The organism is Rathayibacter sp. Leaf248 (assembly GCF_920939495.1).
In the GTDB taxonomy this organism is placed as follows: Bacteria; Actinomycetota; Actinomycetes; order Actinomycetales; family Microbacteriaceae; genus Rathayibacter; species Rathayibacter caricis.
In genome coordinates, this window is sequence record NZ_CAKLAV010000002.1 from 1 (window position 1) to 112,393 (window position 112,393).

Genomic DNA, 112,393 nt, shown 5'->3' on the forward strand with positions numbered 1-112,393 from the left:
TCCTCGACCGCTTCGAGATCGACCGGCTCGAGAAGACCGCCACCGGTCGGGTCGCCGTCCTCGGGCGCCGCCGGAAGGAGCGCGAGAGCGTCGAAGCCGACGTCGTCGTGCAGGCCACCGGATTCCGGCCCGATCTCGACATGCTGCGCGAGATCCGCGTCTCCCTGGACGAGATCGTGGAAGCACCCCGCTCCCTCGCGACGCTCATCGACCCGAACCTGCACTCCTGCGGCACCGTCGACCCGCACGGCGTCGCCGAGCTCGCCCACCCCGAGCCGAACTTCTACATCGCCGGGATGAAGTCGTACGGCCGCGCGCCGACCTTCCTCCTCGTCACCGGCTACGAGCAGGTCCGGTCGATCGCGGACGAGCTCGCGGGCGATCACGCTGCGGCCCGGCGCGTGCAGCTCGTGCTCCCCGAGACCGGCGTCTGCTCCACCGACATCGGATCCGCCGGAGGAAGCTGCTGCTCGTGACCGCGATCCGGCCGATGAACCCCGAGGACTGGGCGGCGGTCGAGGCGACCTACCGCGAGGGCATCGCGACCGGGCATGCCACCTTCGAGGCCGAACCGCCGACCTGGGAGGCGTTCGATGCGGGGAAGCTCGACGTCGGGCGCCTGGTCGCCGTCGACGGCGATCGGATCCTCGGGTGGGCCGCGCTCTCAGCCGTCTCCAGCCGGCGCGTCTACCGTGGAGTGGTCGAGCACTCCGTCTACGTCGCCGCGGCCGCCCGTGGCCGCGGCATCGGCGCAGCACTCCTGAGGGCGCTCATCGACGCTGCGGACGACGCCGGCTTCTGGACGATCCAGTCGAGCGTCTTCCTCGAGAACACCGCCAGCCTGGCCCTGCACGACCGCGTCGGCTTCCGCCGGATCGGCACGCGCGAGCGGATCGCGCTGATGACCTACGGACCGGCCGCCGGGACCTGGCGCGACACCGTCCTCCTCGAGCGACGACGCCTGTCCTGATCGCCGTCCGTGTGCACGACTCCTCGTGAGGTCGCGGCACTCGTTCGGACGGCCGTGAGCAGCCCGTTGCGCGACGGCATCCGATCGGCCGACGCACGCGCGGCGGAACCGCCCGAGTGAACGGCGGCTCTCCGGGCCACTACTCCACGTCGCGACGGCCGGCTCGTCCCAGTGGGTGGCGGCGCGGAGCGACGGAGCGTCGTCGGCGCCATCAGCGCGGCCTGCTGCTGCTCGTGCGTCGAGGCAGCACCCGCGCAGGCGGAGGCGTGTTCTCCACCGAGCCGCGGCCGCCAGGCGCGCCGTCCGCCCGCTCCCCGACTTCGTCGAGGTCTCCGCCTGACCGACCCGACGGTCTCCGCTGCTCGAGGCGCTCGCGGTCGCGGCGAGGTGGCGGGAGCGGGTCGCGGACGCCGAAGGGCCCGCCGCTCCCAGCGACGGGCCCTTCGGTCCGGGCGCTTACAGCCCCTGCGACAGGCGGTAGTACGCCGCGTTCGCGCGCAGCTCGTTCTCGAAGCCGCGGAGCGTGGTGCCCTCGTCGATGATGAGCAGCTCGACGCCGGCGATGCGGGCGAAGTCCTCCCACGCCTCCACGCCGATCTGCGTCGTCATGACGGTGTGGTGCGCCGCTCCCGCGGTGATCCACGCGGCGGCGCTGGTGCTGAAGTCCGGAGCCGGCTGCCAGACGGCGCGGCCGACCGGGAGGTGCGGCAGCGTCTGCGGCGGCTCGACGTTCTGCACGGCGTTGGCGACGAGGCGGAAGCGCTCGCGCACGTCGCTGAGCGCGACGACGACGGCGGGTCCCGCATCCGCGGTGAAGACCAGGCGCACCGGGTCCTCGCGGCCGCCGATGCCCAGCGGGTGGATCTCGAGCGTGGCGCGCTTCGACGAGAGCGACGGCGAGACCTCGAGCATGTGCGCGCCGAGGATCAGCTCCTCGCCGGGCGTCATGTCGTAGGTGTAGTCCTCCATGAGGCTGGTGCCGCCGGGGAGGCCGGCGCCCATGACGGCGGCGATGCGGATGAGGACGGCCGTCTTCCAGTCGCCCTCCCCGCCGAAGCCGTAGCCGTCGGCCATCAGGCGCTGCACCGCGAGTCCGGGGAGCTGGCGGAGTCCGCCGAGGTCCTCGAAGCTGTCGGTGAACGCCTCGAAGCCGCCCTCCTCGAGGAACGAGCGCAGGCCGATCTCGACCGCCGCGCCGTAGCGGAGCGACTCGTGGCGCTCGCCGCCGGGGAGCAGCTCGGCGACCACGTCGTAGCTCTCGACGTACTCGGCGACGAGGGCGTCGATCTGCTCGGGAGTCGCGGCGTCGACGCGCTCGACGAGCTCGTTGACGCCCCAGGTGTTGACGCTGACGCCGAGGCGGATCTCGGCCTCGGTCTTGTCGCCCTCGGTGACGGCGACGTTGCGCATGTTGTCGCCGAAGCGGGCGACCTTCATGCTCTGCGAGGCGGCCCAGCCGGACGCGGCGCGCGACCAGATGCCGATCGACTCCGTCACGCGGGCGTCGCTGGCGTGGCCGACGACGGTCTTCCGCGGCACGCTCATCCGGCTGAGGATGTAGCCGTGCTCGCGGTCGCCGTGCGCGGCCTGGTTCAGGTTCATGAAGTCGAAGTCGATGTCCTGCCACGGCAGGGCGACGTTCGCCTGGGTGTGGAAGTGCAGCAGCGGCTTCGCGAGCGCGTCGAAGCCGTGGATCCACATCTTCGAGGGGCTGAAGGTGTGCATCCAGGTGATGACGCCCACGACGGAGTCGTCCGCGTTGGCCTCGATCATGGTGCGGCGGATCGCGTCGGAGCTCTTCAGCACCGGCTTCCACTCGATGGTGACGGGGATCGCGCTCGCCGCGTTGAGCTCGGCGACGACGGCCTGCGACTGCTCGGCGACCTGGCGGAGGGTGTCCTCGCCGTAGAGGTCCTGGCTGCCGGTCAGGAACCAGACGGTGCGGGTGGCGAGGTCGGGGATGATGCTCTGGTACACGCTCATGCGATGGCTCCGGTGGGGTTCTGTCCGTAGACGTTCTGGTAGCGGTCGAACAGGGCGTCGATCGACTCCTGCGGGATGGGGACGAGCTCGCCGCCCTGGCGCGCGAGGTGCACGGTGCGGGCGACGTCCTCGGCCATGACGGCAGCCTTCACGGCGTCCTTCGCGTCCTTGCCGATGGTGAACACTCCGTGGTTCTGCATCAGGACCGCCCGCGAGCGGTGCCCGGTCAGGGTCGCGACGATGCCGCGGCCGATGGAGTCGTCGCCGATGATCGCGAACGGGCCGATCGGGATCTCGCCGCCGAACTCGTCCGCCATCGCGGTGATCACGCAGGGGATCGGCTCGGCGCGCGCGGCCCAGGCCGTGGCGTAGGTGGAGTGCGTGTGCACGACTCCGCCGACCTCGGGCATCTCGCGGTACACGTAGGCGTGCGCCGCGGTGTCGCTGGACGGGCTGCGGTCGCTGCCGGGCGTGCCCGGGACGACGGTGCCGTCGAGGTCGCACAGGATCATGTTCTCGGGGGAGAGGTCGTCGTACGAGACTCCGCTGGGCTTGATCACGAAGAGGTCGGCGCCGGGCACGCGGCCCGAGATGTTGCCGCCCGTCCAGATGACGAGGCCGTAGCGGACGAGCTCGGAGTGCAGGCGGGCGACGTCCTCGCGGACGCGCGTGATCGCCTCCTCGATGGCCGGATCGAAGGTCATGCGGTCTCTCCCTGTGCGGTGGGTCGGGTGTCGGTGAGGGTCTCGACGGCGGTGCGCTCGACGGCGAGGCCGGCGCGGTAGCGCTCGAGGTAGGAGGCGAATCCGGCCACGTCGGCGGCGTCGGGGGCGACGCTGTCGAAGGAGTAGCCGCTGAACACCCGGTCGGTCAGGTACGCGCTGAGGTCGCCCCCGCCGTCGCGGCGGAACGCGGCGAGCACCGCGATGCCCCAGGGGCCGCCCTCGGACGCGGTCTCGGCGACGGCCACGGGCGCGTCGAGCGCTCCGGCGAGGAAGCGCTGCGCGACTCCGGCCGTGCGGAACATGCCGCCGTGGGCGTACATCGCGTCGAGCTCGACGCCCTCCTCGGCGAGCACGCGCATGCCGAGTGCGAGGGTGCCGAAGACGCCGTAGAGCTGAGCGCGGATGAAGTTGGGCAGCGTCAGGCGCGAGTCCGGGGTGCGGACGACGAGCGGACGGCCCTCCACCAGGCCCGCGATCGGCTCACCGGCGAGGTGGTTGTAGGCGAGGAGTCCGCCGGCATCGGCGTCGCCCTCGAGCGCTGCGCGGAACAGCGTGCCGTAGACGGCGTCGCTGTCGGCCGGGAGGCCCTGCGCCGCGGCGAACTGCGAGAACAGGCCGACCCACGTCGCGAGCTCGCTCGCTCCGTTGTTGCAGTGCACCATCGCCACGAGGTCTCCGGCCGGAGTCGCGACCAGGTCGAGCTCGTGGTGGACGCTCGCGAGCGGCCGCTCCAGGACGACCATCGCGAAGATGCTCGTGCCAGCGCTGACGTTGCCCGTGCGCGGGGCGACGGAGTTGGTGGCCACCATGCCGGTGCCGGCGTCGCCCTCGGGCGGGCAGAACGGCACGCCGGCCTGCAGCGCGCCGGTGGGGTCGAGCAGCAGCGCACCCTCGGCGGTGAGCTCGCCGGCCTCGGCGCCCGCGGGGAGCACCTCGGGCAGCAGGTCGCGCAGCGCGGGCAGGCCGCGGCCGGCGACGAGGCCGTCGTACGCCTCGAGCACGGAGGCGTCGTAGTCGGTGGTCGCCGGGTCGGTCGGGACCATGCCCGACGCGTCGCCGACTCCGAGGACCTTGCGGCCCGTCAGCTGCCAGTGCACGTACCCGGCGAGGGTCGTGAGGAAGGCGACGTCGGCCACGTGCGGCTCGTCGTCGAGGACGGCCTGGTGGAAGTGGGCGAGCGACCAGCGCAGCGGGATGTTGGCGCCGAACAGCTCGGTGAGCTGCTCCGAGGCCGGACCCGTGCTGGTGTTGCGCCAGGTGCGGAACGGCACGAGCAGCTCGCCGCTCGCGTCGAAGGGGAGGTAGCCGTGCATCATCGCCGAGACGCCGAGCGCCCCGAACGTGGTGGGAGCGACGCCGTGGCGCTGCTGCGCGTCGGCGACGAGGTCGGCGAACGCCGCCTGCAGCCCCGACCAGACGTCCTCGAGGGAGTAGGTCCAGCGCCGGTCGACGAACCGGTTCTCCCACTCGTGGCTGCCCGTCGCCAGCACGACCGACGGGTCGGCGGCGTCGACGAGACACGCCTTGATGCGGGTGGATCCGAGTTCGATCCCGAGGGCGGTCGCGCCGCTCGTGATCGCGTCTCCACCGGGGGCGGAAGGGGGCCGTCGCTGGTCCATCGTGCTCCTCGCTCGGGCGATGTGACCGTTCACAAAGCCAGGAGTCAGAGTAGGCGACGCACTGCGCGGTTGGCAACGAGGCGGCTGCGTGCAGAACCTCAGCTGCGAGGGTGCCTCAGCGACCATCGTGGCTGTGGAGCACTCCCAGCCGAGGTTCTGCTGCTCAGCGGGCCGAGTGGGCCGTCGACGCCCGCTCGACCAGCTGCGGGGCGACGGGCAGGTCGACCGCCGCGGTCTCGCCGCGCAGCTCGGCCAGGACGACGCCGATGGTGCGACGGCCGACCTCGGCGAAGTCCTGGCGGATCGTCGTGAGCGGCGGCAGGTAGTGGGCCGCCTCCGGGACGTCGTCGAAGCCGACGACGCTCAGGTCGTCCGGCACCCGCACACCCCGATCGGCGCACGCGTGCAGGAGTCCGAGCGCCATCTGGTCGTTCCCCGCGAAGACGGCGTCAAGGTCCGCGACGTCGTCGAGCAGCCGGAGCCCGGCGCGGTAGCCGGACTCGGCGCTCCAGTCGCCCTCGATCACGTGGGCGGGCTTGAGGGCGTCCTCGGCCAGCCTCGTCGTGAATCCCTCGAGACGCGCGTGGGCCTCGACCCAGTGCTGCGGACCCGCGACGTGCGCGATCCTCCGGTGCCCGAGGGCGAGCAGGTGCTCGGTGGCCAGCCGCCCGCCGGCGGCCTGATCGACCAGGAGTCGCGGATCCGCTCCCCGTCCGGCCGCGCCGAGCGTGACGAACGGCACTCCGATCGAGAGGCTCTCGATGGCCTCGAGCGCCCGCTCCTGCGGGGCGAGCACGACGATCGCTTCGACGGACTCGCGCTGGAGGTGCTCCAGCCCGTCGGCGAGCGACTCCGCGTCGGGGGAGGCGACGTTGACCACGGGCACCCGGTAGCCGGCGTCGCGCGCGGCCTGCTCGATCGCGGCCATCGCGGTCGCGGTGCCGTAGAAGCTGTGGCTCTCGGCGGCGAGGATCCCGATCAGTCCGCTGCGACTCGTCGCGAGCGCCCGCGCCGCCGCGCTCGGCCGGAAGCCGAGGTCGCTGATCGCCGCGAGCACGCGCTCCCGGGTGCGCGGCCGCAGCTGCGGGCTGTCGTTCAGCACGCGCGAGACCGTCTGGTAGGAGACGCCCGCCCGTACCGCGACGTCGCGGATCGTCGGCTGTCTCTCGGTCGTCATCCGCACACCGTAGCGCGAGGGCTCGACGCGGCCGGCTTCCTCCGCGGGAGGGAGGCCGCGCCCGGACGCACGTGCCTAGGCTGGCCGCGGTGCACGGCCGATGCGTGCCCGGAGAAGGAGTTCCCGTGGACGAGAGAGCGATCTCGATCGCCGTGGCCCTGGTCGGCGGACTCGGCGTGTTGGCGTCGGTCGTCGTGCTGCTGGTGCAGAAGCGGGGGATGCTGAACGGCTCGGGTCGCGGGGGACCCGGCGGCGGGGCGAGCGACGGAGGCGGTGGTTCCGCTGCCGCGGGCGGCTACTCCGATGACCGGTCCGACGGCGACGGACGGGACGACGGCGGGTCGTCGGGTTCGTCGGACTCGGGCGGATCGTCGGGCTCCTCGGACTCGGGCGGATCCTCAGGCGGCGACGGCGGCGGAGGAGGCGGCGGAGGGGACTGACCCCGCCGGCTCAGTCGCGGCGAGCGGCGGTGGCGAGGAAGAAATCGACGCTGTCGCCGAGATCGACGACGGTCAGCGGCACTGCGACGGACCCGAGGAGGGCGAGGGCGGAGTCGGGGCGGGCGGGATCGGTCGAGAGCATGGGGGGCCTTCCGGAGTCGGTGCGGATGCGGGTGCGGATGCGGGGTCAGAGCGAGTGCGGCTCGTCGAGAGCGCGGAGGCCGACGTTGCTGAGGTAGCCGACTCCCTGGAAGAGGGTCCCGGCCACGACGGACGCCACGAACACGACCGAGAGGGCACCGCGGAGGGGAGCGGTGGCGATCCGGCGGAGACGGTGCTGCGAGACGGTCGGCGCGACGGCGGTCGGCATGCGCACGGCGGGAACGGCGGAGGCGCCGGGCGCGGGGCCGACCTCTGCGGTGCTGACGGGAGCGGTGGCGATCGACATCGGATCCTCCTCGGGTGCGGAGCGCGGGGTGCGATCCGACCTGTTCCACGATCCCCGGATCCGAGCGCCGTGTCGTCGTCCCCGGGGACCCACCGGCGTCATCCGTCCGCACGACGTGAGTCGCGCCGGACGGACGAGGCGGGTGATCCGCCGGTGTCAGCGGGCGGGACCCGCGGGGTCGTCGCTCCGGGAGAAGGCGATCGCGACGAGGCGGCGCAGCACGTCGAGGTCGACGTCGTCGAGGGTGCGCACGTAGACGCAGCCGGCGCCCTCGGTGTACCGGCCGAGCTCGGGCAGCAGGGCGGCTCCCTCGGGCAGGTCCTTGAGGCCGTAGAGCGAGAGCTGCGCCTTGCGCGGCGAGAACGCCGTCTTCGGCCAGACGCCGGTGCGGCGCGGATCGGAGGGGGACACGTAGCGGTAGCTGCCGAAGCCGACCATCGACGGCCCCCACATCACCGGGTCGGCGCCCGTGACCTCGCGGAAGAGCGCGGCGAGCGCGACTCCGTCCTCCCGACGGCGTGCCGGAACGGCCGCGGCGAGGAACTCGTCGACGCTCGCGTCGGTGGGGCCGGTCTTCTGCGCGCTCATGCGTCGAGCGTGCCACCTCGGGCCGCTCCAGTCCTCAGAAGTCGTCGTACTTGGCTGCGAGTCGACGGCGTCCACGGAATGGGCCGACCCTCGCCCCCTCGGCAGATACAACATTCAGTGGCTTTGCTGATAGATAGTACGACTACTAAGTTGAATGCCACGTAGGCACACAATTCTTCTAGCTGCTCATTAGGGTTGCGTAACGTCCTCGATGTGCGGTCCGCTGATATTCACTTCCTTGAGGTGCACTTCACCTTTCTGGAACATGACGCCAGGAGCCAAAGCCGGAACGGGCACAGTAGTATCCCACTGAATTCGCCAGTCAGCTCCCTGTTCCTTCGCCATGTGGGTCGGCTCGAGCTTGAATGACATGTCCGGATGCTGGTTCGGGTGAGCGATTCCCTCTCTATTGCCGCTTAGTGTTCCGATAAGCGAAGCTCTTGCTGGCACGCAAGTCAAAGGGCGATTGTAGGCATCGGATAGTAAGAGTGCCGAGCGCGCTCCTTCTCCGAAAAGTTGAAAGACGATAAACTCTCGCACCAAATATGCGAGCTTAACAACCTGCCGTTCGGCTACATCCACAATGTCTTGTAGCTCCCCGAAGCCATGTTCCATGGAGTCGCTTGCGGTCTTCGCGCTTTTGTAGAGTTCATCATCTCCCTTGAACAGAATGCGTCTGCGAACCTCGGGATCGACTTTCTTGATATCGATCTTCCATTCATCTGCAAGTCCTTTCGCTCCGCCGAATTTGTCGAACAACGGCTCCCTTGCAACTCGGGTCAACGCCTCCATCGCCATGTAAAGGAATGAGAAGGCCACGACTTCGTGACCAATTCTCCAATTTCGGAGCGCAGTTACGTAGGAGCTGATCCCTCGCCAGAGCCGTTCTTTGAACTCATGGTCTCCAAGGGATTTAATTCCTTTGCCCATGAATTTTGGCGGTTCGCGCAGGACTGTGGGGGGAGTGGAGTAGTGAGCGGTAAACGACGAGAATATGGCTTCGTGTGTTGTCGATTCCACGTCTAAGTTATAGAGAATTTCGAGCGTGGGTTCTTCAGTTGCTGCGTTCGTGAGAAAACTGAACATTCCGACGGCATCATCAACAAGGTTTCGGAAGGTCAGTTCCGTGTCCTGTAGGTTGTCTCCTTGAGCCTCGCCCGACGTCCAAATTCCATTCGATATGGGTCCATGCGGACCCTTCACGGTGTAAGTCCCCGCGCGGACGGTAACCTCCTGGTCTGGAAATACGTACGTGAATGAAAATTGCGAGCCTGGCGGAAAATACAGCGCTGAATTTGCGCGGTACACCCCGCGGGCTCGCACGATATTTGGCGTTTGCTGAGACATGAGGTAAGGATAGCCTCTTCCCGGCGCTCGCAGCAGTGTCGATAAGCAGTGCTTTCATCCCTAATTCGTCGGCACGTGAGCGCGGCAATAGAGGTGCAGATCACCCGTGCTCCCAGCCCCCCTCGGCCAGCCGCTCCCGCCAGTCCGCAGGCAGTCGGGCCGGGCGCGGTGTAGTCGAGCGGGTGCTCCTGCGGGGCAGCGAGTCGGGGTCCGTCAGCGCACTCGCCGGTGCGGTAGTCCCAAAACCAGTCCTCGCCGGCCTCGAAGCCGCGGACGCCAATATGCCCGGTCGCTTCGCGTCGTGCGGTCGCGTGGCGGTTCGCGAGTCGTCGCGGCAGCCGCCATCCCCGTAAAGCGCGCCGGTTCACTACCACGCTCGTGTGTTGTCGCACTCGACGCAGCCCGCGCCGGAGGGAGGGGCGGAGGCGTCGAACATGGACGTGGCGATTATGCCAACAGTCCGTCGGCGGTCCCCCAGGCGCTGCGGACAGCCTCCGCTGGTCAGCGGTGCGAAGGACTTGTCTACCATCGTGCAAAAGTCGTCGCGCTCGTGCGCGGACCAATCCTCCCGCACTACGTCGACCGCGGCGACGCCGGCGTCGGAACGGCGGCCGCGAGGAACTCGTCGACGCTCGTGTCGGTGGGGCCGGTCTTCTTACGATTCTCGAGGAGTGGGCGCTACCCCAGGTCAGCCCGCTCCGCCGCGTGCAGGGCGCGCACCTCGTCGGCCGTGAGCGCCCGGTCCCAGACGCGCAGCCGCGCGATGCTGCCCTTGTGCAGGTTGATCAGCTTGCCGTCGCGGCCGACCGCGCCGACCATGAAGTCGCCGGGAGCCGCGTTGAGGCCGTCGGGGTAGACGTACGGGTTCTTCGCGTAGGTCGCGCCCTGCTTGTCGGTGTAGCTCGGGTAGGAGGTCGACTCGCCGTTCAGGTAGGCGATCGCGAGTTCGCCGTCGTAGGTGCCGACGTGCAGCTCCCACACTCCGCGCGTCATCTTCCGCGGTTCGGACGAGTAGTCGATCGAGAACGGGTAGCCGGGAGTCGGACCGCCCTGCTTCGACACCTCCATGCAGACCATGTCGTCGCCGCCGTAGTCGGGGAGGTCGTTGAAGAGGGCGTAGGAGCGCAGAGGGCCGACGGCCGACTCCTCCCAGATCCCGGCGATGTTGGCGTTGTTGGAGTCGGTGCTGAGCACCCAGGCGGCGACCGTCACCGCGCCGGTCGAGGCGCCGACGTTGAGCACGCCGATGTCCGACTTCGGGACCACGAGGAAGTCGGTGGTGCCGTTGAATCGCACTCCGCCGCCGAAGGGCGTCGAGATCCGCGTCGCGGTCGAGCTCGCGCCCTGGAGGAGCGCGGGCGCGCCCGCCACCGCTGACGCGTAGGGTGCCGCGCTCTCGGTGAACGACCAGTCGGCGATCGGCGCAGGGACCGGGGTCTGCGGGGGCGCGGGGGTGTCTTCGACGATGAAGGCGTCGAGGATGATCGTGGATCCGGTGGCGGCGGGGTTCTTGGTGGAGCCGCGCTTGAGGGTGATGGTGTGGGTGCCGGCGGGGAGGGTGCCGCTGGTCCAGACGGTCTGCTTGGCGCGGGTGGTGGGGCTGTAGCGGTCGATGGTGGTGACGAGGGTGTCGTCGATCCAGACCTCGTTGATGCCGGAGGAGGGGGTTCTGCGGCTGATCCAGCTGACGGAGGTGCCGGTGAACGTGAGCGCTGCGGAGGCGCCGGTCGAAGTGGAGTAGCTGATGCTTCCTCCGCTGTCGGCCGGGGAGGAGAGGGTCGTCCAGGAGCCGGTGGTCGTGATGTGCGGCGAGCCGTGCTCGTACGTCCCCGCGCCGGGCGGAGTCGCCGGCTCGGGGGTGTCTTCGACGAGGAAGGCGTCGAGGATGATCGTGGATCCGGTGGCGGCGGGGTTCTTGGTGGAGCCGCGCTTGAGGGTGATGGTGTGGGTGGCGGCGGGGAGGGTGCCGCTGGTCCAGACGGTCTGCTTGGCGCGGGTGGTGGGGCTGTAGCGGTCGATGGTGGCGACGAGGGCGTCGTCGATCCAGACCTCGTTGGTGCCGGAGGAGGGGGTTCTGCGGCTGATCCAGCTGACGGAGGTGCCGGTGAACGTGAGTGCGGCGGAGGCGCGGGTCGAGGTGGAGTAGCTGATGCTTCCTCCGCTGTCGGCCGGGGAGGAGAGGGTCGTCCAGGTGCCGGTGGTCGTGATCTGCGGCGAACCGTTCTCGTACGTCCCCGCTCCGGGCGGGGTCGGTTCGGCAGGATCGGCCACCGCGGCGGCGGGGGAGGCGTACGCCAGGGCGGTGCCGACTCCGGCGATCGATCCGGTGAGCATCGTGCGGCGGGAGAGCGCGGCGAAGGGGCGGCGGGAGTCGTCCATGGGGTGGCGGGCCTTCCGGGCTGTCTGGGCGAGGGCTCGGTGCCGCAGTGGAGAGGAGTCGGACCCACTGCGGTCCCGGATCGTCGAGGAGGACGGGGTGTCGGCTCAGCCCCTGAGATCGAGGCGTCGAGCACGAGCGTATCGCCGGACGACGCCGGGGCGCCCGTCGATTCCCGCCCGAGCGACACGGTGTCCCGGCTCGGCGGAGAATCCTCGTCGCCGCTAGCGCCCGGCGTCCAGCTGCTCGCGCCAGTCCGCCGGCAGCCTGTCCGCCGGGCCGGGCGCGGTCTGGTCGAGCGGGTGCTCCTGCGGGTCGGCGAGGCGGGGCCCGTCGGCGTAGTCGCCGGTGCGGTAGTCCCAGAACCAGTCCTCGCCGGGCTCGAAGCTGCGGATGACCGCGTGCCCGGTCGTCTCGTAGTGCGCGGTCGCGTGGCGGTTGGGCGAGTCGTCGCAGCAGCCGATGTGCCCGCAGAGCGCGCAGCGGCGCAGGTGCACCCACCACGCTCCGGTGCGGTCGCACTCGACGCAGCCCGCGCCGGAGGGAGGGACGGAGGGGTCGATCATCGACGTCGCGGTCATGCCACCAGTGTGGTCCGTCGGCGGCGGCCGGGTCACCCTCCGCTGGTCAGCCGCGCGAACGCCTCGTCGACCATCGTGCGGAAGTCGGCGTCCTCGTGCGCGGCCCACTCCTCCCACACCACGTCGACCGCGGCGAGGCCGGCGGCCGCCAGCACTCGCGCGGTGAGCGGCTCGACACCCCGCGCGACGAGTGCGTCGGCCAGCGCCTCGGCCCCCTCGGCCCGGCGCTCGCGCAGGCGCGCCTTCAGCGTGAACTCGCTCGAGATCAGCCGCAGCCGCGCCCGGTAGACGTCGGGCGCGCGGGTCGCGACGGCGACGACCGGCTCCACGGAGGCGCGCACCAGCTCCCAGCCGGACAGTGCGGCCCCGGCGGGCAGCGCGAGCACCGGTGCCGCGTAGTCGACCCGGTCGCCGTCGACGGCGGCCACGACCACGTCCTCCTTGCTGCGGAAGTAGCGGAAGAAGGTCGCACGCGAGACGCCGGCCTCGCGCGCGGCCTCCTCCACCGTCACCGCGGAGTAGCCGCGTTCGAGGAACACGGCGAGCACCGCATCGGCGAGCTCGGCCCGCAGCAGGGCGCGGGTGCGGTCGCGGAGCGGTGCGGTCATGCGGTCAGCCTAGGAGCCGGTGGCGTCCCGGCTCCCCGGCCCGGCTCAGTTCGCGGCCGAGATCTCGAGCGCGATGCCGTCGGGGTCGCGGAACTCGAGGATGCTCAGCGGCCCGGTGTCCTTGACGGGCTCGTGCGCGATACCCAGCTCGTCGAGGACGGCGACGGAGGCCCGCAGCTCGTCCGCTCCGGCGACGGTGAAGCTCAGGTGGTCGAGCCCCACGCGGTCCTCGTCGAAGCGGTCGCCCGCCGCGGCCACGGGGCGCAGGCCCAGCAGTCCGCCGGGGAAGGAGTAGATCACTCCGCCGAAGAGGAAGGCCAGCTGCTCCTGCACCTCGGCGGGCGCATCGGCGGGCGGCGCCTCGAAGGCGATGTCGAAGCCGAAGACGGAGTCGTAGAACGCGCGCGAGACGGCGATGTCGCGGACGGTGAGGCGGATGTGGGCGTAGTCGACGGCGGGGATGGGCATGCGGGGTCCTTCCGGAGGCGGCGGGCCGGAGTGCCCGCCAGGAGTGCTTCGGAGCGGCGACGCCGACGGAGGGGATATGCGGGTGAGACTCAGTCTCAGGTGCGATATTCACTATCACCCCCGATCGAAGGAGACCCATGACCCTCACCTCCAAGAACACGCTGCAGGAGTGGCTCGACGACGCCGTCGGCGGTCCGATCCTCCGCGGGATCCTCGCCCAGGGCGGCCAGACGGAGGAGGCGCTGCGCCCCGCGGCGAGACTGTCGCTGCGCGCGATGGTCGAGCTGGGCGGCGGTGCGTTCCCGCAGGAGCTGGTCGACACCCTCGTGAAGCAGGCGAACGGCGGAGTGATCCCGCCCGAGGAGACGGAGGAGGAGTCGCAGGACAGCTCCGGCCGGTTCGACGGCAAGACGGTCGTCGTCACCGGTGCGGGCTCCGGCATCGGCCGGGCGACCGCCCGCCGCCTGGTGCGCGAGGGCGCCCGCGTGATCGCGGTCGACGTCGTGCCGACCGGCGTCGAGGCCCTCGCCGCGGCGTCGCCGGAGGGCTCGGTCGTGACGGTCGTCGCCGACATCACCTCGCCCGAGGGCGTCGCGTCGATCGTGTCCGCGGCGGGAGGGCGGATCGACGGCCTCGCGAACATCGCCGGGATCATGGACGGCATGACTCCGCTGCACGAGGCGGAGGACGCGCTCTGGCGCCGGGTCTTCTCGGTGAACGTCGACGGGACCTTCGCGCTGAGCCGCGCCGTGCTGCCGGCGATGCTCGCCGCCGGTCGCGGGGCGATCGTCAACATCGCCTCGGAGGCGTCCCTGCGCGGCAACGCGGCCGGCACCGCCTACACGGCGTCCAAGCACGCGGTCGTCGGGATCACCAAGTCGGCGGCGTTCCTCTACGGCCCGTCCGGCGTCCGGACCAACGCGGTGGCTCCCGGGCCGACGGCCACGGCGATCGAGGGCACGATGTCGTCCGACTTCGCGCGCGAGCGCCTCGCTCCGTTCTTCGCCCTGATCCCGCCGGTGGTCGAGGCCGACACCATGGCTGCGTCGATCACCTGGCTGCTCAGCGACGACTCCGCGAACGTGAACGGCGTGGTCCTCGCCTCCGACGGCGGCTGGTCGGTGCAGTAGCGGCCGACGCGATCAGTCGCGGGCGTTCCGCAGCTCGCGGCTGATCGCGCGCAGCCCGGTCTCGAGCGCCTCGAGCTCGTCGAGCGACAGGCGCGACAGCACGTCCTCGCCGAGCTCGGGGCGGGCGGCCATCAGCTCGCGGACCACGGCGCGGCCGAGGTCGGTGGCGTGGATCCGCCGGACGCGCTGGTCCCGAGGGTCCGTCTCGCGCTCGACGAGCTGCTGCGAGACGAGTCGGTCCACGAGCTTCGACATCGATGGCATCGAGACCCCGAAGCTCTGGGCCAGGCCGGCGCCGGTCGCCCCTTCCTCGGTGGTGACGATCACCGACAGGGCCTTCAGCTGCTGGATCGTGAGCTCGGTCGTCAGCAGCGGAGCGAGGACGCGCGGGATCGAGCGCACGGTGATCGCGATCGAGAGCGCCTCGATGTCCGAGACGACGCGGGCACGGGGATCCATCCGCCCACCGTAGGTCTCAGTCGATACTCAGGGCAATCACTTAGATCGAAGCTAACCTTTCTGATGAGGACGCGTCGTCGTCCTCGAACCGATCCGGAGTCGTGTCGGCGCTCGCGGGACCTCCCGCCGTCGTCCCGCCACCGGGCTCCGCCGCCGCGTCGATCCGCGTGACGAGAGCGAGACGCCCATGACCGACACCATCCCGACCGAGACCCTCGCCGCCGACGACCGGCGCCGCCTCGAGGCCGCCCGCGCGAAGTACCGCGCCGAGCGCGACCGCCGCGCCCGCCCCGATGCCGCGACGCAGTACCGCCGCGCGGCGGGCGAGTTCGGCTACTACGCGAAGGACCCGTACACCGAGCGCACCGAGCGCGAGCCGAAGACCGACAGGGTCGAGGCGCTCGTGATCGGTGCCGGCTTTGGCGGACTGCTCACCGCGTCCCGGCTGCGCGAGGCGGGCGTCGACTCCCTCCGCCTGATGGACGAGGCCGGCGACGTCGGCGGCACCTGGTACTGGAACCGCTACCCCGGGGTGCGCTGCGACATCGAGTCGTCCGTCTACCTCCCGCTGCTCGAGGAGGTCGGCGGGATGCCGTCCGAGCGGTACGCGCCGGGGGAGGAGATCCGCCGGCACGCGGTCGCGATCGCCGAGCAGTACGGCCTCTACCGCGACACGCTCTTCCAGACCCGCGCCACGGCGCTCACCTGGGACGAGGAGGCGGAGGAGTGGCTCGTCGAGACCGACCGCGGCGACCGGTTCCGCGCGCGGTTCGTGGTCACCTCCTCCGGCACCCTGACCCAGCCGAAGCTCCCCGGGATCCCGGGCATCGAGACCTTCCGCGGCCACACCTTCCACACCTCGCGCTGGGACTACGGCTACACCGGCGGCACGCCCGACGGCGGCCTGACCGGCCTCGCCGACAAGCGCGTCGCCATCGTCGGCACCGGCGCGACCGGCCTCCAGGTGATCCCGCACGTCGGCGAGGACGCCCGGGAGCTGATCGTGTTCCAGCGCACGCCGTCCACGGTCGACGTCCGCGACAACCGGCCGACGGATCCCGAGTGGGCCGCGTCGCTGCGCCCGGGCTGGCAGCGCGAGCGGATGGAGAACTTCCTCGCGGTGCTCGCCGGCGAGCCGGTGGACGAGTCGCTCGTGCAGGACGGCTGGACGAAGACGGTCGAGCTGCAGCGGCAGATCCTCTCGGGTGCGGTCGACACGTCGCTGCCGCCCCAGGAGCGCGAGCTGCGCGACGAGCTGGCCGACCTCGACACGATGGACCGCCTCCGCGCCCGTGTCGACTCCGTCGTCGAGGATCCCGCGACCGCCGAGGCGCTCAAGCCCTGGTACCGCTACATGTGCAAGCGGCCGGGCTTCAGCGACACCTACCTGCCCACCTTCAACCGGCCGAACGTGCGCCTCGTCGAGACGGCCGACACGGGCGGCATCACGCGGATGACCGAGACCGAGGTCGTCGTCGGCGACACCGCCTACGAGGTCGACTGCGTGGTCTTCGCGACCGGCTTCGAGGTCGGGATCTCGGGGGTGATGTCGGGCACGCTGCCGGTCGTCGGCCGGGGCGGGCGGACGCTCCTGGAGGCGTGGGGCCGCGGCCCGCGGACGCTGCACGGCTTCTCGTCGCACGGCTTCCCGAACCTGTTCCACCTCAGCGGCATCCAGAACGCCAACTCGGTGAACTTCGCGCACATCCTGCTCGAGCAGGCCGAGCACATCGCCGCCGTCATCGCCCGCGGCCGCGAGGTCGGCGCGCGGTACCTCGAGCCGAGCGTCGAGGCGGAGGAGGCGTGGGTGCGCACCGTGCACGAGACCGCCGCCGACACCCGCGCCTTCCAGGCCGAGTGCACGCCCGGGTACTACAACGGCGAGGGCACCCGCTCGATCGGCGGCGCCTCCTACAGCCCCGGCCCGATCGCCTTCCACCGCCTGCTGCGCGAGTGGCGCGAGGGCGGGATGGACGACGTGCTCGTCGACGCCGGAGTGGGGGCGTCGCGATGAGGCGGCGGGCGATCGCGGTGCCGGTGCTGCTCGCCGGGACTCTGGCGGGATGCACGGAGGCGGGGGACCCGGCGGGGGAGGAGGCGGCTCCGTCGGTCGTGACCGCCGAGCGCGTGCTGCAGGTGACCGAGGTGCACGAGGCCACGGGCATGACGCTGCTCGAGGGGCCCGTGTTCGGCCCCGACGGCGGCCTCTACGTCGTCGACGTGACGGCCCCGCCCGGCGAGGGCAAGGTGCTCCGGATCGACCTCGACGACGAGAGCGTCGAACCGGTCTGGACCGACGACTCCTCCGCCCTCACCTCGGCCCAGTTCGGGGCGGACGGGCGCCTGTACGTCACCGACTTCCTCGGCGGTGCCGTCCGGAGCATGACGGCCGACGGCGAGGACGTGCGCGAGATCGCCGGCGGACCGGTGGACGGGGTGCCGATGCAGCCGGACGACCTCGACTTCGGTGCCGACGGTGCTCTCTACGTCACCGACGCGGCGGGGGCGCAGGACCCGTACTGGGAAGCGTCCGGACGCGTCGTGCGCGTCGATCCGTCGAGCGGCTCGGCGTCGGTGCTGGCCGACGAGCTGCCCTCGCCCAACGGCATCGCCTTCTCGCCCGACCACCGCGAGCTCTGGGTCAGCATGAACACGGGCAATCGGATCGACCGCCTCACGCTGACCGCGGACGGCACCGAGGTCGCCACCGCGTTCCCGGCGATCCACGCCTCGCCCGGCATCGGCCAGCTCGACTCGATCGCGGTCGACGCCGACGGCAACCTCTACGTCGGCCTGCACAGCCGACCGGAGATCCTCGTCTACGACACCTCCGGCACCCTGCTGCAAACGGTCACGGTCGCGGAGTCGGGCGTGAGCTCGGCCACGAACATCGCGATCCGGCCCGGCACGACCGAGGCGTACGCGACGATCAGCGGCTCGGACGGCGGCTTCGTGCACACCTTCGAGGCGCTCGCGGAGGGGGTGCCGGCGCGCTGACCGGCGCCGCTGATGTCCAGCGTCCGCCCACCGCCGTCGGTGATGCTCGCGGGATGACGCCCACGGTGCCCGACGCCCTCGTCCCGCTCGCGCTGCGGCTCGCGCGAGCGAACCGCACGTTCGTGACCGGGGAGGGGACCCGGCGGCGGATCCGCGAGGCGGAGCTGCGTCCCGCGCCCTACGGGCCGCCCGCGCGGCTGGCGTCCGGGATCCGCGTGGACGTCGAGCACGTCGACGGGTGGCCCGTGTACACGCTGGTTCCGCGGGGCCGCGTGGTCGGAGGGACGGTGTACGCGCACGGCGGCGGCTGGGTCAACGAGATCCACCCGCAGCACTGGCGGCTCGCGGCCCGCATCGCGGCGGAGGCATCGATCGCCGTCACGCTGCCGATCTACCCGCTGGTGCCGTTCGGCACCGCTCTCGAGGCGCGCGACGGCGTTCTCGCCCTGGTGCGCAGGAGCCTGGAGCGCCACGGACCGACCTGCCTCGCGGGCGACTCCGCCGGCGGGCAGATCGCGCTGTCGACGGCGCTGGCGCTCCGCGATGAGGGCGTGGTGCTGCCGCGCACCGTGCTGATCTCGCCGGCGCTCGACCTCTCGTGGAGCAACCCGCGCATCCCGGAGGTGCAGCCGACCGATCCGTGGCTCGGCACCCCAGGCGGCCGCGTGCTCGCGGAGCACTGGCGCGGGGAGCTCGACCTGCTCGATCCGGCGGTGAGCCCGCTGTTCGGGGAGTACGCGGGGCTCGGGCCGCTGACCGTGTTCACCGGCACCCGCGACGTGCTGAACCCAGACGTGCACCTGCTGGCGGCGAAGGCCGCGGCGGTCGGAGTGCCGTTCGAGCTGCACGAGGCCGTCGGGCAGCTCCACGTCTACCCGCTGGTGCCCACCCGCGCGGGCCGCGGCGCGGCGCACGACGTGATCGAGGCCCTGAGCCGCGCGGTGCGCGGGGCCGACCCGCAGAACTGAGGCATCAGCGGATCGACGCGGTGCGCGCCTCCGCAGCGAGCACGTCACCGAGCGGGCGCGGTGGCCGCGGTGTGATCGCGCGGGCTCTGGGGGGCGGCGAGACCTCGCCACAGCACTGCGTGGGAGGCGTGCTTCTCGACCAGGCCGGGCAGTGCGGGAAGCCCGCCCTCGCCCCGGCGGAGGATGTCGTCGAGAGACGCGACCGCGTCGAGCACTGAGCGCGGATCGAACTGGCCGGCGAGGCGCTTCGCCTTCGCGCGGACGTTGTTGGGTGTGGGGCCCGCATCGATGAGCGAGTGGTTCCAGAGGCGACTCTGATGGGCGCATCTGTTGCGCAGGTAGACCAGAGCTCTCACGCGGGAGGCGAAGCCGGACCGGGCTGCGCCGAGGCGCGCTGCCACTGCTTCGGACAGCGTTCCTCCGTCTCCGCGCTCGATGCACTTCGACAGCGTGCCGAACGACCAGGCCTCCACGGCCGACCACACCGGCAGCTCGTCGAACCGCGTGGCTCCGGTGGAGTCCGTGTACCGCAGGATGTGCCGCCCCCTGCTCCGCTCGATGTCCCTCAGGCACGACTCGGCAGTCGGCTGTGCGCTCGGCGCGTCCGTGTAGAAGGCCGTCTCGAGGTAGGTGCGGTACGGACCGTGGATCTCGGCGATCGCCTGAGCAGTCCGGCTCCTCAGGAGCAACTCGGCACGAGCCAGCGGGCCCGTGAGCGTCTCGCGGAGGAGTGCGTCCGCGTCGTAGACCGCCCTGACCGCCTCGAACGTGCTCCCCTCTTCGAAGCGGTCGTCTCCGCGGTGTGGTGCGCGCTGGAAGTACCGGAGGTATCCGGAGAACCGGTAGTAGCCCTGCACGTCGAGGAAGCGGGCGCAGGCGTCCGGATCGGCGATCTCGAGACCGCGGTCGAGGAGAAGGCGCACCAGCTGCGGGGAGGAGAGACCGGGCTTGAGGCCCACGTCGGCCTCCTCGGGACAAAGAAAAGGCCCCTCCCATGTGAGCATCGTGGAGAGGCTTGGGAGGGGGTCGATTGAATCCACAATAGCAGCGACGCGAGCGCCGGGGCGGGATGGCGCCGGACGTCGCGCGGTGCGCCAGCCCGGGCTGCAGAAGTAAGGCTGAGCGTCGCGGTTCCGCGCCGATCCGCGCCATCCGGCCGCTCAGCCTTGGTTCTGCGTCCCCTCAGATCCCGCTTGCTGGTCGAGCAGCCCCGGAGGGGCGTATCGAGACCCGCCTCTCCCGGGGTCCGGGTGACGGGGATCTCGAGACGCCCGCTGCGCGGGCTACTCGATCAGCAAAGGGGGGCGGGGCGTCAGGCGCCCCAGCTGGACTGGGTGCCGCCGACGCGCTCGGCGGCGAGCTGCTCGGCGCGGCCCGACGCGGCGTACTCGCGCATCGGGTCCGCGGGCAGGCCGCGGGTCTCGCGCCAGGCGGCGAGGGCCGGGCGCACGTCCGAGTAGAAGGCGTCCATCAGGATCCCGTTCGCGCCGAGCACGTCGCCCGCGAGCTGCGCCTTCTCGAGCTCCGCGCGGTCGACGAGCAGCGCGCGCGCCGTCATCTCCTGCACGTTCAGCACCGAGCGGATCTGGCCGGGGATCTTGTCCTCGACGTTGTGGCACTGGTCGAGCATGAATGCGACGGGCGAGTCGGGGCCGTAGCCGCCTCCGCGCACCACCTCGAAGAGGATCCGGAACAGCTGGAACGGGTCGGCGGCTCCGACGATCAGGTCGTCGTCGGCGTAGAAGCGCGAGTTGAAGTCGAACGAGCCGAGCTTCCCGAGACGCAGCAGCTGGGCGACGATGAACTCGATGTTGGTGCCCGGGGCGTGGTGGCCGGTGTCGAGGCAGACCAGTGCGCGGTCGCCCAGCGCGGCCACGTGCGCGTACGAGGTGCCCCAGTCCGGCACATCCATGTGGTAGAACGCGGGCTCGAAGAACTTGTACTCGAGCACCATCCGCTGCTCGGCGCCCAGGCGCTCGTAGATGGTCGCGAGGGAGTCGGCGAGACGGTCCTGGCGGCCGCGGATGTCCTGCTGGCCGGGGTAGTTCGAGCCGTCGGCGAGCCAGATCTTGAGGTCGCGCGAGCCGGTCGCGTCCATGATGTCGATGCAGGCGAGGTGGTGGTCGATCGCCTTCTGGCGGATCACCGGGTCGGAGTGCGTGAGCGAGCCGAACTTGTAGTCGTCGTCCTGGAAGGTGTTGGAGTTGATGGTGCCCAGCGCCACGCCCTTCGACGCGGCGTAGTCGCCGAGCGCCGAGTAGTCGTCCACCTTGTCCCACGGGATGTGCAGCGCGACGGTCGGCGCCAGTCCGGTGAGCTCGTTGACGGTCGCCGCGTCCGAGATCTTCTCCTCGATGGTGCGGGGCGTGCCGGGAGTGGCGAACACCTTGAAGCGGGTGCCGGCGTTGCCGAAGGCCCACGAGGGCAGTTCGATCGCCTGCTGCTCGAGCTGGCTGAGGACGTCGGGGGTGAGTTCGGTCACGAGGCGTGTCCTTCTGCGAGAGGGGTGGGAGTGGCGTCGAGCGCCGCGAGCTGGTCCTCCAGGTGGAAGACCTCGGTCAGGGGGAGGAAGCCCTCGTCCGGCGCGCCGTCGAGGTCGACGAAGAACTCGCCCATCTCGGCCTGCCAGCGGGCGTTGACCTCGGTGCGGGCCATCGCGGCCTGCGCGTCGACGATCGAGGGCGTCTCGACGTAGCCGATGAGCAGCCCGTCCTCGCGGACGAAGAGCGAGTAGTTGTTCCAGCCGGTGGCCTTCAGGGCCCTCAACATGTCGGGCCACACGGCCGCGTGGCGCTCCTTGTACTCCTCGAGGCGGTCGGGCTTCACCTGGAGCTGGAAGCAGACCCGGGTGAGGGGGACGTCACTCGACATCGAGCGGCTCCTTCGTTCGGAGGGGTGCGTGAATCGTTTCACACGAGTGCCCGCCGAGCGTATCGCGAGGCCGCGGGGCGTGTCAAAGAGCGCGGACCGAGCGTGAACCGAGCGCGAACCGAGCGCGATCCGGGCTCGATCCGCCCGAAAGCATTGCCATCCGCTGCCGCCCGTGTATAAAGTCACGACCACAGACAGCACGTTCACCCGCTACTGAATAGGTATTCAAATGCTCGAAGCCGACACCGGTCAGCTCGCTCGATGGCGAGAGCTGACCTCCGAACTGGCACAGGCGCCGGCCGACGTCCGCGACCGCCTCCTCGACGAGCGCGCGCGGCACACCCGCCGCGACATCGTCCTCATGATCGACACCGCCGGCCTCGGCCACATCGGCGGCGACTTCTCGGTCACCGACATCCTCACGACGCTGTTCAACTCGACGCTCCGCATCGACCCGTCCGACCCCGCGAAGCCCGGTCGCGACCGCTTCATTCTCAGCAAGGGCCACTGCGCCGCGGCGCTCTACGCGACTCTCGCGAGCTGCGGCTACTTCTCCCCGAGCGAGCTCACGACGTTCATGGCCCCGCTCTCGGCCCTCAACGGCCACCCCAACCGCAACAAGGTCCCCGGAGTCGAGACCAACACCGGTCCGCTCGGTCACGGTCTGCCCGTCGCCGTCGGCCAGGCCCTCGCGGCCAAGCTCAGCCAGGACGGCTCCCGCGTCTTCGCCGTCATGGGCGACGGCGAGATGCAGGAGGGCAGCAACTGGGAGGCCCTCATGACGGCCGCCCACTACGGCCTCGACAACCTCACCGCGATCGTCGACCGCAACCGCCTCCAGCAGGGCGCCCGCACCGAGGACACCTCCTCGCTCGACCCGCTGGACGAGAAGCTCCTCGCCTTCGGCTTCGAGCTGCGCATCATCGACGGCCACGACTGGGGCCAGCTCCTCGAGGCCTTCGGGCCCTCGACCACCGGCAAGCCGGTCGCGGTCATCGCGAACACCATCAAGGGCAAGGGCGTCTCCTTCATCGAGGACCGCGTCGAATGGCATCACAAAGTCCCGTCGGCCGAGCAGGTCGTCCTGGCACTGGAGGAACTCGCATGAGCAGGGAGACGACCACCGTGTCGACCGTCGCCGCCTACGACAACAGGGTCGCGTTCGCGGAGGAGCTCATCGAGCTCGCCCGCACCGACGAGCGCATCGTCGCGGTCTGCAACGACTCCGTCGGCTCCTCCAACCTCGGGGCGTTCAAGACCGAGTTCCCCGACCGGCTGATCAACGTCGGGATCGCCGAGCAGGCCCTCGTCGGCGTCGGGGCCGGTCTCGCGAGCGCGGGCTACATCCCCTTCGTCTGCGCGGCGAGCCCGTTCCTCACCGGCCGCTCGCTCGAGCAGGTCAAGGCCGACGTCGCCTACAGCCAGCACAAGGTGATCCTCTGCGGCATGTCGCCCGGCATGGCCTACGGCGAGCTCGGCCCGACCCACCACTCGGTCGAGGACCTCAGCTGGCTGCGCGCGCTGCCGGGACTGGACATCATCGTCCCGGCCGACCGCCACCAGACCCGTCTCGCCGTGCGCCAGGCCGTCGCCGACCCGCGCCCCACCTTCCTCCGCGTCGGCCGGCACAAGGTGCCCGACGTGTCCACTTCGGAGTCGACGCTCGAGCGCGGCCGCTTCCAGACGGTCCGCGAGGGCACGGACGTCACGATCATCGCGACCGGCACGCTCGTGTCTCGGGCGGTCCAGGCGGCCGAGCTGCTCGACGGCCAGGGGTTCTCGACCCGCGTGCTCAACGCCTCCTACATCGCGCCCTTCGACGTCGAGGCCGTCACGGCCGCGGCGAACGAGACCCGCGCGATCGTCACGGCGGAGGAGGCGAACATCGCCGGCGGCCTCGGTGCCGGAGTCGCGTCGATCGTGTCGCAGCTCGGCGGCGGTGCCCGTGTCCCCCTCCGGATCCTCGGGCTCACCGAGTTCGCGCCCACGGGCGACACCGAGTTCCTGCTCGAGCACTTCGGGCTGAGCGTCGAGGGCATCGCGCGCGCCGCGCGGGAAGCCGTGAGCAATGGCTGACTCCCTTCGCGACGACGCCGTCGTCGTCGCGGTCGATCAGGGCACGAGCTCGACGAAGTCCGTCGCCGTCGACGCCTCCGGCGCGATCATCGCGTCGGCCGCCGTCGAGCTCCGCCAGCTCCACCCCGCGGCCGGCTGGGTGGAGCAGGACGCCGAGGAGATCCTCCGCAGCGTCACGAGCACCCTCGAGACGCTCGCGGGCACGCTCGGCGACCGGATCGTGTCGGTCGGGCTCGCGAACCAGCGCGAGTCCGCGGTCGTCTGGGACCGCGTCACGGGCGAGGCCCTCGGCCCCGTCCTGGGCTGGCAGGACCGGCGCACGCTCGCCCGGGCGGAGGAGCTGCTCGCGGCCGGGAACGGCCCGTGGGTGCGCCGCGTCTCGGGCCTCCCGCTGGACCCCATGTTCTCGGCACTCAAGTTCGAGTGGCTGCTCGACGCGGTCGACCCCGACCGCAGCCTCAGCAGCGCGGGCCGCCTCGCGCTGGGCACGGTCGACTCCTGGCTGATCGCCCGGCTCACGGGCGAGCACCGGATCGAGGCGGGCAACGCGAGCCGCACCCAGCTGCTCGACGTCCGCACGGTCGACTGGGACGACGACCTGCTCGCCCTGTTCCGGATCCCGCGGGCCGCGCTGCCGCGCCTCGCCGCGTCGGACGAGCCGACCGCTCCGATCGTCGGCGTGGCGGCCCTCGCCCAGGGCGTGCGCATCGACGCCGTGCTCGGAGACTCGCACGCCGCGCTCTTCGCCCACGGCGTCCGCGAGCCCGGCTCGGTGAAGGCGACCTACGGCACCGGCTCCTCGATCATGGGGATCTCGGCCGACGGCGACCTCGGCGACTCCGACACCCTCGCCCGCACCGTCGCGTGGGCGCTCGGCGACCCGGCGACCGGGGCCGTCCGGGCGTTCGAGGGCAACGTCCTCTCGACCGGAGCGACCGTGCTGTGGCTCTCGCGCCTGCTCGGCCGCAGCGCCGACGAGCTCGACCAGCTGGCCAGGACGGTCGACGACGCGCACGGCGTCGCCCTCGTTCCGGCCTTCGCGGGCCTCGGCGCGCCCTGGTGGGACGCCGCGGCCACCGCGGTCCTCACCGGATTCGACCTCGGCACCACTCCGGCGCACCTCGCCCGGGCGGCCTTCGAGTCGATCGTCCTGCAGATCGACGACGTGCTGCGCGCCGCCGAGGCGCTCACCGGACGCCCGATCGACACGATCCTCGCCGACGGCGGCCCCTCGCGGAACGACTGGCTCATGCAGCAGCAGGCCGACCTCGGCGGGCGCACCGTCGCCCGGTCCACCGTCGCCGAGCTGTCGGCACTCGGAGTCGCGCACCTCGCCGGCCTCTCGATCGGACTCTGGACCCCCGCCCGGCTCGAGAGCGTGCGCCCGGCGCGGTTCTCGTTCACCGGTTCCGCGGATCCGCTGCCCGCCGAGCGCCGCCGGGCCCGCTGGCTCGAGGCGGTCGCCCGGGCCCGCCACCAGCCGACCGTGCCCGCCGAGCACCGCGAGCACTCGCTGCTCTAGCCCGCACCACTCTTCTTCTCCCCGCATGCAAAGGAGCACGCCATGACCGACACGGTCGCCTCACCGATCTACCTCGACCACTTCACCGGTCGGGTCGCCGCCGTCACGGGATCCGGACGCGGCATCGGCCTCGCCCTCGCCCGCGCCTTCGCCGAGTCCGGCGCCTCCGTGCTGCTGATCGACCGCGACGCGGTCGTCGAGCAGGCCGCGCAGGAGCTGCGCGAGGCCGGGTACGACGCGCACGGAGTCGTCGCCGACGTCACCGACGAGGAGGCGGTGCGCGCGGTGTTCGCCGACGCCGCCGAGCGCTGGGGCCGCCTCGACGTCCTCGTCAACAACGCCGGCATCATCACCATCTCGGACCTCGACGACCTGAGCCTGGCCGACTTCCAGCGGGTGCTGACCGTCAACACGACGGCGATGTTCCTCTGCTGCCGCGAGGCCGCTCCGCTGCTGCGCGAGAGCGAGCACGCGGTGATCCTGAACGCCGCGTCGGGCCAGGCCCGGCAGGGCTTCATCTTCACTCCGCACTACGCGGCCAGCAAGTTCGGAGTGATCGGGCTCACCCAGTCGCTCGCGAAGGAACTCGCGAAGGACGGGGTCCGGGTCAACGCCTACTGCCCCGGCATCGTCAAGACCGACATGTGGGACTACAACGACCGCGAGTGGGGCCGCCGGCTGGGCGACTACGCGCCGGGCGAGCTGATCCAGGAGTGGATCGACGACATCCCGCTCAAGCGCCCCGCCGAGGCCGCCGACGTCGCGAACCTCCTGCTCTTCCTCGCCTCCGACGCCGCCTCGTACATCACCGGCCAGACCGTCAACATCGACGGCGGCATGTTCATGAACTGACCCGTCCCGCCCCCTCCCTCCTTCTCTCCTCTCATCCAACGGAGCATGCAATGTCAATCCAGACCCCACTGCTGAAGGACCCGGTGATCACCCCGACAGGGCGACGGCCGGTCTCCTCCTACTTCGGCGGGAGCGCCGGGAGCTTCATCGGCCTCATCGCCCTGTTCATCGTCCTGTCGATCGTGGCGCCCAACTTCTTCACCGCCCGCAACCTCGTCAACGTGGTCGACCAGGTCACGGTGCTGGGCATCCTCGCCATCGGCGCGACGCTCGTCATCATCACCGGAGGCATCGACCTCTCGGTCGGCGCGATCCTGGGCCTGTCGACGATGGTGCTCGGCTGGCTCTCGCACGACGGCGGCTGGCCGCTGCCGCTGGCGATGCTCGCCGCGATCGCCGTCGGCGGTCTCGCCGGAGCGCTGAACGGCCTCGGGATCACGATCGCCAAGCTCCCGCCGTTCATCGCCACGCTCGCGATGATGTCGATCGCGCGGGGCCTGGCGAACATGATCACCGACGGCCAGCAGATCGTCGGCTACCCGGAGTGGTTCTTCAACCTCTCGGCGAACCGCTTCCTGGGCTTCTTCTCGGTCACGATCATGGTCGTCATCGCGCTGTACATCGCCGCGTGGGCCTACCTGAAGTACCGCGTCGGCGGCCGGTCGGTGTTCGCGATCGGAGGCGGCCCCGAGGTCTCGCGCCTCGCCGGCATCCCCGTGAAGCGGGTCACGACCTGGGTGTACGTCGCGGCGGGCGCGCTCGCCGGAGTCGGCGGCATCGTCCTCGCGACGCGCCTCGACTCCTCCCAGCCCACCGCGGGCACCGGCTACGAGCTCGACGTCATCGCGGCGGTCGTCATCGGCGGCGCGAGCCTCACCGGCGGCGTCGGCCGGATCACCGGCACCGTGATCGGCGTCCTGATCATCGGATTCCTCCGCAACGGCCTGAACCTCATCGGCGTCTCGCCGTTCCTCCAGCAGATCGTCATCGGCCTCGTGATCGCGATCGCGGTCATGGCCGACGTCCTGCGCCGCAAGCGCGCCTAGCGCTCCCTCCCTCCCACCCACCCCTCCCGGGGCGACCAGAGTCGGTCGCCCTCACCCCATCAAGGAGAACCATGTTCCGCAAGATCACCGCGGGCGCCGTGACGCTCGTCGCCGCAGCCGCTCTACTCACCGGCTGCGCCTCGACCGCAGGCGGCGGCGAGGACGGCGAGAAGACCGTCGGCCTGGCCGTCGCGAACCTCCAGGCCGACTTCTTCAACCAGATCCGCCAGTCGGTCGAGGCCGAGGCCGAGGCGCAGGGCGTCAAGGTCATCGTCTCGGACGCCAAGGGCGACTCCGACACCCAGGTCAGCCAGATCCAGGACTTCATCACCCAGGGCGTCAGCGCGATCATCTACATCCCGGCCGGAGCGACCGCCGCGACCGTCCCCGTCCGCGCGGCGAACTCGGCCGGCATCCCGATCGTCACCGTCGACCGCAACCCGGAGGGGTCGCCCGGCGACACCTTCATCGCGACCGACAGCGTCGCCGCGGCCGAGGCGCTCGGCGACTGGGTCGTCGAGCAGACCGGCGGAGAGGCCAACATCGGCGTCATCCAGGGCCAGGTCGGCACGACGCCCGAGCTCGCGCGCGACGAGGGCTTCACCGCGGCCATCGAGAAGGCGCCCGGGATGAAGGAGGTCGCCCGCCAGGCGTCGCTCCAGTGGGCGCAGGACGAGGGCTACGACATCGCCACCGACATGCTGCAGTCGAACCCCGACATCACGGTCTTCTTCGGCCGGGCCGACGCGCTCGCGCTCGGCGCCTCCGCCGCCGCCCGTGCCGCGGGACGCGACGACATCCTCGTCGTCGGCTTCGATGGCGACAAGGCGGGCCTGGAGGCCGTGAAGGACGGCACCCTCGGCGCCACCATCACCCAGCCCACCCAGGGAATGGGCAAGCTCGCCCTCGAGTCGGCTCTCGAGCTGGCCGACGGCGGAGAGGTGCCCGCCGAGCAGCTGCAGGAGGGCGTCCTGACCACGAAGGACAACGTCGAGCCCTTCATCACCACCCACCCGTAACCACCACCGGCGGGCGGCGCCCACCCGGCGCCGCCCGCCTCCCCTCTTCCCCCCGCCGACATCGAAGGAGATGCACCATGGAGCAGCAGACCTCGCCGCGCTCGACCGAGCCGGGGCTCGTCGTCACCGGAGCGACCAAGATCTACCCCGGGACGACCGCCCTGGACGGGGTCGACCTCGAGATCCGGCCGGGAGAGGTCGTCGCGCTCCTGGGCGAGAACGGCGCGGGCAAGTCCACGCTCTCCTCGATCATCGCGGGCGTCACTGCGCCGACGAGCGGATCGATGACCTGGCGCGGCGAGCCGTACTCGCCGTCGAGCCCCGCCGAGGCGATCGCCGTCGGCATCGGGCTGATCCACCAGGAGACCCGGCTGCTCGGCGACCTGACCGTCGCCGAGAACGTGGTCATCGGCCGCTGGCCCGGCAGGGCCGGCTTCGTGAACGCGAAGGCCATGCGCGAGCAGGCCGAGGTGCACCTGCGCCGCCTGGGCTTCCAGGGCCGGATGGACCAGCTCGTGCGCGAGCTGAGCGTCGCCGGCGCGCAGCAGGTCGAGATCGCCAAGGCGCTGATGCTGAACGCGCGCCTGCTCATCCTCGACGAGCCGACCGCCGCGCTCGGCCAGGCCGAGACGGACGCGCTGTTCGAGACCGTCCGCTCGCTCCGCGCCGAGGGCGTCTCGTTCGTCTACGTCAGCCACCGCCTCGCCGAGATCGCGCAGATCGCCGACCGCATCGTCGTACTGCGCGACGGCCGCAAGATCGCCGAGCACGAGGACGGCCGCATTCACCCCGACCAGCTCGTCGAGCAGATGGTCGGCCGCTCGGTCGAGCGCCTGTTCCCCGAGATCGCGGCGCCCCGTCCCCGCGTGGTCCTGGGCATCGACGGCCTCACCGGCAGCAACGGCCGCTTCGAGGACGTCAGCTTCGAGGTCCGCGAGGGCGAGGTGTTCGGCATCGCCGGCATCGTCGGCGCCGGCCGCACCGAGCTGGTCCGCGCGATCGGAGGCGCCGACGGCGTCTCGGCGGGCACCATCACGATTCAGGGCAGGAACCTCCGCCCGCACCGCCCGAGCGACGCGATCCGCGAGGGCATCGTCCTCATCCCGGAGGACCGCAAGCAGCAGGGCCTCGTGCTCGAGCAGAGCATCACCGAGAACATCACCCTCCCCAACCTCGACAAGGTGAAGGACGGCGGCGGCTGGGTCTCCCCGAAGCGGATGCTCGCCATGGCGAGCGCCATCTCGCAGAAGATGGGAGTGAAGGGCCAGCTCGGCCAGGCCGCGTCGTCGATGTCCGGCGGCAACCAGCAGAAGGTCGTCATCGGCAAGTGGCTGGAACGCAGCCCCAAGGTCGTGATCCTCGACGAGCCGACCCGCGGCATCGACGTCGGCGCGCGGGCCTCGATCTACGAGATCATCCGCGACCTCGCCGAGGGCGGCACGGCCGTCATCGTCGTCAGCTCCGACCTCGACGAGGTCCTCGGCCTCGCCCACCGCGTCATGGTCCTGGCCCGCGGCCGCAACCAGGGCATCCTCGACGGCGACTCCGCCTCGGCCGCCGCGGTCATGTCGCTCGCCACCGTCTGAACCCGTCCACCACCCCGATCAGGAGCATCATGCCCACTCTCTCCTTCCGCCTCGACGGCGACGTCGCCCTCGTCACCGGAGGCGCCAGCGGCATCGGCCGCGCGATCGCGCTCGGGATCGCCGAGAGCGGCGGCGCGGTCGGCCTCGTCGACCTGCCCCGCGCCGACTTCTCGGCCTCCGTCGCCGACATCGAGGCCGCCGGGGGGCGCGCCCTCGCCGTGCCGGCCGACGTCACCGACCCGGAGTCGATGGCCGCCGCGGTCGCCACGATCCAGTCCGAGCTGGGCCCGCTGACCCTCGCGGTCAACGCCGCGGGCATCGCCAACGCCGCTCCTGCCGAGGAGATGGAGCTGGACGTCTGGAAGCGGCTCTACGACGTCGACGTCACCGGCGTCTTCGTCTCGAGCCAGGCCGAGGCGCGCGCCATGCTCGAGAACGGGCGCGGCTCCATCGTCAACATCGCCTCGATGTCGGGCAGCATCGCGAACCGCGGACTGATGCAGGCGCACTACAACAGCGCGAAGGCCGCGGTCATCCACCTCTCGAAGTCGCTCGCGGCCGAGTGGGCGACCCGCGGCGTGCGGGTGAACTCGCTCAGCCCGGGCTACACGATGACGCCGATGAACTCCCGCCCCGAGGTGGCCGACCAGGTCGCCGTCTTCGCCACGGAGACGCCGATGCAGCGCACCGCGGAGCCGTTCGAGATGGCGGGTCCCGCGGTGTTCCTCCTGTCGCCGGCCGCGTCGTTCGTGACCGGCCACGACCTCCTCGCCGACGGCGGCTTCACGATCTGGTGATCGGCGCGCCGCCGGGTCCCGACGGCGTCCGAGCAGCGCTCAGACCTCGGGCTCGGCGGCGAGCCTCCGCGCCGTGTCGACGTCCGTGATCATCACGTCGATCCAGCGGCCGCGCAGCGCCGCGCGCACCGCCTCGTACTTGCGGGCGCCGCCGGCGATGCCCACCCGCCGCGGCACCGCGCGCATCGCGGCGGCGTCGATGCCGACCGTCCGCTCCGAGAACCCCGTCTCGATCAGGCGGCCCTGCGCATCGAAGAAGTGCAGGCAGATGTCGCCCACGGCGCCCGCCTCGCTGAGCGCGTCGATCTCGGTCGCCGAGATCGCGTTGCCCGAGTCCTTCAGCATGGGGGAGGGGGCGACGCTGCCGATGCCGGCGATCAGCACCGTCAGCCGCGACCACTCGTCCAGCACCTCGCGGGCGAACTGGTCCTCGAGTATCGCGTCGCGCGCGCCTCGGCTGGCGACGATGCCGGGGGCCGAGAAGAAGACGGGGGAGGCGCCGGTGACGGCGGCCATCCGCTCGACCAGGTGCGTGGCCTTCATCTGCACCGACGCCGTGCCCAGCCCGCCGAGCACCTGCACGATCACGTCGGCGGTGCTGACCGTGCGCGGCGCCATCTTGTCGACGGTCGCGAGCAGGGTCGAGGACCACGACGAGATCCCGACCCGGTCGTGGCCGGTCAGCGTCGTCTCGAAGTAGGCCGCGCCCGCTCCGCTGAGCGCGGCGAGGATCGAGTACTCGTCGTCGCTGCTCGTGTCGGCGACGACCACGTCGGCCAGGCCGAAGCGGTCGCGCACCGTGTCCTCCAGCTCGGAGTGCACGCCGGCGGGCGGCACCACGATCGTGCGCACGATGCCGAGGGCGACCGCCTCCTTCAGCAGCCGCGAGACGCGCGACTGCGAGACGTGCAGGCGCGTCGCGATCTCGGGCTGGCGCAGCCCGTCCTCGTGGTACAGCCGGGCGACCTTGGTCACCAGCGAGAGCCGGTCGATCGAGAGCCGGCTCGGCGACACCGGCCCCGGCCTACTCATCGGCGCCGTCCGCGTCGAGCGCGTCCCTGCTCCCGCCGCGCTCGCGGAGGAACGCCTGTAGCAGCTCGATCGAGGTGACGAGGACGTCCTCGCGCTCGCCGATCTCGAGCAGGCGCGGCAGTCGCGCCATCTCGCCGTCGTCGTCCACGATCTCGGCGATGCCGGCGACGGGGTGCAGCCCCGCGAGCAGGAGCAGGTCGACGGCGGCCTCGGTGTGCCCGTCGCGCTCGAGCACCCCTCCGTCGACGGCACGTAGCGGCAGGATGTGGCCCGGCCGGGTGAGGGCGGTGGGAGCGGCGTCGGGGTCGGCGAGGACCCGGAGGGTGTGCGCGCGGTCGGCCGCGCTGATCCCGGTGCTCAGCCGGTCGGCCGCGTCGACCGTGACGGTGTACGCGGTGCCGCGCGGATCCTGGTTGACGGCGATCATCGGCGGGAGGTCGAGCCGGTCGGCGATCGCGTTCGTCAGCGGCGCGCAGAGGAACCCGGAACTGTTGCGCACCGTCCACGCGATCGTCGCGGCGCTCGCGGTCTGCGCGGCCAGGACCACGTCGCCCTCGTTCTCGCGGTCCTCGTCGTCGACGACGATGACGGGGCGGCCCTTCCGGAGGGCGGCGACGGTGTCGGGGATGCTGGCGAGGGCCATGCCGTGCTCCAATGATCGAGTCAGGGCACAGCCTAGGGACTAGGCATTCACCCGTGCACGTCCAGTCCCGGAGATGACGACCCGAGCGCCGGTGCCATACTTCCGGGACCGCCGCCCGCCGCGCGGCCCGACCCCAGGAGGCGCCGTGCCGTCCGTGAGCGTCCGCGACGTCGCCGCCCGAGCGGGCGTCTCCGTCGGCACCGTCTCGAACGTGCTCAACCGGCCCGAGCGGGTGGGCGCCGAGTCGGTCCGCCGCGTGCAGGAGGCGATCGCCGAGCTGGGCTTCGTCCGCAACGACGCCGCGCGGCAGCTCCGCGCCGGTCGCAGCCGCAGCATCGGGCTCGTCGTGCTCGACGCCGGCAACCCCTTCTTCTCGGACCTGGCCCGCGGCGCCGAGGCGCGCGCGGCCGAGTCCGGACTGGCCGTCCTGCTCGGCAATACCGACGACGACGCCGGCCGCGAGGCCGCCTACCTCGATCTCTTCGAGGAGCAGCGCGTGGGCGGCGTCCTCATCTCGCCGCTGGGGGAGGACTCGACGCGCCTCGACCGCCTCCGCTCGCACGGGATCCCCTGCGTGCTCGTCGACCGCCACTCGCTCGACCCGGCGCTCTCGTCGGTCGCCGTCGACGACGTGGCGGGTGGACGCCTGGCCGTGGAGCACCTCCTGAGCCTCGGGCGCCGGCGCCTGGCCGTGGTGGGCGGTCCGGAGTCGATCCGCCAGGTCGCCGACCGGCTCGCGGGGGCGCGCGCGGCGATGCGCGAGGTCGACGGGGCCTCGCTCGAGGAGATCGCGACCGACTCGCTGTCGGTGCTCGCCGGGCGCGAGGCGGGGCGCGCTCTCGCGGCGCGCGACGCCTCCGACCGCCCCGACGCCGTGTTCTGCGCGAACGACCTGCTCGCGGTCGGGGTGCTGCAGGCCCTGATGCTGCTGGGCGACGTCCGCGTTCCCGAGGACATCGCCCTCATCGGCTACGACGACATCGCGTTCGCGACGGCGACGGTCGTGCCGCTGTCGAGCATCCGCCAGCCGAGTGCCCTGATCGGCGCGACGGCGGTCGACCTGCTGCTGGACGCCGAGCCGCGCCAGGTGCTCTTCCAGCCCGAGCTGGTCGTGCGCGCGTCGACGGCGGGCTGAGCTCTGCGGAGCGGATCCGGGCGACCCGGCCCGCGGGCCTGCGCGTCCTGCTAGCGTTTCCTGGGCCGCGTCCAAGAAACCCGGCACCCCCGACCCCTCCACGAAAGACGTCATGCGCCGCTCTCTGATCCTCCCCGCCGCGCTCGCCGCCGGCGCCCTCCTGCTCAGCGGCTGCACCGCCGAGTCCGACGCGGGAGGCGACTCCGCGACCCCCGTCGCCGACGGAGTGCTCACCTACGCGTCCGGCGACGCCGAGCCCACCTGTCTCGACCCGCACGTCGGAGGCAACTACCCGCAGGCGCTGCTCGCGACGCAGGTGCTCGAGTCGCTCGTCTCGCGCGAAGCCGACGGCACGATCACGCCGTGGCTCGCGGAGTCGTGGACCGTCTCGGATGATGCGCTCAGCTACGACTTCACGCTGCGCGAGGGCGTCGAGTTCACCGACGGCACCCCGCTGGACGCGGAGGCGGTCGCCGCGAACATCGCGCACCTCCAGGACCCGGCCACGAAGTCCTCGACCGGCTACCTCGCCGTCGCCAAGGTCGAGTCGGTCACCGCCGTCTCGCCGACCGTCGCGCGCTTCACGCTCAGCGCCCCCGACAGCGCGCTGCTCGAGTCGCTCGCCCAGCCGTGGACGGCGATCCAGTCGCCCACCGGCATCGCGCGCGGCGAGGCCGCCAACTGCGAGGCGCCCGTCGGCACCGGTCCGTTCACGGTGACGGAGTGGGTCAAGCAGGACCACGTGACCCTCACCCGCAACGACGCGTACGACGCCTCGTTCGGCCCGACCGGCGACGGTCACGAGGGCCCCGCGTACCTCTCGAGCATCGAGTGGCGCTTCCTGCCCGACTCGGCCACCCGCTACGCGGCGCTGCAGGCGGGCGAGGTCGACGTGATCGACAACGCTCAGCCCGACACGCTGCAGGCCGCCACCGACGCCTCCGACCTCGTCGAGCTCGACGCCCCGCGCCCCGGCTCGGTCAACCGCCTGGAGCTCAACAGCGGCCAGTCGCCGTTCGACGACGCCGGTGTGCGCGAGGCGTTCCTCCGCGCGGTCGGCGTGAACGACGCCATCGACTCCCTCTTCTTCGGCACCGCCGAGCGCTCCTACTCGCCGCTGTCGAGCAGCGAGGCGACCGCCTACTCCGACCCCTCGCTCTTCGAGGACGCCGGCTCCGACGACGAGGTCGCGGCGGCCGAGGAGCTCCTCGAGACCGCGGGCTGGACCGACTCCGACGGCGACGGCATCCGCGAGAAGGACGGGCAGCCGCTCACGCTCCGCTTCCCGGTCAGCACGAACCAGTCGATCCCGGCCGAGCAGTCGCTCTTCGAGCAGATCCAGGCCTCGGCGAAGGCCGTCGGCTTCGACGTCGAGATCAGCCTGCTGGACCTCTCGAGCTGGTACGCGGCTCTCGCGGCGAACGAGTACGAGCTGGTCAGCGCGCCCTACACGAAGGTCGGGCCCGACGTCCTGCGGATCCTCTACTCCTCCTCGGGCATCACCCCCGCGCCCAGCGGCTACTTCGCCAACCACGCGCAGATCGCCGACCCGGCGCTCGACGCGCTGCTCGAGCAGGCCAGCGCGACGACGGATGCGGACGAGCGCGCCGACCTGTACCGCCAGGCGCAGGAGATCGTGCTGTCCGGGTACTGGATCCTGCCGCTCTACGACCAGCAGAACCACTACCTGCTCCGCTCATCGGTGCAGGGCGTGGAGGCGCTGGCCACGGTCTCGACACCGTGGTTCGCCGACGCCTCGGTCTGACGCTCCGCTGATCGAGCGGCCTCCCCCTCGCTGATCGAGCAGCCCGCGCAGCGGGCCGCCGCCCTGCTGATCGAGTAGCCCCGCAGGGGCGTATCGAGATCCACGTCCTCCCGAACGCCGGGTGATCGCGGATCTCGATACGTCGGCTGCGCCGACTACTCGATCAACAGGGTGCGCTCCGTGTCCGGTCAGCACGAGGCATCCTGGTCCTGTGACCCCCCTCGGAAGGAGCACCCCGCATGATCCGCCGCGTCCTCCTCCGCCTGGGCGGCGCCGTCGTCGTGCTCTGGGCCGTCGCGACCGCCGTCTTCTTCCTCATCCGCCTGATCCCCGGCGATCCGGCGCAGGCGATCCTCGGCGGCCCCGGTTCGCAGGCGTCCGCCGAGGCGCTCGCCGCGGTCCGGGAGGAGTACGGACTCGACCAGCCCCTCCTCCTGCAGTACCTCACCCAGCTCGGCCGGCTCGCGCAGGGCGACCTCGGCACCTCCTACTCCCTGCGCGTCCCCGTCGTCGAGCTGCTCGGGCAGCAGCTGCCGGGCACCCTGCTGCTGGCCGTCCTCGCTCTCGCGCTCGCGTGGATCCTCGCCCTCGCGACCGCGCTCTGGTCGACCCGCGGCGGCCGCATCGCCGCGGCGCTCGGCGCCGGCCTCGAGCTGACCGCCGCTGCCCTCCCGCACTTCTGGCTGGCCACCGTCCTCATCGCCGTCTTCGCGACGACCCTGCGCTGGCTGCCCCCGGTCAGCACCGGAGCGCCGAACGGACTCGTGCTGCCCGCGCTCACCCTCGCGATCCCGCTAGCCGGCTTCCTCGGACAGGTGATGCGCCGCTCCCTCCTCGACGCCCTCGAGTCGCCGTTCGTGCTCGCCGCCCGTGCACGCGGCGAGAGCGAGCTGGGGCTCCGACTCCGCCACGCCCTGCGCCACGCCGTGCTCCCGGGCATCGCGCTCTCGGGCTGGGCGTTCGGCTACCTGATCGGCGGAGCGGTCGTCGTCGAGACGATCTTCGCGCGGCCGGGCCTGGGCCGGACCCTGCTGTCGGCGGTGACCGTGCGCGACGTGCCGGTCGTGACCGGTGTCGTCCTGGTCACCGCCCTCGCCTACATCCTCGTGACGTTCGCGACGGATCTCGTGGCGCGCCTCGTCGATCCGCGGCTCGCTCCCGCCCGCGTCGTTCCCGCCGTCGCGGAGCCGGCCGCATGAGCGAGCTCGAGCTGCGCACCTCCGCCGCCCCCGAGCGCCGACGAGGTCGGCGCCTGCGCCTCGGCGAGATCGTCGCGCTCGCCTTCGTCCTGCTGCTGCTCCTCGCCGCGCTCGCCCCGGGGCTCCTCGCCCCCTCGGACCCCCTCGCGATCGCCCCGACCGAGGCGTTCTCGCCCCCCTCTGCGGAGCACCTGCTCGGCACCGACGAGTCCGGCCGCGACGTCCTCAGCCGCATCATCGCGGGCGCCGGGGCGTCGCTCCTGATCGGGGTGAGCGCGACCGCCATCGGCCTGGCGGTCGGCGCCGTGCTCGGTGTGGTCGCGGCGTTCGGCGGGCGGGTGGTGGACGGCGTGATCGGCCGCGTGCTCGAGGTGCTGTTCGCGTTCCCCGCCCTGCTGCTGGCGCTGCTCGTCATCGTCGTGACGGGCCCCGGAGTGGTCCCCGCCACCGTCGCGGTCGGCCTCTCGACCGCGCCCGGCTACGCCCGCATCCTGCGCACGCAGCTGCTCGGCATCCGCGACTCCGGCTACGTCGAGGCCGCGCGCGTCCTGGGTCACGGCCCGATCCGCATCCTGTTCCGGCACGTTCTGCCCAACACCTTCGCGCCCCTCGCGGTGCTCGCGACGCTGGGCGTGGGTCAGGCGATCGTCTGGGCGTCGGCGCTCAGCTACCTCGGCCTCGGCGCCGAGCCGCCGGCCCCGGAGTGGGGCGCGATGCTCTCGGCCGGCCGCACCTACCTCGCGAGCGCGTGGTGGCTGACGGTGTTCCCGGGCCTGGTGATCGTGCTGACCACGATCGCCACGACCGTGCTCGGCGGCCGGCTGCGGGGGGCGCGATGAGCGCCGTCGTGGTCGAGGACCTGCGTGTCGCGTTCGACGGCGTCGAGGTCGTGCACGGAGTGTCGTTCCGCGTCGAGCCGGGCGAGTGCGTGGCGATCGTGGGCGAGTCGGGCTCGGGCAAGAGCGTCACGGCGCGGGCGCTGCTGGGGCTGAGCGGAGGCGCGGTGACCGGCAGCGTCCGCGTCGGCGGGGCCGAGGTGGTCGGCGCCGGCGAGCGGACGCTGAGGGGTCTTCGCGGGGCGGGCGTCGGCTTCGTGCCGCAGGACGCGCTGCTCTCGCTCGACCCGCTGCGCCCCATCGGTCGCGAGATCGGCGACGCGTGGCGCCTGCACGGCCGCCTCCCCGCGGCCGAGCGGGCGCGCCGGGCGGCGGCGGCGCTGACCAACGTCGGCATGCCCGAGGCGGCCGAGCGGATGCGCGACCGCGCGGGCGAGCTCTCGGGCGGACTCCGTCAGCGGGCACTGCTGGCCTCCGCGATCGCCCTCGATCCTCCGCTGCTCGTCGCCGACGAGCCCACCACCGCGCTCGACGTGACGGTGCAGGCGCGCGTGCTCGAGCTGTTCGCCGAGCAGAAGGCGCGCGGACGCGCCCTGCTGCTGGTCTCGCACGACCTCGCGGTGGTCGCGGGGCTCGCCGACCGCATCCTGGTGCTCGCCGACGGTCGCGTGGTCGAGGACGGACCGGCCGCCGACGTCCTCCGCGCCCCGTCGAGCCCCGAGGCGCGCGCCTTGGTCGCCGCCGTGCCCGCCGGGCGGCCCCGCGGCACCCGCCTGTCGTCCGCCGGCGCCGAGGTCCTGCCTCCGCCGGCCTCGGGCGACCTGGTGCTACGGGCGTCGGGGCTGCGCACCACCTTCGCGCGCCCGGGTGGAGGCGTGCGGGTCGCCGTCGACGGCGTCGACCTCGAGCTGCGGCGCGGCGAGACCCTGGGGGTCGTCGGCGAGTCCGGCTCGGGCAAGAGCACGGTGGCGCGGCTGCTGCTGGCGCTGCGGCGACCGGAGGAGGGGAGCGTCGAGTTCCTCGGCCGCCCGTGGTCGTCGGCGAGCGAGCGCGAGCGCCGCCCGCTCCGCCCGCGGATCGGAGCCGTCTACCAGGACAGCCTGTCGTCGTTCGACCCGCGCTGGAGCGTCGGCCGCCTGCTGCGCGACGCGGGTTCCGGTGACGTCGGCGAGCTCCTGGGGCGCGTGGGCCTCGCTCCGGCGCTGGCGCAGCGCTCGCCGCGGACCCTCTCGGGCGGGCAGCGTCAGCGGGTGTCGATCGCGCGCGCCCTGGCCACGCGCCCCGACGTGCTGATCTGCGACGAGCCGGTGTCGGCGCTCGACGTCTCGGTGCAGGCGCAGATCCTCGACCTGCTCGACGACCTGCAACGCAGGCACGGGCTGGCGCTGCTGCTGATCTCGCACGATCTCGGGGTGATCGCGCACATGAGCGACCGGATCGCGGTGATGCGCGAGGGGCGCGTGGTGGAGTCGGGGGAGGCCGCGGCGGTGCTGCGGGCGCCGGCGTCGGAGTACACGCGGCGGCTGCTGGCCGACGCTCCGCGGCTCGACCGGCGCTGAATCCGCGGGCCGCTGCGTCGGGCGTCCTCGAGTGGGCGCGGACCGGGCCGCGCGGCGTGATCAGAGCCCGTTCCGAGTCCTCTCGCGAGATTTCGCGTCGAAGACTGGGCGCGGACCGGGGTGTGCCGCCTGTCCGGGCCCCGTTCCGGGTCCACTCGTCGGCGCGAGGAGACGGTGGGTCCGCTCGCCGGCACCCCTCACCCCGCCAGGGCCCGCGTCCGCTGCACCGCCCACACCGTCAGCCCGAAGCCCAGCACCGTCGCGGCGACCAGCATCAGCGCCGTCCAGCCGCCCGCCTGCCACAGCAGGCCCGCGAGCGCCGATCCGATCGCGCCTCCCGTGAAGTTGCCCACGATGTACACCGTGTTCAGCCGGCTCCGCGCGGACGGATCGATCGAGAGCATGCGCGTCTGCGCCAGCACCTGCACGCCCTGCAGCCCGATCGAGAACACCGCCACCGCGATCAGCACGACCACGATCGACGTCGCTCCCAGGCCCGCGATCACGACGCCGATCAGCGCCACGACGAGCCCCGCTCCGATCGCCGGCAGCGACAGTCCGCGGTCGTAGAGGCGCCCGACCCGCTGCGCCGAGATCGCGCCGGCGATGCCGACGAGGCTCACGAGTCCGATCGCGGTGGCCGAGTACGAGAAGGGCTCGGCACCCAGGAGGAAGGTCAGACCCGTCCAGAACAGCGTGAACGCGCACATGGCCGACGCTCCGATCAGCACCGTCACGCGCACGGCCCGACTGCCCGCGACCGTGCGCAGCACCGAGGCGAGCAGCGTCCCGTACCGCACCTTGGCGCGCGGAGGCAGGCGCGGGAGACGGCGCGCCATCACGATCGCGAGCACCAGGACGAGCGCGGCGGCGAGGCCGAACACCGACCGCCAGCCGAGCAGATCGGCCAGGATCCCGCTGATCGCCCGCGAGATCAGCAGGCCGAGCAGCAGCCCGGAGGCGACCGTGCCGAGCACGCGCCCCCGTTGCTCGTCGGTGGCGAGGTCGCCGGCGAGCGGAGTGAGCAGCTGCCCCGCCACGGTCGTCACGCCGATCAGGGCGAGCGTCGCGAGCAGCACCGGGAACGCCGGCGCGAGCGCGGTCGTCGCCAGGAACACGGCCGCCAGCACCATCAGCGCCGGGATCAGCCGTCGCCGGTCGAGGGTGTCGCCCAGCGGCACCAGGAGGAACACCCCGATCGCGTAGCCGACCTGCGTCACCGTGACGAGCAGTCCCGCGGAGCCGGGGGAGACGTCGAACGTCGCACCGATCACCCCGAGCAGCGGTTGCGCCCAGTAGAGGTTGCCGACCGCGGCGCCTCCGGCGATCGCGAAGAGCAGGGTGAGCCCGCGGGTCATGCCGGCGGGGCGATCGACGGTGCTCACGGGGCTGTGGGGGTCGTGGTGACGGGCATGGAGCGATCCTCTCGCGGCGCGGGGACGGGGCGCGCGAAGCCAGACAACTCCTCCCCAGGGGGTGGGCGAGAGGTTCTGTCCAGAGGTGTTCCCGCAGGGCATCCCGCCGAGCGGAGGCGCGACGTAGCGTGAACCCATGCCCCACGATCCCGAGGTGAAGGACTTCCTCGTCTCCCGCCGCGCCCGCCTGTCGCCCGACCGCGTCGGGCTGCCCTCCGGAGGCGTCCGCCGCGTCCCGGGCCTGCGCCGCAGCGAGGTCGCCCAGCTGGCGGGCGTGAGCATCGAGTACTACTCGCGCCTCGAGCGCGGCGACCTCCGCGGAGCCTCGGAGTCGGTGCTCGAGGCGCTCGCCGCGGCACTCCGGCTCGACGACGCCGAGCGCGCCCACCTGTTCGATCTGGCCCGCGCGTCCGGAGGCACGCCGGTGCGCCGGCGCCCGAGGCGCGCGGTCGGAGTCCGGCCCTCGCTCCGCCTCGCGGTCGAGTCGATCACCACCGCGCCGGCCTTCGTCCGCAACGGCCGCCTCGACGTCCTCGCCGAGAACGAGCTGTTCCGCGCGCTCTACGCCGACGAGTACGGCGCCCGCGAGCATCCCGAGCGCCCGGTGAACCTCGCCCGCTACACCTTCCTCCGCCGCGATCTCTCCGAGCGCTTCCATCCCGACTGGGCGACGGCCGCCGACATCAGCGTCGGCATCCTGCGCACCGAGGCCGGCCGCACGCCCGACGACGCGGGCCTGCAGGCCCTCGTCGGCGAGCTCTCGACCCGGAGCGACGAGTTCCGTCGGCGCTGGGGCGCCCACGACGTCCGCCATCACGCGAGCGGCGCCAAGTTCTTCCACCACCCGGTCGTCGGCGATCTGCACCTCAGCTACGAGGCGTTCGAGCCGATGGGCGATCCGGGCCTGAATTTCCTGATCTACAGCGCCGAGCCCGGCTCGCCGAGCGCCGACACGCTGACGCTGCTCGCGTCCTGGTGGGCGACGAGGCAGCAGGATGCGCCACCTGCCGGTCGCGACCTCGCCGCGCCGCGCCTCGTCCCGCCCCCGACACCGAGGAGCTCCGAATGACCTGGAACCCGACGACCCTCGCGGCGATCGCCGCCTCCGACGATCTGCACGTCTCGCCCTTCCGCGCCGACGGAGCGACGTACGGCACCCCCACCTGGATCTGGTCGGTCGTCGTCGGAGACGATCTCGTCGTCCGCGCCTGGAACGGGCAGCGCTCGCGCTGGTACCGAGCCGCTGTCGAGCAGGGTGCCGGGCGCATCCGGGCGGCCGGCGCCGAGCACGAGGTCGCCTTCGAACAGGCCGACCCCGCGATGCGCGACGCCGTCGACGCCGCCTACCGCGAGAAGTACGCGGGCAGCCCCTACCTGGCGCCCATGCTCGGGGAGGGCCCGGTCTCGGCGACCGTGCGCCTGCTCCCGCTCCGATCACCGCGCTGACCGCGCCACTGCCGAGAGGACCTCGTGAACATCGAACCCGCCGCACCCACCGTCAAGAACCCGCCCGAGCAGTTCGTCGGCGACGTCTGGCTCGACCTCCTCGCCGTGCCGCACGATCCCGACCAGCGCGCCACCCTCGGCCGCGTCCGCTTCGCCCCCGGCGCCCGCACGGCCTGGCACTCGCACGCCCGCGGCCAGTACCTGCACGTGACGCAGGGAGTCGCGCGCTTCGGTGCTCGCGACGGCACGATCCTCGAGCTCCACGCCGGGCAGACCCTCTACACCCCGCCCGGCGAGGAGCACTGGCACGCGAGCGCCCCCGGGGTCTTCATGGAGCACCTCGCCCTGTTCGAGAGCGCCGACGATCCTGCCCGGAGCACGGTCTGGGCCGAGCCCATTACCGACGACGAGTACGAGGGGCGCTGACGCCTCCTCCGGCGAGTCGCGACCGTTGAGGGGCGGCGAGGTGGTCGGCTTCACCGGGGACGACGCGCAGGAGGACACCGTGACCGACAGCAGCACCGCCGAGGGCGGCACCGAGGGCCTGACCGTCCTCATCGCCGAGCTCGAGCAGCAGGAGCGCGATCTCGTGCTCGACTCCTTCGACCACGACACGGCGTGGCGGCTCGGCTCCCGCATCGCCGAACTCGCCCGGGAGGCCGGGGCGGCGGTCGCCGTCGACATCCGCCGCCCCGGGCTCCTCCTCTTCCGCGCCGCCCTGCCCGGCAGCACTCCCGATCAGGAGTCGTGGATCGCCCGCAAGTCGGCCGTCGTCCTCCGTCTCGAGACCAGCAGCGCCCTCGCCGACGCCCGCTTCACCGCGGCGGGCGCCGACCCGTCGGCCCGTGGCTGGCTCGGTCCGGAGTACGCCGTCACCGGCGGGTCGGTCCCGATCCGGGTCCGCGGCGTCGGAGTGGTGGCCGCGGCCACCGTCTCGGGCCTCGCCTCCCTCGACGACCACGCCCTCGTCGTGCAGGCCCTCCGCGAACTGGTCGCCGCCCAGGGCTGAGCCCGCCCGCCACGGATCGGATCAGCTCGGATCGGATCAGCACGGATCAGATCAGCTCGAGGTTCGGCCCGCGGTGGACGGCCAGGTAGGCCCTGTTCCGCAGGATGTTCGCCTCGTCGTCCGTGAGTGTCCGGTCCAGCGGACGGAGGACGATGCGGACGAGCGCGTTGACCTGCCCCTCTCGGATCCCGAGCCGCTCCCGAGCGCGGTCGGGGAGGAGCTCTCCGGCCGTCGTGGCGAGGACGTGCACGCTCTCGATCGCCGCGGCGTCGATTCCGAGAGAGGCGCGGATCCGATCACCGAGGGTCTCCTCGTCGTCGTCGCGGTCCACGACGACCGAGAGGTCCCGGCGCACCGCGGGCAGGGACGAGACCGGACGCCAGGGCTCGAGGTCGGCCATCTGCTCGAGGATGCGCGGATCGCTCGCGCGCAGCACCCGGATGTCGTCGATCCGCTTCCTCAGCATGAGCGCGCGGTCCAGACCCATCCCGAGAGCGAGACCCGACCAGACGGCCGGGTCGAGCCCCGATCGCTGGAGGAGCCCGGGATCGATCAGCCCGCATTCGGCCAGTTCGAGCCAGTCGCCGCCGACCTGCACGTCGAGCTGACAGCCGTCGGTCGTGTACGGATGCTCGGCGGGAACCGCTCGCCATCGTGCGCCGGGAAGCACCGCGTCCACGACGGCTTCGAGCATGCCCTCGAGGTCAGCCGTCGTCATCCGCGCCGTGTTCGTTACGCGCCACAGGTCGACCTGGTGCGGTTCGCCGACGTGCGTGCGATCGATGGAGTCGCGGCGGTAGACGAGACCGGGCAGCATGTGGAGGCGGTCGTGGTCACCGGTCTCCTCGCGGGCGAGAGCCCGGAGCAGCGGCGGGATCATCGCGGACGTGTGGGTGCGGAGCATCACGGTCTCGCTGACGTACCGCGAGTACCGCTGGTCGCGGGTGACCGCGGAGGCGTCGAAGCCGAGCCGGTCGTAGTTGTCCTCCACGGCGACCAGGGGACTCGAGCGCACGGTCGTGGCGGGCACGCCCCACGTCTCGGCGAGCGCCTCCGTGACGGCGGCGAAGAGGAGTTGCAGGGCGTGCTCGCCCTGCGCGGGATCGCTCAGGTCCCGGAGAGCGAGCGAGGAGCCGAGGTCATCGGCGGAGAGGGAGGAGGGCATGACAGTCCATTTCGAGTCGGAGTGAAGGGGGAGAGACCCCTCGACCGACCCGGCGCGCGGACTGATCTACGCGCGCACGCTCAGCCCTGCACGACCGGTGACCGGTCGAGGGCGGAGAAATCGCAGAGTCGCATGCATGCCTCCACTGTACGTCCGGCGCCCGCCGAGAGGCGAACGTCCTCCCCAGGTGCCGGCGGCGCCCCGACTGTCCTTTCCGCGCGGCAGAGGTGAGGGATTGTCGGAGGCGTCTGGTGGAATACGCGTATGACAGAACCAGACGAGGGCGCGCCGGTCGGGCCCGACCCGGTCCGGGCCCTCTCCGATCTCGCAGCGCGCCTCGCGCGGTCGACCGCGCCGGTCCTCCTCGCCAGGGCGGTGGCGCTGCACGCGGCGCATCGAGCGGCGCTCGCGGTTCCGGAGTCGTACGTCCGCGGTGACCGCCTGTCTCGGAGTGAGGCGAGCGATCTCGTCGAGCGGTCCGTCCGGGCCGAGATCGCGGTCGCGCTCCAAGTCTCGGAGCGGGCGGCCTCCCGCCTGCTCGAGCAGGCTCAGCTGCTCGTCGAGGACCTCCCGCGCACCCGCGCCGCGCTGGCGGAGGCCCGGATCCTCTGGGAGTCGGGCGAGGTGATCTGCGCGGTCGCGAGCACGCTGCCCGCCGGCTCCCGAGCCGAGTTCGACGAGCGCGCGGCCGAGTCGGCGCTCTCCTCGACGCCGACGCAGCTGCGGAGGGTGGTGGCCCGGCTGCGGGACGAGCTGCACGAGCAGCCGCTCGCCCAGCGGCACGCCCGCGCCCGCGAGGACCGCTCCGTCTGGGTCAGCCCGGAGATCGACGGCATGGCGACCCTCTGCGCGCTGCTGCCCGCGACCGTGGCACTCGGCGCCTACCACCGCCTCGACCGCATCGCCCGCTCCCTCCGCGGCGGTGCTGCCGACGGTGCTGCCGACGAGGCGGGCACCCGCGTGGGCGATGAGCGGACCCTCGCGCAGCTCCGCGCGGACGCGTGCGCCGACCTGCTGTGCGACGGCGAGGTCACCGGTGCGGGCCCCCGCCCCGACGCAGACGGCGTCGCTCCGACCTTCGTTCCGGGAGTGCGCGCGGAGGTGCGCCTGACCCTCGCCGCGAGCACGGCGGCCGGATGCGACGAGGCCCCGGCGGAGCTCGACGGCTACGGCCTCGTCCCCGCCGAGCTCGCGCGAGGGTTGATGGTCGAGTCGGCGCTCCTGACTCGCGTCCTGACCGATCCGGAGTCCGGCGCGGTCGTCTCGGTGGGCCGCACCCATCGAGTGCCCCCGCCGCGGATGAGGCTCGCGCTCCAGCTGCGCGACCGGACCTGCCGGTTCCCCGGCTGCACCCGCTCCGCGGCGACCGCCGACGCCGACCACGCCCTCGAGTGGCGCAACGGAGGCGAGACGGCGCTCGACAACCTCGCCTCGCTCTGCGTGAGCCACCACCACGTGCGCCACGGCGATCGCTGGACGTACGTGCTCCAGCCCGACGGCCGAGCGGACTGGACCACTCCCACCGGCCGCCGCGTCACGACCCGACCACCCGCCCTCGTCGAGCCTCGAAGCCCCGCTGTCGACCGGGAGGGCCCCCGGTTCGGGGAGCCGCCCCCGTTCCGACGAGCGCCCGCCCGGGTCAGGGGCGGATGAGCACCTTGAGCGCCTCGCGCGAGTCCATCAGCCGGTAGGCCTCGGCGATCTCGGACAGCGGCAGCTCGCGGTCGAACACCCGCCCGGGGTCGATCGTGCCGTCGAGCACCTGCGGGATCGCGGCCTCGAGGTACGCCCGCACCGTCGCCGGTCCTCCGGTGAGCGTCGCGTTCTTGCCGAACAGCGACGCGAATCCGATCGGAGCCTCCTCGTACTGAGGCACGCCCACGCGCGAGAGGACGCCACCGGGGCGGAGGACGCCGTACGCCTGCTCGTAGGCGGGCAGGTGTCCCACGGCCTCGAGGACCACGTGCGACCCCTCGCCGCCGGTGATCTCCAGCACCTTCGCGACGCCCTCCTCGCCTCGCTCGGCGACGACGTGCGTCGCTCCGAACGACCGGCCCAGGTCGGTGCGGTCGGTGTGGCGGCCCATCAGGATGATCGTCTCGGCGCCCAGCTGCTTCGACGCGAGGACGGCCGAGAGCCCGACCGCGCCGTCCCCGATGACCGTGACGGTCCTGCCCGGGCCGACGCCCCCGCGCACCGCGGCGTGGTGGCCGGTCAGGTAGACGTCCGAGAGGGTCAGCAGCGAGGGCATGAACGCCTCGTCCGTCCCCTCGGGGATCACCACGGCCGTGCCGTCGGCGAACGGGACGCGCAGCTTCTCGGCCTGCGTGGCCGACGCGGCGCCGTCGAAGAAGCCGCCGTGCACGCAGGAGGTGGTGAGGCCGTCGCGGCAGTACGCGCACGTGCCGTCGGACCAGGCGAAGGGGACGATCACCGTGTCGCCCACCTTGAGGCAGGCGACGGCGGAGCCGATCCGCTCGACGACCCCGATGGCCTCGTGGCCCATGCGCCGTCCCTCGGGGGTGTCCTCGAGATCGTGGTACGGGTGCAGATCGGATCCGCAGACGCACGCGTACGTGACGCGCAGGATCGCGTCGGTCGGCTCCAGGATCTCGGGGTCGGGGACCTCGACGACGCGGACATCGCCGGATCCGTACATCAGGGTGGCGCGCATGGTGCTCCTCTTCCTCCGTGGTCCTCCGATCCGCGCGGCGGTCGGAGGGGGACGCTCCCAGTGAAGACGCGCGTCCGCAGCCGTGCCAGGGCCCTCCCGAGACGGGGTCCAGCAGACACTCCCACCGCCGCCCGGCACCCCCGTAGCGTTCGAAGCATGGACAACCGAGCCGAGATCCGCGAGTTCCTCGCCTCCCGCCGAGGGCGCATCAGCCCCGAGCAGGCGGGCGTGGAGCCGATCGGCGGTCGGCGACGGGTGCCCGGGCTCCGTCGCGAGGAGGTCGCCCGCCTCGCCGGGGTGAGCGTCGACTACTACACCCGCCTCGAGCGCGGGAACCTCGAGGGCGTCTCCGACAGCGTCCTCGACGCGATCTCCAGGGCGCTGGCCCTCGACCCCGCCGAGCGCGACCACCTGTACGACCTCGCCCGCGCCGCCGCTCCGACCGCCCGCCGTGTCCGCCCGGCGGTGGTCGCCGCGACCGTGCGCCCCGAGCTGCAGTACCTGCTCGACGCGATCACCGGTGCCCCCGCCTTCATCACGAACAACCGGATGGACATGCTGGCCGCCAACGCGCTCGGCTTCGCCCTCTACTCCGAGATGTACCGGGGGCCGCAGCGACCCGCGAACCACTCGCGCTTCATCTTCCTCGACCCCCGCGCGCACGACTTCTACCCCGACTGGGAGCGCGCGGCGAACGTGAACGTCGCGATCCTGCGGCGCGACGCCGGCCGCAGCCCGCACGACAGGCAGCTCGCCGAGCTCGTGGGCGAGCTGTCGATGCGGAGCGAGGAGTTCCGGACCCGCTGGGCCGCGCACGACGTGCGGCGCCATTACGCCGGCCGCAAGCAGTTCCGGCACCCGGTCGTCGGGCTCCTCGAGCTGACCTTCCAGGCCATCGAGCTCGACCAGGATCCCGGGCACTCGATCACCGTCTACCCCGCCGTCCCCGGCAGCTCCTCCGACGAGGGACTGCGCCTGCTCTCCAGCTGGGCCGCCACCGAGGGCGTCGTCGAGCGCGCCCGCGCGACCGCCGAGTGAGGACCCCGAGATGACCGCCACCGCCCCGACCGCCACCGTGCCCCGCGCGCCCGCCGAGCGCATGCCGTGGGCCGCCCTGATGATCCTCGCCGCGATGGGCTTCGTCCTCGTCGCGGCCGAGACGATGCCCGCGGGACTGCTCCCGGTGATCGCCGACGGCATGGGCACGGGCGAGGGCGTCGTCGGCCAATTCGTCAGCGTGTGGGCGCTCGGCACGGTGATCGTCACCGTGCCAGCGATCAGCCTGACCCGCGGGTTCCGGAGGAAGCCGCTGATCCTCGCCGCGATCGCCGGTCTCGTGCTCGCCAACACCGTCACCGCGCTCTCGAGCGACGTGACCCTCTCGCTCGTCTCGCGCTTCGTCGCCGGCGCCTTCACCGGCGTGATCTGGGGCATGCTCGCCGCCTACGGCCGCCGGATCAGCCCCGAGAGCCGCGGCGGACTCTCCCTCGCCGTCGTCTCGACCGGCGCCCCGCTCGGCTTCGCCCTCGGCACCCCGCTCGGCGCGTGGCTGGGCACCGCCTTCGACTGGCGCTGGTCGTTCGGCGGCCTCTCGCTCGCGGCGGTCCTGGTGCTCGTGCTGATCGTCCTGGTCGTCCCCGACGCGCCGGGCCAGGAGGCGTCCTCGCGCCTGCCGCTCGCCCGCATCGTCGCGAAGCCGGGCATCGTGATCGTCCTCGCGGTCATCGCCGTCTGGATGCTCGCCCACAACACGATCTACACCTACATCGCGCCGTACCTGCGCGAGACCGGCTCGGGCCTCGGCGCCGACGTGACGCTCCTCGTTTACGGCATCGCCTCGGTCGCCGGAGTCGCGCTCACGGCGCTCCTGATCGACCGCTGGTCGCGCCCGCTGCTGCACGGCAGCGTCGCCGTGTTCGTGCTCGCCGCCGTGCTCCTGCTGCTCGCCGGAGACTCGGGCACCGTGATCGTCGCGGGCGCCGTGCTCTGGGGCGTCGGCTTCGGCGGCGCGTCCGCTCAGCTGCAGGCCGCGCTGACGAAGGCGGGCGGAGCCGACTCCGACGTCGCGAACGCGTTCCTGCCGGTCGCGTTCAACCTCGCGATCTTCGCCGCGGGGATCCTCGGAGCGGTGCTCCTGGGCGCGTTCGACGCGCTGGTGCTGCCGGTGCTGATGGCGGCGCTCGGAGTGCTCGCCCTGCTCCTGACGGTCACCGGCCGTCGCACCGCCTTCACCGGGCGGGTGTGACGCCCGCCGCGCTCAGGCGGCCCGGGAGACCAGCAGGGCGTGCTCGTCGCCGAGTGCGGCGCGCACCTGCGCACCGAGGTGCGCCGCGAACCCGGGGTTCAGGGCGCCGGGCGTCTCGAGCGCGCCGAGCAGGTCGCGGAGGATGGTCAGGGTCTCGGTGGCAGCGTTTTCGGGCACGGCTGCGCCTCATCTCGGGTATGGGGGCGGTCCGGCCGAAGATCCAGGGAGGCCGGTTGAGGGGGAGTTGTCGCGCCCTCGTCGGCGCTTCGGATGCGCCGAGAGGGTGATGCGCGGTCGAGGTCGGGTAACCGGTCACGCGCGATCTAGTTTGATCATCAAGGAACTTACTCGGGCGGGCCCCGCTCGGCAAGAGCCCCGGACGAGGGGCGCGAGCCGCGGACCACGATCCCCGCCCGGCCGACTTCCGCACACCTCCGCCATGCGCCGACGCCCAGGCGTAGCGTTGCCGGGGTGATGCGCCCGACGATCCAGACCCTCGGCCAGCTCCGCGCCTCCGGGCACGTGCAGAAGAGCCTCCGCACCGAGATCCGCGACAACCTGCTCGACGCCCTGCGCGAGGGCCGCGACCCGTGGCCGGGGCTGCACGGATTCGCCGACACCGTGATCCCGCAGGTCGAGCGCGCGGTGATCGCCGGGCACGACATCGTGCTGCTGGGCGAGCGCGGCCAGGGCAAGACCCGGCTCCTGCGCACCCTCAACGGCCTCCTCGACGAGTGGTCGCCGGTCATCGCCGGCTCCGAGCTCGGCGAGCACCCCTACGAGCCGATCACCACGGTCAGCATCCGCCGCGCGGAGGAACTCGGCGACGACCTGCCCGTCGCCTGGCGCTCGCGCGAGGAGCGCTACGTCGAGAAGCTCGCCACGCCCGACACCAGCGTCGCCGACCTCATCGGCGACGTGGACCCGATGAAGGTGGCCGAGGGCCGCAGCCTGGGCGACCCCGAGACCATCCACTTCGGCCTCATCCCGCGCAGCCACCGCGGCATCGTCGCGATCAACGAGCTGCCCGACCTCGCCGAGCGCATCCAGGTCGCGATGCTCAACGTGATGGAGGAGCGCGACATCCAGATCCGCGGCTACGTCCTCCGCCTCCCGCTCGACGTGCTCGTCGTCGCCAGCGCGAACCCCGAGGACTACACGAACCGCGGCCGCATCATCACTCCGCTGAAGGACCGCTTCGGCGCCGAGATCCGCACGCACTACCCGACCGAGCTCGACGACGAGATCGCCGTGATCCGGCAGGAGGCGGACCTCGTCGCGACCGTGCCCGACGCGCTCATCGAGATCCTCGCCCGCTTCACCCGAGCCCTGCGCGAGTCGAGCTCCGTCGACCAGCGCAGCGGAGTGAGCGCCCGCTTCGCCATCGCCGGCGCCGAGACCATCGCCGCGGCCGCGCTGCACCGCGCCACCCGGCGGGGCGAGGCCGAGGCCGTTGCCCGCCCGATCGACCTCGAGACCGCGGTCGACGTGCTCGGCGGCAAGATCGAGTTCGAGTCGGGGGAGGAGGGGCGCGAGGAGGAGATCCTCGAGCACCTCCTGCGCCAGGCCACCGCCGAGACGGTGCGCGCGCACCTGCGCGGCGTCGACCTCGGCCCGCTCGTCACCGCCGTCGAGGACGGCGCCATGATCACGACCGGCGAGCAGGTGACCGCGCGCGAGTTCCTCGCCGGCCTCCCGCTGCTGGGCGAGGCCACCGTGTACGAGGACCTGGCCGAGCGCCTGGGCGCGACGAACGAGGGGCAGCGGGCCGGAGCGGTCGAGCTCGCCCTCGAGGGCCTGTACCTCTCGCGCCGCCTGAGCAAGGAGACCGGCGGCGGCGAGGCCGTGTATGGCTGAGCCGGCGCGCCGGACCAACCGCCGCCTGCACCGCGACGCCCGCTACTCCGAGTACCGCGGCGGACCGGATCCGCTGGCCCCGCCCGTCGACCTCGCCGAGGCCCTCGAGGCGATCGGCCAGGACGTCATGGCCGGCACCTCGCCCGAGCGCGCCCTCCGCGAGTTCCTCCGGCGCGGCGGCCGCGACACCTTCGGTCTCGACGACCTGGGGCAGCGCGTCGCCGAGCGCCGGCGCGACCTCGCGCAGAAGCACAACCTCGACGGCACGCTCCGCGAGGTCCGCGAGCTGCTCGACAAGGCGGTCCTCGCTGAGCGCAAGCAGCTCGCCCGCGACACGCGGATGGACGACGGCGACCGGGCGCTCGCCGAGATCCAGCTCGACAGCCTGCCGCCGTCCGCCGCCGCGGCCGTCTCCGAGCTCGGCGACTACGCGTGGCGGAGCCCCGAGGCGCGGGCCGACTTCGAGCGGATCAAGCAGATCCTCGGCGCCGAGATGCTCGAGCAGCGCTTCGCCGGCATGAAGCAGGCCCTCCAGAACGCGAGCGACGAGGACCGCGCCGCGATCGACGCGATGCTCCGCGACCTCAACGACCTGCTCGAGGCGCACGCCCGCGGCGAGGACACTCCGGAGCAGTTCGCCGCGTTCCTGGCGCAGCACGGCGAGTACTTCCCCGAGAACCCCCGCACCGTCGACGAGCTGATCGACGCCCTCGCCGCCCGAGCGGCCGCGGCGCAGCGGATGCGCAACTCCATGAGCCAGGAGCAGCGCGACGAGCTCGACGCCCTCGCGCAGCAGGCCTTCGGCACCCCCGAGCTGATGCAGTCGCTCGGGAAGCTCGACGAGACCCTGCGGGGCCTGCGCCCCGGCGAGGACTGGGGCGGTTCCGAGCGGATGGACGGCGAGCAGGGACTCGGCCTCGGCGACGGCACCGGGGTGTTCCAGGAGCTCGCCGACCTCGACGCGCTCGCCGACCAGCTCGCGCAGTCGCAGAACGGCTCGCAGCTCGACGACCTCGACCTCGACCTGCTCGCCCGCCGCCTCGGCGACGACGCGGCGGTCGACGCTCAGACGCTGAAGCAGCTGGAGCGGGCGCTGCGCGACTCCGGCACGCTGCGCCGCGGCTCCGACGGCTCACTCGCCCTCAGCCCGAAGGCGATGCGGCAGCTGGGCAAGTCGTTGCTCCGCGACATCGCCGACACGATGTCGGGCCGCCAGGGCGCGCGCGACGTGCGCCGGGCGGGCGCCGCGGGCGAGCGCTCCGGAGCGACGCGCGCCTGGGAGTTCGGCGACACCGAGGCCTGGGACCTCCCGCGCACGATCACCAACGCGCTCACCCGCACCGCCGGCGAGGGCCGCTCCACCGCGTCGGGCGTGCGCATCGAGATCGGCGACGTCGAGGTGCAGGAGACGGAGGCGCGCACGCAGGCCTGCGTCGCGCTGCTCGTCGACACCTCCTTCTCGATGGCGATGGACGGTCGCTGGGTGCCGATGAAGCGCACCGCCCTCGCCCTGCACACGCTCATCACGAGCCGGTTCCGCGGCGACGAGCTCCAGATGATCGCGTTCGGACGCCAGGCCGAGGTCATGGGCATCGAGCAGCTCGTCGGCCTCGACGCGGAGTGGGAGAAGGGCACGAACCTGCACCACGCGCTGCTGCTCGCCAACCGGCACTTCCGCAAGCACCCGAACGCCCAGCCGGTGCTGCTGATCGTCACCGACGGCGAGCCGACCGCGCACCTCGAGCCCGCCGGCGACGTCTTCTTCGACTACCCGCCCGACGCGATGACGATCGCCGTCTCGGTGCGCGAGCTCGACGCCTCCGTGCGGCTCGGCGCGCACACCACGTTCTTCCGCCTCGGCGACGACCCCGGGCTCGCGCGGTTCCTCGACTCGCTCGCGCGGCGGGCCGGCGGCACGGTCGTGAACCCCGAGGCCGACGACCTGGGGGCGGCGGTCGTGAGCTCGTACCTCGGCTCGCGCGACCGCTCCGACGGCGGGCGCGCCACGGGCGACGAGATGTTCGGCCGCGGCTGGGCCTTCTAAGCGGGCGTCGCAGTCCGCCTCAGAACAGCGGCCACGGCACCGCGGGCATGCCGCCCCGCGGCGCCGGGAACCGGCCGGAGGAGCGCAGCCGGTCGCAGCGCCGCCCCAGCACCTCGATCTCCTCGTCCAGCAGCAGCTCCGACAGCGCCGTGCCGAGCGGCCCGTCCACCGCGCTCCGGAGGCGTCCCAGCGCATCGATCTCGTCGGCCGTCAGCGGCTCGCCGATCCAGCCCCACAGCACCGTGCGCAGCTTGTGCTCGACGTGGAACGTCAGGCCGTGGTCGACGCCGTAGCGGTGCCCGTCGGGCATGGCGAGCACGTGCCCGCCCTTGCGGTCGGCGTTGTTGACGACCACGTCGAAGACCGCCATCCGCCGCAGCGCCGCCGAGTCCTCGTGCACGAGCGAGACGTCGCGATCCTGCTCGTCGCTGCCGTCGAGCACGTGCCGCCAACCCTCGGCGACCTCCGCCGACGGCACCAGGTCCACCGCGTCCTGCTCGGGGTCGATGTCCTGCCAGAGCTGCACCATGCCGGGGCCGAGCGGCCCGTCGCGGAGCCACGTGCGCGGCACCACGTTCCAGCCCAGCGCCTCGGAGGCGAGGTACGCGGCCGCCTCCCGGCCCGCGAGGTCGCCGTCGGGGAAGTCCCAGAGCGGCTTCTCGCCGGACACGGGCTTGTAGACCACGGAGGTGTCGCCGATCCGAGCGAGGAACGTGGCATTGGAGGCGGTGGTGATCCGCCCGGTGAGCTCGAGAGCGCCGTCGATCAGATCCGCGCCGTCGAGCAGGCCGTCGCTCAGGCCGTCGCTCATGCGAGCGGGCAGTCGTGCCCGTCGGGGTCCATCGGATCACCGCAGCGCGGGCACAGCGGACGCCCGGCGCCCACGACCTCGAGGGTGCGCTTGGCGAAGGCGCGCGCGGTTCCGACGGGGATCCGCAGCACGACCATCTCCTCGGGCTCCGCCTCCTCGGCCGACTCGTCGGCCTCGGTCAGCGGGAACGCCTCGATCACGATCTGCGCGGTCGTCGGGTCCCAGCCGAGGCTGAGCCCGCCCACCCGGAACTCCGGCTCCACCGGCTGGTCGAGCGGCTCGTTGTCGACGAGCTCGGCGGGGGTGCCGGCCGGGACGCTCGCCGGGTTGCCCTCGGCGGCCATCAGCTGGTCGAGGATCTCGTCGATCTTCTCGGCCAGGAGCGCCGACTGCTGCTTCTCGAGTCCGACGCTCACCACGCGGGGCCCGGTGCGGGCCTGGAGGTAGAAGGAGCGCGAACCGGGCGAGCCGACGGTGCCGACGACGATCCGGTCGGGCCAGTCGAACGCGTGGACGAGAGGCATGTCCCCAGTCTAGGAGCCGCTTCCCGCGCCTTGGCTGATCGGGATCCGAGGTCCCGGCCTACTCGTGGCCCGCCCCGCCGCCGACCGGCGCATCGGCCGCGGGGGCCGCCGCCGCCCGCAGCCAGCCGAGATCGCCCGCCTCCGTGTTCAGCGCGACGACCTCGGGCCGTCCCGCGCAGTAGCGGATGATCGACACCGACGCCGGTCCGACCGACAGCCGCTGGAAGAGGTCGAGGTGCATGCCGAGCGCGTCGGCCAGGATCGCCTTGATCGTGTCGCCGTGGCTGACCGCCGCCCAGACCGCACCCGGTCCGTGCCGCTCCGCGACCGCCGCGTCGTGCCTCCGGATCGCCGCGACCGCGCGCGCCTGCATCGCCGCGAGCCCCTCGCCGCCCGGGAACACGACCGCCGAGGGCTGGTTCTGCACCGTCGCCCACAGCGGCTCCTTCGCCAGGTCGAGCAGGTGCCGCCCCGACCACTGCCCGTAGTCGGCCTCGGTGACGCCCTTCTCGACGACGGGCTCCGGAGGCGCCTCCTGGCGGTCGAGGATCGCGCGCGAGGTCTGCCGGCAGCGCTCGAGCGGGCTCGTCACGAGGGCCGCGAGCGGCACCGCAGCGAGGCGCTCGCCGGTGCGGACTGCCTGCGCGCGTCCGACGTCGTCGAGCCGGACCCCGGCGGTGCGGCCGGCCAGGATCCCGGCGGTGTTCGCGGTGGTGCGCCCGTGCCGGACGAGGAGGAGGGTGGGCATGGAGTCAGCGTAGGCGCGGCGGATCCCTCCGATGCTGGATCCCTCCGGTGCCGGATGCCTCCGGTGCTGGATCCCTCCGGCGGCGGATGCCTCGGGCCGAGTGGCGTGGCTACCGTGGAACGAGCGGCCGCCCACCGCGGCCCGCGGTTCGCACCGAAGGGACTCTCATGGACGGGACGAACGGGATCACTCCCGGCGACGACGCGACCGACGGGCCCGCCGCCCCCTCCTGGGCCGCTCCGGACGCGTCGGGCCGCTCCGGCGAGACCGCCCTGCGGATCCGCGGCCTCCGCAAGCGCTTCGGCGACAAGGAGGCGGTCAAGGGCATCGACCTCGACGTGCCCGCCGGCTCCTTCTTCGGCCTGGTCGGCCCGAACGGCGCGGGCAAGACGACGACGCTCTCGATGGCGACCGCGCTGCTCCGCCCCGACGCGGGCGTCGTCACCATCCACGAGGTCGACGTCTGGAAGCGCACGCTCGAGGCCAAGCGCCTCATCGGCGTCCTGGCCGACGGCGTGAAGCTGTTCGACCGCCTCACCGGCCTCCAGCTCATCACCTACTACGGCCTGCTCTGCGGCATCGACAGGCCCACGGTCCTCGAGCGCGCCGACGACCTGCTGGCGCTGCTGGGCCTGGACCCGGCCGACCGCACCCTCGTCGTCGACTACTCCGCGGGCATGACCAAGAAGATCGCGCTCGCCTGCGCGCTCGTGCGCGCCCCTCGGCTGCTCGTGCTCGACGAGCCGTTCGAGTCGGTCGACCCGGTCTCCGCGGCCAACATCCGCGACATCCTCACCGGCTTCGTCGCCTCCGGCGGCACCGTGATCGTCTCGAGCCACTCCATGGACCTGGTCGAGCGGATGTGCGACCGCGTGGCCGTCATCGCCGACGGCCGCGTCCTCGCCGCGGGAACACTCGCCGAGGTGCGCGCCGGCTCCAGCCTCGAGGAGCGCTTCGTCGAGCTCGTCGGCGGCCGCACCCACCAGGAGGGCCCGGCATGGTTGCGCATCTCTTGAGGCTGCGCCTGCTGCTGCTGCGCAACACCCTCACGCGCAACGTGTGGCAGCTGATCGGGGTGATCTTCGGGGGCCTGTACGCGGTCTTCGTCCTGGGCCTCGTCGTCGTCGGCCTCGTCGCGCTCGGCGGCACCGATCCCGCGCTCGTGAACGTCGTGATCGTGCTCGGCGGCTCCGCCCTGCTGCTGGGCTGGGTGCTCGGCCCGATCTTCGTGTCGGGCTCGGATCAGAGCCTCGACCTCTCGACGCTCGCCACCTTCCCGATCCCGCTGAAGACCCTGATGCTGGGCCTCGCCGCGGCGGGCCTCGCCGGCATCCCCGGCATCGTCACCACCCTCGGCGCCCTCGCGACCGCGGCCGCCTGGTGGAGCGCTCCGATCGGCGTCCTGCCCGCGCTCGTCTGCGCCGCGATCGGAGTCGCCACCTGCGTCGTGGCGTCGCGCCTGATCGGCGCCCTCACCACGGGCCTCGGCTCGAGCCGCCGCTACCGCGAGGTGATCGGCGGCGTGGTGCTCGTCGTCATGATCCTGCTCGGACCCCTGCTCATCGGAGTGATGAACGTGGTCCGCGACGGCATCGACGTGCTGCCCGTGGTCGCCTCGGCCCTGGGCTGGTCGCCGCTCGGCGCGATCTGGGCGGTCCCGGGCTCGATCGTCGCGGGGGAGTGGCTCGCCGCGCTCGCCCGCTTCGCGATCGGGGTCGCCACCCTCGCGGTCGTCGTGTGGGCCTGGTCGCGCGCGCTGCGCCGCGCCCTGCGCGAGCCCGCCGCCTCCGCGTCCGGCACCGCCTCCGGATCGGCCGGCATCGGCCTGTTCGGCCGCTTCCCCGGCACCCCGACCGGGGCGATCGCCGCCCGCGCCCTCGGCTACTGGTGGCGCGACCCGCGCTACAGCCGCGGCCTGCTCGTCGTGCCCGCGATCGTCGTCCTCACGGTCTTCTACGGCGCGATCGGCGGCGGAGGAAGCACCATCGCCATCTTCTCGGCCGTCTTCATCGGCCTGATCTTCGGAGTGACCCTCTGCGCCGACGTCTCCTACGACGGCACCGCGTGGGCCGCGCACGTCAGCGCCGGAGTGACGGGGGCGGCCGACCGCGCCGGCCGCGTCATCGCCGCCGCGATCGTGGGCGTCCCCGCCGTGGTGATCGTCGCCGTCGGCACGTGCGTCTACGCGGGGCGACCGGAGGCGATCCCCGCGATCCTGGGACTCTCGCTCGCCCTCGTGCTGAGCGGCTTCGGAGTGTCGAGCATCGCCTCCGCGCTGGTCGTCTACCCCGTGCCCGCGCCGGGCGACAGCCCGCTCAAGACGCCGCCCGGCTCGGGCATGATCTCGAGCGTCGTGATGCTCGCCAGCATGGGCGCGACCGCGGTGCTCTCGCTCCCGTCGATCGTCGTCGGAGCGATCGCGCTCGTCGGCGACGACGTCGCGCTCGGACTCGTGTCGCTGGCGCTCGCCGTCGTCGTCGGCGGCCTCCTCGCCGTGCTCGGCATCCGCCTCGGCGGCCGCCTCGTCGACCGCCGCGCCCCGGAGCTCTTCGCCACCCTGGTGACGGTCGGCTGACGCGCCGCCACGCCCCGCCGACTCCTCGAAAGTCGTCGTACTCGAGCTCGAGTACGACAACTCCTGCGCACTCGACGTCGTCGCCGACGCTCGGGCCCGTCCATCCTCCAGAAGTTGCGGGAAGCGCGCGCCGTCACCGCAACTCCTGCGGAAGCAGGGCGGCGCAGAGGCGCCCGCCCCTCCCACCCCGCCGACTCCTCGGAAGTCGTCGTACTCGAGCTCCACTACGACAACTCCTGCGCACTCGACATCGTCGTCCGACCTCGGGCCCGTCGATCCGCCAGAAGTTGCGGGAAGCGCGCGCCGTTACCGCAACTCCTGCGGAACGGCGAGCCCGCGCCGCCCCTCGCCCGCCGCGGCAGGATGGACGCATGCGCAGCGTCGAACTCCTGCTCGATCCCGAGTCCGAGGCGCGCGTCCGCGGTCAGTGGGAGGCCCTCGAGGCCGCCGGCGTCCCGAGCCTCGCCCTGCACCGCTCCGACAGCAACCGCCCCCACATCACGCTCGTCGCCGGCCCCGAGCTGCCCTGCCCGGCGACCGGCGCCCTCGGCCCGCTCCCCGCGGCCGTGGATCTCGGCGCCGTCCTCCTCTTCCCGCACGCGGGCCGCTTCGTGCTCGCCTGGGGCGTCGTCCGCTCGCCCGCCCTCGACGCGCTGCACCGACGCACGGTCGCCGCGGTCCCGGGAGGCGTCCCCACGTCGCTCCCGGAGTCGTGGACACCGCACGTGAGCGTCTCGCGCCGCCTCCGCGCCGAGCAGCTCGCCGAGGCCGTCCCGCTGCTGGGCGAGCCGTTCACGGTCGGTCTCGCGGGCGTGCGCTTCTGGGACGGCGACACGAAGACCGTCACCGAGCTCTGACTCCTCCCCAGCCGCGCCTTCCGAGAGCTCTCCCCAGCCTCCGTCGGACCCGGAGCGCCGTCGGAGGCGGCGGGTAGAGTTCCCCGGGTGACAGAGACCACCGCGACCGCCCTCCCGCTCGCCGAGCAGCCCGGTTCTCAGACGCCCGCGCAGGCGATCCTCGAGAAGGTCTTCGGCTACTCCTCGTTCCGCGGCGAGCAGGAGCAGATCGTCGAGCAGGTCATCGGAGGCGGCGACGCCGTCGTCCTGATGCCCACCGGCGGCGGCAAGTCGCTCTGCTACCAGATCCCGTCGATCGTCCGCGAGGGCACGGGAGTGGTCGTCTCGCCCCTCATCGCCCTCATGCAGGACCAGGTCGACGCCCTGCGCGCCAACGGCGTCCGCGCCGAGTTCCTCAACTCCACCCAGGACCCGGGTGAGCGCGCCCGCGTCGAGCGCGCGTACCTCGACGGCGAGCTCGATCTGCTCTACGTCGCCCCCGAGCGCCTCGGCAACGAGGGCATGAAGCAGTTCCTCGCCCGCGGCCGCATCGCCCTCTTCGCCATCGACGAGGCGCACTGCGTGAGCCAGTGGGGTCACGACTTCCGGCCCGACTACCTCGCCCTCGGCGAGCTGGCCGAGCGCTGGCCCGACGTCCCGCGCATCGCGCTCACGGCCACGGCGACCGAGGCGACGCACCGCGAGATCACCACGCGACTGCACATGGGCGAGGCCCGCCACTTCGTCTCGAGCTTCGACCGGCCCAACATCCAGTACCGGATCGTCAACAAGGTCGAGCCCCGCAAGCAGCTGATCGACTTCCTCCGCCGTGAGCACGCCGACGACGCCGGCATCGTCTACGCCCTGTCGCGCAAGAGCGTCGAGGCCACGGCCGAGGCCCTGCGCGGCGCCGGCTTCGACGCGGTGGCGTACCACGCCGGTCTCGACTCCCGCGTCCGCGCCGCCGCGCAGTCGCGCTTCCTCCGCGAGGAGGGAGTCATCGTCTGCGCCACCATCGCGTTCGGCATGGGCATCGACAAGCCGGATGTCCGCTTCGTCGCGCACATCGACCTGCCCAAGTCGGTCGAGGGCTACTACCAGGAGACGGGCCGCGCCGGCCGCGACGGCCTCCCGTCCACCGCGTGGCTCGCCTACGGCCTGCAGGACGTCGTGCAGCAGCGCCGCATGATCGACGAGTCGCCCGGCGACCTCGCCCACCGCCGCCGGATGTCCGCGCACCTCGACGCGATGCTCGCGCTGTCCGAGACGGTGCAGTGCCGCCGCGTGAACCTGCTCGCCTACTTCGGCCAGGAGAGCACGGCCTGCGGCAACTGCGACACCTGCCTCGAGCCGCCCGCCTCGTGGGACGGCACGGTCGCCGCGCAGAAGTTCCTCTCGACCGTCGTCCGGCTCAAGCGCGAGCGCAACCAGCAGTTCGGCGCCGGCCACGTCATCGACATCCTCCGCGGCAAGACCACCCCGCGCACCACCCAGCACGGTCACGACGCACTGTCGACCTGGGGCATCGGCGCCGACCTCAGCGACACCCAGTGGCGCGGAGTCGCGCGCCAGCTGCTCGCGCAGGGCCTGCTGGGGGTGAACGACGACGGCTTCGGCACGCTCGTCATCACTCCGGCGTCCGGCTCCGTCCTCGGCGGCGAGCGCAAGGTCGAGCTGCGCCAGGAGCCCGAGAAGCCCGCCCGCTCGAGCGGATCCTCGCGCTCCGGTCGCTCCACCGTGTCCGACCTGCCGACCGAGGCGCAGCCGCTGTTCGAGCGCCTCCGCGAGTGGCGTGCGGCGCAGGCCCGCGCCCAGTCGGTTCCCGCGTACATCGTCTTCAACGACGCCACCCTCCGCGAGATCGCGACCGCCGAGCCCGCCACGATCGACGCGCTCAGCATCATCGGCGGCGTCGGCCAGAAGAAGCTCCTCACCTACGGAGCCGCGGTGCTCGCCGTCGTCGCCGGCGAGACCCCCGAGATCGCCGAGCCCGACGCGAACCAGGAGGAGCCCGCTCCCCGACGCCCCGCGCGCTCGGGTGCCGCCCGCTCCGGTGGCGCCGCGGCGAAGGGCGCACGCCCCGCGTTCGGCGGCGGCTCCTCCGAGCGCGCCTCGGGCCCGCCCGTCTCCTCCGCGCCGCCCGAGGACGACTGGGTGCCGCCGGACGAGCCCGACTGGGAGCCGGGCTGGGACAGCTACTGAGCGCCGGTCAGTCCGTGCTGACCGTCACCATCCAGAGGCCGATCACGGTGGCGGCGAACGACAGCACCGTCCCGGCGATCGGCGCCCAGAACGCGATCCTCCGCCGCAGCAGCAGCACGATCGACGCGACGACCGCGGCGAGCATCCCGATCCACACTCCGCCCGCCGCGATCAGGACGCCCCAGTTCAGCAGGGTGAAGTCGCAGTCGTCGCGGCCCATGCAGCCGTCGCTCGCCATGCCCGAGAACAGGCCGACGTAGGTCAGCAGCAGCGTCACGCAGACCTCGGCCAGGAGCAGCACGATCGTGAGGACGAGGTCCCACACCCGAATCGGGCGCCGGGGACCCGGAGCAGGCGGAGACGGAGGCTGCCCGCTCACGTGCCCGTCCCGGCCATCGCCATCCCCGCGCCGACGATCGTGGCGACGAACGAGAGCACCGTGCCCGCGATCGGCACCCAGAACGTGATCCTCCGCTGGATCAGCAGCACGATCGACACCACCAGTGCCACGAGCATCCCGATCCAGACGCCGCCCGCCGCGACGAGGACTCCGCCGCCGATCAGCCCCGAGTCGCAGTCGTTCCCGCCCATGCAGGCGTCGCTCGCCATCGCGAGGAACAGCCCGAAGTACGACAGCAGCGCGGTCAGCACGAACTCGCCCGCCAGCAGCACGATCGTGAGCACCAGATCCCAGACCCGCACCGGCCGCCGGGCGCGCGCAGCAGTCCAGGGCGTGCCCGGTCCCGCCGGGCGCTGATCGACGACCGCGGCGGGCGCAGGGCGCTCCGGCTCGCGGCGCGGCGGCGGGGGCGGAGGAAGCGGCGGCTCGCTCATACCGCGAGCCTACCCACGGGCCCGCAGCACGCGGCCGACGCCCCGCCTGGCCGCTTCCGACAACGCGCCGCCGCCTCCGCCCGTCCCCGTTTGTCGGCCCGCGACGGAACCTTTCCGCCTTCCGCGAGAGCGACCTACCGTGCAGTGACCGCCTCCTGATCCACGACGCTTCGGGGGAGCGACCGGGCCCACCGCTCCGGTCGCACGCGGCCGGTCGAAGGGATCCTCCACTCATGGTCACCACTGCTCCCCGCCCCCGCTCCGCCGCGGACGCCGCCGAGAAGGCCGCGACCGGCACGTCCCGCCGGCGCCGCTCCCGCGCCGGGGCCATCGCGCCCACTCCTCCGATCGACGCGCTCGGAACCGAGGTCGACGCCCGCCTCGACGAGGACGGTTCGCCCTCCGTCGACGTCGCCGCCCTCGGCGAGCTGCTGCTGGGCGAGTGGAAGGAGCAGCGCCTCGCGTCCCGCGCGCTGACCGCTCGCCCCGAGCTCCACGGCGAGGCCGGCCTCCCCATGGCCGAGCACCGCGCGCGGGTGACGCAGCAGATGCGTCTCCTCGCCGCCGAGAAGGGCGTGCTGCGCGCGTTCCCGGCCGACCTCGGCGGAGGCGCCGACCACGGCGGCAACATCGCCGGCTTCGAGGAGCTGGTCACCGCCGACCCGTCGCTGCAGATCAAGTCCGGCGTGCAGTGGGGCCTCTTCGGCGCGGCCGTCCTGCACCTCGGCACCCGCGAGCACCACGAGAAGTGGCTGCCCGGCATCATGAACCTCGAGATCCCGGGCGCGTTCGCGATGACCGAGACGGGTCACGGCTCCGACGTCGCCTCGATCGCGACCAGCGCGACCTTCGACGAGCAGACCGGCGACTTCGTGCTCAACACCCCATTCCGCGCGGCGTGGAAGGACTACCTCGGCAACGCCGCGATCGACGGCCGCGCCGCCGTCGTCTTCGCCCAGCTCGTCACCCGCGGGGTCGGCCACGGCGTCCACGCGTTCTTCGTGCCCCTGCGCGACGAGACGGGCGCGTTCCTCCCCGGGATCGGCGGAGAGGACGACGGCCTGAAGGGCGGCCTGAACGGCATCGACAACGGCCGCCTGCACTTCGACCACGTCCGCGTGCCCCGCGAGAACCTGCTGAACCGCTACGGTTCCGTCGCCGCCGACGGCACCTACTCCTCGCCCATCGCGAGCCCCGGCCGACGCTTCTTCACCATGCTCGGCACCCTCGTGCAGGGCCGAGTCTCGCTCGACGGAGCCGCCGTCGCCGCCTCCCGCATCGCCCTGGCGATCGCCGTGACCTACGGCGACCAGCGCCGGCAGTTCACCGGGGGAGGGGAGCGCGAGGAGGTGCTCCTCGACTACCAGCGCCACCAGCGCCGGCTGCTCCCGCGCCTCGCCACGACCTACGCGGCCGGATTCGCGCACGACACGCTCCTGCGCGCGTTCGACGACGTCTTCTCGGGCGCGAACGACACCGACGAGTCGCGCCAGGACCTCGAGACCCTCGCCGCCGGCCTCAAGGCGCTCTCCACTTGGCACGCCCTCGACACCCTCCAGGAGGCGCGCGAGACCTGCGGAGGAGCGGGCTTCCTCGCCGAGAACCGGCTCACGCAGCTGCGCGCCGACCTCGACGTCTACGTCACCTTCGAGGGTGACAACACCGTGCTCCTGCAGCTCGTCGCGAAGCGACTGCTGACCGACGTCGGGCGCCGCTTCAAGGACGCCCAGCCCACCGAGCTGGCGCGCTACGCCGTCGGGCAGGTGGCGGAGGCGACCGTCGACACCTCGGGGCTCCGCCGTCTCGCGCAGGTCGTCTCGGACCGCGGATCCACCGCCCGCTCCGTCGGTCAGCTCCGCGAGGACCAGCGCGAGCTGCTCACCGGCCGCGTCGAGACCATGGTCTCGGGCATCGCGTCGCGGCTCCGATCGGCGTCGAAGCTCCCGGCCGACGATGCGGCCCGCCTGTTCAACGCTCACCAGGACCAGCTGATCGAGGCGGCTCGCGCGCACGCCCAGCTGCTCCAGTGGGAGGCGTTCACCGACGCGCTGTCCCGGATCGAGGACGAGGGCACCCGCACCGTCCTGACGTGGCTCCGCGACCTGTTCGGCCTCGGCCTGATCGAGGAGCACCTCGACTGGTACCTGCTGCACGGCCGGCTCTCGTCGCAGCGCGCCGTCGCGGTGACCTCCTACATCGACCGGCTGCTGGCCCGCCTCCGCCCGCACGCCGGCGCCCTCGTCGCGGCGTTCGGGTACGGCCCCGAGCACCTGCGCGCGGCGATCGCGACCGGTGCCGAGCAGACGCGGCAGGAGGAGGCGCGCGCCTGGTACGAGGCGGCCCGCGCCGACGGCACCCTCCCGCGACCGGAGAAGGCGCCGCGGCACTGACGCCCGGGCTCAGTGCCGCGGGTACGCCTGCGCTGCGTCGCGCTCGGCCCGCAGCTCCAGCACCGACTCGTCGATCTTGCGCCGCGAGTACTCGTCGATCTCGAGCCCCTCGACGATCCGCCACTCGCCGTCGACCGAGCGGACCGGGAACGACGAGATCAGCCCCTCCTCCACTCCGTAGGACCCGTCCGACTCGACGGCGGCCGACGTCCAGTCGGTCCCCGTCACCCAGTCGTGAACGTGGTCGATCGCGGCGGATGCGGCCGAGGCCGCCGAGGACGCGCCGCGCACCTCGATGATCTCGGCGCCGCGCTTCGCGACGCGCGGCTCGAACTCGTCGTGCAGCCACGCGGAGTCGACCAGCTCGGTCACCGGACGCCCGTCGACGCTCGCGTGCGTGGCGTCCGGGTACTGCGAGGCGGAGTGGTTGCCCCAGATCGCGACGCCCGCGACCGAGCCGACCGGCGCATCCAGCTTCGCGGCCAGCTGCGCCACTGCGCGGTTGTGGTCGAGCCGGGTCATCGCGGTGAAGCGGCCGTGCGGGATGTCCGGGGCGCTCGCCCGGGCGATCCAGGCGTTCGTGTTGGCCGGGTTGCCGACCACCAGCACCCGGATGTCGTCGGCGGCGTGCGCATTCAGCGCGGCGCCCTGCGGTCCGAAGATCCCCGCGTTCGCCGCGAGCAGGTCGGCCCGCTCCATCCCCGCCGAGCGCGGGCGGGCGCCGACCAGCAACGCGACGTTCGCACCGTCGAAGGCCGCGGCGGCGTCGTCCGTCACCTCGATCCCGTCCAGGAGCGGGAAGGCCCCGTCCTGCAGCTCGAGGGCCGTCCCGGCGGCGGCGCGCAGCCCGGCCGGGATCTCGAGGAGGTTCAGCCGCACGGGGACGTCAGGCCCGAGCAGCTGACCCGAGGCGATGCGGAACAGCAGGGCGTAGCCGATGGCGCCCCCCGCTCCCGTGACCGTGACCTTCACCGGCGTGCGCTGCGTGCTCATGCCGCCGAGCGTAGGCGCGGGTCCTGCGTGCGCGGTAGGAGTCAGCGGGCGGACACGTCCTGCAGCACCTTCAGCACACGCCGCACCGGGGCGTGCGCGAGCGCGTCGGGCCGGGCGAGCACGTCCACGTGACGGACGAGCGCCACTCCGTCCACCGGCCGCAGCACCATGCCGTCGACGGCGAGCGCCGCCGCCGTGACCCGGGGCATGACCGCGATCGCGGCGCCGGTGCGGACCACCTCGGCGGCGACGAAGAACTCGTTGATCCGGTGCTCGATGCGCGGGGCCCGCCCCGCCAGCGCGCCGAGGTGGTCGAGCACACCCGCCAGGGGGAAGCCCTCGTGCGTCGAGATCCAGCGTTCGTCGCGGAGCTGCTCGGGCCGGATGCTCGACTGCGCGGCGAGCGGGTGCGCGGCGTGCAGGGCGATGTCGAGCGGTTCGACGAGCAGCGGAGTGACGACGAGGCGCGCGGTCGGCCAGTCCGGATCGTGGGCGAGGCGGTGCGCGATCACGAGGTCGTGATCGGCGGTCAGCCCGGCGAAGCGGTCCTGGGCGACGTCGGCGTCGGCGAGCGCGACCCGCTGGCCCTCGCCCAGGGCGCGCAGGAGCGGACCGAAGAGCGTGAGCCCGGCGCTGTGGAACGCCGAGACGCGCACGGGCCGGTCGTCCTGCTCGAGGAACGAGCCGACGGCCGCGCGGGCCTCGGCGAGCGCCTCCTCGACGCGGGCACCCGCAACGGCCAGCGCCTCGCCTGCCTCGGTCAGCACGAGCCGGCGGCCGCTGCGCACGGTCAGCGGCACCGGGATCCCGGCCTGCAGGGCGCCGAGCTGCTGCGACACGGCCGAGGCGCTGACGTGCAGCGCCGCGGCGACGGCGGCGACGCTCCCGCGGTCGCCGAGCTCGCGGAGGAGACGGAGTCGTGCCGGATCCATGAGCGTTCCCTTCATCGTCGATCAAGATGATGCCCGTTGTTCTTCATCGTCCAGGCCTCGACAGTAGCCCCATGCCGTCACGCCGCTCCGCCGACACCGTTGCCGATCTGCTCCTGCTCGGCGTCGCCGCGGTCTGGGGAGCGAGCTTCCTCGCAGCGAAGGACCTGGCCGCCGAGACCGGTGTGCCCGCGGCCGTCGGCCTCCGCTTCCTCGTCGCCGCGGCGGCGACCGGTCTGCTCTGCGTCGCGCGCCGCGAGCGGCTCCCTCGCGGCCGGGGACTCGCGATCGCCGCGCTGCTGGGCTGCTCGCAGGCCGCGGTGATCGGCCTCGAGACCTGGGGAGTGCACCTCACCTCCGCCACCAACGCGGGCCTGCTGATCAGCCTCGCGCTGGTGATGACCCCGGTGCTCGAGGGCCTCGCGTCCCGCTCCTGGCTCCCGCGCTCGTTCTTCGTCGCCGCGGTCGCGGCCGTGGTCGGAGTGGCGCTGCTCGTCTCGGACGGCGGCCTCCGTGCGCCCGCCCCGGGTGATGCGCTGGTGATCGCCGCCGCGGTGGTCCGCGCCGTCCACGTCACGGCGAGCGGGCACCTGACCAGGGGGCGCTCCGACGGCACGCTCGGCGTGGTGCTCGTGCAGATGCTCGTCTGCGCCGTCGCATTCTCGCTCATCGCCGGCCCCTCCCTCCCGGCCGCGGCAGCCGCTCTCGACGCGGCGGACTGGGGGAACGTGCTCTTCCTGGGTCTGCTCTGCTCGGTCTTCGCCTTCGTCGTGCAGCTCTGGGCGGTGCGGCGCACCTCCGCGTCGCGGGCGAGCATCCTGATGGGGACCGAGCCGGTCTGGGCGCTGCTGGTCGGCACGGTACTCGCGGGCGAGGCGATCGGGCCTCTCGGTGCCCTCGGCGCCGCCCTGATCGTGGCCGCCGCCTACGCCGGTCAGGCGATCGAGCGGAGGCACCGCCGCGCCCGGTCGATCCCGCACCGCGCCGCCGAGATCGCCGAACGCGCCACTGCGACTCCGTAGAGTGCCGATCATGCGCACCCTCTACCCCGAGATCGAGCCCTACGAATCGGGCATGCTCGACGTCGGCGACGGCCACTCCGTCTACTGGGAGGTCTCGGGCAACCCTGACGGCAAGCCCGTCGTGTTCCTGCACGGCGGCCCCGGCGCCGGCACCTCGCCCGCCCACCGCCGCCTCTTCGATCCCGCGAAGTACCGCATCGTCCTCTTCGACCAGCGGATGTGCGGACGCTCGACCCCGCACGCGAGCGAGCCCGGTGCGGACCTCTCGACGAACACCACCTGGTACCTCGTCGGCGACATCGAGCGCCTGCGCGAGCACCTCGGCATCGACACCTGGCTCGTCCTCGGCGGCTCCTGGGGCTCGACCCTCGCCCTCGCGTACGCCGAGACGCACCCGGATCGGGTCAGCGAGATCGTCCTCCGCGGAATCTTCACCCTGCGCCGCGCCGAGCTCGAGTGGTTCTACGAGGGCGGCGCGGCGGCCGTCTACCCCGACCTCTGGGAGTCCTACACCGCGGTCGTCCCAGCCTCCGAGCGCGGCAGTTTCATCGAGGCGTACTATCGCCTCCTGCACGACGAGGACCCGGCCGTGCACGGCCCGGCCGGCGTCGCCTGGACCACCTGGGAGGCGTCGACCATCTCGCTCCTGCAGAAGCCCGAGATGATCGAGGCCTGGTCCGATCCCGCCTTCGCGCTCGCCTTCGCGCGGATCGAGAACCACTTCTTCGTGCACAAGGGCTGGTTCGAGGAGGGGCAGCTGATCCGCGACGCGGAGGTGCTGCGCCGCATCCCCGCGGTCATCGTCCAGGGCCGCTACGACATGTGCACCCCCGCGTTCACCGCCTGGGACCTGCACCGCGTGTGGCCCGAGGCCGACTTCCACCTCATCGCCGACGCCGGCCACGCGTTCGACGAGCCGGGCATCCTGGACGCGCTCATCGAGGCGACCGACCGTTTCGCGGAGTGAGCCGAGGGGGCCGGCGGCCGGGTCTATCCTGAGCGGATGCGCCCGGACGCCGCCTCGGAGATGGACAGCTGGCCCACGGGCCGGCTGCTGTCGACGGCGTCCCGGATGGTCGAGCACGCCTGGCACGGCGCGCTCGCCGAGATCGGCCTGACCCACGCGGGCCTCATCGTCCTCCACCTGCTGCAGGAGGGTCCCGTGGCGCAGAAGGCGCTCGCCGCGTCGGCCCACGTCGAGGTGCAGACCATGTCGCGCACCATCGAGCGGCTCGAGCGCGAGGGTCACGTGGAGCGCAGGAGCGACCCCGCCGACCGCCGCCGCCAGCTCGTCTCGCTGACCGCGAAGGGCACCGAGGCGTGGCAGCGCGCGCACCGGCTCGAGGTCGACATGTTCCCGGGCAGCCTCGAGCACGGGCCTCTGCGCGACGCGCTGCTCGAGATCATCCGCGCCACGAGCGAGTCGCGCTGGGGCTGAGCCGCCCCTCCGCAAGCCCCGGCGGCGGGCGGCGCCGGAGCACTACCGTGACCGCATGACCTTCAACGACGACTCCCAGCTCAGCGGCGGCAAGGTCCGCCGGCGCGGACGCACCACGGGCATCGCCGTCGGCGGCGGCGCGGGCGTCGTCGTCGTGCTCGCGCTGCTGTCGCAGCTGCTCGGCGTGGATCTCTCGGGGCTCGGCGGTCTGGTCGGCGGGGGCGGCACGTCGCCCGAGCAGATCACCAGCACCGCGGTCGCCTGCGACAGCGGCGCCGACGCCAACGCCGAGGTCGACTGCCGCCTCGAGGGTGCCGCCGAGTCGCTCGACCGCTACTGGGGCACCGCGACCGGCACGATCGGCGCGACCTACACGACTCCGGGCGGCGTCATCGTCTTCGACACCGAGACGAGCACCGGATGCGGCGGCGCGACTGCGGCCGTCGGACCGTTCTACTGCCCGCCGGACCAGACCATCTACCTCGACACCGAGTTCTTCGACGAGCTGCGGACCCGGTTCGACACCTCGGGCGGATCGCTCGCGCAGATGTACATCCTCGCCCACGAGTGGGGCCACCACATCCAGAACCTGACCGGCGCGATGGAGTCGGCCGACCGCTCCGGCACCGGCCCCGACTCCGACTCGGTCCGCCTCGAGCTGCAGGCCGACTGCTTCGCCGGCGCGTGGGTCGGCGACGCCTCGACGGTCCCCGACGAGACGGGCACGCCCTACCTCAAGCCGGTCACCGCGCAGGAGTACCAGGACGCCCTGGGCGCGGCGGCGGCCGTCGGCGACGACCGGATCCAGGAGCAGGCGACCGGCACGGTCGACCCCGAGGGCTGGACCCACGGCTCGGCCGAGCAGCGCCAGCGCTGGTTCGAGGCCGGCTTCGAGGGCGACGCCGTCGACTGCGACACCTTCGCCGTCCCGGGCGCCCAGCTCTGACCTCTGCCCTGCGGCCGGATCTCGATTCGCGTCCCGCGGCCGCTACTCGATCAGCGAGCCTCCTGCTGGTCGAGCAGCCGCGCAGCGGCGTATCGAGACCAGCAGCCGCGCCCCTCAGGAGACCGAGTCCGCCGGCTCCTCCATGAACCACTCCGTGAACGAGCACGCCCGCCCGTCCGGGGCGAAGCGGATGATCCACAGGTTCAGGTACGTCTCCGCCCCCGGGTACACGGTCCGCCCCTGCACCACGGCCGTCTCGTCCGTCAGCGCGACGAGACCCCACGCGAAGGTCGGCTCGGCCGGCTCCGACTCCGCTCGCCACCACTCCACGATCGCGTCGCGCGGAGTGATCGCGTCGCGGTGCGGGGCCGTGAAGTACTCGGCGTCCTCGGTGAAGAGCGCGGCGATGTCGGCGGGGTCGTCGCTCGCCCACGCCGTCTCGTAGCCGGCGATCCAGTTCTCGATGTCGATCATGCGCACATCCTCGTCCCGCCCGCCGCGCACGGGAAGGGGACGCCGACCGCTGCGCAGAACGTCTGCTGAGATGGGGGTCTGTCGCCTGTCAGGCGACATCCCTTCCTCTCAGCTCAGGTTCTGCGGCGGAACCCCGTCGCCCTCCTCCTCGAGCAGCCGCACGATCTGCAGCTCGCGGAGTCGCGTCGTGGTCTGCAGCGTCTCGCGGGCGGCGATCGCGAGGCGGCACAGCAGCACCACGAGGACCACGGCGAGCACCGCGCCCACCACCACGACGACGATGTACAGCGAGAAGAAGACGGTGCCCGGCAGAGTGGTCATCGCTCCACGGTAGGCGGGCCGGCGTCCGGATCCCTCCCCCTCCCGACGGAGTGCGGCCGGTCCGACGTCAGGCGAATGCGCCCCGGTAGGCCCGCGCCGGATGCGTCGACGGCAGCTCGTCGGTGCCGAACAGCTTCCGCCGCAGCGTGCCCTCCGCGTACTCCGTCTGCGCGAGGCCGCGCTCCTGCAGCACCGGCATCACCCGGTCGACGAACTCCTCGTAGCTGCCCGGCAGGATCCAGTTCACGACGTTGATCCCGTCGATCCCGGAGTCGCGCCACTCGCCCAGGTGGTCGGCGATCTGCTCCGGAGTGCCGACCACGCGGCCGCGGAGCTTCGCCGACAGCCGCGCGAGGTCGCGCACCGTCGGCTCGCGGTCGGGCGAGGCGTCGCGGATCCACTGCAGGTGGCTCTGGCCGGCGTAGGTCTCGATCGCCGACAGGGGCAGGTCCGGGTCGAGCTTCTCACCCGTCTTCGGATCGAAGCCGAGGTTCGAGTGCAGGAGGAACGCGTCCGAGGACAGGTACTCGTCGTTCTCGCGCTCGGCCCGGCGGGCCTCCTCCTCCGTGTCGCCCGTGATGAACGACAGACCGAGGTAGAAAGCCGGCACGTCGGCCTCGCGCCCCGCCTCCGCGGCGAGACGGCGGGTGTCGGCGATCAGCTCGCGGGTCTTCTCGGGCGACCCCGAGAAGACGAACTGCGCCTCCGCGTTGCGCGCGGCGAAGCGCCGACCGGCGGGCGATGAGCCGGCCTGGAACAGCACGGGCGTGCGCTGCGGCGACGGAGCCGACAGGTGCGGGCCCTGCACGCGGTAGCGCTTCCCGACGTGGTCGATCCGGTGGATGCGCGACGCGTCGGCGAACGCGCCCGACTTGTCGCGGAGCAGCGCGCCGTCGTCCCACGACCCCTCCCACAGCTTGTAGACGACGTCGAGGTACTCCTGCGCCCACGCGTAGCGCTCGTCGTGCTCCTCGAGCCGGTCGTAGCCGAAGTTGCGCGCGGCGCCGTCGAGCGCGCTCGTGACGATGTTCCAGCCGATCCGCCCCTTCGAGAGGTGGTCGAGGGTCGAGACCTTCCGCGCGAAGTCGAACGGATGCGACTGCAGCACCGAGCTGGTGAACGCGAAGCCGAGGTGCTCGGTGCTCACCGCGAGGGCCGAGAGCAGCACCGACGGATCGTTGCTCGGCAGCTGCAGCCCCTCGCGGGCGTTGACCTCCCAGTCGCCGTCCGCCGGGCCGTAGAGTCCGGCGACGTCGGCGAAGAACATCGCGTCGAACCGTCCGCGCTCCAGCGTCCGGGCGAGGTCGATCCACAGCTGCACGTCGTCGAACTCGTGCTGCCGCGCCTCCGGATGCCGCCACAGCCCGTGCTGGATGTGGGAGGCGGTGTTCATGACGAACGCGCAGTAGCGCAGCGGACGCGGCTCGGAGCTCATCGCTCCAGGCTAGGACGCGTCACCGGCATCCCGCGGCGACCGCGATCGCGTCCTCGCCCGGGTAGCCGTACGGCTCGACGCCCGACCCGTCGGTGTAGCCCAGCGAGAGCGCCCACGCCGTCGCCCACTTCTCGTCGTCGCCGTCGAACGGAGCCGCGCGGTACAGGTCGTAGCAGCTCTCCTTCGACGTGATGGAGTGGCCGACTTCGTGCGCGACCAGGCCCACCGTCCAGCTCGCGTCCCAGTAGCGCTGGATGCTCTCGGTGAGCTGGATCTGCGACGGCGCTCCCTCCTGCAGACTCCACGTCGCGAGCCCCGCACCGGAGTCGCGGTCGCCGTAGGCCGTGCCGGCGATCTCGATGCTCTCGCGCCACTCGATGTCGATCGGCACGCCGCCCGAGATCGAGTCGGCGAAGGCGAGCACCTGCTGCTTCCGCGGCCAGTCCGGGGCGGCGCGCTCGGCGAGCCCCTCCTCCTGCGACAGCCGCATCACCTCCGCCTGCGCGAGGTAGGCCCGCAGAGCGGCGGGCTCCGAGAGGCGCACCGCCGCCCGCTCGGAGCCGTAGCCGTACAGCGCCCGCTCGACGAGCCAGCGGGACTGGCGCGACGCCGCGGTGCTGCTCGCCACCAGCGCGTCGGCCGTCGCCGCGGTGCTCTCCGTGAACGCGGTCGCGGCGTCCGTCACGGCGGCGAGCAGGGGGCGGATGCGCTCCCGCTGCTCGTCCTGGTCGGCGGCCTCGGAGGCGAGCGCGTCGGAGTCGGAGTCGAGAGCGTCGGCCGCGGCGAAGCGCTCGTCCGCGCCCTCCGGAGCCTCCGGGGCATCGGCCGTCACCGGCTCGGCGACCGGCACGTCGTCCGCCGCGTCCACGACGGCGTCGATCGCCGCTCGGTACGCGTCCCGGGCGGCGGGATCGACGGCCGCGTCGCCCGCCTCGTCGAGCGCCGGCCGGATGTCGGCCGTCTCGCCCTCCACCGAGTCCTCGAGTGCCTGCCACGAGGCCGCCGCACGGTCGTGCTCGGCGGCGGTCCGCTCGAACCGCTCCGCCGCCTCCTCGTACCTCTGCTCCGACAGCGCGTCGCGGACGAGGACCGCGGTCGTGCCCCCGCCGGCCAGCAGGAGGAGGGCCGCACCGCCCGCGACCACCCGGCGTCCCGTGCGCGAGAGTCGGCGCCGCGGCGGCCGCCCGGGCACCAGGGTGTCCGGATCGGGCGGGGGAAAGGCGGCAGCAGGCGCGGCGGCGGAGTCGGCGGTGCTCACGGCATTCAGTATCGCGGCCGCGGCCGTGAGGGGATCCATGCTGACCTCACACCGGCCCGGCGGGCGGGTCCGCGTAGGGTGTCCGACTGTGGATCCGCGCTCGCCCGACCCCTCGCCCGTGCCTCCGCTCTCGGACGCCGGGGCGCAGGCGCTCGACGCGGGCACCGTCGCCGAGATCCGGGCGCTGCGCGACGACTTCGCGCGGTTCATGCTCCAGTACAAGTTCGGCATGGACGAGATCGTCACCAAGGTGTCGATCCTGCAGGAGGAGTTCCGCGAGCTGCAGGAGTACAACCCCATCGAGCACGTCTCGAGCCGGTTGAAGTCGGCCGACAGCCTCATCGAGAAGATCGAGCGCAAGGGCTGCGACACCACCTTCGAGGGCATCTCGGGGGCGATCACCGACATCGCGGGCGTGCGGATCACGTGCAGCTTCGTCTCGGACGTCTACCGCGTCTTCGAGCTGCTCACCTCGCAGTCCGACGTGACCGTCCTCGAGGTGAAGGACTACATCGCGTCGCCGAAGGAGAACGGCTACAAGAGCCTGCACGCGATCGTCGAGGTGCCGGTGTTCCTCTCGGGAGGCTCCGTCGACGTCTGCGTCGAGGTCCAGTTCCGCACCATCGCGATGGACTTCTGGGCCAGCCTCGAGCACAAGATCTACTACAAGTACGACCGCCAGGTGCCCTCCGAGCTGCTCGACGGCCTGGTCGACGCCGCCCGCACCGCCGCGGCCCTCGACGCCGACATGGAGCGCCTGCACCGGCAGGTCCGCGGCGAGCTCCCGATCGAGCGCCCGCCCCTGCGCGCCCTCGACGTCTGACCGCCGCCTGCCTGCTGATCGAGTAGCCGCACCGCGGCGTATCGAGATCCCCCACCGCCGGAGTCGTGGCCGTGCTTCCCCGCTCAGCCCAGCGCCGTCACCAGCACCAGCAGCAGCACCGCGCTGCCGTTCAGCGTCGCGTGCGAGATGATCGCCGCGCCCAGCCGCCCGGTCGCCGTCGCGATCCAGCCGTGGGCGAGGCCGGCGACGACGGTCGTCACTCCGAGCGTCACGATGGTCGCCGGGTTCACCATCTGGTGCCCGTGCAGCAGCGCGAAGACGAGGGTTGACGCGACGATGCTGAAGACGGCCGCCCAGACGCGCCGCCCCCGCGTCGGAGGAGCGGCCTCGGCCTTCGTCCGCAGCATCCGGTTGCGCACCGCCCGCATCACGACGCCGCGGCACAGGATCTCCTCGACGATCGGCGCGACGACGACGGGGATGACCACCGAGCTCAGCACGAACCACACCGGGTCGGGCTCGAGCGCGAGATTGCCCTGCGCCTCCTGGAGGAACGGCGAGAACCCGATCAGCACGAGGACGATCACGATCCGCACGGCGATCCCGAGCCCGATGCCGATCGGCACGTCGATCCAGCGGAACGTCAGCCCGTAGTCGCGGGCGAGCGACTTCAGCCCGCGCAGCCGCGAGGCGAGCACCGGCACGACGAGCCCGATGAGGTAGCTGCCGAACGCACCGGCGAAGGCCAGCGCGGGGGAGTAGGGGAGCACGCCGAGCCCGAACAGCACGATCAGCACCGCGAGCGGCAGCACGATCCCGGCGATGGTCAGCACCGCCGTCGGCAGCCCCCAGCGCACCCGCGGATCGGGGAGGTAGAGGAGGGACGAGTACGGCGCCTCGACCGACGGCTGCGGCTCGAAGGCCTGGTGCGGGGCCGGCCATCCGCCGGCGGAGACGACCGCGGGCTCCTCGGGAGCGACGGTCGAGGGATCGGGCGGCGGGAAGGCGGCGGGATTCATGGCCTCACCAGGCTACGCAGCGACCCTGGGCGAACGGCGCGGCGGGCGAGCCTCGCGAACGTCCCCGGAAACGAGAGAAACCCCCGCCATGTAGAAGCTAGGCGAGGGTTTCCGTGGCTCCGACGGGCGTCGATCCCGTGACCTCACGATTTTCAGTCGTGCGCTCTACCAACTGAGCTACAGAGCCGTTGCGACGAGTACGCCGCTGAAAAAGGCCCTTCCTCTCGGAAGGGCCCCTTTGCGACCCTGACGGGACTTGAACCCGCGACCTCCGCCGTGACAGGGCGGCACGCTAACCAGCTGCGCTACAGGGCCTCGTTGCGAAGACAAGCATACTGCCTTCGAGGCTATTCGATTTTCACCCCGGTCGTTGCCGACCGGATCTTCTCGGTGCCGTCTTCGTGACCCCAACGGGATTCGAACCCGTGCTACCGCCGTGAAAGGGCGGCGTCCTAGGCCACTAAACGATGGGGCCGGAAGCTGCAGGGCTGACCCTGCGGCCGACCCCACCATGACTACCGACACGCAAGCATACGGATGATCGCCCCGGATGCAAAATCCGAACGTTCCGCACACGCCACGAACCCCGTCCGGGGTTGCCCGGTCCCTAGGCATACCGGTAGGGGCTTGGTTAGGGTTGGTCGGAATTGCCCTTCCCCCGGTGGCGGTCACCTCCGCCTGTCCGGACTCCGGCTCCCCCTGCAACCCCGAGGTCCCATGCTCTCTCTCCCGCGCCGCCGCAGCCCCGCACCGTCGTCGGCCGCGCCACGGCTCGGGCGACTGCGCGCCACGGCTCTCGCGTCGGCGACCCTCGCGCTGGTCGCCGGGCTCCTGGTCGCCACTCCGGCCCAGGCCGTCGAGTACCCGACGTGGGCCGATGTGGAGGCCGCCAAGGGCGACACCGCCGCCGCGGCCGCCCAGGTCGACAGCATCACCTCGCTGATCGCCGACCTCCAGGACGAGGTCGCCGCCGCTCAGCAGCTCGCCGAGGAGCGGGGTGCCGAGTACTTCGCGGCGCAGGAGAAGTTCGACGAGGCCGCGGACAAGGCCGCCGGGCTCGACGCCCGCGCGACCGAGAGCGCCGACGAGGCCGACGCCGCCTCGCAGCAGGCCGGCCTCCTCGCCGCGCAGCTCTACCGCACCACGGGCACGGACCTGTCGGTCAACATCTTCCTCGAGGGCGAGAGCGGCGGGTCCGAGGACCTGCTCGGCCGCATCGGCAACATGACCAAGCTCGTCGAGCGCTCGAACGCGATCTACGAGCAGGCGAGCACGGCCCGCAACACGGCGTCCTCGCTGGCCGACCAGGCCGAGGTCGCCCGCAGCGAGCGCGAGCGCCTCCGGCAGTCGGCCGAGGCCGCACTGGCCGAGGCCACGGCGGCCCAGCAGGCGTCGGAGTCGGTCCTCGCCGAGCAGCAGCAGCAGGGCATCGTGCTCGAGCAGCAGCTCGCCGCACTCCGCGACACCGAGTCGCGCACCGTCGCCGAGTACCAGGCCGGAGTCGCGGCGCGGGAGGCCGAGCGCCAGCGCAAGCTCGCCGAGGAGGCCGCCGCGCGTCAGGCCGCCGCCGAGGCCCAGCGGATCGCCGCCGCAGCGGCTCGCGCCGCCGCCGCCGCTGCAGCTGCATCGCGCCCGAGCTCGGGTGGCTCGAACTACACCGCACCGGCGCCCTCCGCGGGCGGCGGATCGACCGCGGTCAGCGACTCCGGTTGGGTGGAGCCCGTCAACGGACGGATCACCGGCACCTTCGGCCCGCGCAGCAGCCTCTCGACCGGCGGCGGCTCGACCAGCTCGTACCACCGCGGCACCGACCTCGCAGCCTCCTGCGGCACCCCGATCTTCGCCGCGCACAGCGGCACGGTCACCTACGCCGGCGTCTTCGGCACGTACGGCAACTGGATCGAGATCAACCACGGCGAGGGCATCAGCACCGGCTACGCCCACATCATCGCGGGCGGCATCTACGTGCGCGTCGGCGAGCGGGTCGAGGCGGGTCAGCAGATCGCGTCCGTCGGCTCCACCGGCGCATCGACCGGCTGCCACCTGCACTACGAGACCCGCGTCAACGGCACCGCCGTCAACGCCCAGCCCTTCATGGCCGCACGAGGAGTGACACTTGGTTGACCCCCGCACCACCGCTCGGAGCTTCACCCCGGCACCGCGCGAGCGGGCCTGGAAGGGTCGCCTCCCGATCGCGGTGTCGGCCGCCTTCGCCGTGACGGCGATCACGGCGTCCTTCGGGCTCACGCCCGCGACGGCCGACGACCCGAAGTACCCCTCGTGGGACGACGTGCAGAACGCCAAGCTCGACGAGGCCGCGAAGCAGGCCGAGATCGACTCGATCACCGGGCTCGTCGCGGGGCTCCAGACCGCGGTCGACGAGGCCTCCGTCGAGGCGATGCGCAAGGCCGAGACCTGGCGCCAGGCGACGGATGCGCTCGCCGCCGCCGCGCAGACCGTCACCGATCTCGAGGACCGCGCCGTCGAGGCTTCCACGAAGGCGCAGACCTCGAGGATGCGCGCGGGCCTGCTCGCCGCCCACCTCTCCCGCGCCGCAGGCGGGGACCTCTCGATGAGCCTCGTCGCGCGCGGCGAGGACGCCGGGGATCTGCTCTACCAGCTCGGCGCCATGTCGCAGCTGTCGGAGCAGTCGCAGAAGGTCTACGCCGACGCGCTCGCCGACAAGCAGCTCGCCGAGTCGCTCGCCGAGCAGGCCGACGTGGCGGTCGACGAGCACCGGAAGCTCTCGGACGAGGCGGACCGCGCCCGCGCGACGGCCGATTCCGCCGCCGAGTCCGCCCGGTCGGCTCTGGCCGTGCAGGAGGCGAAGTCCTCCGAGCTGATCGCGCAGCTCGCCCTGCTCAAGGACTCCACGGTCGAGGTCGAGACCGCGTTCCTCGCGGGCGAGCAGCAGAAGCGCGCCGAGGCCGCCGCAGCAGCCGCCGCGGCGCGCGCGCAGGCCGATGCCGAGGCCGCGGCAACGGAGGAGGACTCGCGTCCCGCTCCCGTCGTGACCGCTCCGGTGGGCGCCACGCCGTCGCGACCGGCGGCACCGCCGCAGCAGCCGCCGGTTCAGGCCCCTGTGCAGCAGCCCGTGCAGCCGCCCGTCCAGCCTGCGCCGCCCGTGCAGGCGCCTGCGCCTTCTCAGCCCGCGCCGCCTCCCGTCCAGGCTCCCGTCCAGCCCGCGCCGCCGCCCGTCCAGGCTCCGGCTCCCGTCCAGCCCGCTCCGGCCCCGGCGCCCGCACCGGCTCCGGCTCCCGCCCCCGTCGGACCGCCGCAGACGAACGCCGTCGAGACCGCCATCTCATACGCCTCCGCGCAGCTCGGCGAGCGCTACGTGCTCGGCGGCATGGGCCCGGACGTCTGGGACTGCTCGGGCCTGACCAAGCAGTCGTACGCGACCGCCGGCGTCTACATCGGCACGCACTCCGCGACGAACCAGTACAACACCATGGCCGGCGACGGGAAGCTGGTGCCCTACGGCGAGCGTCAGCGCGGCGACCTGATCTTCTGGGGATCGGCGGGCGACTACTACCACGTCGCCATCTACCTCGGGAACGGCCAGATCATCGAGGCGCCGAACCCGAACGCGCCGGTGCGCATCCACTCCATCTGGGGAGTGCCGACCGGCATGGTCGGCCGTCCGAGCGCCTAGCGCTCCCCGCGAACGACGAGAACCCGCCCCCACCGGCGATCCAGCAGTGCTGGACTCCGGCGGGAGCGGGTTCTCGTCGTTCGAGAGGCGACCCGAGGGGTCAGTGACCCTCTTCGGCCAGCTTCTTGATGCCGTCCTGGACGATCTGCTCGGCCTCGGCCGCGTCGCCCCACGCCTCGACCTTGACCCACTTGCCGGGCTCGAGGTCCTTGTAGCGCTCGAAGAAGTGCTTGATCTCGTTCTTGGTCTGCTCCGGCACATCGCCGATGTCCTGGATGTGCTGCCAGCGCGGGTCCTTCGCGGGGACCACGATCACCTTGGCGTCGGAGCCGGCCTCGTCGCTCATGTTGAGCACGCCGACGGGGCGCACCGACACGCCCACGCCCGGGAAGACCGGGTACTCGAGCAGCACGAGCGCGTCGACGGGGTCGCCGTCCAGGCCCAGCGTGTTCTCGAAGTAGCCGTAGTCCGTCGGGTAGACGAAGGAGGTGAAGAGCACCCGGTCGAGGTACACGCGACCGGTCTCGTGGTCGACCTCGTACTTGTTGCGGCTGCCCTTGGGGATCTCTACGACGACGTCGTATGCGGCCATGTTCGCTCCTTGAGTCGGTGGCGCCGCGGGCGGCGCATCGGCGGATCGGATCCGCCTCCCGAGCGCGTGCACACGCCAGCGCTCGCAGGCCGGATCGCTGGCCTAACGTTACTTGATGTGCCCGATCGCCCCCGTCTGACCCCCGCCGTCGCCGACCTGCGCCGAGCCGTCCGCACCGGCCTCGACGGCCTCGAGCGCGGCTCCCTGGTCCTCGTCGCGCTGAGCGGAGGAGCCGACTCGCTCGCCCTCGCCGCGGCCGTCGCCTTCGAGGCGCCGCGTGCCGAGCTGCGCGCAGGCGTCGTGATCGTCGATCACGGCCTGCAGGAGGGGTCGGACGGAGTCGCTCGTCGCGCCGCCGAGCAGGCCCACGGGCTCGGTCTCGCACCCGTCCTCGTCGAGGTCGTCTCCGTGCAGGAGGGGGAGGACGGCCCGGAGGCGGCGGCCCGCACCGCGCGGTACGGCGCCCTCGCCGATGCGCTCGAGGCGACCGGGGCGGTGGCGGTCCTCCTCGGGCACACGCTCGACGACCAGGCCGAGACGGTCCTCCTGGGCCTCGCCCGCGGAGCCGGCGCCGCGAGCCTGCACGGCATGGCTCCGGTGAGCGGACCGCTGCGACGGCCGCTGCTCGGCCTCCGCCGGGCGACGACGCGGGCCGCGAGCGCCGACGCCGGCCTCGAGCCGTGGGACGACCCGCACAACGACGACGTCCGCTACTCGCGGGTGCGCGTGCGCCGCTCGGTGCTGCCCGTGCTCGAGGACGAGCTCGGCCCCGGCGTGGCCGAGGCCCTCGCCCGCACGGCCGAGCAGCTGCGCGAGGACGGCGACGCGCTCGACGCGATGGCGCTCGACTGGGCGCTCGAGCTCGTCGGCCAGAACGACGAGGGCCATGTGACGGTCGACGCCCGCGGGCTCGCGGCGGATCCGCCCGCGCTGCGGCAGCGCATCATCCGCCTGGTCGTGTCGAACGAGTTCGGAGTCTCGCTCTCGCGCGCGCAGACGCTCGCCGTCGCCGCGCTCGTCACCGACTGGCACGGCCAGAAGGGCGTCGACCTCCCCGGCGTCCTCGCGACCCGCTCCGGCCCCGACCTCGTCTTCGCCCCGGCCCGCCCGCGCTGACCTCCCGCTGCGCGCTCTGCAGGACGCGGGTCTCGAGACGCCGCTTGCGCGGCTACTCGACCTGCAGAGCTGGGATCGGCTCGCCGAGCGGGCGCGACGCCCCCGTAGAGTGATCGGGTGGAAGCAGCCGACATCGCCGACGACATCACCGAGGTCCTCTACACCGAGGCCGAGATCCACGCGCGGATCCGTGACCTGGCCCGCGCGATCGAGCGCGACTACGCCGGGGAGAACCTGCTCATCGTGGGCGTCCTGCGCGGCGCCGTGATGGTCATGGCCGACCTCGCCCGCGAGCTCAAGATCGACATCGTCATGGACTGGATGGCCGTCTCCTCCTACGGCAGCAGCACCAAGTCCTCGGGCGTCGTGCGGATCCTGAAGGACCTCGACACCGACATCACCGATCGCAAGGTGCTGATCGTCGAGGACATCATCGACTCCGGTCTCACCCTCTCGTGGCTGCAGGGCAACCTGCGGAGCCGAGGGGCGGAGTCGGTCGAGATCTGCGCGCTGTTCCGGAAGCCCCGCGCCGCCAAGGTCGAGGTCGAGGTCGCGTACGTCGGGTTCGACATCCCCAACGACTTCGTCATCGGCTACGGCCTCGACTACGCCGAGCGCTACCGCAACCTCCGCGATGTCGCGATCCTCGCGCCCCACGTCTACGCCTGATCCGACTCCGCTCGCCGAGCGGGCCGACGTCGCGCAGCGCAGCCTCGACCGGCTGTTCCGGGCGCCCCTGATCGGGTACCACGCGAGCTACCCGACCTCGGTCGCCGCCGACGCGCCGTTCCACTACTGGTGGCTCGCGCACGCGATCGACGCCGCGGTCGACGCGTTCGAGCGCACCGGAGACGCGGCGCACGTCGAGCGGGCGCGGCGCGTGCACCGGGCGATCCGGCTCCGGAACGGCGGGCGCCTGGTCAACGGCTACTTCGACGACATGATGTGGCTCGGAGGCGCTCTCGCACGCCTCGGAGCGGCGTCCGGCGAGCCGCGCTGGCTGGACCGCGCGGACCGGCTCTGGCGCTTCTCCGCCCGGAAGGGCTGGAACCTCCGCCACGGCGCCAGCCTGGCCTGGCGCCGCAGTCAGCTCGACTACAAGAACGCCCCGGCGAACGGGCCGTTCGCGATCCTCGGCGCGCGCCTCGAGCTGCTGCGTCCCGACGGGCGCGAGCTGTTCGCCCGCGCGGCATTCGACTGGATGCACGTGCGGCTGCGCGACGACGAGTCGGGCTTCGTCGCCGACGGCATCGGCCGCGAGGGAGGCTCGGCCCGCGACGACTGGGCGTTCAGCTACAACCACGGGGTCTACATCGGCTCGGCGCTCGCCCTGCACCGGCTGCACCCGGATGCACGCCTCGTCGCCCACGCGTCCCGAACGGCCGAGGACCTGCTCGACCGCCTCGCTCCCGACGGCGTCCTCGTCGACCAGGGTGCGGGCGACGGCGCCCTCTTCGGCGGCATCGCCTACCGCCACCTCGTCGATCTCGCGCTGACGGAGGGAGTCGCCCCTGCGACCGCCGAGCGCCTCCGCTCCTTCGTCCTGGGTAGCGTCGACGCGCTCTGGCGCTCGGGCGAGCGCCGCGGCGTCCTGCTCGCCGGCCCGCGCTGGGACGCCCCGCCGACCCTGCCCGCCACCCTCTCGGCCCAGCTCGGCGCGGTCCTCGCCACCGAGGCCGCCGCCCGCCTCCTCCCGGCCCCCTGAACGTGGCGCCCACGTACGATCTGCAGGCATTGCGCGCGGGAATCCGCTTCCCTCCGCTTGTCCCCGCCCGTCCTGCCCCGGATCCCCTGCAGATCGCGCAGCCCGACGACGAGGCGTAGGACGCGACGCACGCCCACGGCGAACGCGCGGGGCGCGTTCAGAGTGCGGGAGGTAGCCTGACACTCACATTTCTCCGTCAGAAAGGTGCCGGGTCTCGACCCGCAACATTCATGAACGTCAAGCGCATCTTCCGGGGTCCCATTCTCTACGTCGTCCTCGCGATCGTCGCGGTGTGGATCGGGTCCTCTCTGATCACGATGTCCGGGTTCCGGCAGATCAGCACGCAGGAGGGCCTCCAGCTGCTGCAGGACGGCCGGGTCGAGTCGGCGAAGATCGTCGACGGGGAGCAGCGGGTCGACCTGACGCTCTCGCAGGCCGACGGCGACAACGGCACGCAGGTGCAGTTCTACTACGTGGCTCCGCGCGGCACCGAGGTCATCGATGCCGTGACCGCGGCCGACCCGTCGGACGGCTACGACGACGAGGTCCCGCAGACCAACTGGTTCCTGTCGGCGCTCGGCTTCCTGCTCCCGATCCTCCTGATCGGCGCGTTCTTCTGGCTGATGCTCTCAGGCATGCAGGGCGGCGGCAACCGCGTCATGCAGTTCGGCAAGTCGAAGGCGAAGCTGGTCTCGAAGGAGTCGCCGAAGGTCACGTTCCAGGACGTCGCCGGTGCCGACGAGGCCATCGAGGAGCTGCACGAGATCAAGGAGTTCCTGAAGGAGCCCGCGAAGTTCCAGGCCGTCGGTGCGCGGATCCCGAAGGGCGTGCTCCTCTACGGCCCTCCCGGGACCGGCAAGACCCTGCTCGCCCGCGCCGTCGCGGGAGAGGCGGGCGTGCCGTTCTACTCCATCTCGGGCTCCGACTTCGTCGAGATGTTCGTCGGAGTCGGCGCGAGCCGCGTGCGCGACCTGTTCCAGCAGGCGAAGGAGAACTCGCCGGCCATCATCTTCGTCGACGAGATCGACGCCGTCGGCCGTCACCGCGGTGCCGGCATGGGCGGTGGCCATGACGAGCGCGAGCAGACGCTGAACCAGCTCCTCGTCGAGATGGACGGCTTCGACGTCAAGACGAACGTCATCCTGATCGCCGCGACCAACCGCCCCGACATCCTCGACCCGGCGCTGCTGCGCCCCGGCCGCTTCGACCGCCAGATCGGCGTCGACGCTCCGGACATGCTCGGCCGCAAGCGCATCCTCGAGGTGCACGGCCGCGGCAAGCCGCTCGCCGAGGGAGTCGACCTCGAGGTCGTCGCCCGGAAGACCCCCGGCTTCACCGGTGCCGACCTGGCGAACGTCCTCAACGAGGCCGCACTGCTCACGGCCCGCTCCAACGCTCAGCTGATCGACAACCGTGCGCTCGACGAGGCGATCGACCGCGTCATCGCCGGTCCGCAGCGCCGCACCCGCGTCATGCGCGACAAGGAGAAGCTGATCACGGCGTACCACGAGGGCGGGCACGCTCTCGCCGCCGCCGCGATGCGCCACACCGACCCCGTCACCAAGGTGACGATCCTGCCGCGCGGCCGCGCCCTCGGCTACACGATGGTGCTGCCGCTCGAGGACAAGTACTCGACCACCCGCAACGAGCTCCTCGACCAGCTGACCTACGCCATGGGCGGCCGCGTCGCCGAGGAGATCGTCTTCCACGACCCCACCACGGGAGCGTCGAACGACATCGAGAAGGCGACCGCGATCGCCCGCAAGATGGTCACCGAGTACGGCATGTCCTCGAACGTCGGAGCCGTCAAGCTCGGCCAGTCCTCGGGCGAGATGTTCCTCGGGCGCGACATGGGCCACCAGCGCGACTACTCCGAGCAGATCGCCGAGCGGGTCGACGCCGAGACTCGGCAGCTCATCGAGCAGGCGCACGACGAGGCGTGGCAGGTCATCAACGCCAACCGCGACATCCTCGACCGGCTCGCCGCCGACCTCCTCGAGAAGGAGACGCTCGACCACGACCAGCTGGCCGACATCTTCAAGGACGTCCGCCGCATCGACGAGCGCCCGCAGTGGCTCTCGAGCGACAAGCGCCCGCTGTCCGACCTCCCGCCCATCGCGATCCCGGCCGCCAAGGCCCCGATCGACGCCGGCGTGACCGACGGAGGAGTCGTCTCCGAGAGCACGGAGCAGACCGCGCCGCAGCGTCCGCCGCTGATCAACCCGCGTCCCGCGACGGCCTAGGCTCCCGTGGCCGTCGACAGGGCGCGCATCGAGGCCGCCGTCGTCGAGCTCCTCGCGGCCATCGGGGACGACCCCGGTCGCGAGGGGCTCGCCTCCACTCCGCGGCGCTTCGCCGAGGCGTACGAGGAGTTCTTCGGCGAGAGCGACGTCGACCCCGCCTCCCACCTCGACGAGACCTTCGCGGTCGTCGAGGGCGAGGCGACCGCGCACCCGGACGGGCAGACCGTGATCGTCCGCGATCTCGCGTTCCGCTCCGTCTGCGAGCACCACCTCCTGCCGTTCGTCGGCGTCGCGCACATCGCCTACCGCGCGGGGGAGCGGGTCGTCGGCCTCGGCCGCCTGCCGCGGGTCGTCGAGACCGTCGCCTCGCGACTCCAGCTCCAGGAGCGGCTGACCGAGCAGATCGCCGACGTGATCCAGACGGGCCTCGCGCCCGAGGGCGTCGTGGTCGTGGTCGATGCCGAGCACGGCTGCGTGCGGATGCGCGGACCGCGCCAGACCCGCAGCTCGACCGTCACGGTCGCCGCCCGCGGCACCCTCGCCGAGCCCGCCGCCCGCGCCGAGATCATCGCGCTGATCGGCGCCGCTCGGGGGGAGTGACGTGCCTCCCTCCGCCGCCGACCTCGCACCGACCGGGCGCGCCGCCCTGCTCGGGATCCTCAACGTCACCCCCGACTCCTTCAGCGACGGCGGCCGCTGGTTCTCGGTCGACGACGCCGTGCGGCACGGCATCGGCATGACGCGCTCGAGCGGCGACGGGCCGGCCGCGTTCGGCGCCGACCTGATCGACGTCGGCGGCGAGTCCACCCGGCCCGGCGCCGCGCGCGTCGACGCCGATGCTGAGCAGGCGCGCGTGCTCCCCGTGGTCCGCGCGCTCGCCACGGAGGGCGTGCAGGTCAGCATCGACACCATGAGCGCGGCGACGGCCGAGGCCGCTCTCGATGCGGGCGCTCTGGTCGTCAACGACGTCTCGGGCGGTCTGGCCGACCCCGCCATGCTGCCGCTCGTCGCCGAGCGCGGCGCCGTCTACATCGCCATGCACTGGCGCGGCCACAGCGCCGACATGAACGCGCTCGCCTCCTACGCCGACGTCGTGGGCGAGGTGCGGGGCGAGCTCGAGCGCCGGATCGACGCGGCGCGCGAGGCGGGCATCCGCGACGACCGTCTGATCCTGGATCCGGGACTCGGCTTCGCGAAGAACGGCGGCCACGACTGGGCCCTCCTCGCGCACCTCGACTCGATCGTGTCGCTCGGCTTCCCGGTGCTCGTCGGGCACTCGCGCAAGCGCTTCCTCGCTCCGTTCGCGGCCGAGGCCGCCGCCGCCGAGCGCGACGACGTGACCGCCATGCTCAGCCTCCTCGCCGCCGACCGCGGCGCCTGGGGTGTCCGGGTGCACGACGTCCGCTCGAGCGCCCGCGCCCTGGCGCTCTCCGCCCGCCTGCACGAGGAGCTCCCGTGACCGAGTCCGAACCGTCCGCGTCCGTCCCGACCGGCGTCCGCCCCTCCGCCGTCGACCCCGCCGCCCTCGCGCTGCGCGACTCGATCACCCTCACGGGGCTGCGCGTGCGCGCGCACCACGGCGTCTTCGACTTCGAGCGCGAGAACGGTCAGGACTTCGTGATCGACGCGACCGTCTGGCTCGACGTCGCGCCCGCCGCCGGCGCCGACGCCCTCGCCGAGACGGTCCACTACGGCGAGCTCGCGATCGCGCTCGCGGACGCGGTGACCCGCGATCCGGTCGACCTCATCGAGACGGTCGCCGAGCGCCTCGCCGCCGTCGCGCTCGGCTTCGCGGCGGCCGACGTGGTGCGCATCACCGTCCACAAGCCCGATGCGCCGATCCCGCTGCCGTTCGACGACGTCGCCGTGCAGATCACCCGGGCCCGCTCGTGAGGCCCCGACAGGAGCGGATCCTCCCGGAGCGCCGGGTCGTCCTCGCGCTCGGCAGCAATCTCGGCGACCGCCTCGCGCACCTGGAGGACGCGGTCCGCGCGCTCGCGACGACTCCGGGACTGCGTGTGCACGCCGTGTCGAAGGTCGTCGAGACCCCCGCGTGGAAGCTCGACGGGGTCGACCACGACGCACCCGGCTACCTCAACGCGGTGGTCACCGGATCCACGACGCTGGATCCCGAGGACCTCCTCGCGGCGACCGCCGCGATCGAGCGCGCGGGCGGCCGCCTCCGGGGGGAGGGCGAGGAGCGCTGGGGCGACCGCACGCTCGACATCGACCTGATCGCGGTCGGAGCCGTCGTCCGCGACGACCCGCACCTCACCCTCCCGCACCCCCGCGCCGCCGAGCGCGCCTTCGTCCTCGAGCCGTGGCTCGACGTCGAGCCCGACGCGGTCCTGCCGGGGCACGGCTCCGTCGCGCAGCTGCGGGCCCTCGCGAGCGACCCGGTGCATCCGTGGTCCGGAGCGATAGCGTGGAGGGGCGCCCGCGCCGCGAGCGCACCGACGAGCACCGCCCCCGGCACACCCGACCCCGAGAGCAGCACTCCGTGACGCGCACCCGCCTCAGCACCCTGCTCGGCCTCGCCCTCGCGGGCGCCGTGGCGGGGTTCCTCCTCGACCTGGCGATCGCCTCCTCCGGTCGCCCCGTGCTGCTGCCGCCGTTGACGGTGCCGCTCACCCTGGTCGTGGTCGCGGCCGTGGTCCTCGCCTTCGCGATCCCGATCCACCGGGCCACCACGGGTACGCTGCGCCGACGGATCGATCCGTTCCGCGCGATGCGCGTCGTGGTGCTCGCGAAGGCCTCGAGCCTGGTCGGAGCGCTGCTGCTGGGAGCCTCGGGCGGGATCCTGGTCTACCTGCTGAGCCGCGCGGTGCCTTCGCTAGGCTCCGTGTGGCAGGACGTCGCCACGATCGCGGGATCGATCGTCCTGCTGGTGGCCGGACTGGTCGCCGAGCACCTCTGCACCATCCCGCCGAGCGATGACGACGACGACGCCGTGGTCGGCGAGGCGAACCGCGCCTGACGCCGGCCGCCGGAGGGTCGCCGACAGGAGTACGTGAGCATGACGGACGAGCCGCAGCAGCCGCAGTCCCGCCGCGAGGCGCGGCTCGAGGAGGAGGCGCGCAGGGAGCGCGCGGAGCCGCAGCCGCTCGCGCAGGACGAGCCGCTCGCGACGCAGGCCGAGCCGCCGGAGGCGCAGGTCGAGCCGAGCGCTCTCGGGACCCGCCTCGAACTCACCGGTGACTGGCGCCGCGTCTCGCCCCGCTACATCGCGGTCGAGATCGTGTCGGCCGTCGTGTCGAGCGTGGTGCTGCTCGCCGTGCCGGTCGTGCTGTGGCTCGTCGGAGTGGGCTGGGCGTGGATCGCGCTCCTCGCCGCCGCCGCGCTCGCGCTGACCCTCCTCATCGTCGCGCCGCGCCGCGCCCGGGCGTACGGCTACCTCCTCCGCGACGACGACCTGCTCTTCCGCCGCGGCATCATGTTCCAGCGCTTCGTGTCCGTGCCCTACGGCCGGATGCAGCTCATCGACGTCAACCGCGGACCGCTCGCCCGGGCGCTGGGCCTCGCCGACCTGCGCTTCGTGACCGCCGCCGCGGCGACCGGAGTGAGCATCCCCGGCCTGGCCGAGGCCGACGCGGAGCAGCTGCGCGACAGTCTCGTCGCGCTCGCCGAGTCGCGCCGGGCCGGGCTGTGAGCGAGGCTCCCGAGCGAGCGGTCCGCGGCATCGAGACCGACCTCGCCGACGGGGAGTGGCACCGCCTGCACCCGGCGACGCCCGTCCTCAAGGGCGGCATCGGCCTGATCGTCGTGCTGGGCATCCTGATCACGAACCTGCGCGAGCGCCTCGTCGAGCTGTTCCTGCCCGGCGCCGGTGAGTACGAGAGCGGCGACCCCGTCGATCAGCTCGTGAACCGCGGACTGATCGGCTGGGCGCTGCTCGCGGTGGCGATCGGACTCGGCGTCGCGGTCTTCGCCTTCTGGCTGTCGTGGCGGATGCACACCTTCCGCATCACCGAGGAGGTCGTGGAGGTGCGCTCGGGCGTGCTGTTCCGCACGAACCGCCGCGCGCGCCTGGACCGCATCCAGGGGATCGCCGTGCAGCGCCCGCTCGTCGCCCGGATCTTCGGCGCCGCGAAGCTCGAGGTCGGCGTCGCGGGCCAGGACGCCAACGTCCAGCTCTCGTACCTCGGCTCGCGCCTGGTGGACGCGCTCCGCCGCGACATCCTGCGGCTCGCCTCCGGTGTCCGCGAGCGCGAGGCGGGCGCTCCGGGGGAGGCGCCGGCCGGCGGGTTCCTCGCGCGCCGGCTGGAGGAGTTCGGCGGGACGGACGACGACGGCACGCCCCCGGAGTCGATCGTGTCGATCCCGCCCGGCCGGCTGCTGGGCTCGCTCGTCTTCAGCGGGTTCACCCTGTTCCTGGCGGCGTCGATCGTGGCAGTGGTGCTCGTCGCGGTGCACGGCTCGCCCTACGTGCTGATCGCGATCCTGCCGGGCCTGCTCGGCTCCGGCAGCTACTACGTGCGCCAGTTCGTGCGCTCGCTGCGCTACTCGATCGCGGCCACTCCCGACGGCGTGCGCGTCGGCTACGGAGTCTTCTCGACCAGCAGCGACACGCTGCCGCCCGGCCGCGTCCACGCGGTCGAGATCACCCAGCCGCTGCTGTGGCGGCCCTTCGGGTGGTGGCAGGTGAAGATCGACCGCGCCGGCCACGCCGCATCCCAGGGCGCGAACGGACAGCCGAACACGACGATCCTCCCGGTCGGCGATCTGCGCGACGTCGAGAAGGTGCTCGGGCTGCTGCTGCCGGGCGCCGCGGAGGGCGCCGAGGCTACTCCGGTCGGCGACGCCCTGAGGCACCGCGATGCCGCCGGCTTCACCCGTGCGCCCCGCGCCGCGGCGTGGCTCCGCCCGTTCTCGTGGCGCCGCACCGGCTACCGGCTCACCGACGACGTGGTGATCCTGCGCAGCGGAGCCGTCTGGCGGCGCGTCGCCGTCGTGCCGCTCGCGCGCATGCAGAGCATCGGCGTCCAGCAGGGGCCGCTCCAGCGCCTGCTGGGGCTCGCCTCGGCCCGCGTGCACACGGTCACCGGCCCCGTCACTCCGATGGTGCCCGTGATGGGAGCGGCCGACGGGCTCGCGTTCTTCGACGCTCTGGCGCACGCGGGAGTGCGCGCGGCCGAGCGCGATGCCAGCCACCTGTGGGGGAGGCGCGCGGCCGCCGCGCCCGCCCCGTCGTGGCCCGCCCCCGAAGGAGACCCGTATGCCTGAGCCCCGCCGCGACGGACGCCTCGGCGTCGGGATCATCGGAGCCGGTCGCGTGGGCCCCGTGCTCGGCGCCGCTCTCGCCGGCGCCGGCCACGCGATCGTCGGAGTCGCGACCACGAGCGAGGCCGGCCGCGAGCGCGCCGACGCCCTGCTGCCCGGCGCGCCGATCCTCGCGATCCCCGAGCTCGTCGAGCGCAGCGAGCTCGTCGTGCTGGCGGTCCCGGGCGACGAGCTCGGGTCGCTGGTCGCCGGGCTCGCCGCCGCGGGGGTCTGGCAGCCGGGCCAGCTCGTGCTGCACACCGCTCCCGAGCACGGGTTCGGGATCCTCGCCCCCGCTCTCGCGGCCGGAGTGATCCCGCTCGCCGTGCACCCCGCGATGGCCTTCAGCGGCACGAGCCTCGACCTCGCGCGGCTCGTCGAGACGTACTTCGCGGTCACTGCACCGGGTCCCGTCCTCCCGATCGCGCAGGCCCTCGTCGTCGAGATGGGCGGCGAGCCGGTGACCGTGGCGGAGGCGGACCGCGCCGCCTACGCGGAGGCCGTCTCGACCGCCACCACGTTCTCGACCGCTATCGTCGACCAGGCCGCCGGCCTGCTCGCCGGCATCGGCGTCGAGAAGCCCGGCTTCTTCCTCTCCAGCCTCGTCCGCTCCTCCGTCGACGACGCCCTCCGCCGCGCCGCCGGCTGACCGCCCCGCCCCCGCCCCTTGCTGGTCGAGTAGCCCCGCAGGGGCGTATCGAGACCCACGTCCTCCGATGGTGATGTCCGGCTGTGGTGGATCTCGATACGCCCGCTGCGCGGGCTGCTTGATCAGCAGGAGGAGGCGGGGTGCCGAGAGCTTGCCGGTCGAGTAGCCCCGCAGGGGCGTATCGAGACCCGCGTCCTCCGAGCCTGATATCCAGGCGCCGGTGGATCGCGATACGCCCGCTGCGCGGGCTGCTCGATCAGCAAGGGGGAGGGGCGGGCGTCGCCGGTAGCATCGTCGGGTGATCAGCACCATCGAACGCATCGACGCCCTCCGCGAGCGGGTGGCGGAGGCGCGTCGCGCCGGATCCCGCGTCGCCCTCGTCCCCACGATGGGCGCCCTGCACGACGGCCATCTCGCGCTCGTCGACGCGGCACGCGCGAGCGCCGACCTCGTCGTCGTGTCGGTGTTCGTGAATCCGCTGCAGTTCGGCCCCACCGAGGACCTCGACCGCTACCCGCGCGACCTCGCCGCCGACACGGCGCTGCTGGAGGCCGAGGGCGTCGATGTCGTCTTCGCCCCGTCGGTCGCGGAGATGTACCCGGACGGGCCCACGTCGACCCGCGTCGTCGCCGGGCACGTCGGCACCCTCTACGAGGGACGCTCCCGCCCGGGTCACTTCGACGGCATGCTGACCGTGGTCGCGAAGCTGCTGCACATCGTGCAGCCCGACGTCGCGTTCTTCGGGCAGAAGGACGCGCAGCAGCTGTTCCTCGTGCGGCGCATGGTGCGCGACCTCGACGTGCCCGTCGCGATCGAGGCCGTCGAGACGGTCCGCGAGGAGGACGGCCTCGCTCTCTCGAGCCGCAACCGCTACCTCGACGCCCGCGAGCGCCGCGCCGCCCGCACCGTCCCGAACGTGCTCGAGGCCGCCGCCTCCGCGGCCGACGGCGGGATCGACGCCGTGATCGCGGCCGCCCAGTCGGCGGCGATGGGCGAGGCGCTGGTTAAGCTGGACTACCTCGTCGTCGTGAACCCGGCGACGCTCCTCCCGGTCGACGACGACCATCGCGGCCCGGCCCTCGTGCTCGTCGCCGCGATCGTCGGATCCACCCGGCTCCTCGACAACGGCCCGATCCTGCTCGCCTGATCGCGCCCCTCCGCCCCCGACCGAAAGCACCTGTTCGCCATGGCCGACACCCCCGATGCCCCCGTGACCTCGTCCCCTCCGGTCGCGGCCGTTAGTGAAGGCGTCGCTCTGAATTGGGCCGAACTCGCGGAGAGAAACGAGCAGTACCAGGTGCGCAAGGGCAAGCGCGAGATTCTTCTCAAGCTCGCGGACGGCGACCTCGGGCGTGGCCCGTATCCGGTGAAGGTTGGCGTCACTGACACGATCGCTGCAGTCCGCGCGCGCCACAACGGCATCGAGCCGGACATTAAGACGGGCGAGCGAGTAGGCCTCGCCGGCCGCGTTGTGTTCCAGCGCAATACCGGCAAGCTTTGCTTTGCGACGCTGCAGTCGGGAGATGGAGAGCGTATCCAGGCGATGGTGTCGCTCGGTGACGTCGGCGAGAACTCACTCGCAAAGTGGAAGGACCTCGTCGACATCGGCGACCACCTGTTCGTCGAGGGTGAGGTCATCTCGAGTAAGCGCGGCGAGCTGAGCGTGTGGGTATCGAGTTGGGACATGGCCGCGAAGGCGCTCCTCCCGCTGCCGAACCTGCACAACGAGCTCGGCGACGAGACCCGGATGCGCCAGCGCTACCTCGACCTGATCGTGCGTCCGCAGGCGCGCGAGACGGTCGTCACCCGCGCGGCGGTCAACGCGTCTCTCCGCAGCACCTTCTCGTCGCACGGCTTCCTCGAGGTCGAGACGCCGATGCTGCAGGTCATGCACGGCGGTGCGTCGGCCCGCCCGTTCGCGACGCACTCGAATGCCTTCGACACCGAGCTCTACCTCCGCATCGCCCCCGAGCTGTACCTCAAGCGGGCCGTCGTCGGAGGCATCGACCGCGTCTTCGAGATCAACCGCAACTTCCGCAACGAGGGCGCCGACTCCACGCACTCGCCCGAGTTCGCGATGCTCGAGGCGTACCAGGCCTACGGCGACTACACCTCGATCGCCGACCTCACGCAGGAGCTGATCCAGAACGCGGCGCTCGCCGTCGCCGGATCGCACGTGGTCACCTGGGCCGACGGCACCGAGTTCGACCTCGGCGGCGAGTGGGACCGCATCTCGATGTACGAGAGCCTCTCGCAGGCCGCCGGCATCGCGATCACCCCCGGGACCCCGCTGGTCGAGCTCGAGACGCTCGCCGAGCGCGAGGGCGTCGAGGTCCACGTGCCCACGCACGGCAAGTACGTCGAGGAGCTGTGGGAGCACTTCGTGAAGGGCGGGCTGACCCGTCCGACCTTCGTGCTCGACTTCCCCGTCGACACCTCGCCGCTCGTGCGCGCGCACCGCACCGTCCCGGGCGTCGTCGAGAAGTGGGACCTCTACGTCCGCGGCTTCGAGCTCGCCACCGGCTACTCGGAGCTCGTCGACCCGGTCGTGCAGCGCGAGCGCTTCGTCGAGCAGGCGCGCCAGGCGGCCGCGGGCGACGACGAGGCGATGCGCCTGGACGAGGACTTCCTCCGCGCCCTCGAGCACGGAATGCCGCCGACGGGCGGCATGGGCATGGGCATCGACCGGCTCCTGATGGCGATCACCGGCCTCGGGATCCGCGAGACGATCCTGTTCCCGCTCGTCAAGTAGCCTGGACGAACGGCGGGTCCGCCCCCGCCGAGCACGACGGCGGCCCTCGCGGCCGGACGGGGGAGACGTGGTCCGGGCATCCAGCATCGTCGCGATCGCGGTCGCGAGCGTGCTCACCGTCGCGCAGTTCGGGGTGGGCACGGTGGTCGCCGCATCCGTCCTCGCCGATTCCCGCGATCTCGGAGCGGCCGTCGCCGATCGGCAGGCGGCCGAGGCGTTCGAGCCCGACGCCACGATCGCCGGATTCGCGGAGCGGACGGCCATGTCCACGCGCGGCCGCGCCCTCTACTACGCCTCGCACCCCTCGGTCGAGCCGACCACCGGCTTCAACGAGCTGTGCGGCTACGGCGCCTCGGACGAGATCGTGCTCGGCTGCTACACCGGCAGCGACATCTACATCTCGGACGTGGACAACCCCGATCTCGACGGCATCCGCGACGTCACCGCGGCCCACGAGATGCTGCACGCGGCGTGGGACCGGCTGGACGACGACGAGCGGAGCGACCTCGGCGCACAGCTCGAGGCCGCGTACGAGACCCTTCCCGAGGGCGGCACCGTCGCCGAGCGGCTCGAGCTGTACCGCACCGGCGGGCTGGGCGAGCGCGTCAACGAGCTGCACTCCATCCTGGGCACCGAGGCCGTCGACCTGCCGCCGGCGCTCGAGGCGCACTACGCCCAGTACTTCACCGACCGCTCGGTGGTCGTCGGGCTGAACGCGCGCTACGAGGCCGTGTTCACCGATCTCGAGAACCGCATCACCGACCTGGTCGCCCGGATCGAGGCGTCCTACGTCGACCTGACGGCGCGGGTCGAGGCGAACAACGCCGAGTACGACGCCCTGAACGCCGAGATCGACTCCTTCAACTCCCGCGCCGACAGCGGCGACTTCGCCTCGCAGTCCGCGTTCGACGCCGCCCGGGCCGATCTGCTGGCCCGCGGAGAGGCCATCGACGCCCGGCGCGACGCGATCGACGCGGACATCGCGGCGTACGACGCGCTCCGCACCGAGCTCGAGGGCCTGAACGCCGACGCGGCCGCCCTCAACAAGTCCGTCGAGAGCGGCTGACACTCGCGTCACGGCCATCCCCAGGCCCGGTCCGGTGCGCCCGGGTAGGATCGCCGCATGGACTGGGAGATCTGGAATCAGGGGCTGTGGGCTCTTCTGCCGACCGTCAGCATCGGTCTCCTCTTCTGGTTCATCATGCGCGCGCTCATCCGCTCCGACCGCAACGAACGCCGTGCCTACGACCGCATCGAGGCGAAGGAGCGCGCCCGCCGCGGTCTGCCTCCGCGCGACGCCTCCTGACCGACCCCTCCTGACCGACCCCGGATCGGGGAGCGGCGCGCAGCCCGCGCCGTCGCCGACCCCCTGCACGCGAACGGCGAGGAGACGCGGTGCCGCAACCGGACTGGTCGCTCGTCCTCGCGATCGCCGCGATCGTCGTCGAGCTCGTGGTGCGCGTCGTCGCCGTCATCGTCGTGCCGCGCAACCGGCGCCCGACCACCGGTCTCGCCTGGCTGATGGCGATATTCCTGATCCCCTACGTCGGCATCCTCCTCTTCCTCTTCATCGGGAGCTACCGCCTGCCGCGCAAGCGCCGGCGCAAGCAGGAGGAGATCAACCGGTTCATCCTCGAGTCGACGGAGGGCATCGACCGGGTCGCGCGTAACCACCCGTGGCCGCAGTGGCTCGAGTCGGTCGTGACCCTCAACCGCAACCTCGGCGCCATGCCGCTGGTCGGCGGCAACGACGCCCGGCTGCAGGGCGACTACGAGCAGACGATCCGGGCGATGGCCGCCGAGATCGATCGCGCGCGCCGGTACGTGCACTGCGAGTTCTACATCCTCGCCGCCGACTCGACCACCGAGCCCTTCTTCGACGCGCTCGACCGGGCGGTCGCCCGCGGCGTGCGGGTGCGGATCCTGCTCGACCACATCGCGTCGATCCGCGTGCCCGGCTACGCGGGGGGCACCTACCGTCGGCTGCGCCGCCTGCGCGACGCCGGTGCGCACTGGTCCTACATGCTCCCCGTGCGCCCGTGGCGCGGGCAGTACCAGCGCCCCGACCTCCGCAACCACCGCAAGCTCCTGATCGTCGACGGCAACGCGGCCTTCATGGGCTCGCAGAACGTCGTCGACTCCAGCTACAACAAGCGCGGCAACATCCGCCGCGGCCTGCACTGGCACGATCTGATGGTGCGGCTCGAGGGGCCGGTGGTGCAGGGTCTCAACGCCATCTTCATCACCGACTGGTACAGCGAGACCGACGAGCTGCTGCTGCGCGAGTCCGAGCCGATGGAGGCGCTGCAGCAGCGCGACACCATCGACTGCCAGGTCGTGCCGAGCGGGCCCGGGTTCGACGGAGAGAACAACCTGCGGCTGTTCCTCACCCTGCTCTACTCGGCGCAGAAGTCGATCATCATCACGAGCCCGTACTTCGTGCCGGACGAGGCGATGCTCTACGCCATCACGACGGCCACGCGCCGGGGGATCCACGTCGAGCTGTTCGTCTCCGAGATCGGGGACCAGGCGGTCGTCTACCACGCGCAGCGCTCGTACTACGAGACGCTGCTCACGGCCGGCGTGCGGATCTGGATGTACCGCGCTCCGACGATCCTGCACGCGAAGCACTTCACCATCGACGACGACGTCGCCGTGATCGGCTCGAGCAACATGGACATGCGCTCGTTCACGCTGAACCTCGAGGTGTCGCTGATGGTGCGCGGAGCCGAGTTCGTGGAGGACCTGCGCCAGGTCCAGCAGGACTACCGCGAGCACTCGCGCGAGCTGACGCTGCGGGAGTGGCGCCGGCAGCCGCTGCGCTCGACGATCCTCGACAACCTCGCGAGGCTGACCTCCGCGCTGCAGTGACGCCCGGTGCCCCTTTCTGGGCGGAGACGAGCAAGTCTCATTTCTTCTAAGCTCCGAGAGACGGCGCCTCCGCGGCGGCCGTGCTCACGATCGGAGTCGCCACCGTGGTCCCACGCCCCGTCCTGCAGAATCCCGCCAGCATCCCGATCGGCGCCGGCGCCCGCACCGTCCGGCTGCGCGGCGCCGACGGCGTCGCGGCGCTGCGTCGCGCGGCCGACATCGACGTCGACCTGCCCCTGGCCTTCCGGATGGATCTCGCCCTCGCCGGCGTCGACGGCGTGCGCGCACTGCACATCGTCACCGGCCCGCTGGTCGTCCGCTGGCCGAGCGACCGCATCGTCGAGCCGTCGACCGTCCTGCTCCTGCCGATGGAGGGGGAGCTCGTCGTCGAGTCGTCGGCCGGCTCGATCGCGGTGTCGGAGGGTGTCCTCGCGCTGTCGTCGGACGTGCCGGTCGTCGTGTCCGCGCGCCGCCCCGTCCGGCTGCTCCTCCTGCGTCTCGCCGTGCCGACCGCCGAGCGCTCCAGGAGGCCGGAGCCGCCTCGGTACGTCCCGGCGTCGCCGCTCACCGACACGGCGCGCTCGCTGCTGCGCGTGTTCCTCGCCGATCTCGACATCGGCCACGCGGTGCAGGCCGAGTTCCTGAAGGACGCCGTGCAGCGCCTCGGCCGGGTCCTCGACTCCGAGCGGTCCGACCCGTCGCTCGAGCGGATGGGGATCCACGACATGGTCGAGGCGGCCGAGCGGGTCGTGCAGGCCGACCACACCGATCCGGGCCTCGATCCCGGCACCGTCGCCCGCCGCTGCCGGGTGAGCCTGCGCACGCTGCAGCGGGCGATCGCCGACGAGCGCGGCACGACGCTCCGGGAGCTCATCTCGACGGTGCGCACCGAGAGCGCGCTCCGCATCGTCGGCGGTCCGGAGGGGGAGGACCTGCCGCTCAGCGACATCGCCCGACGGGCGGGGTTCTCGTCGCCCGAGCGGCTGCGCCGGGCGATCGCCACGCAGACGGGGCTCTCGCCCAGCGAGTACCGCCGGCGCCTGCGCGACGAGGAGCGCGCGGTCGGCTGACCGGCGGCACTCTTGCCGCTCAGCCGCGCGGGCGCAAGGCCCTGTCCGCGGGAAGACCCTCGGCGTAGCGTCGGACACTCCTCCGCACCGCTGCACCCGGCCGCTCGTCGCGCCGGGTCCGAGAAGGGACCGACATGACGGCATCCGGAACCACGCGCATCCTCATCCTCGGCGGCGGCTACGTCGGCCTCTACACGGCGTGGGGGCTCGAGAAGCGCCGGGGTCTCGCTCCGATCGACGTCACGGTCGTCGAGCCCAACCCCTACATGACCTACCAGCCGCTGCTGCCCGAGGTGGCCGGCGGGCACGTGCAGCCGCGGCACGTGACGGTCCCGTTGATCTCCGCCCTCAAGCGCACCCGCGTGATCCGCGGATCGATCACCGGAGTGAGCCTCGAGGAGCGCAGCGCCGAGGTCGCCGCTCTCGACGGCTCGACGCGCACGATCGCCTTCGACCAGGTGGTGTTCGCCCTGGGCGCCGTCACGCGCACCTTCCCGACGCCCGGGCTCGCCGAGCACGGCATCGGCTTCAAAACCCTCGAGGAGGCCGCCCATCTGCGCGACCGCGTCATCGAGAACATCGCGCGGGCGGCGCTCACGACCGATGCGGCGGAGCGCCGGCGGCTGCTCACCTTCGTCTTCGTCGGCGGCGGCTACACGGGCGTCGAGGCGCTGAGCGAGCTGCTCGACCTCAGCCGCCGCACGCTCGCCGCGCAGCCCTCGCTCTCGATGGGCGACGTGACCTGGCACCTCGTCGAGGCGCTCGACCGGGTCGCGCCCGAGGTCGGCCCCGAGCTGTCGAAGTGGACGCTCGAGCACCTGCGCGCCCGCGGCGTGCACGTGCACCTGAAGACCACGATGCCCTCGTGCGAGGACGGCGTCGTCGAGCTCTCGAGCGGCGAGCGGATCCCGTCGGCGACCATCGTCTGGACGGCGGGAGTGAAGCCGAACCCTGTCCTCGACGCCACCGACGCGCCCCGAGGCCCCCGCGGCCACGTGATGGCGGATGCGCGGCTGCGCGTGATCCGCGAGGACGGCACTCCGGTGCCCGGCGCGTGGGCGGCCGGCGACGGAGCGCAGATCCCGGATCTCACCTCCGAGAAGCAGCCCGCGTACTACCCGCCGAACGCGCAGAACGCGGTCCGTCAGGCCAAGCTGCTCGCGGCGAACATCGTCGCCGATCTCACCGGCGGCACCGTCGCGGAGTACCGGCACGCGTCCGTCGGCACCGTCGCGGAGTACGGCATCGGCAAGGGCGCGGGCGTGATCAAGGGCGTCAAGCTCCGGGGTCCGCTCGCCTGGCTGGCCCACCGGGCTTACCACGGAGCGGCCATGCCGACCCTGGATCGCAAGTGGCGCGTGATCTCGGGCTGGGTCGTCGACGCGATCGGCTCGCGCGACCTCTCGCCGATGAGCGCGACGCAGGATCCGCGGCGTGCCTTCCGCGAGTCGGCGGAGGCGACCGACCGGGCGGCGGCCGAGAAGGCGGCTCAGAAGGAAGCGGAGAGCGCCGGCCACGAGAGCGGCGAGCAGAAGAGCGGCGCCGACAAGGCGAGCGCCGCGACGGAGTCCTGAGCGGCCCGGCCCTGCGCGGTCCGGCCCGGCGCGATCAGACCCGGCGGCGCGGCTTGAGCCGCACCGTCGGGAGGGTCGGTGCCGGGAGGGCGCGGCCGTCGTAGCCGGTGACGGTGCCGAACGGACCCGCGGGGTCTCCTCCGTCCATCACGTCGGCCTGCCAGCGCTCGCGCGCCGCCGCGATGTCGTCGTGGCGCCGGCCGACGAAGTTCCACCACATCACGAGGTCCTCCTCGAACGGCTCGCCGCCGATCAGCACCACGCGGCCGCCCGCGTCGCCCACTGAGAGGCGCAGGGTCGCGGGTCCCGGCGCGACGTAGGCCAGATCCGCGCGAGCGACCTCGACCCCCTCGACGACGACCGGACCGGAGTCGACCAGCACGCCGTGCTCCCATCCCGAGTCGATCGGCAGGTCGACCGACGCGCCCGGCTCCAGGTCGATCTGCGCGGCGACGAGCGGAGTGAAGGTGCTCGCGGGCACGGACGCGCCCAGCATCCCTCCGAGGAACACGCGGACCAGCGCGCCCGGCAGGTCGACGCGGACGCCGCGGTGGTGCTCGAAGAACGGATCGATGGCCAGCGCGCTCTCGGGGAGGGCGACCCACAGCTGGACGCCGTGCAGCACAGGAGCGCCTCCGGTCGAGACCTCGGAGTGCGAGATGCCGCTGCCCGCCGTCATCAGGTTGAGCTCGCCCGGCCGCACGAGCTGGTGGCTCCCGACGCTGTCGCGGTGGTCGATCTCGCCCTCGAACAGCCAGCTGACCGTCTGGAGTCCCGTGTGCGGGTGCGGAGGCACGTCCATCCCGGTCTCCTCGCCCAGCGTCACCGGCCCGTAGTGGTCCGCGAAGCACCAGGCGCCGATGGTCGACCGCGAGCGCTGCGGCAGCGTGCGCCGCACCTCGATGGCGCGGGGGCCGCCGAGGGGCACGAGGCGCGCCTCCAGAACCTCGATGCCGGGGGAGCCGACCGCCGTGCCGCGGGCGGAGGACACCGGGTGCTCGTCCGGGTGCTTCTCCAGGTTGCTCATGCGGGAAGTGTATGCCTGTGCATGGACCGCGGCCCCGGGCGGGATCGGCTGCACGCCCAGGGCGAACAGGGGGTCCGACCCGGGGGAGCGCTGGTTACAGTCGTCCTATCGGAGCCCACCCCTGCGGGTTCCGTAGGGAGTGACAGCATGTTCGAGAGATTCACCGATCGCGCACGGCGCGTCGTCGTCCTGGCCCAGGAAGAGGCCAAGATGCTCAATCACAACTACATCGGCACCGAGCACATCCTGCTCGGGCTGATCCACGAGGGCGAGGGAGTGGCCGCCAAGGCGCTCGAGTCCCTCGGCATCTCGCTCGACGCGGTGCGCGAGCAGGTCCAGGACATCATCGGCCAGGGGCAGCAGCAGCCGACGGGCCACATCCCGTTCACGCCGCGCGCCAAGAAGGTGCTCGAGCTCTCGCTCCGCGAGGCTCTGCAGCTCGGCCACAACTACATCGGCACCGAGCACATCCTGCTCGGGCTCATCCGCGAGGGCGAGGGCGTCGCCGCGCAGGTGCTCGTCAAGCTCGGCGCCGACCTCAACCGCGTGCGCCAGCAGGTCATCCAGCTGCTGTCCGGCTACCAGGGCAAGGAGCAGGTCGCGGTCGGAGGAGAGCAGCAGCAGCCCCAGGGCGGCTCGCAGATCCTCGACCAGTTCGGCCGCAACCTGACCCAGGCCGCGCGCGACAACAAGCTCGACCCGGTCATCGGGCGCGAGAAGGAGATCGAGCGCGTGATGCAGATCCTCTCGCGCCGCTCCAAGAACAACCCCGTGCTGATCGGCGAGCCCGGCGTCGGCAAGACCGCCGTCGTCGAGGGTCTGGCCCAGGCGATCGTGCGCGGCGACGTGCCCGAGACGCTGAAGGACAAGCAGCTCTACACGCTCGACCTCGGCTCGCTCATCGCCGGTTCCCGCTACCGCGGTGACTTCGAGGAGCGCCTGAAGAAGGTGACGAAGGAGATCCGCACCCGCGGCGACATCATCACCTTCATCGACGAGATCCACACCCTCGTCGGCGCAGGGGCCGCGGAGGGCGCGATCGACGCCGCCTCGATCCTCAAGCCGCTGCTCGCCCGCGGCGAGCTGCAGACGATCGGCGCGACCACGCTGGACGAGTACCGCAAGCACTTCGAGAAGGACGCCGCTCTCGAGCGCCGCTTCCAGCCGATCCAGGTGGCGGAGCCGTCGCTCCCTCACACGATCAACATCCTCAAGGGCCTGCGCGACCGCTACGAGGCGCACCACAAGGTGTCCATCACCGACGGCGCGATCGTCTCGGCCGCCAACCTCGCCGACCGCTACATCAGCGACCGCTTCCTGCCCGACAAGGCCATCGACCTGATCGACGAGGCCGGCGCACGCCTGCGCCTGTCGATCCTGTCGGCCCCGCCGGAGCTGCGCGACTTCGACGACCGCATCGCCGTCGTCCGCGCCGCGAAGGAGGCCGCGATCGAGGACCAGGACTTCGAGAAGGCCGCGTCGCTCCGCGACGAGGAGAAGCAGCTGCTCGGTGAGCGCCTGCGCCTCGAGAAGAAGTGGAAGTCGGGCGACGTCAAGGCGACCGGTGTCGTCGACGAGGGCCTGATCGCCGAGGTCCTCGCCCAGGCGACCGGCATCCCGGTGTTCAAGCTGACCGAGGAGGAGTCCTCGCGGCTCGTCTTCATGGAGAAGGCGCTGCACCAGCGCGTCATCGGTCAGGAGGAGGCCATCGCGGCCCTCTCGCGCACCATCCGCCGCACCCGCGCCGGCCTCAAGGACCCCAAGCGCCCCTCCGGGTCGTTCATCTTCGCCGGCCCCACGGGCGTCGGCAAGACGGAGCTCGCGAAGGCGCTCGCCGAGTTCCTGTTCGACGACGAGGACGCGATGATCTCGCTCGACATGTCGGAGTACGGCGAGAAGCACACCGTCTCGCGGCTCTTCGGCGCCCCTCCCGGGTTCGTCGGCTTCGAGGAGGGCGGCCAGCTCACCGAGAAGGTCCGCCGCAAGCCGTTCAGCGTGGTCCTGTTCGACGAGATCGAGAAGGCGCACCCCGACATCTTCAACTCGCTCCTCCAGATCCTGGAGGAGGGACGCCTGACCGACGGTCAGGGCCGGGTGGTCGACTTCAAGAACACCGTGATCATCATGACCACCAACCTCGGTGCGCGCGACATCGCGGGCGGCCCGGTCGGCTTCCAGATCGAGGGCGACAACGCCACCGGCTACGACCGCATGAAGGGCAAGGTCAACGAGGAGCTCAAGAAGCACTTCAAGCCCGAGTTCCTCAACCGCGTGGACGACGTCATCGTCTTCCCGCAGCTGTCCAAGCCCGAGCTGCTCCAGATCGTGGACCTGTTCATCAAGCGCCTGAGCGACCGCCTGCTCGACCGCGACATGACGGTCGAGCTGACCCAGCCGGCGAAGGAGCGCCTCATCGAGGTCGGGTTCGACCCGGCCCTCGGTGCCCGCCCCCTCCGCCGTGCGATCCAGCGCGAGATCGAGGACCAGCTGTCCGAGCAGATCCTGCACGGCCAGCTCGGCTCCGGAGACCACATCCACGTGGACTTCGCCGAGGGCAAGTTCGTCTTCACGACGACTCCGCGCCTCATCTCGATCAGCGCCGGTGCGACGACCGGAGCGGCGACCGCCGGCCCGGCGACGCCCGACCTGATGGCGTAACCCGCACCACCTCGACGAGCCCGTTCCTCCCTCCGGAGGGGCGGGCTCGTCGTCGTTCGGCCCTGCGCTCACCGGGCCCTGTGCTCACCAGGCCCTACGCTGGTCCGATGGCCGATTGGAAGTACCCGGTGCGCCGGGCGCGCACGAGTGACGTCCCCTTCATCCAGGAGCTGAGCGAGCCCCTCGTCAACGAGCGGATCCTCCTGGGCAAGGACCGAGTGGTGCTCTACGGAGCCGTGCAGGAGTTCCGCATCGCCGAGGACGGCGAGGGCAACGCCATCGGCTGCGGCGCGCTGCACGTGATGTGGGACGACATCGCGGAGGTGCGCACTCTCGCGGTCTCGCAGGACTGGCTCGGCCGCGGAGTCGGCCACCACATCCTGGAGCGGCTCGAGAACGACGCCCGCGAGCTGGGGCTCAAGCGCTTGTTCTGCCTGACCTTCGAGGTCGACTTCTTCCAGCGCCACGGCTACGCGCCGATCGGCGAGAAGGTCGTCGACCCCGAGGTGTACGCCGAGCTGCTCCGCTCTCCCGACGAGGGTGTCGCGGAGTTTCTCGACCTCGCCCGGGTGAAGCCGAACACGCTCGGCAACACCCGGATGCTGAAGACGCTCTGACGGCTGCGGCGTCGTAGCCTGTTCCGGTGACTCCGCCGCCCCGCCGCCTGCCCTCCCGGGTCTACCGCAGGCGCAGGGCCGGCGTGCTGCTGGCGCTCCTCGTGATCGTGGCGGGCCTGGTCGTGCTGCTGTCCCTCCGGCCGTGGGCGGGATCGCGGGAGGCGGCCGACGACGCGGGTCCGTCGAGCAGCCCGCTGCCCACGCTCTACCCCTCGACCATGCCGACGGCCTCGGGAGCCGTGCCGGACTGCACCGCCGACATGGTGGCGGTCACGGCGGTGACGGACTCGACGAGCTACTCCTCGGACGAGAATCCGCAGCTCTCGCTCTCGCTCGCCAACATCTCGAACTCGGACTGCGTGATCAACGCGGGGACGTCGCAGCAGGTCTTCACGATCACGAGCGGCTCCGACCCGATCTGGTCGTCGACCGACTGCCAGACCGGCGCCTCCGACCTGGACGTGCTGCTGCAGTCGGGCCGCACGGTGACCGGGAGCCCGATCACCTGGGATCGCACCCGCTCCTCGCCGGACACCTGCGACGGCGGACGCGAGGCGGTCCCCGGCGAGGGTGCCGCCTACGCACTCTCGGTGTCGATCGCGGGCATCCCGTCCGGGTCGACCACTCAGTTCCTGCTGCGGTAGGTCTCGCCCGCTCGGCGGACGCGGCGCGCCACGTTCCGCGCCTACGCTCGGGGACATGAGGGCCACTCTCTCCGCTGTCCTGTCCGCTGCCACGGCCGGTGGGCTGCTCCTCGCGGCGCTCCTCGCAGCGCCGGCCGCTGCGGCCGATGCGCTGCGAGCGGGCGTGGACGACTTCCGCTTCTCGGAGTACTCGGCCGATTTCGTGCTCGACCGCGACGCCGAGGGCCGATCGATCCTGACGACGGAGGAGACGTTCGTCGCCGAGTTCCCGTCGAACCAGAACCGCGGGATGCAGCGGGCGATCCCGCTCGAGTTCGAGGGGCGGCCGACCGACGTCGATCTCGTCTCGGTGACGGACGGCGACGGCGCGCCCCGGCCCGTCGACACGGAGTCGGAGGACGGCTTCCTGATCGTCACGAGCGCCGCGGACGACTACGTCAGCGGCAGCCAGACCTACGTGTTCACCTACACGCAGCGGAACGTGACACTGCCCGCCTCGGGGACGTCGAGCGGAGAGGACGAGTTCTACTGGGACGCGAACGGCACCGCCTGGCGCCAGCCGTTCGACGACTACCGGATCCGGGTGGAGCTGGGCCCGGGGCTCGCGGAGGCCGCGACCGGGACGGCGTCCTGCTACCGGGGCGTCGCCGGCTCGACGGACGGCTGCGTGCTCGACGAGGCCGACGGAGTGGTCACCGCCTCCGGCAGCGACCTCGCCGCGGGGGAGAACGTCACGATCGCGGTCGGGTTCGCGCCGGGCACGTTCACCCCGCGCGACGACAGCTATTTCGCGGCCGCCTGGGGGTGGGTGCAGCTGATCGGACTGGCTGCGTCGCTGGTGCTGCTTGTCCTTGCCGCGCGACGGCGTGCCACGGTGCTGAAGGACGCACCGGGCAGGCCGACGATCATCGCCGAGTACGAGCCTCCGGTGCAGGGGCTGTTCCTGTCGGCGCAGCTGAGGTCGAAGACGACGCGGGCCGCCGCGGCGGCGCTGGTCGACTCCGCGGTGCGGCGGTTCGCGCGGATCGAGGAGGTCGAGGGGCGCAAGGGGAAGCCGTCGTTCCTCCTGCGGGTACTGGATCCGGCCGAGGTGTCGCTGCGGCGCGCCGGGCGGCCGCGTCCGCTGGCGGTCGACGAGCAGCGCTTCCGGGACATCGCGTTCGGTCCGTCGCCGGCGCCCGGGACAGTCCGTGATCTGGCCGAGAAGGACAAGGCGTTCGGCAAGGAGGTCACCGCTCTGTTGAGCACGCTGCCCAAGCGGGCCGAGGAGGAGGGGCTGCGGCGGCCGGGGACGGTGCGCGGATCGGTCTGGCTGATCCTGGCCACGGTCGTGGCGGTGATCGTCGCGGTGGTCGGCGGGGCGGGTCTGCTCGCGGCGTCGCTGGGTGGGGCGCTGCCGTTCGTCCTGGTGCTCGTGGCGATCGCGATCGGGGCGCTGGTGTGCGTGCTGCTGGCGAAGGTGCCCGTGATGGCGGCGGGGGCGGAGCTGCGCGATCATCTGCGCGGGCTGGAGCTGTATCTGAAGCTGGCGGAGGCGGATCGGTTCGCCGTTCTGCAGTCGCCGGAGGGCGCGCAGCGCCGGATGCTCGGACCGGTGGAGGTCGTGGAGGTGACCGAGCGGCTGCTGCCGTGGGCGGTGCTGCTGGGGCTCGAGTCGGAGTGGGCGACGGCGCTGTCGGTCGCGTACGAGCAGGCGGGCGAGGATCCGGTCTGGTACTCCGGGTCGAGCGGATTCCAGGCGGCGGCGTTCGCGAGCAGCGTGTCGTCGTTCTCGTCGTCGGCATCGAGCTTCGTGGGCTCGTCGACGAGCTCGTCGAGCGGTGGTGCCGGTGGCGGCGGCAGCTCGGGCGGAGGCGGCGGGGGTGGCGGAGGCGGCGGGGTCTAGGCGCCCTGCATGACGGGCGCTGGCCGATCCGAGCCGTGCTCGGTCTAGGCGCCCTGCATGCTCGATCGCGGGCCGGAGCGGCCCTCGGGGATGCGCGTGGGCACCGGCACGAGGGCGTGCGTGATGGCGCTCGAGAGCGTGAAGGCGCCGGAGTCGAGGTGCGAGGAGTGGCCGAGGCGAGTGGCCTCGTTGGCGCGCTGCTTGGCTCCGGAGGCGGGGCGGATGTCTCCGGAGAGGCTGATCTCGCCGAACGCGGCGATGCCGGGCCGGAGCGGCGTGTACGCGTGGGCGGAGGCGATCGCGACGGCGATGGCGAGATCGGCCGCGGGCTCCATCAGCTTCACTCCGCCGACCGTCGACACGTAGACGTCGCACCGGCGCAGCGGGATGCCGGCCTGCCGTTCGAGGACGGCGAGGATCATCGCGACGCGCGAGGCGTCGACTCCGTTGGTGACGCGGCGCGGGTGCTCGCCGTCGTTCGCGATGACGAGCGCCTGGATCTCGACGGGCAGGGCGCGTCGGCCCTCCATCGCCACCGTGACGCAGATGCCCGGGGTGGGGAAGCGGGTGCGCGAGAGGAACAGGCCGCTCGGGTCGGGGATCTCGGCGATGCCCTCGGCGGTCATCTCGAAGCAGCCGACCTCGTCGGTCGGGCCGAACCGGTTCTTGAGCGAGCGGACGAAGCGCAGGGCCGTCTGCCGGTCGCCCTCGAAGTGGCAGACCACGTCGACCAGGTGCTCGAGCAGGCGCGGGCCGGCGATCGAGCCGTCCTTCGTGACGTGGCCGACGAGCACCAGGGGGAGCGCGCGCTCCTTGCAGACCCGGATGAGCGTGGCCGCGACCTCGCGGACCTGGCTCGGACCGCCGGGCAGGCCGTCGACGGTGTCGCTCGCGACGGTCTGCACCGAGTCGACGATGAGGAGGTCGGGCTGCACCTCGTCGATCTGACCGAGGACCGTCGCGAGGTCGGTCTCGGCGGCGAGGTAGAGGCTGTCGTGCATCGCGCCGGTGCGCTCGGCGCGCATGCGGACCTGCGCGGCCGACTCCTCGGCGCTGACGTAGAGGACGCGCTGGCCCTCGGCGGCGGCGCGGGAGGCCACTTCGAGCAGCAGCGTGGACTTGCCGACGCCCGGCTCGCCCGAGAGCAGGACGACGGCACCCGAGACGATGCCGCCGCCGAGCACGCGATCGAGCTCGCCGACGCCGGTGGGCCGGTGGCGGGCGCCGGAGGTGGTCGGGATCTCGGTGATCGGCCGGGCGACGCGGTTCGCGGACGGCGCGACGGCGGCGACGGCGCGCACGAGCCCGGTGCGCTCCGTGCTCTCGACGACCGTGCCCCACTGCTGGCACTCGCCGCAGCGGCCGACCCACTTCGCGGTCGTCCAGCCGCACTCCGAGCAGCGGTAGGCGGCGGTGCGCGTCTTCGAGGCGGCCATGAGGTCCTTCCGGAGCGGGGCTGGGTGGGGGTGGATCGGCGTCAGCGAGGCTACGAGCGGCCTCCGACATCGGAGCGTTCCTTCGAACGTGTCTTCGACGATAGCCGCCACCGCCGACACTCGTCCGCAGCGCGCCCGGCCCGGGGAGAAGTGCTCGGGATCGAGGCCTGGGGAGAAGCGCCGCTTCGTGGAGCGGCGAGCCCGAGCTGTCGGAGGTCTGCGCGAGACTGACCCCATGTCGTCGTCAGTGCACCACCTCAAGTCCGGCCGCGCGCTCGGCGTCACCTGGACGGGGCCGGAGCACGCCGAGCACGTCGTCGTGCTCGCGCATCCCGCTCCCGGATCGGCCGACTTCGACCCCGACCCCGAGGCGACCGCGCGCCACGGCGTGCGCCTGCTCTCGGTCGACCGTCCCGGGTACGGCGCGTCCGAGCTGCTGAACGATCTCGACCAGGCCGGCGCGGGCGCCCCCGCCACCCCCGAGCGGGCCGCCGCCGACATCGCCGAGTACCTCGCGACGATCGGCATCGCCTCGGTCACCGCGGCGGGCTGGTCGGCCGGCGGCCGCGTCGCGCTCGCCCTTTCGGCCAACTACCCCGGTCTCGTCGAGCGCGTGGCCGTCCTCGCGACTCCGGCGCCCGACGACGCCGTGCCGTGGGTCGGCGACGCCAACCGGGCGATGCTCGAATCGCTCCGGGCGCTGCCGTCCGCCGACGCCGTCCGTGCCCTCGACACGATGCTCGGCGAGGCCTTCGGCCCGGCCCCCGACCCGGCCGCCCTCCTCGGGATGCTCGGCGCGGCCGGCGCCGACGCCCCGCTCCTCGAGGCACCCGGCGTCCGCGACCGCCTCCTCCGCATGCTCGAACGCGCCGCCGCGCAGGGCACCACCGGCATGGCCGCCGACATCGTCGGCTACACCCTGCTCGACTGGGGCTTCGCGGTCGACCAGGTCGCGTCGCCCGCGCTCCTCCTCTACGGCGCCGAGGACCCCGAGGTCGGCCGCGTGCACGGCGAGTGGTACGCCGCGCGCCTCGCCGACTCCCGCCTCGAGGTCGTCCCGGGCCGCGGCCACCTGTTGGCCGTCTCGGAATGGGACCGCGTGCTGTCGTTCCTCCTGTTCGCGGCGGTCTGAGCCGCCCCTGCTCGCGGCCACCGACCGTCCGGCGCCTCGCGTCCGCGCCGATTGGCGCGACTTGAGAGCGTCGCGTACACTCGACCCCGGTACCGTGTCCGAGCGGCCGAAGGAGCATGTCTCGAAAACATGTGTGGGCTTGCGTCCACCGTGGGTTCAAATCCCACCGGTACCGCCACGAGAAGGCCCCCCGCTTCCACGGAAGCAGGGGGCCTTTCGTCTTGCTCGGAACCGCTGATCCTGATTGGCTCGGACGCCTTGTCCTCAGGGTGGGGACAAGCCGCTCGTGTAGCGAGTTTTGTCCCCCTTGAACGGGGTCTAGGGCGGAATGCGGCGGGGTGGGACGATCCGGTAGGACTCGGCGATCGTCGACCCGCTCACTCGACGAACCCGGAAGATCCCGACTTTCATGCGCAAAGCCGCACTCAGCTTCTCCCTCTTGCTCGCCCTCTTGATGTCCTTGCTTGTGGCCGCCCCAGCGCAGGCCGCAGGATCGCCCTCCCCGCCCACGAATGTCGTCGCAACAGACGACGGTTGCACCGATACGGTGACGCTTTCGTGGACTGCGTCCACTCAGGCAGTCGCCGGTTACCGTATTCACATCTACGGAATCGAGCAGATCTATGAAGGTGGGGAATACTATGGAAACGAACGGTACACTCTCGCTTCGCTCGACGTTGCCGGTCGGACTTCGGCCGTCGTAAAGATTCCTCGGTACGACCGCGAACTTCATATCGAAGTTGCGGCCGTCACGAATATGTCCGCTCCTTTTACAGGAGGGGCCAATGGGGAGTCGCTTCAGAGTTCGTCGACTCAGAGTATCTCCGCAACCACGAAGCTCTATCATTTCGGTGCTGTGCCGGCGCCTATCAACGTGACAGCGGCAGCGGATACAGACACTGGGCTTACGACTCTCCGTTGGGAAGCGCCGTCTCTCGCAGGCCAGCCCTGCGACTTCCAGTCGTATCGCTCGTATGTGCGTGACACGTACGTGTCGGACGATGACTACGGGTCCGACCCGGACGTCGATTGGCTGGAACCGACGACTTCATCAAAGACCGTCCAACTCGAAACTAACCATCGATACGAGTTCTGCATTTGGGCGTCGTCTCCGTTCGAGGGTTATTACGGGGATGAGTACACTGAATATGCTAGTTCCCCGGAATCTTGCGTCCTGTTCGGTACCGGGAGGGCAATACCCTCGGAGCCGGGTGACGTGTGGTCAGAAACTGTCGGAACATCGATCACCGTTGGATGGCGCTCGCCCTACACCGACGGCGGTAGCGATATCACCGGCTATCGAGTTGCCCGCACCGGGGTGGATGCGTCGGGCAACGGCCCTTGGTCGACGACCGTCTCCGCCGACAAGCGATCGCAGACTTTTACCAATCTGCGTTCGAACACGAACTACACCTTCACGGTGCAGGCGATCAATGCGATCGGAGTCGGCCCCTTCCTATCCGTCGAGGGTGTCTCCAACCCGTACTCGCCGCCTTCCACGCCGACATCGGTAGGTGGAACCGTCAACAACACGGCTCGCACGGCGACCATCGGGTGGATGCCGCCGACGAGCCCCGGGAACCCGGCGATCACCGGCTACCGCGTCTCCCGCAGCGGAGTCGACAACGCGGGCTCCGGTCCGTGGTCGACCGTGGTCGCTTCAAGCGCTCGGTCGTACACCTTCACCAACCTCGCAGCGGGAGGCACCTACACGCTCAGCGTCACGGCGATCAACGCCGGCGGAGAGAGCTCGCCGACCTCGACGGTCGTGGCGCTCAGCGGGTCCGCGCTCACCGCCCCCACTCCGACCATCAGTGGCACCGCGACCGTCGGGTCGACCCTGACGGCGAACGCCGGGACGTGGGGGCCGGCTCCGGTGGCGCTCGCGTACCAGTGGCGCGCGAACGGCACGGCCATCAGCGGCGCGACCGCGGGCACCTACCGGCTAGCGGCGACGGAGGCGGGGAAGACGATCACCGTCGCGGTGACCGGCTCCAAGAGCGGGTACGTGTCGACGACGCGGGTCTCGACTGCGACTGCGGCGGTCTCGGGGGGTGCGCTGACGGCGGCGACTCCGACCGTCACCGGCACGGCGAAGGTGGGCTCCACCCTCACCGCGAACCCGGGGACGTGGGGTCCGGCACCCGTGAGCTTCTCCTACCAGTGGAAGGCCGACGGTGTCGCGCTCTCGGGAGCGACAGCCAGCACCTACACGCCCTCCAGCGCGACTCTCGGCAAGAAGATCAGCGTGACGGTCTCGGGTGGCAAGACCGGGTACACCGGAGCGAGCCGCACCTCCGTCGCCACCGCGGCGGTCGTGGCCGGCACGTTCGCCGCCGTGACGCCGACGATCACCGGCACTGCCAAGGTCGGCTCCACCCTGACCGCGGTACCGGGCGAGTGGGGTCCCGCGCCGGTCGCCTTCACCTACCAGTGGAAGGCGAACGGAACGGCGCTCTCCGGCGCGACGGGCAGCACCTACCGGCCGTCAGCGGCCACCCTGGGCAAGACGATCACGGTCACGGTGTCCGGGACGAAGGCCGGCTACACCTCGGCGACTCGGACGTCGGCGGCCACTGCGGCCGTCGCCTCCGGCACCCTGACCGCGGTGACCCCGAAGATCACCGGCACCGCGAAGGTCGGCTCGACTCTCACCGCGACCGCCGGAACGTGGGGGCCTGCGCCGGTGGCGCTGACCTACCAGTGGAAGGCGAACGGAACGGCGATCAGCGGCGCGACCGCGACCACCTACAAGCCGACCAGCGCGACCGTGGGGAAGACGATCACGGTCACCGTCACGGGGAAGAAGACCGCGTACACCACGGCGACGCGCACCTCCACGGCAACGGCGGCAGTGGTCAGGTAACCGCGACGAGGACCGGTTCGACGGTCGGATGAAGGCCCCCGCTCCCCGTGAGCGGGGGCCTTCGCCGTGAGCGGCTCGCCGAGCTCCTCGGCGGAGGCGGCGAAAGCGTGGACCCGTCCGTTCGCCTCGCGACCGACGTCCTGCGCTCGTCGTCCGTCGACGGAGGCTCGCTGCGACACTCGACGGATGCGACCGGTGACGTACGGAGCGACCGCGGGCCTGCTCGCGCTTGCAGGGACGGTCCTTCTCGGAGGTCTGCCCTCCGCCCTGCACGGTGGTGACCTGATCACAGGAGTGGTCGGCGGAGTGATCGGCCTCGTCTGGGGAGCGGCGCTGTCGCTCCCGCTCGGGGTGCTCTGGATGCTCGTCCTCGTCGGCACGCTCCGACTGATCGGGCGCCGACGTTGGTGGGCGGGGGCGTCGGCCGGCCTGCTGGCGGGAGCGGCGGTGGCTGCCGTGCTGCTCGTCGTCCTCGAGAGCTCCCCGATCTCGAGCGAGGGAGGCGTAGCGCAGCAGCAGGCGCTCATGGCGGAGGAGCGCTGGGCTCTGCTGCCGTCCGTCCTCTGGAGTGCGGTGGCGGGCGCGGTTCCGCTCGTGCATCTCGCGAAAGGGTCCGGTCGCTGTCTCCGCGGTCCGACGCGCAGAACCTCGGCCAGGAGTGGTGCTCAGCCACGATCGTGGCTGACGGGTGGTCCTGGCTGACGTTCCGGCGCGGGCCGGCGTCAGCGGCGGCGGGTGGACGCCGCGTGCGCGACGAGCGTGGCGACGACGCCGACGGCGACGCCGATGGCGGTCTCGAGGGCGCGGTCGCGGAGGAGGACGAGCTCGTCGGTGCGGTGCGCCAGCTCGACCATCAGGATCGCGAGCGGGGTGACGAAGGCGAGGGTCAGGCCGTAGTTGCGGCCGACGAAGAGCTCGGCGAGGACCTGGAGGAGGACGACGACGGCGATCGTGGCCAGCGGCGACAGGGGGAGGGCGAGCAGGGCGGCGGCGATCGCGACTCCGACGACGGTGCCGAGCATCCGGTGGCCCGCGCGGACCAGGCGGGCGGCGGTGTCGGCGCCCGACACGGCGGCGACGGCGGCGACCATCGCCCAGTAGGGGTGGCCGAGGCCGGTGGCGGTGGGGATCGCTCCCGAGACCAGGACGACGGCGCCGAAGCGGAGCATCGCGGCGCGGGTCGAGGGGCGTGTGGCGGCCGCCCGGAACGAGGTGCGCCAGGGGGTGGGCGGAAGGCGGCGGGCGCGAGGGGAGGCCGCTCCGGCCACTCCGATGAGGAGCGCGAAGGCGGCGGACGCGGCCGAGAGGAGGAACGCCTCCGGGATGCGGGCGGCATCGGTGGGGACCGAGGCGCACGCCGTCACGGCGAAGACAGGGAAGAGGGGGCCGGGCGGGTGCCAGTGCAGGGCGTCGCTCAGGTACGCGGCGGCGACGGCGACCGCGACGACAACGGGGATGATCAGCCACTCGCGGGCGGGGGAGAGAGCGACGGCGGTGCCGACGGTCACCACGGTGACGAGGTAGGCGGCGGCCGAGAGCTGCATCCGCAGGCGCGGGCGGTGGGTGTGCTGCCGGCCGTAGAGGGCGGTGAAGGCGCCGAAGGTCGCGTAGAGCGCGAGGTCGGTGCGTCCGAAGGCCCAGAGCACGAGGAGGGGGACGGCCATCGAGACGCCGGCGCGGATCGCGACGCGGTGGGCGCCGGCGTGCGGACCGAGGGTGACGAGCTCCTTGGGGTGAGGGAGCGGTGGCAGCAGGGTGGTGGGCATGGCGTCCTCGGGTCGGCAGGCGGATCCGAGCGGCACCGGCCGGAAGTGGTTCACGGGTGAATCAGATATACTTTACTCGTGAATCACTTCGGGAGTCCAGCGCGCGACGCGGTCGACGAGATCCGCGAGGGCTGGGCGGCGCTGCGGCCCGAGCTCGACACCGAGGCGGTCGACGTGATCGGCCGGCTGATCCGCGCCTCCGCGCTCGTCGTGCGGGCGACGGAGGAGCGGCTCGCCGCCCACGGGCTCACCCGCGGCGAGTTCGACGTGCTGACGACGCTGCGGCGCGCCGGGGAGCCGCGGTCGCCGAGCGCACTGCGGACCATCGGGCTCGCCTCCGCTCCCGCGATCACGAAGCGGCTGCACGCGCTCGAGAAGCGCGGGCTCGTCGTGCGGTCGGCGAATCCGGCCGACGGGCGGGGGGCACTGATCGCGCTCACCGAGGACGGTGTCGAGCTGATCGACAGGGCGTTCCCCGAGGTGCTCGCGGTCGAGCGCGAGCTGCTGGCGGGAGTGTCCGCGGCGCAGCGGGCCGAGGCGGCGCGCTCGCTCCGCGCGGTCCTCGCGAGCGTGGAGTCGGCGCACGAGCGCTGAGCGGGCACGGCGTCCGCTCCGGCGCGCTCGCTACCGTGGGGGCATGCGCCTGACCTCCAGCTTCA

The 112,393-nt window shown here is 72.4% G+C and carries 105 protein-coding genes, 4 tRNA genes and 2 pseudogenes (1 of these 111 cut by a window edge); 70 read left to right on the forward strand and 41 right to left on the reverse strand.

The features are described from left to right. Positions 1-476, forward strand: a pseudogene (locus LRG51_RS13025) (flavoprotein); the annotation flags it as partial. Positions 477-490: 14 nt separating this feature from the next. Next, on the forward strand, positions 491-970 hold the full coding sequence (locus tag LRG51_RS13030) for a GNAT family N-acetyltransferase (RefSeq protein WP_230674062.1): 480 nt from the start codon (positions 491-493) through the stop codon (positions 968-970). Positions 971-1,426: 456 nt separating this feature from the next. Here LRG51_RS13030 and araA read toward each other — a convergent pair whose 3' ends face one another. The 4 genes from araA to LRG51_RS13050 form a co-directional block, all read right to left on the reverse strand. After that, positions 1,427-2,953 (reverse strand): L-arabinose isomerase, encoded by a 1,527-nt coding sequence (araA, locus tag LRG51_RS13035; protein ID WP_230673128.1) that lies wholly within the window; start codon positions 2,951-2,953, stop codon positions 1,427-1,429. After that, positions 2,950-3,657 carry an L-ribulose-5-phosphate 4-epimerase gene (locus LRG51_RS13040; RefSeq protein ID WP_230673129.1) on the reverse strand — a complete coding sequence of 236 codons (708 nt, stop codon included), beginning with the start codon at positions 3,655-3,657 and terminating at the stop codon, positions 2,950-2,952. Before LRG51_RS13040 ends, araA begins: the two co-directional genes overlap by 4 nt. After that, positions 3,654-5,297 carry a xylulokinase gene (locus tag LRG51_RS13045; RefSeq protein ID WP_230673130.1) on the reverse strand — a complete coding sequence of 548 codons (1,644 nt, stop codon included), beginning with the start codon at positions 5,295-5,297 and terminating at the stop codon, positions 3,654-3,656. Before LRG51_RS13045 ends, LRG51_RS13040 begins: the two co-directional genes overlap by 4 nt. A gap of 163 nt (positions 5,298-5,460) precedes the next feature. Then, entirely contained in the window at positions 5,461-6,474 is a 1,014-nt protein-coding gene (locus LRG51_RS13050; protein WP_230673131.1) for a LacI family DNA-binding transcriptional regulator, read from the reverse strand. Between the two features lie 125 nt (positions 6,475-6,599). Between LRG51_RS13050 and LRG51_RS13055 the strand changes: the two genes are divergently transcribed. Further along, a complete protein-coding gene (locus tag LRG51_RS13055; protein ID WP_230673132.1) occupies positions 6,600-6,914 on the forward strand; it encodes a hypothetical protein in 315 nt (104 codons plus the stop codon). Positions 6,915-6,924: 10 nt separating this feature from the next. On the opposite strand, the gene LRG51_RS19530 is transcribed toward LRG51_RS13055, so the two are convergent. From LRG51_RS19530 to LRG51_RS13095, 8 genes are all read right to left on the reverse strand, one after another. Then, positions 6,925-7,056 (reverse strand): hypothetical protein, encoded by a 132-nt coding sequence (locus LRG51_RS19530; RefSeq protein WP_268966593.1) that lies wholly within the window; start codon positions 7,054-7,056, stop codon positions 6,925-6,927. A gap of 45 nt (positions 7,057-7,101) precedes the next feature. Next, the gene (locus LRG51_RS13060) at positions 7,102-7,362 is read right to left on the reverse strand and encodes a hypothetical protein (RefSeq protein WP_230673133.1); all 261 of its coding nucleotides are present in this window, start codon (positions 7,360-7,362) and stop codon (positions 7,102-7,104) included. A 156-nt stretch (positions 7,363-7,518) separates the two neighbouring features. Then, positions 7,519-7,950: a DUF1801 domain-containing protein gene (locus tag LRG51_RS13065; RefSeq protein WP_230673134.1), complete on the reverse strand. Its 432-nt coding sequence runs from the start codon at positions 7,948-7,950 to the stop codon at positions 7,519-7,521. Between the two features lie 189 nt (positions 7,951-8,139). After that, positions 8,140-9,297, reverse strand: coding sequence for a hypothetical protein (locus tag LRG51_RS13070; protein ID WP_230673135.1), 1,158 nt, complete (start codon positions 9,295-9,297; stop codon positions 8,140-8,142). Positions 9,298-9,975: 678 nt separating this feature from the next. Then, the gene (locus LRG51_RS19535) at positions 9,976-11,676 is read right to left on the reverse strand and encodes a LamG-like jellyroll fold domain-containing protein (RefSeq protein WP_268966594.1); all 1,701 of its coding nucleotides are present in this window, start codon (positions 11,674-11,676) and stop codon (positions 9,976-9,978) included. A 222-nt stretch (positions 11,677-11,898) separates the two neighbouring features. Continuing rightward, positions 11,899-12,255, reverse strand: coding sequence for a UBP-type zinc finger domain-containing protein (locus LRG51_RS13085; RefSeq protein ID WP_055789639.1), 357 nt, complete (start codon positions 12,253-12,255; stop codon positions 11,899-11,901). A 32-nt stretch (positions 12,256-12,287) separates the two neighbouring features. Continuing rightward, positions 12,288-12,863 (reverse strand): TetR family transcriptional regulator, encoded by a 576-nt coding sequence (locus tag LRG51_RS13090; RefSeq protein WP_230673136.1) that lies wholly within the window; start codon positions 12,861-12,863, stop codon positions 12,288-12,290. A gap of 45 nt (positions 12,864-12,908) precedes the next feature. Beyond that, positions 12,909-13,331 (reverse strand): VOC family protein, encoded by a 423-nt coding sequence (locus LRG51_RS13095; protein ID WP_230673137.1) that lies wholly within the window; start codon positions 13,329-13,331, stop codon positions 12,909-12,911. Positions 13,332-13,468: 137 nt separating this feature from the next. Between LRG51_RS13095 and LRG51_RS13100 the strand changes: the two genes are divergently transcribed. Further along, positions 13,469-14,461: an SDR family oxidoreductase gene (locus LRG51_RS13100; RefSeq protein WP_230673138.1), complete on the forward strand. Its 993-nt coding sequence runs from the start codon at positions 13,469-13,471 to the stop codon at positions 14,459-14,461. A 12-nt stretch (positions 14,462-14,473) separates the two neighbouring features. Here LRG51_RS13100 and LRG51_RS13105 read toward each other — a convergent pair whose 3' ends face one another. Then, positions 14,474-14,920: a MarR family winged helix-turn-helix transcriptional regulator gene (locus tag LRG51_RS13105; protein ID WP_230673139.1), complete on the reverse strand. Its 447-nt coding sequence runs from the start codon at positions 14,918-14,920 to the stop codon at positions 14,474-14,476. Between the two features lie 187 nt (positions 14,921-15,107). Here LRG51_RS13105 and LRG51_RS13110 point away from each other — a divergent pair, with 187 nt between their 5' ends. From LRG51_RS13110 to LRG51_RS13120, 3 genes are read left to right on the forward strand one after another with little or no spacing between them, the layout of a single operon-like run. Then, complete coding sequence (locus LRG51_RS13110) at positions 15,108-16,934, forward strand: flavin-containing monooxygenase (RefSeq protein WP_230673140.1); 1,827 nt, start codon at positions 15,108-15,110, stop codon at positions 16,932-16,934. Continuing rightward, positions 16,931-17,917 carry an SMP-30/gluconolactonase/LRE family protein gene (locus LRG51_RS13115; protein WP_230673141.1) on the forward strand — a complete coding sequence of 329 codons (987 nt, stop codon included), beginning with the start codon at positions 16,931-16,933 and terminating at the stop codon, positions 17,915-17,917. The genes LRG51_RS13110 and LRG51_RS13115 overlap by 4 nt, the downstream gene beginning before the upstream one ends. A gap of 53 nt (positions 17,918-17,970) precedes the next feature. Next, positions 17,971-18,885, forward strand: coding sequence for an alpha/beta hydrolase fold domain-containing protein (locus LRG51_RS13120; RefSeq protein WP_230673142.1), 915 nt, complete (start codon positions 17,971-17,973; stop codon positions 18,883-18,885). A 44-nt stretch (positions 18,886-18,929) separates the two neighbouring features. Here LRG51_RS13120 and LRG51_RS13125 read toward each other — a convergent pair whose 3' ends face one another. From LRG51_RS13125 to LRG51_RS13135, 3 genes are all read right to left on the reverse strand, one after another. Then, a complete protein-coding gene (locus LRG51_RS13125) occupies positions 18,930-19,889 on the reverse strand; it encodes an Abi family protein (protein WP_230673143.1) in 960 nt (319 codons plus the stop codon). Between the two features lie 308 nt (positions 19,890-20,197). After that, positions 20,198-21,367, reverse strand: a complete 1,170-nt coding sequence (gene rhaI / locus LRG51_RS13130; protein WP_077222065.1) for an L-rhamnose isomerase — start codon at positions 21,365-21,367, stop codon at positions 20,198-20,200. Next, positions 21,364-21,756 (reverse strand): L-rhamnose mutarotase, encoded by a 393-nt coding sequence (locus LRG51_RS13135; protein ID WP_230673144.1) that lies wholly within the window; start codon positions 21,754-21,756, stop codon positions 21,364-21,366. The genes rhaI and LRG51_RS13135 overlap by 4 nt, the downstream gene beginning before the upstream one ends. Positions 21,757-21,985: 229 nt before the next feature. On the opposite strand from LRG51_RS13135, the gene LRG51_RS13140 reads away from it, so the two are divergent. The 8 genes from LRG51_RS13140 to LRG51_RS13175 all read left to right on the forward strand — a co-directional run bounded on the left by LRG51_RS13140 (position 21,986) and on the right by LRG51_RS13175 (position 30,654). Beyond that, positions 21,986-22,864 carry a transketolase gene (locus tag LRG51_RS13140; protein WP_230673145.1) on the forward strand — a complete coding sequence of 293 codons (879 nt, stop codon included), beginning with the start codon at positions 21,986-21,988 and terminating at the stop codon, positions 22,862-22,864. Continuing rightward, positions 22,861-23,832, forward strand: a complete 972-nt coding sequence (locus LRG51_RS13145; RefSeq protein WP_230673146.1) for a transketolase family protein — start codon at positions 22,861-22,863, stop codon at positions 23,830-23,832. Before LRG51_RS13140 ends, LRG51_RS13145 begins: the two co-directional genes overlap by 4 nt. Then, a complete protein-coding gene (locus LRG51_RS13150) occupies positions 23,825-25,354 on the forward strand; it encodes an FGGY family carbohydrate kinase (RefSeq protein ID WP_230673147.1) in 1,530 nt (509 codons plus the stop codon). Before LRG51_RS13145 ends, LRG51_RS13150 begins: the two co-directional genes overlap by 8 nt. A gap of 42 nt (positions 25,355-25,396) precedes the next feature. Next, positions 25,397-26,206, forward strand: a complete 810-nt coding sequence (locus LRG51_RS13155; RefSeq protein ID WP_230673148.1) for an SDR family NAD(P)-dependent oxidoreductase — start codon at positions 25,397-25,399, stop codon at positions 26,204-26,206. Positions 26,207-26,256: 50 nt separating this feature from the next. Next, complete coding sequence (locus LRG51_RS13160) at positions 26,257-27,252, forward strand: ABC transporter permease (RefSeq protein ID WP_055789685.1); 996 nt, start codon at positions 26,257-26,259, stop codon at positions 27,250-27,252. A 71-nt stretch (positions 27,253-27,323) separates the two neighbouring features. Continuing rightward, positions 27,324-28,271, forward strand: a complete 948-nt coding sequence (locus LRG51_RS13165; RefSeq protein ID WP_230673149.1) for a substrate-binding domain-containing protein — start codon at positions 27,324-27,326, stop codon at positions 28,269-28,271. Positions 28,272-28,348: 77 nt separating this feature from the next. Then, the gene (locus tag LRG51_RS13170) at positions 28,349-29,857 is read left to right on the forward strand and encodes a sugar ABC transporter ATP-binding protein (RefSeq protein WP_230673150.1); all 1,509 of its coding nucleotides are present in this window, start codon (positions 28,349-28,351) and stop codon (positions 29,855-29,857) included. A 29-nt stretch (positions 29,858-29,886) separates the two neighbouring features. Then, entirely contained in the window at positions 29,887-30,654 is a 768-nt protein-coding gene (locus tag LRG51_RS13175; protein WP_055789696.1) for an SDR family oxidoreductase, read from the forward strand. 39 nt (positions 30,655-30,693) lie between these two features. Here the strand turns inward: LRG51_RS13175 and LRG51_RS13180 are convergent, their stop codons facing one another. Together LRG51_RS13180 and ribB are read right to left on the reverse strand one after the other, a co-directional pair. Further along, positions 30,694-31,668: a sugar-binding transcriptional regulator gene (locus LRG51_RS13180; RefSeq protein WP_230673151.1), complete on the reverse strand. Its 975-nt coding sequence runs from the start codon at positions 31,666-31,668 to the stop codon at positions 30,694-30,696. A 58-nt stretch (positions 31,669-31,726) separates the two neighbouring features. Further along, positions 31,727-32,329 (reverse strand): annotated as a pseudogene (gene ribB / locus LRG51_RS13185) (3,4-dihydroxy-2-butanone-4-phosphate synthase); the annotation flags it as partial. A gap of 145 nt (positions 32,330-32,474) precedes the next feature. Here ribB and LRG51_RS13190 point away from each other — a divergent pair. From LRG51_RS13190 to LRG51_RS13210, 5 genes are all read left to right on the forward strand, one after another. Then, entirely contained in the window at positions 32,475-33,464 is a 990-nt protein-coding gene (locus LRG51_RS13190; protein ID WP_230673152.1) for a LacI family DNA-binding transcriptional regulator, read from the forward strand. 112 nt (positions 33,465-33,576) lie between these two features. Then, positions 33,577-35,229: an ABC transporter substrate-binding protein gene (locus tag LRG51_RS13195; protein ID WP_230673153.1), complete on the forward strand. Its 1,653-nt coding sequence runs from the start codon at positions 33,577-33,579 to the stop codon at positions 35,227-35,229. Positions 35,230-35,468: 239 nt separating this feature from the next. Then, the gene (locus LRG51_RS13200; protein WP_230673154.1) at positions 35,469-36,428 is read left to right on the forward strand and encodes an ABC transporter permease; all 960 of its coding nucleotides are present in this window, start codon (positions 35,469-35,471) and stop codon (positions 36,426-36,428) included. Continuing rightward, entirely contained in the window at positions 36,425-37,267 is an 843-nt protein-coding gene (locus LRG51_RS13205) for an ABC transporter permease (protein WP_230673155.1), read from the forward strand. Before LRG51_RS13200 ends, LRG51_RS13205 begins: the two co-directional genes overlap by 4 nt. Continuing rightward, a complete protein-coding gene (locus tag LRG51_RS13210; protein ID WP_230673156.1) occupies positions 37,264-38,823 on the forward strand; it encodes an ATP-binding cassette domain-containing protein in 1,560 nt (519 codons plus the stop codon). The genes LRG51_RS13205 and LRG51_RS13210 overlap by 4 nt, the downstream gene beginning before the upstream one ends. Positions 38,824-39,020: 197 nt before the next feature. Here LRG51_RS13210 and LRG51_RS13215 read toward each other — a convergent pair whose 3' ends face one another. Continuing rightward, positions 39,021-40,208 carry an MFS transporter gene (locus LRG51_RS13215; protein WP_230673157.1) on the reverse strand — a complete coding sequence of 396 codons (1,188 nt, stop codon included), beginning with the start codon at positions 40,206-40,208 and terminating at the stop codon, positions 39,021-39,023. A 166-nt stretch (positions 40,209-40,374) separates the two neighbouring features. On the opposite strand from LRG51_RS13215, the gene LRG51_RS13220 reads away from it, so the two are divergent. From LRG51_RS13220 to LRG51_RS13235, 4 genes are all read left to right on the forward strand, one after another. Beyond that, complete coding sequence (locus tag LRG51_RS13220; RefSeq protein WP_230673158.1) at positions 40,375-41,307, forward strand: helix-turn-helix domain-containing protein; 933 nt, start codon at positions 40,375-40,377, stop codon at positions 41,305-41,307. Next, positions 41,304-41,684 (forward strand): DUF2255 family protein, encoded by a 381-nt coding sequence (locus LRG51_RS13225; protein WP_230673159.1) that lies wholly within the window; start codon positions 41,304-41,306, stop codon positions 41,682-41,684. The genes LRG51_RS13220 and LRG51_RS13225 overlap by 4 nt, the downstream gene beginning before the upstream one ends. 24 nt (positions 41,685-41,708) lie before the next feature. Further along, positions 41,709-42,110, forward strand: a complete 402-nt coding sequence (locus tag LRG51_RS13230; protein ID WP_230673160.1) for a cupin domain-containing protein — start codon at positions 41,709-41,711, stop codon at positions 42,108-42,110. A 79-nt stretch (positions 42,111-42,189) separates the two neighbouring features. Then, complete coding sequence (locus LRG51_RS13235) at positions 42,190-42,693, forward strand: heme-degrading domain-containing protein (protein ID WP_230673161.1); 504 nt, start codon at positions 42,190-42,192, stop codon at positions 42,691-42,693. Between the two features lie 46 nt (positions 42,694-42,739). Here LRG51_RS13235 and srmL read toward each other — a convergent pair whose 3' ends face one another. Further along, the gene (gene srmL / locus LRG51_RS13240) at positions 42,740-43,858 is read right to left on the reverse strand and encodes a PheS-related mystery ligase SrmL (protein WP_230673162.1); all 1,119 of its coding nucleotides are present in this window, start codon (positions 43,856-43,858) and stop codon (positions 42,740-42,742) included. A gap of 264 nt (positions 43,859-44,122) precedes the next feature. Between srmL and LRG51_RS13245 the strand changes: the two genes are divergently transcribed. Further along, the gene (locus LRG51_RS13245) at positions 44,123-45,511 is read left to right on the forward strand and encodes an HNH endonuclease signature motif containing protein (protein WP_230673163.1); all 1,389 of its coding nucleotides are present in this window, start codon (positions 44,123-44,125) and stop codon (positions 45,509-45,511) included. Here the strand turns inward: LRG51_RS13245 and LRG51_RS13250 are convergent. Further along, positions 45,498-46,532, reverse strand: a complete 1,035-nt coding sequence (locus tag LRG51_RS13250; protein ID WP_230673164.1) for a zinc-binding dehydrogenase — start codon at positions 46,530-46,532, stop codon at positions 45,498-45,500. The two genes, LRG51_RS13245 and LRG51_RS13250, sit on opposite strands and share 14 nt — an antisense overlap. Positions 46,533-46,688: 156 nt before the next feature. Here LRG51_RS13250 and LRG51_RS13255 point away from each other — a divergent pair, with 156 nt between their 5' ends. After that, positions 46,689-47,570 carry a helix-turn-helix transcriptional regulator gene (locus LRG51_RS13255; RefSeq protein WP_230673165.1) on the forward strand — a complete coding sequence of 294 codons (882 nt, stop codon included), beginning with the start codon at positions 46,689-46,691 and terminating at the stop codon, positions 47,568-47,570. Between the two features lie 10 nt (positions 47,571-47,580). Next, positions 47,581-48,777 (forward strand): MFS transporter, encoded by a 1,197-nt coding sequence (locus LRG51_RS13260; protein WP_230673166.1) that lies wholly within the window; start codon positions 47,581-47,583, stop codon positions 48,775-48,777. Between the two features lie 12 nt (positions 48,778-48,789). Here the strand turns inward: LRG51_RS13260 and LRG51_RS13265 are convergent, their stop codons facing one another. Beyond that, a complete protein-coding gene (locus LRG51_RS13265) occupies positions 48,790-48,954 on the reverse strand; it encodes a hypothetical protein (RefSeq protein ID WP_157602582.1) in 165 nt (54 codons plus the stop codon). Positions 48,955-49,251: 297 nt separating this feature from the next. Between LRG51_RS13265 and LRG51_RS13270 the strand changes: the two genes are divergently transcribed. Then, a complete protein-coding gene (locus tag LRG51_RS13270; protein WP_230674064.1) occupies positions 49,252-50,634 on the forward strand; it encodes a magnesium chelatase in 1,383 nt (460 codons plus the stop codon). Further along, positions 50,627-52,678, forward strand: coding sequence for a vWA domain-containing protein (locus LRG51_RS13275; protein ID WP_230673167.1), 2,052 nt, complete (start codon positions 50,627-50,629; stop codon positions 52,676-52,678). Before LRG51_RS13270 ends, LRG51_RS13275 begins: the two co-directional genes overlap by 8 nt. Positions 52,679-52,697: 19 nt before the next feature. Here LRG51_RS13275 and LRG51_RS13280 read toward each other — a convergent pair whose 3' ends face one another. From LRG51_RS13280 to LRG51_RS13290, 3 genes are read right to left on the reverse strand one after another with little or no spacing between them, the layout of a single operon-like run. Continuing rightward, positions 52,698-53,489, reverse strand: coding sequence for an SCO1664 family protein (locus LRG51_RS13280; protein WP_230673168.1), 792 nt, complete (start codon positions 53,487-53,489; stop codon positions 52,698-52,700). After that, entirely contained in the window at positions 53,486-54,013 is a 528-nt protein-coding gene (locus LRG51_RS13285) for a DUF3090 domain-containing protein (protein ID WP_055789760.1), read from the reverse strand. Before LRG51_RS13285 ends, LRG51_RS13280 begins: the two co-directional genes overlap by 4 nt. 58 nt (positions 54,014-54,071) lie before the next feature. Continuing rightward, positions 54,072-54,761, reverse strand: coding sequence for an MSMEG_4193 family putative phosphomutase (locus LRG51_RS13290; protein WP_230673169.1), 690 nt, complete (start codon positions 54,759-54,761; stop codon positions 54,072-54,074). A gap of 167 nt (positions 54,762-54,928) precedes the next feature. On the opposite strand from LRG51_RS13290, the gene LRG51_RS13295 reads away from it, so the two are divergent. The 4 genes from LRG51_RS13295 (at position 54,929) to recQ (ending at position 60,374) form a co-directional block, all read left to right on the forward strand. Beyond that, on the forward strand, positions 54,929-55,777 hold the full coding sequence (locus LRG51_RS13295; protein ID WP_230673170.1) for an ABC transporter ATP-binding protein: 849 nt from the start codon (positions 54,929-54,931) through the stop codon (positions 55,775-55,777). Further along, the gene (locus LRG51_RS13300; protein ID WP_230673171.1) at positions 55,759-57,336 is read left to right on the forward strand and encodes a transporter; all 1,578 of its coding nucleotides are present in this window, start codon (positions 55,759-55,761) and stop codon (positions 57,334-57,336) included. The genes LRG51_RS13295 and LRG51_RS13300 overlap by 19 nt, the downstream gene beginning before the upstream one ends. Positions 57,337-57,707: 371 nt before the next feature. Then, the gene (locus tag LRG51_RS13305) at positions 57,708-58,193 is read left to right on the forward strand and encodes a 2'-5' RNA ligase family protein (RefSeq protein WP_230673172.1); all 486 of its coding nucleotides are present in this window, start codon (positions 57,708-57,710) and stop codon (positions 58,191-58,193) included. Positions 58,194-58,349: 156 nt separating this feature from the next. Then, entirely contained in the window at positions 58,350-60,374 is a 2,025-nt protein-coding gene (gene recQ / locus LRG51_RS13310; protein WP_230674065.1) for a DNA helicase RecQ, read from the forward strand. A 7-nt stretch (positions 60,375-60,381) separates the two neighbouring features. Here the strand turns inward: recQ and LRG51_RS13315 are convergent, their stop codons facing one another. Together LRG51_RS13315 and LRG51_RS13320 are read right to left on the reverse strand one after the other, a co-directional pair. Further along, complete coding sequence (locus LRG51_RS13315; RefSeq protein ID WP_329958738.1) at positions 60,382-60,753, reverse strand: hypothetical protein; 372 nt, start codon at positions 60,751-60,753, stop codon at positions 60,382-60,384. Next, positions 60,750-61,208: a DUF6264 family protein gene (locus LRG51_RS13320; RefSeq protein WP_157603110.1), complete on the reverse strand. Its 459-nt coding sequence runs from the start codon at positions 61,206-61,208 to the stop codon at positions 60,750-60,752. Before LRG51_RS13320 ends, LRG51_RS13315 begins: the two co-directional genes overlap by 4 nt. A gap of 233 nt (positions 61,209-61,441) precedes the next feature. Between LRG51_RS13320 and LRG51_RS13325 the strand changes: the two genes are divergently transcribed. Beyond that, positions 61,442-63,598 (forward strand): acyl-CoA dehydrogenase family protein, encoded by a 2,157-nt coding sequence (locus LRG51_RS13325; RefSeq protein ID WP_230673174.1) that lies wholly within the window; start codon positions 61,442-61,444, stop codon positions 63,596-63,598. A gap of 9 nt (positions 63,599-63,607) precedes the next feature. Here the strand turns inward: LRG51_RS13325 and LRG51_RS13330 are convergent, their stop codons facing one another. Continuing rightward, a complete protein-coding gene (locus LRG51_RS13330) occupies positions 63,608-64,591 on the reverse strand; it encodes a malate dehydrogenase (protein WP_230673175.1) in 984 nt (327 codons plus the stop codon). Between the two features lie 41 nt (positions 64,592-64,632). Next, complete coding sequence (locus tag LRG51_RS13335; protein ID WP_230673176.1) at positions 64,633-65,523, reverse strand: LysR family transcriptional regulator; 891 nt, start codon at positions 65,521-65,523, stop codon at positions 64,633-64,635. A 71-nt stretch (positions 65,524-65,594) separates the two neighbouring features. Between LRG51_RS13335 and LRG51_RS13340 the strand changes: the two genes are divergently transcribed. Genes LRG51_RS13340 through ypfJ form a run of 4 tightly spaced genes read left to right on the forward strand, consistent with a single transcriptional unit; the run spans position 65,595 to position 68,926 of the window. Continuing rightward, on the forward strand, positions 65,595-66,542 hold the full coding sequence (locus LRG51_RS13340) for a DMT family transporter (RefSeq protein ID WP_055789781.1): 948 nt from the start codon (positions 65,595-65,597) through the stop codon (positions 66,540-66,542). A 10-nt stretch (positions 66,543-66,552) separates the two neighbouring features. Then, positions 66,553-67,509 (forward strand): prolyl aminopeptidase, encoded by a 957-nt coding sequence (gene pip / locus LRG51_RS13345; RefSeq protein ID WP_230673177.1) that lies wholly within the window; start codon positions 66,553-66,555, stop codon positions 67,507-67,509. A gap of 36 nt (positions 67,510-67,545) precedes the next feature. Continuing rightward, entirely contained in the window at positions 67,546-67,980 is a 435-nt protein-coding gene (locus tag LRG51_RS13350) for a MarR family winged helix-turn-helix transcriptional regulator (RefSeq protein ID WP_055789784.1), read from the forward strand. 55 nt (positions 67,981-68,035) lie between these two features. Continuing rightward, positions 68,036-68,926: a KPN_02809 family neutral zinc metallopeptidase gene (gene ypfJ, locus LRG51_RS13355; protein WP_055789787.1), complete on the forward strand. Its 891-nt coding sequence runs from the start codon at positions 68,036-68,038 to the stop codon at positions 68,924-68,926. A 114-nt stretch (positions 68,927-69,040) separates the two neighbouring features. Here ypfJ and LRG51_RS13360 read toward each other — a convergent pair whose 3' ends face one another. The 4 genes from LRG51_RS13360 to LRG51_RS13375 all read right to left on the reverse strand — a co-directional run bounded on the left by LRG51_RS13360 (position 69,041) and on the right by LRG51_RS13375 (position 72,414). Then, the gene (locus LRG51_RS13360; RefSeq protein WP_055789789.1) at positions 69,041-69,400 is read right to left on the reverse strand and encodes a nuclear transport factor 2 family protein; all 360 of its coding nucleotides are present in this window, start codon (positions 69,398-69,400) and stop codon (positions 69,041-69,043) included. Between the two features lie 108 nt (positions 69,401-69,508). Then, positions 69,509-69,721 (reverse strand): hypothetical protein, encoded by a 213-nt coding sequence (locus LRG51_RS13365; protein WP_055789792.1) that lies wholly within the window; start codon positions 69,719-69,721, stop codon positions 69,509-69,511. 67 nt (positions 69,722-69,788) lie between these two features. Further along, complete coding sequence (locus tag LRG51_RS13370; protein ID WP_230673178.1) at positions 69,789-71,156, reverse strand: LLM class flavin-dependent oxidoreductase; 1,368 nt, start codon at positions 71,154-71,156, stop codon at positions 69,789-69,791. Between the two features lie 19 nt (positions 71,157-71,175). Further along, a complete protein-coding gene (locus LRG51_RS13375) occupies positions 71,176-72,414 on the reverse strand; it encodes a hypothetical protein (RefSeq protein WP_230673179.1) in 1,239 nt (412 codons plus the stop codon). A 208-nt stretch (positions 72,415-72,622) separates the two neighbouring features. On the opposite strand from LRG51_RS13375, the gene LRG51_RS13380 reads away from it, so the two are divergent. Continuing rightward, entirely contained in the window at positions 72,623-73,237 is a 615-nt protein-coding gene (locus LRG51_RS13380) for a GTP pyrophosphokinase (protein ID WP_230674066.1), read from the forward strand. Between the two features lie 83 nt (positions 73,238-73,320). On the opposite strand, the gene LRG51_RS13385 is transcribed toward LRG51_RS13380, so the two are convergent. The 4 genes from LRG51_RS13385 to LRG51_RS13400 all read right to left on the reverse strand — a co-directional run bounded on the left by LRG51_RS13385 (position 73,321) and on the right by LRG51_RS13400 (position 74,692). Beyond that, complete coding sequence (locus tag LRG51_RS13385; RefSeq protein WP_230673180.1) at positions 73,321-74,217, reverse strand: CPBP family intramembrane glutamic endopeptidase; 897 nt, start codon at positions 74,215-74,217, stop codon at positions 73,321-73,323. A 114-nt stretch (positions 74,218-74,331) separates the two neighbouring features. Next, positions 74,332-74,404, reverse strand: a tRNA-Phe gene (locus tag LRG51_RS13390). A 54-nt stretch (positions 74,405-74,458) separates the two neighbouring features. Further along, positions 74,459-74,532 (reverse strand) — tRNA-Asp (locus LRG51_RS13395). A gap of 87 nt (positions 74,533-74,619) precedes the next feature. Next, positions 74,620-74,692 (reverse strand) — tRNA-Glu (locus LRG51_RS13400). Positions 74,693-74,934: 242 nt separating this feature from the next. On the opposite strand from LRG51_RS13400, the gene LRG51_RS13405 reads away from it, so the two are divergent. Together LRG51_RS13405 and LRG51_RS13410 are read left to right on the forward strand one after the other, a co-directional pair. Beyond that, positions 74,935-76,341 (forward strand): peptidoglycan DD-metalloendopeptidase family protein, encoded by a 1,407-nt coding sequence (locus LRG51_RS13405; RefSeq protein WP_230673181.1) that lies wholly within the window; start codon positions 74,935-74,937, stop codon positions 76,339-76,341. Beyond that, a complete protein-coding gene (locus tag LRG51_RS13410; RefSeq protein WP_230673182.1) occupies positions 76,334-77,872 on the forward strand; it encodes a C40 family peptidase in 1,539 nt (512 codons plus the stop codon). Before LRG51_RS13405 ends, LRG51_RS13410 begins: the two co-directional genes overlap by 8 nt. Before the next feature lie 100 nt (positions 77,873-77,972). On the opposite strand, the gene ppa is transcribed toward LRG51_RS13410, so the two are convergent. Beyond that, positions 77,973-78,464: an inorganic diphosphatase gene (gene ppa, locus LRG51_RS13415; RefSeq protein ID WP_055789813.1), complete on the reverse strand. Its 492-nt coding sequence runs from the start codon at positions 78,462-78,464 to the stop codon at positions 77,973-77,975. 117 nt (positions 78,465-78,581) lie between these two features. On the opposite strand from ppa, the gene tilS reads away from it, so the two are divergent. From tilS to LRG51_RS13510, 19 genes are all read left to right on the forward strand, one after another. Beyond that, on the forward strand, positions 78,582-79,580 hold the full coding sequence (gene tilS, locus LRG51_RS13420) for a tRNA lysidine(34) synthetase TilS (RefSeq protein ID WP_230673183.1): 999 nt from the start codon (positions 78,582-78,584) through the stop codon (positions 79,578-79,580). Between the two features lie 117 nt (positions 79,581-79,697). Continuing rightward, on the forward strand, positions 79,698-80,249 hold the full coding sequence (hpt, locus tag LRG51_RS13425; RefSeq protein WP_055789820.1) for a hypoxanthine phosphoribosyltransferase: 552 nt from the start codon (positions 79,698-79,700) through the stop codon (positions 80,247-80,249). After that, positions 80,215-81,285, forward strand: a complete 1,071-nt coding sequence (locus LRG51_RS13430) for a glycoside hydrolase family 76 protein (RefSeq protein ID WP_230673184.1) — start codon at positions 80,215-80,217, stop codon at positions 81,283-81,285. The genes hpt and LRG51_RS13430 overlap by 35 nt, the downstream gene beginning before the upstream one ends. A gap of 230 nt (positions 81,286-81,515) precedes the next feature. After that, positions 81,516-83,528, forward strand: coding sequence for an ATP-dependent zinc metalloprotease FtsH (gene ftsH / locus LRG51_RS13435; RefSeq protein WP_230673185.1), 2,013 nt, complete (start codon positions 81,516-81,518; stop codon positions 83,526-83,528). Positions 83,529-83,534: 6 nt separating this feature from the next. Next, positions 83,535-84,128: a GTP cyclohydrolase I gene (gene folE / locus LRG51_RS13440; RefSeq protein WP_055789828.1), complete on the forward strand. Its 594-nt coding sequence runs from the start codon at positions 83,535-83,537 to the stop codon at positions 84,126-84,128. A 1-nt stretch (position 84,129) separates the two neighbouring features. Beyond that, on the forward strand, positions 84,130-84,987 hold the full coding sequence (gene folP / locus LRG51_RS13445) for a dihydropteroate synthase (protein WP_055789830.1): 858 nt from the start codon (positions 84,130-84,132) through the stop codon (positions 84,985-84,987). Further along, entirely contained in the window at positions 84,984-85,421 is a 438-nt protein-coding gene (gene folB / locus LRG51_RS13450; RefSeq protein WP_230673186.1) for a dihydroneopterin aldolase, read from the forward strand. The genes folP and folB overlap by 4 nt, the downstream gene beginning before the upstream one ends. Further along, on the forward strand, positions 85,418-86,032 hold the full coding sequence (folK, locus tag LRG51_RS13455) for a 2-amino-4-hydroxy-6-hydroxymethyldihydropteridine diphosphokinase (protein ID WP_230673187.1): 615 nt from the start codon (positions 85,418-85,420) through the stop codon (positions 86,030-86,032). Before folB ends, folK begins: the two co-directional genes overlap by 4 nt. Beyond that, a complete protein-coding gene (locus tag LRG51_RS13460; protein WP_055791409.1) occupies positions 86,029-86,505 on the forward strand; it encodes a DUF3180 domain-containing protein in 477 nt (158 codons plus the stop codon). Before folK ends, LRG51_RS13460 begins: the two co-directional genes overlap by 4 nt. 39 nt (positions 86,506-86,544) lie before the next feature. Next, positions 86,545-87,177, forward strand: coding sequence for a PH domain-containing protein (locus LRG51_RS13465; RefSeq protein ID WP_230673188.1), 633 nt, complete (start codon positions 86,545-86,547; stop codon positions 87,175-87,177). Next, the gene (locus LRG51_RS13470; RefSeq protein WP_230673189.1) at positions 87,174-88,751 is read left to right on the forward strand and encodes a PH domain-containing protein; all 1,578 of its coding nucleotides are present in this window, start codon (positions 87,174-87,176) and stop codon (positions 88,749-88,751) included. Before LRG51_RS13465 ends, LRG51_RS13470 begins: the two co-directional genes overlap by 4 nt. Then, a complete protein-coding gene (locus LRG51_RS13475) occupies positions 88,744-89,436 on the forward strand; it encodes a Rossmann-like and DUF2520 domain-containing protein (protein ID WP_230673190.1) in 693 nt (230 codons plus the stop codon). The genes LRG51_RS13470 and LRG51_RS13475 overlap by 8 nt, the downstream gene beginning before the upstream one ends. A 298-nt stretch (positions 89,437-89,734) precedes the next feature. After that, positions 89,735-90,583 (forward strand): pantoate--beta-alanine ligase, encoded by an 849-nt coding sequence (gene panC / locus LRG51_RS13480; RefSeq protein ID WP_107573584.1) that lies wholly within the window; start codon positions 89,735-89,737, stop codon positions 90,581-90,583. 39 nt (positions 90,584-90,622) lie between these two features. Beyond that, positions 90,623-92,188, forward strand: a complete 1,566-nt coding sequence (gene lysS / locus LRG51_RS13485) for a lysine--tRNA ligase (protein WP_230673191.1) — start codon at positions 90,623-90,625, stop codon at positions 92,186-92,188. Between the two features lie 67 nt (positions 92,189-92,255). Beyond that, a complete protein-coding gene (locus LRG51_RS13490) occupies positions 92,256-93,254 on the forward strand; it encodes a hypothetical protein (RefSeq protein ID WP_055789843.1) in 999 nt (332 codons plus the stop codon). Between the two features lie 57 nt (positions 93,255-93,311). After that, the gene (locus LRG51_RS13495) at positions 93,312-93,494 is read left to right on the forward strand and encodes a hypothetical protein (protein WP_055789846.1); all 183 of its coding nucleotides are present in this window, start codon (positions 93,312-93,314) and stop codon (positions 93,492-93,494) included. 89 nt (positions 93,495-93,583) lie between these two features. After that, entirely contained in the window at positions 93,584-95,059 is a 1,476-nt protein-coding gene (gene cls / locus LRG51_RS13500; RefSeq protein WP_055789849.1) for a cardiolipin synthase, read from the forward strand. 104 nt (positions 95,060-95,163) lie between these two features. Beyond that, entirely contained in the window at positions 95,164-96,129 is a 966-nt protein-coding gene (locus LRG51_RS13505; protein ID WP_230673192.1) for an AraC family transcriptional regulator, read from the forward strand. Positions 96,130-96,263: 134 nt separating this feature from the next. Beyond that, positions 96,264-97,703 (forward strand): NAD(P)/FAD-dependent oxidoreductase, encoded by a 1,440-nt coding sequence (locus tag LRG51_RS13510; RefSeq protein ID WP_230673193.1) that lies wholly within the window; start codon positions 96,264-96,266, stop codon positions 97,701-97,703. 34 nt (positions 97,704-97,737) lie between these two features. On the opposite strand, the gene LRG51_RS13515 is transcribed toward LRG51_RS13510, so the two are convergent. After that, positions 97,738-98,730 carry a pirin family protein gene (locus LRG51_RS13515; protein ID WP_230673194.1) on the reverse strand — a complete coding sequence of 331 codons (993 nt, stop codon included), beginning with the start codon at positions 98,728-98,730 and terminating at the stop codon, positions 97,738-97,740. 147 nt (positions 98,731-98,877) lie between these two features. Here LRG51_RS13515 and LRG51_RS13520 point away from each other — a divergent pair, with 147 nt between their 5' ends. The 4 genes from LRG51_RS13520 (at position 98,878) to LRG51_RS13535 (ending at position 104,534) form a co-directional block, all read left to right on the forward strand. Next, complete coding sequence (locus LRG51_RS13520) at positions 98,878-101,388, forward strand: ATP-dependent Clp protease ATP-binding subunit (RefSeq protein WP_055789859.1); 2,511 nt, start codon at positions 98,878-98,880, stop codon at positions 101,386-101,388. A 107-nt stretch (positions 101,389-101,495) separates the two neighbouring features. Beyond that, positions 101,496-102,005 carry an amino-acid N-acetyltransferase gene (locus tag LRG51_RS13525; protein WP_055789862.1) on the forward strand — a complete coding sequence of 170 codons (510 nt, stop codon included), beginning with the start codon at positions 101,496-101,498 and terminating at the stop codon, positions 102,003-102,005. Between the two features lie 26 nt (positions 102,006-102,031). After that, positions 102,032-102,649 (forward strand): hypothetical protein, encoded by a 618-nt coding sequence (locus tag LRG51_RS13530; RefSeq protein WP_230673195.1) that lies wholly within the window; start codon positions 102,032-102,034, stop codon positions 102,647-102,649. A gap of 55 nt (positions 102,650-102,704) precedes the next feature. Continuing rightward, positions 102,705-104,534, forward strand: coding sequence for a DUF2207 family protein (locus tag LRG51_RS13535; RefSeq protein WP_268966599.1), 1,830 nt, complete (start codon positions 102,705-102,707; stop codon positions 104,532-104,534). Between the two features lie 44 nt (positions 104,535-104,578). Here LRG51_RS13535 and radA read toward each other — a convergent pair whose 3' ends face one another. Next, complete coding sequence (gene radA, locus LRG51_RS13545; protein WP_082481152.1) at positions 104,579-105,970, reverse strand: DNA repair protein RadA; 1,392 nt, start codon at positions 105,968-105,970, stop codon at positions 104,579-104,581. Between the two features lie 235 nt (positions 105,971-106,205). Between radA and LRG51_RS13550 the strand changes: the two genes are divergently transcribed. The 4 genes from LRG51_RS13550 (at position 106,206) to LRG51_RS13565 (ending at position 110,670) form a co-directional block, all read left to right on the forward strand. Then, positions 106,206-107,102 carry an alpha/beta fold hydrolase gene (locus LRG51_RS13550; RefSeq protein WP_230673196.1) on the forward strand — a complete coding sequence of 299 codons (897 nt, stop codon included), beginning with the start codon at positions 106,206-106,208 and terminating at the stop codon, positions 107,100-107,102. A gap of 88 nt (positions 107,103-107,190) precedes the next feature. After that, positions 107,191-107,280, forward strand: a tRNA-Ser gene (locus LRG51_RS13555). Between the two features lie 579 nt (positions 107,281-107,859). Then, complete coding sequence (locus tag LRG51_RS19540; RefSeq protein ID WP_268966623.1) at positions 107,860-109,968, forward strand: fibronectin type III domain-containing protein; 2,109 nt, start codon at positions 107,860-107,862, stop codon at positions 109,966-109,968. A 186-nt stretch (positions 109,969-110,154) separates the two neighbouring features. Next, positions 110,155-110,670 (forward strand): hypothetical protein, encoded by a 516-nt coding sequence (locus tag LRG51_RS13565; protein WP_230673198.1) that lies wholly within the window; start codon positions 110,155-110,157, stop codon positions 110,668-110,670. 20 nt (positions 110,671-110,690) lie between these two features. On the opposite strand, the gene LRG51_RS13570 is transcribed toward LRG51_RS13565, so the two are convergent. Continuing rightward, positions 110,691-111,734, reverse strand: coding sequence for an FUSC family protein (locus LRG51_RS13570; protein ID WP_230673199.1), 1,044 nt, complete (start codon positions 111,732-111,734; stop codon positions 110,691-110,693). Positions 111,735-111,812: 78 nt separating this feature from the next. Here LRG51_RS13570 and LRG51_RS13575 point away from each other — a divergent pair, with 78 nt between their 5' ends. Beyond that, positions 111,813-112,328 carry a MarR family winged helix-turn-helix transcriptional regulator gene (locus LRG51_RS13575; protein WP_230673200.1) on the forward strand — a complete coding sequence of 172 codons (516 nt, stop codon included), beginning with the start codon at positions 111,813-111,815 and terminating at the stop codon, positions 112,326-112,328. Positions 112,329-112,371: 43 nt separating this feature from the next. After that, positions 112,372-112,393, forward strand: the 5' end (the start) of a protein-coding gene (locus LRG51_RS13580; RefSeq protein WP_230673201.1) for an FUSC family protein. It continues 1,019 nt past the right edge of the window; the window shows 22 of its 1,041 coding nt (coding positions 1-22); it begins with the start codon at positions 112,372-112,374; the stop codon falls past the right edge of the window.

Coding starts and splice junctions, on each gene's coding strand:
- LRG51_RS13170 (WP_230673150.1), top strand. CDS start 28,349: ATGGAGCAGCAGACCTCGCCGCGCTCGACCGAGCCGGGGCTCGTCGTC.
- LRG51_RS13150 (WP_230673147.1), top strand. CDS start 23,825: ATGGCTGACTCCCTTCGCGACGACGCCGTCGTCGTCGCGGTCGATCAG.
- LRG51_RS13570 (WP_230673199.1), bottom strand. CDS start 111,734: ATGCCCACCACCCTGCTGCCACCGCTCCCTCACCCCAAGGAGCTCGTC.
- LRG51_RS13325 (WP_230673174.1), top strand. CDS start 61,442: ATGGTCACCACTGCTCCCCGCCCCCGCTCCGCCGCGGACGCCGCCGAG.
- LRG51_RS13195 (WP_230673153.1), top strand. CDS start 33,577: ATGCGCCGCTCTCTGATCCTCCCCGCCGCGCTCGCCGCCGGCGCCCTC.
- LRG51_RS19540 (WP_268966623.1), top strand. CDS start 107,860: ATGTCCGCTCCTTTTACAGGAGGGGCCAATGGGGAGTCGCTTCAGAGT.
- LRG51_RS13285 (WP_055789760.1), bottom strand. CDS start 54,013: ATGCCTCTCGTCCACGCGTTCGACTGGCCCGACCGGATCGTCGTCGGC.
- LRG51_RS13175 (WP_055789696.1), top strand. CDS start 29,887: ATGCCCACTCTCTCCTTCCGCCTCGACGGCGACGTCGCCCTCGTCACC.
- LRG51_RS13475 (WP_230673190.1), top strand. CDS start 88,744: ATGCCTGAGCCCCGCCGCGACGGACGCCTCGGCGTCGGGATCATCGGA.
- LRG51_RS13335 (WP_230673176.1), bottom strand. CDS start 65,523: ATGGATCCGGCACGACTCCGTCTCCTCCGCGAGCTCGGCGACCGCGGG.
- LRG51_RS13140 (WP_230673145.1), top strand. CDS start 21,986: ATGCTCGAAGCCGACACCGGTCAGCTCGCTCGATGGCGAGAGCTGACC.
- ypfJ (WP_055789787.1), top strand. CDS start 68,036: ATGACCTTCAACGACGACTCCCAGCTCAGCGGCGGCAAGGTCCGCCGG.
- LRG51_RS13070 (WP_230673135.1), bottom strand. CDS start 9,297: ATGTCTCAGCAAACGCCAAATATCGTGCGAGCCCGCGGGGTGTACCGC.
- LRG51_RS13250 (WP_230673164.1), bottom strand. CDS start 46,532: ATGCGCGCCACCCTGATGTACGGATCCGGCGATGTCCGCGTCGTCGAG.
- LRG51_RS13165 (WP_230673149.1), top strand. CDS start 27,324: ATGTTCCGCAAGATCACCGCGGGCGCCGTGACGCTCGTCGCCGCAGCC.
- LRG51_RS13290 (WP_230673169.1), bottom strand. CDS start 54,761: ATGCCCACCCTCCTCCTCGTCCGGCACGGGCGCACCACCGCGAACACC.
- LRG51_RS13510 (WP_230673193.1), top strand. CDS start 96,264: ATGACGGCATCCGGAACCACGCGCATCCTCATCCTCGGCGGCGGCTAC.
- LRG51_RS13135 (WP_230673144.1), bottom strand. CDS start 21,756: ATGTCGAGTGACGTCCCCCTCACCCGGGTCTGCTTCCAGCTCCAGGTG.
- LRG51_RS13520 (WP_055789859.1), top strand. CDS start 98,878: ATGTTCGAGAGATTCACCGATCGCGCACGGCGCGTCGTCGTCCTGGCC.
- LRG51_RS13160 (WP_055789685.1), top strand. CDS start 26,257: ATGTCAATCCAGACCCCACTGCTGAAGGACCCGGTGATCACCCCGACA.
- LRG51_RS13465 (WP_230673188.1), top strand. CDS start 86,545: ATGACGGACGAGCCGCAGCAGCCGCAGTCCCGCCGCGAGGCGCGGCTC.
- LRG51_RS13120 (WP_230673142.1), top strand. CDS start 17,971: ATGACGCCCACGGTGCCCGACGCCCTCGTCCCGCTCGCGCTGCGGCTC.
- LRG51_RS13405 (WP_230673181.1), top strand. CDS start 74,935: ATGCTCTCTCTCCCGCGCCGCCGCAGCCCCGCACCGTCGTCGGCCGCG.
- LRG51_RS13225 (WP_230673159.1), top strand. CDS start 41,304: ATGACCTGGAACCCGACGACCCTCGCGGCGATCGCCGCCTCCGACGAT.
- LRG51_RS13155 (WP_230673148.1), top strand. CDS start 25,397: ATGACCGACACGGTCGCCTCACCGATCTACCTCGACCACTTCACCGGT.
- LRG51_RS13340 (WP_055789781.1), top strand. CDS start 65,595: ATGCCGTCACGCCGCTCCGCCGACACCGTTGCCGATCTGCTCCTGCTC.
- LRG51_RS13110 (WP_230673140.1), top strand. CDS start 15,108: ATGACCGACACCATCCCGACCGAGACCCTCGCCGCCGACGACCGGCGC.
- LRG51_RS13280 (WP_230673168.1), bottom strand. CDS start 53,489: ATGAGCGACGGCCTGAGCGACGGCCTGCTCGACGGCGCGGATCTGATC.
- LRG51_RS13090 (WP_230673136.1), bottom strand. CDS start 12,863: ATGACCGCACCGCTCCGCGACCGCACCCGCGCCCTGCTGCGGGCCGAG.
- LRG51_RS13085 (WP_055789639.1), bottom strand. CDS start 12,255: ATGACCGCGACGTCGATGATCGACCCCTCCGTCCCTCCCTCCGGCGCG.
- LRG51_RS13030 (WP_230674062.1), top strand. CDS start 491: ATGAACCCCGAGGACTGGGCGGCGGTCGAGGCGACCTACCGCGAGGGC.
- LRG51_RS13200 (WP_230673154.1), top strand. CDS start 35,469: ATGATCCGCCGCGTCCTCCTCCGCCTGGGCGGCGCCGTCGTCGTGCTC.
- srmL (WP_230673162.1), bottom strand. CDS start 43,858: ATGCCCTCCTCCCTCTCCGCCGATGACCTCGGCTCCTCGCTCGCTCTC.
- LRG51_RS13105 (WP_230673139.1), bottom strand. CDS start 14,920: ATGGATCCCCGTGCCCGCGTCGTCTCGGACATCGAGGCGCTCTCGATC.
- LRG51_RS13550 (WP_230673196.1), top strand. CDS start 106,206: ATGTCGTCGTCAGTGCACCACCTCAAGTCCGGCCGCGCGCTCGGCGTC.
- LRG51_RS13320 (WP_157603110.1), bottom strand. CDS start 61,208: ATGAGCGAGCCGCCGCTTCCTCCGCCCCCGCCGCCGCGCCGCGAGCCG.
- LRG51_RS13125 (WP_230673143.1), bottom strand. CDS start 19,889: ATGCTCACATGGGAGGGGCCTTTTCTTTGTCCCGAGGAGGCCGACGTG.
- LRG51_RS13220 (WP_230673158.1), top strand. CDS start 40,375: ATGCCCCACGATCCCGAGGTGAAGGACTTCCTCGTCTCCCGCCGCGCC.
- araA (WP_230673128.1), bottom strand. CDS start 2,953: ATGAGCGTGTACCAGAGCATCATCCCCGACCTCGCCACCCGCACCGTC.
- LRG51_RS13295 (WP_230673170.1), top strand. CDS start 54,929: ATGGACGGGACGAACGGGATCACTCCCGGCGACGACGCGACCGACGGG.
- LRG51_RS13045 (WP_230673130.1), bottom strand. CDS start 5,297: ATGGACCAGCGACGGCCCCCTTCCGCCCCCGGTGGAGACGCGATCACG.
- LRG51_RS13525 (WP_055789862.1), top strand. CDS start 101,496: ATGGCCGATTGGAAGTACCCGGTGCGCCGGGCGCGCACGAGTGACGTC.
- LRG51_RS13370 (WP_230673178.1), bottom strand. CDS start 71,156: ATGAGCTCCGAGCCGCGTCCGCTGCGCTACTGCGCGTTCGTCATGAAC.
- LRG51_RS13095 (WP_230673137.1), bottom strand. CDS start 13,331: ATGCCCATCCCCGCCGTCGACTACGCCCACATCCGCCTCACCGTCCGC.
- LRG51_RS13115 (WP_230673141.1), top strand. CDS start 16,931: ATGAGGCGGCGGGCGATCGCGGTGCCGGTGCTGCTCGCCGGGACTCTG.
- LRG51_RS13270 (WP_230674064.1), top strand. CDS start 49,252: ATGCGCCCGACGATCCAGACCCTCGGCCAGCTCCGCGCCTCCGGGCAC.
- LRG51_RS13535 (WP_268966599.1), top strand. CDS start 102,705: ATGAGGGCCACTCTCTCCGCTGTCCTGTCCGCTGCCACGGCCGGTGGG.
- LRG51_RS13380 (WP_230674066.1), top strand. CDS start 72,623: ATGCTCCAGTACAAGTTCGGCATGGACGAGATCGTCACCAAGGTGTCG.
- pip (WP_230673177.1), top strand. CDS start 66,553: ATGCGCACCCTCTACCCCGAGATCGAGCCCTACGAATCGGGCATGCTC.
- LRG51_RS13305 (WP_230673172.1), top strand. CDS start 57,708: ATGCGCAGCGTCGAACTCCTGCTCGATCCCGAGTCCGAGGCGCGCGTC.
- LRG51_RS13350 (WP_055789784.1), top strand. CDS start 67,546: ATGCGCCCGGACGCCGCCTCGGAGATGGACAGCTGGCCCACGGGCCGG.
- radA (WP_082481152.1), bottom strand. CDS start 105,970: ATGGCCGCCTCGAAGACGCGCACCGCCGCCTACCGCTGCTCGGAGTGC.
- LRG51_RS13495 (WP_055789846.1), top strand. CDS start 93,312: ATGGACTGGGAGATCTGGAATCAGGGGCTGTGGGCTCTTCTGCCGACC.
- LRG51_RS13065 (WP_230673134.1), bottom strand. CDS start 7,950: ATGAGCGCGCAGAAGACCGGCCCCACCGACGCGAGCGTCGACGAGTTC.
- lysS (WP_230673191.1), top strand. CDS start 90,623: ATGGCCGACACCCCCGATGCCCCCGTGACCTCGTCCCCTCCGGTCGCG.
- LRG51_RS13275 (WP_230673167.1), top strand. CDS start 50,627: ATGGCTGAGCCGGCGCGCCGGACCAACCGCCGCCTGCACCGCGACGCC.
- LRG51_RS13430 (WP_230673184.1), top strand. CDS start 80,215: ATGTCGCGATCCTCGCGCCCCACGTCTACGCCTGATCCGACTCCGCTC.
- LRG51_RS13100 (WP_230673138.1), top strand. CDS start 13,469: ATGACCCTCACCTCCAAGAACACGCTGCAGGAGTGGCTCGACGACGCC.
- LRG51_RS19530 (WP_268966593.1), bottom strand. CDS start 7,056: ATGCTCTCGACCGATCCCGCCCGCCCCGACTCCGCCCTCGCCCTCCTC.
- LRG51_RS13255 (WP_230673165.1), top strand. CDS start 46,689: ATGGACAACCGAGCCGAGATCCGCGAGTTCCTCGCCTCCCGCCGAGGG.
- LRG51_RS13050 (WP_230673131.1), bottom strand. CDS start 6,474: ATGACGACCGAGAGACAGCCGACGATCCGCGACGTCGCGGTACGGGCG.
- LRG51_RS13210 (WP_230673156.1), top strand. CDS start 37,264: ATGAGCGCCGTCGTGGTCGAGGACCTGCGTGTCGCGTTCGACGGCGTC.
- LRG51_RS13385 (WP_230673180.1), bottom strand. CDS start 74,217: ATGAATCCCGCCGCCTTCCCGCCGCCCGATCCCTCGACCGTCGCTCCC.
- ppa (WP_055789813.1), bottom strand. CDS start 78,464: ATGGCCGCATACGACGTCGTCGTAGAGATCCCCAAGGGCAGCCGCAAC.
- LRG51_RS13245 (WP_230673163.1), top strand. CDS start 44,123: ATGACAGAACCAGACGAGGGCGCGCCGGTCGGGCCCGACCCGGTCCGG.
- LRG51_RS19535 (WP_268966594.1), bottom strand. CDS start 11,676: ATGGACGACTCCCGCCGCCCCTTCGCCGCGCTCTCCCGCCGCACGATG.
- LRG51_RS13060 (WP_230673133.1), bottom strand. CDS start 7,362: ATGTCGATCGCCACCGCTCCCGTCAGCACCGCAGAGGTCGGCCCCGCG.
- LRG51_RS13515 (WP_230673194.1), bottom strand. CDS start 98,730: ATGAGCAACCTGGAGAAGCACCCGGACGAGCACCCGGTGTCCTCCGCC.
- LRG51_RS13330 (WP_230673175.1), bottom strand. CDS start 64,591: ATGAGCACGCAGCGCACGCCGGTGAAGGTCACGGTCACGGGAGCGGGG.
- LRG51_RS13365 (WP_055789792.1), bottom strand. CDS start 69,721: ATGACCACTCTGCCGGGCACCGTCTTCTTCTCGCTGTACATCGTCGTC.
- LRG51_RS13260 (WP_230673166.1), top strand. CDS start 47,581: ATGACCGCCACCGCCCCGACCGCCACCGTGCCCCGCGCGCCCGCCGAG.
- LRG51_RS13040 (WP_230673129.1), bottom strand. CDS start 3,657: ATGACCTTCGATCCGGCCATCGAGGAGGCGATCACGCGCGTCCGCGAG.
- LRG51_RS13300 (WP_230673171.1), top strand. CDS start 55,759: ATGGTTGCGCATCTCTTGAGGCTGCGCCTGCTGCTGCTGCGCAACACC.
- LRG51_RS13565 (WP_230673198.1), top strand. CDS start 110,155: ATGCGACCGGTGACGTACGGAGCGACCGCGGGCCTGCTCGCGCTTGCA.
- ftsH (WP_230673185.1), top strand. CDS start 81,516: ATGAACGTCAAGCGCATCTTCCGGGGTCCCATTCTCTACGTCGTCCTC.
- LRG51_RS13145 (WP_230673146.1), top strand. CDS start 22,861: ATGAGCAGGGAGACGACCACCGTGTCGACCGTCGCCGCCTACGACAAC.
- LRG51_RS13360 (WP_055789789.1), bottom strand. CDS start 69,400: ATGATCGACATCGAGAACTGGATCGCCGGCTACGAGACGGCGTGGGCG.
- LRG51_RS13205 (WP_230673155.1), top strand. CDS start 36,425: ATGAGCGAGCTCGAGCTGCGCACCTCCGCCGCCCCCGAGCGCCGACGA.